Below are 115,343 nucleotides of genomic sequence, written 5' to 3'. Positions count from 1 at the left end.
CGGCGGTTAAGCCGCTCTGCCAGCTACTGTCACCCGGTGGTGGGCAGTATCCCGGCTCACCGGCACTGCTAAACAGGCCATTGTTGGCGTTGCTGACAAAGTTAGCCCAACCGTTTTCTGCAGTGTACTTACGATACACGGCATTCAATGGCAGCGGCTGACGCTGAGGTAACACAATACTGAAGCTGTCACCAGCCGTTGGCAGGCCTAACAGGATAAAGTCAAATACGCCGCCGATATTATCGGCTTGCATATCTGGCTCCAGCCATTGTTGGTCGCCATCCAAGAGCTCAATACCACCGCCATTGCCGATGGCGGCTGTAGCGCCTTTACGCAGACAAATGCCTGGCTCACCTTCAGCCACAAAGGCGTTGATGATAGCCAATTGCTCAGGGATAACGTTGCAATCAAAGCCCGGGTCCAGATAATCCGCAATTCCGTTGCCGTTGGCATCACCCAGCCCTTCAACATTGTCGGGTATAAGGTTGTTATTGCTATCGGCGTCGGTTAATACCGGCAGGGTATCGCTGATTTGCAGATACAGTTCACTGGTATTGCTAAGCGCTGGCGTGGCATTGTCGGTAGCGGTTATCGCCAGGCGATACACACCTGCGCCAAGGCTGGCCGGGTCAAACACAAACTGATTACTGCTGCCTGCCTGATTTACCAGTGCGGCATCGGCTTGCCAAACGGTAGTTACGCTATCGCCCGGATTAGGATCTGCCACCACCGCTGTTACGGTAACAACACCCTGATCTTTGCCAAACAGCAGGCGCTGAACATTTTGCTGGCTAGCGGTTAGGCTTAAAGCGGGAGCTAAGTTTTCATCCACTACGCTTATCACAGTTCTGCTTGTTGCACCACGATTCAGGCTGCTATCTAGTGTAATCACAATCTCTTTACTGCTGACTGTTGTGAGGTCGGCAAACACGTCAAAACTGACTGTCGCCTGTGTTCCTGACACAATTTGTACTTCACCTGCAGTAAGGTTGTGATCGGTTAAGTTAGCGCCTGAGCCACTAATGGTGTATGCGACATTAACCGGATAGCTAGGCGACTTGCCATTTAGCAACACGCTGAACGAGACCCTGCTGTTATTGATAACCACTTGGTTTTTACTTAACGAGACCAGTGGTTTAACTTGTAGCAACTGGGTTGCAGTGCTGCGAACGCCTGCTGCATCGCTTGCTTGCCAATACAACTGGTGTGTACCCGGTGCAAACAATGGTGTGCCGTTTAGCAGTGAGACTGCAATGCGGTTGCCATTGCTATCCACTGCCGTTGCCACACCTAAATCGACTTTAGTGAACAAGCCGGTGGCATTTACGGTTAAGTCAGCAGGTACTGTGATCACCGGTGCTGCCGGGTTACTGCCGTCAATAAGCACGGTTACGTTGGCACTATCGCTTAGTTCGCCGTCGCTGATGCTGTAGCTCAGTGAGACATTACCACTGAAGTTCTCAGGCGCGGTTAACTGCAGTTGACCGTTAAGTATCACTACCTGACCAATGCTGGTTTTAGCAGCCGTGATGCTTAATGTGTCGCTGTTGGCGTCGGTGTCATTGGCCAGTACATCCAGCAGATAGACACCATCGACAGTGAATGTCTGTATCAGGTTATCATCTGTTGCAACAGGGGCTGCATTCACACGGGTGACTTCTATGTTAAATGCATCCAGCGAGGCTGACAGCGAGCCATCAGACACACTGATCACAATACCGCTGGTAGTACCCACATCAGCCGCCACTGGGGTACCGGTTAGGGCGCCGGTAGTGGTATCAAACGCAGCCCAGCTTGGTTTGTTGGTAATACTAAAGGTTAACGTATCATCTTCTGGGTCAGTTGCCGTTGGCATAAAGCTGTAGGCGGTGTCCTGTGCCACGGTGGTTGCCGGCATGCCGCTAATCACTGGTGCGCTGTTGACGCTGGTGACTTCAAGATTAAACGCTGGCAATGCCGCTGATAGCGTGCCATCAGACACACTAATGACAATACCCGTGGTGGTGCCAACATCTGCTGCCACCGGGGTGCCGGTTAAGGCGCCGGTGGTGGTGTTAAAGGCCGCCCAGCTTGGTTTGTTGGTAATACTAAAGGTTAACGTATCATCTTCTGGGTCAGTTGCCGTTGGCATAAAGCTGTAGGCGGTGTCCTGTGCCACGGTGGTTGCCGGCATGCCGCTAATCACTGGTGCGCTGTTGACGCTGGTCACTTCAAGATTAAACGCTGGCAATGCCGCCGATAGCGTACCGTCAGACACACTAATCACAATACCGCTGGTAGTGCCCACATCTGCTGCCACTGGCGTGCCGGTTAAGGCGCCGGTAGTAGTATTAAAGGCCGCCCAGCTGGGTTTGTTGGTGATGCTAAAGGTTAGTGTATCGTCATCAGCATCGGTGGCCGTTGGCACAAAGCTGTAAGCGGTGCCTTTAACCACTGACGTGGCTGGCGTACCGCTAATTACGGGCGCGCTATTGACGCTGGTGACTTCCAGATTAAACGCTGGCAATGCTGCTGATAGCGTACCGTCAGACACACTAATCACAATACCCGTGGTGGTGCCAACATCTGCCGCCACCGGCGTGCCGGTTAAGGCGCCGGTAGTGGTGTCAAAGGCCGCCCAGCTGGGTTTGTTGGTGATGCTAAAGGTTAGTGTATCGTCATCTGCATCGGTGGCCGTTGGCACAAAGCTGTAAGCGGTGTCTTTAACCACTGACGTCGCAGGCGTACCGCTAATTACGGGTGTATCGTTGACGTTAGTCACGGTAAGGTTAAACACCGGCAATGACGCACTAAACTCGCCGTCTGACACACTGATAGCAATCGCGGTAGTGGTGCCAACATCACTGTTAGTGGGGGTACCCGTCATGCTGCCGGTTGCAGAATCAAAGGTTGCCCAACTTGGTTTGTTAACAATGCTAAAGGTTAAGCTGTCATCATCAGGGTCGGATGCCGTTGGCGTAAAGCTATAGACTGCATCCTGTGCCACCGTGGTTGCAGGCGCGCCACTAATTACGGGTGCATCATTAGTATTATCCACGGTAATGCTGAATGCAGGCAACGAGGCCGTTAAATCAGCATCAGACACTGTAATTACAATGTTTGTTGTTATGCCAACATCGGTATTGGTTGGCGTACCGGTTAGTGCGCCACTGGCGGTATCAAAAACAGCCCAGCTGGGCTTGTTAGTGATACTAAACGTTAGATCGTCGCCATCAACATCCTCTGCTGTTGGCATAAAGCTGTAAGCATTGTCTTGTGTTACCCGTGTTGCAGGCGTGCCGTTAATAGTGGGCGCATCATTAACGTTAGTTACTGTCAGGCTAAAGGCGGGCAGGGTTGCGCTTAAGCTGCCATCTGACATCGAAATAATGATACCTGCGCTAGTACCCACATCTGCATTACCCGGTGTGCCGGTTAAGGCGCCGGTTACACTATTAAAGCTGGCCCAGACGGGTTTATTGCTAATGCTAAAAGTTAGCGTGGTGCCGGGATCGGCATCAGTTGCAGTAGGGATAAAGCTGTATGTCGCATCCTGCGCAACTATGGTTGTTGGTGTGCCGCTAATGGTTGGCGCATCATTAACGTTAGTCACTGTCAGGCTAAAGGCTGGCAGAGCCGCGCTTAAGCCGCCATCTGACACCGAAATAACGATACCGGTGCTAGTACCCACATCTGCATTACCCGGTGTGCCGGTTAAGGCGCCGGTGGCACTATTAAAGCTGGCCCAGACGGGTTTATTGCTAATGCTAAAGGTTAGGGTACCGTTATCGACATCACTGGCGGTTGGCGTGAAGCTGTAAAATGCATCTTGTACCACGGTGGTTGCCGGGCTACCGCTAATCGCAGGGCCATCATTAACCGCATTTACCGTGATAGTAGAAGCGATATTGATCATGCCACTGTTAGAGCCACCATTGTTAGAACCACCACTGTCCAGGGCGCGAACTAAGGTTACAATTCTATCTGCTGCACCGGGGTTTTCGCTGGTATTTCTATAGGTAATACTGTTAATTACCGCGGGCATATCTGCCGGATCGATGTCTGCTGCGCCGATATAAATAGTTGCCGTAGTACCAACAAAGCTAACGTCGAAGTTTAATGGTCGGCCCACGTCCAATGGTGTTGCACCTATCGACGCAATATCCTGGCGCACTACCATAGGTAACTCTTCGCCGTAGATATTTAGAATTTCATTTTCACCATCCACCACGTTGGTGATGCTCAGATAAAAGCCTTCGATAGTCTGGCTGAACTCTACCGCGTTACCACTGGCGTTACTGAATATTGCAACCGCAGCACCGTTTTCGGTATAGCTTGGGTTTAACGCGGTAACAGTAAACACCGGTGGGTCATTAATATCGGTAATAGTGAGTATGGCAATTGCATTGGTACTGGCGCCTTCGTCATCGGTAAAGGTAATACTGATGCTGGCATCGCTGCCTGGCTCATCACTGCTGGAGCTAAACGTAAGTTGTTGCAATATTGCATCAACATCGGCACTGGTAGGCGTTTCGCCGTTTGCGTTGGTAAAGCCTAAGCTAAGTTGACCCACAACACTGCTGTTCACACTGGCAATGCTTTGACCGTTTTTCAGCAGGGTGTTACCAGCTAAGCTGATACCATTGTCATCGTTAAAGCCAAAGATATCTGTAGTTATCGCGCCGCCTTGGCGTACCAGAATAAGCTGAGCGCCGCTATAATTTCCGGCGCCGCCGTTAAGTGCGTCTAACTCGGCATCGCTTACCGTGGCATTGCTGTCTATCGGCACGCCAACGTCACCTTCAACATAGTTAAAGCCGCCGTCAACATTACTCAGCACAGGCGTTGCATTGCCTTCAACAGAACCAATATCAACAATACCGCTGATACGCGTGCTGCCATTGGCATCTACGGGTAATGCCTCGGCAGTGTTGGTGTCGTTATCCAAATCGAACGTATCAAGCGGTAGGTTAGCATTGCTGCCAGCTGCCACTAAGGCACTACCGCTTAATGGGCGGTGGGTAAGTACCTTACCTGCGGCGTTAAAGGCCAGGTTGCCCAGCAGCAGGTTGTCAGTACCCTGGTTGTTTAAGCTGTTGGTATCACTGACAATATCAACAAAACTACTAAAGTAGCTGTTAATGGCACTGGTCACCGGCCCACTGGTGTCTGCCAGCGTACCACCGGTTGCTAATGCTGAACCGTTATTGCCCGCCGTCGCGCCGGTGCCGGCCATATTGCCGGCCACCACGGTATTAACAAAATTCACCGTGCTATTGGCCGAGACACCACCGGTGGTGCCTACCGCTGCATTACCCACAATGGTGCTGTTGTAGAAGTTACCTGTTGCATCACTAAGACGCACCGCACCGCCGGCAGAAAACTCGCCATTTGTTCTATTGCCACTTAGTGTGCTGTTTACTGTGTTTATCGTAGCGCCGTTCAGCGCATAAATAGCGCCACCTTGCGCGCTCTCGCCTGAGGTATAGTTACCCGATAAGGTGCTGTTAATCAGGTTTAGCACGGTAGCGTTGTCTGCCAGATAAATAGCGCCACCATGTGAGTCAGTATTGTTTCCGCTTAATCTCGAATTGATAAGCGTCAGGCTTGCGCCCTGCACTGCATAAACTGCCGCGCCAGAAATAGCATTGTTGTAGCTGATTTCGGCGTTCTTTGTAGTTAGGCTGCTACCAGCGTCCATGTAAATTGCACCGCCAGAAGCGGCAGAGCCGCCCGTTAGGGCCATCGACTCAATGGTAATGTCGGTGACATTGGCGTTCATGGTTAGCACGCGGCCATTGTTTCCACCGAAAATAGTCACATCTCTTGTGCCGTTATTATCTGTATCGCCATCCAGCGTCACACCACTCTGCGCCATTACCAGAGGGTTGTTGCCACCTAAGTTAATCGTGCCGCCCTGGTTACCGGCGGTGCTGTTATCAAAATCAAAAGTAATGGTATCGCCACTGCGCGCATAATGCAGCGCTTCACGCAGGCTTAAGCCATCACCGTCGTTTTTGTCAGTATCAAAGTCGGTGTCTATGGTGGCATCCAGACCGGTGTCTGACGGTGATGTTGCCAGTAGGGTGGTAGCCGTAACCGTCAGGGCGATATTATCAGTATCGCTGTTGCTGAACGCATCGGTAGATGTGACAGATATAGTGAAGTCACCGTTGCCATCCGGGGTGTAAACCAGCGTGGCCAGCACATCATTTACGTTTGCTGACAGGCCTTGAATAGACACACTGCCGCTATTATTGCCGGTAATGGTCATGCAGGCTGCAGCAGCTTCGTCGACATAAAAACTGCCGCTACTGACGCTAAGCACGGTAGTTAGATCACTGGTTTCGGTTACGCTGATAAGATTGGCGCCGACAAACGGTAGCGTGTCTACGGTACTAACACTTACCGAGGCCGGCACATTGTTTACCGGTGCTGACAAATCCTTGGTCAGATAATTCAAAACATTCCGGGTGTTACCTGCGGTGTCTGTCAGTGTAAAGCTAAGTGTAATTGAACCGTCAGCCAGACCGGATAGATCTATGCCGGTAAATTGTTGTGCAGCATCAGTAATTGCCAGATTAGACGCTGTTACTGCGGTGCCACCACCACTACTGCTAATGCTATAGCTGGCCGTGGTGCCAGTTTCTGCACCGTTAAGCGTTACACTCAGTGCTGTCTGGTTTTCGGTGGTTACCTGATTTTGGTCAAAAGCGGCATAGTTAATAGCAGGTACTGTGGTGTCAATGGTTATGCTTAGCGCAGCGGATGCCACTGATGTATTGCCAGCAGTATCAGCGGCTAGTGCGATAATGTTGTGGTTGCCTTGAGATAATACGCCACTGGTTAACGACCAGTTACCTGAGCCATCTGCAGTAGTATTGGCCAAGGGGCCATCAACGGAAGAAGCCAGGCTAACAGTGCTATTGGCTTCTGCAACACCAACAAAAGTAGGTGTGGTGTCAAAGGTGATATTGTCGGTGCTGGATGCTCCTGTATCTGAGTCTGTCGTAAGATCGGGTACCGAAGGCACATCAGGCGCTACCGCATCAACCAGCACGGCAGTGGTTGCCCCAACGCTATTTAACGTGAGCGTGGCATCGTTATTTACGGCATCTCGTAAGGTGCCACCATTGGCGGCCAGGGTGCCAATGCTAATACCATCCGTGTCGCTATCGCCAGTTTGCACGGTATAGCGGAACAGTAACGCCGAGGTACCGCTACCACTTATGTAAGTGGCTTGCCGAGTTGTCGCGCCGACGGTAATGGCTAATTGCGGTGTACTTCCGCCGGTATTTACCGTGATGTTTTCACTAAAGTTAATCGTAAAATCAAGGTTTTGCCCACTGACGTAAGTGGCATTGGCCGGTACGGAAACAGAAGCCACAGCAGGTGCTGAGGCATCAACCAACACGGAGGTGGTTACCCCTCCACTATTTAACGTGAGCGTGGCATCGTTATTTACGGCATCTCGCAAGGTGCCGCCATTGGCAGCCAGGGTGCCAATGCTAATACCATCCGTGTCGCTATCGCCAGCTTGCACGGTATAGCGGAACAGTAACGCCGAAGTACCGCTACCACTAATGTAAGTGGCTTGCCGAGTTGTCGCGCCGACGGTAATGGCCAATTGCGGTGTACCTCCGCCAGTGTTTACCGTAATGTTTTCACTAAAGTTAATCGTAAAATCAAGGTTTTGCCCGCTAATGTAAGTCGCATTGGCCGGTACGGAAACAGAAGCCACAGTAGGTGCTGCGGCATCAACCAACACGCCGGTGGTTGCTCCTACGCTATTTAAGGTTAGCGTGGCATCATTATTTACGGCATCTCGTAAGGTGCCGCCATTGGCGCTCAAGGCTCCAATAGCAATACCATCGGAATCAGACTCTCCCGCTTGAACGGTGTAACGGAATAATAAAGCACCGGTTCCCGAACCACTTTGATAGGTTGCTTGACGAGTTGTCGCGCCAACCGTAATGGATAATTGTGGTGTACCGCCTCCGGTATTAACGGTGACGTTTTCATTAAAGTTAATGCTGAAATCCAGGTTTTGTCCTGCGGTATAAGTAGCATTAGACGGAACAGTGACGGACGTAACTGCTGGCGCAGTTGCATCAACAAATACCGAGGTTGTTGCCCCCACACTATTGAGGGTCAGGTTAGCATCATTAGAAGCTGAGTCACGTAAGGTACCGCCATTCGCACTCAAAGTGCCGACAGCAATACCATCGGAATCAGACTCTCCCGCTTGAACGGTGTAACGGAATAATAATGCACTGGTTCCCGAACCACTTTGATAGGTTGCTTGACGAGTTGTCGCGCCAACAGTAATGGATAATTGTGGTGTACCGCCTCCGGTATTGACCGTCACATTGTCATTAAAATTAATCGTGAAATCTAAATTCTGGCCTGAGATATAGGTTGCGTTCGCAGGAACACTAACGCTACTCACAGTTGGTGCAACTCCATCAATAACAATAGCTTTATTGGCGCCCAAGGAGTTGGCTGCCCCGGGGCTTGCCAGTGTCCGGTTGGCATTGTTGGCCGCGGCATCTCTAATCGTGCCGCCGTTAAGTGTTAGGGCTCCCGTGCCGCTGTAATCTAAATCTGCCGTGCTATCGCCGGCTTGTACCGTGTAAGAAAAGGTCAGCGTACTTGAGCCGCTGCCGCTAGCGTAATTAATCGTACGATCTGTTGCGCCGGTTTCCAGTGTAAGTTGCGGCGTGCCAGTTACGATGACTGGCTCGTCAAAGTTTACCTGGATGCTGATTGAGTCACCAACCTTTTAGGTGTCATTGGCAGTGCTGGAATTAACAGAGGTTATGGTGGGAGGGGTGGAATCAGGAGGAGTAGTATTCCCTGTAAAATTATCAATAGCCAACCCAAAAAAATCCGTAGAAGTCAACCTGACTTCATCCACTAGGATGCTGCCAAAGTTTAGCGTTGTAGTACCTGTAGCGAAGTTCTGGGTTGACCCCACAAGCGCTCCATCCAGATAGCCGCCTACAGTGACGTTTTGGTTCCCCCCCGGATTATCGATGTAAATACTGGTAAATACAAAATCGGCCAGATCTGTGCGCCTGATGGTTACGCGCTCAGTTGTACCTGTATTAAAGGTCGAGGACAAAAGAGTCATACCCGCGGTGCCGCCTGCTCCAAATGCATCGAATGCAAGTCCACCACCCGCAGCAGGGCCGTCGCCGTCATTAGTGAACGTGTAAGTGAAAGAGGTACTGCTAAGAGTGCGATTAAGGCTATCAGCGTTTTCACCAGAGTTGGTCATATCATCGACAAAAGCAGCTGCATACAAATTTGGGGTCATGATTGCCATTGCGGCACTCAAAACAATATAGCAAACCAGAGAATTCTTGCTTTTGGCTATCTTAAAAGAGGTAAGCAGAGCACCGAGCTTCCTCAACAAAGTATTTTTCATAGTGGTATATTCCGGTTTTGAGGTGCAACCACGGCGGCTTGCTAATCTGTGTTTTCAGAGTTTATTGCCGGGCTACAACTTAATCGTAGCGGGAGAAATGAATTCTGAAATGCGGGCTGAAGATAACAACCAGTTGCGTTGAGCCGGAGCGCAGCTATCTGGTAATAAACCGGATACACTCGTTCATTGTAAACAACACACTTGTCACTTTTTCAGGCAATTGTCTACTAATTAATCATTAGGTGCAAGTGATAACTTCAGGCAGTGTTCAGCTGCTGTGGTTAAGTGGCAGGAGGCTGCTGCTGTTATTTGTTCATCTCATTATTTGAGTAATATCAGCATTGTACCCGCGACAGTAAGCGCAGCCCCCAGCCAGGCACCCCAAGCCGGGCTGCGCTTATATACCAGCCAGAGTAGCGGCAGTACTAATACCGGGCTAACAGAGGATAACACCGCCACCATACCGGCATCGCCGTGACGCAATGCCTGTAGTATTAATGTCATTCCCAGCACCATTGATAATGCCGCGTTAGTGAGTACCAGTAAAAATACCTGTTTGGTCATCGGTAAATAAGCGCGCGCAACCTGAAAGCCCAACATAAAAATAACCTGATGCAACACAAAGGCGGTTGTCATGCGTACGGCGCTGGCAGAGACGGCGTCGATACTGGTTTCCATCAATGGCTTTAGCATTAAGGTGGCCACGGCCTGGCACAGCGCGGCCAGTAAACCCAGCGCGACTCCGCTTTTTAGCTGGCTTTGGTTGGCCTCCCAGGCGTGCAGTTCGGTTTTACGTTTGCCAAAAAATATCGCTGTCATTACGCCGCTAACCAGCAGGCTGCTGCCGATAAGTGTCCAGCCCCACTGGGTTTCGCCAAGGAAGAAATACGCCAGCACTACAGAAAACAGTGCATGGGTAGCAAACAACACGCCGGCGCGGCGTGGGCCAAGGCGGTTCATTGAGGCAAACAGGGCGGTGTCGCCAATAAAAATACCAATAACCCCTGAAACGATGAGTAAGCTGCTATTGCTTAGCGACAAACTTTGCCAGCCGCCGGTGTAAGCGGCAATGCACCACAGCATAAAACCTGCGCACAGCATGCGCCAACGGGTAAAACAAAACGCCCCTAAATGCGTTGCAGCCTGTGCCGACAATAAGCTGCCAAGCGCCCAGCAGGCCGCGGCAAGTAATGCTAAGTATTCGTAAGACAAAAGGTTAGCCGACATAGAGCAGGTGACGTATTATAAAACTGACATAGTAAAACACCAGCGAATAACCACCTTAAAGGAGCATTGGGTAACTTATGACCGCATCATCACGGCATGCTATGCGCCACAAGCTGGCGATACAGTTAGACCCGGAGCTTAGCCGGCAAGATGGCTTAACGCTACTGAATATGTTTATCGCCCTGGTGATTGTTGTCGGTATTGTGCTGGCGGTTTTACAAACTGAGCCCATGGTGGTTACGGGCAATGAGCACTGGTTTCGTTATTCTGAGCTGATATTTGGCTCTATATTTTTGCTGGAATATTTAGCCCGGGTTTGGACGAGTGTAGAGAATGAAAAGGTAAAAAGCCGCTGGCATTACATTTTTAGTTTTGTGGCCATTGCTGATTTATTGGCGGTAACGGTAGCGTTTTCGGTGTATCTGGGTAACGGCGGGATATTACTGCGGTTGTTATTGCTTATTCGGGTGTTGCGTTTGGCCAGGTTAGGGCGGTTTTCCATGGCGATGGATTGCATTATAGAAGCGGTTCGTAGCCGTGGATATGAGCTACTGGTTAGCGCTATTTTTGCCGCAGCGTTGTTGTTGATGTCGTCAACGCTACTTTATTTGGTGGAAGGCCCGCATCAGCCAGAGGCGTTTGGTTCTATTTTACGCAGTGCCTGGTGGGCGGTTGCCACACTGACAACAGTGGGTTATGGCGATGTTTATCCGGTAACCGCGTTGGGGCGGGTGTTAGCCGGTTTCACCGCAATAACCGGGGTGTGTATTATCGCGATGCCAACCGGGATCCTGGCATCGGCATTTAGTGATGCCATACAGGTGGCGAAAGAGCGTCATCGCAAACTGCCTAAAATTCTGGAACGGGATAAAGACTGAGACTAACCCCCTAACACCACAGCGTATTAACGGGTTTTAGCGCTTTTTGGGGACCCAGGCCCAGGTCATTTTCGCTTGTACTGGTTCAATGTTTGCACTGTCAGTAATTGTTACATTGACAGTCACTTCGCCTTTGTCATCGCTATGCATGGCGGCAATTTGCTGTTCTGTAAGCGTAGCAACGGCGGTTAAGTCTCCGGTAGAGCGTTTAACATAGTCAATTTGCATCTGTTTTAGTAGCGGCAGTTTGCTATCAGGTAAATGAATGCCAACCAAAAAACCGGTAGCAGATTCGGCCAATAAACCTGTGGCGGCGGCATGTACTGAACCAATATGGTTTTGCGCTTTTTTACGGTTTTTAAGTCGTAGGACTGAGCGGGAGCCTTTCAATTCCAGTACTTCAACCCCAGCAGTGCCAGCAAATTTAATCACCCGGCCAAATACCGTGCTTAGCGCAAAGGCCTGTAGCGATTTTGGTAGTTTGTAGCATTTGGTAACGATTCGCTGCAGTTTATTCGGTTTTATCTGGCTCATTGTGGTCTGACCTGTTGTGGCTTTTGCGCACTATGCCAATAGCCAAGGTGAAATGCAAGCCGCTGCTCGTAGTAGTTTGCCGCAACGGTTTGGTGCATCAATCAAAAAGTTCCGGAAGATAAATAACGATCTCCGCGATCGCAAATAATCGCCACTATAACGGCATTGTCATGCTGCTCGGCCAGTTGTATCGCGGCATGCACAGAGCCGCCGGAGCTAACGCCGGCAAAGATGCCTTCTTCACGCGCTAAGCGACGCATTGCTGTTAATGCATCGTCCTGAGTAATATCGATAATCTGATCGACACGGCTTTTATCAAAAAAACCGGGCAGGTAAGCTTCCGGCCAACGCCGAATGCCCGGAATACTGGCGCCTTCAGCCGGTTGTAGGCCAACAATCTGTATTGCTGGGTTTTGCTCTTTTAAATAACGCGACACACCCATAATAGTGCCGGTGGTGCCCATGCTGGATACAAAATGCGTAATCTGCTGCTGGCTTTGCTGCCAAATTTCTGGCCCGGTACTGGCGTAATGTGCTGCCGGGTTGTCCGGGTTATTAAACTGGTCCAGCACAATGCCTTTGCCATCTGCTTGCATTGCCAACGCTAAATCACGGGCGCCTTCCATGCCTTCTGCTTTCGTCACCAGAATAAGTTCAGCACCATAAGCACGCATTGAACTTTTGCGTTCTTCCGTAGCGTTATCCGGCATAATCAGCGTCATACTATAACCTTTAATCGCTGCAGCCATGGCTAAAGCAATACCGGTGTTGCCACTGGTGGCTTCAATAATGCGATCACCGGGTTTTATTGTGCCGCGCGCTTCGGCTTGCACAATCATATTCAACGCTGGACGGTCTTTTACCGAACCAGCCGGGTTGTCACCTTCCAGCTTAAGCAATACCGTGCTGTTGGTATGAGCGGCCATACGTTGTAATTTTACCAGCCGTGTTTGGCCGACAGAGTGTTCTATGCTGTTGAAATGCATTTAAGGTTCCGTTGTCATATGAGTCATGGGCGCTTCAGGCTGACATAAACCAGCTTGTTCAATGCTGAGCGAAGTTGGATATTGACTTACTAACCCATGTTGGCTTAAGAATTTGTTAAATACGGGCAATAAGCTCGCTTGCGGATGGTTTATATTTACCGCCATGTGTAATGTTTTCAGTTCGTATTCGGCACTATTAAACTGCAGTGACTGTGCCATTTCTGCCAGGTCTGGTTCGGTTTGCAGCAAATATTTCATCACATCATAGTCAATGACTGCACCATCGAGTCTTTGGTACCCGACACGGAGTAAATTCTGTTTATCGGTCAAACTGGTTTTAACGGTTAACCTTTGCTGCTTAATCATTTGGTCAATGGTGGTGGTATTAACATAATCTTGTACTACGCCCAGGGTATAGTTTTGTAGATCAGCGCTTGAGCTTATTTGTAGCGGAGCGTTCTTGTGTTCAACCAAGCCTACATGGCTATACCCAATACAACCCGATAAGCGCAAATCGTCATCATGTAGTGGGTATTCTGGGAAGTAAGCTAAATATTTCGGCGTTTTGCCTGTGCTAAGTTTAACCGCGCGTGACCAGGGTAAGTAATCAATTTTAACGACATAGCCTAATTGGCGGAAAATTTCGCTAACCAGTGCCGTGGTCCTGCCACCGTCAGGTAAGTGTTGTCCTGTAAACGGAGGCCACTCCAATGAAGCCAAATAGACCACATTAGTTGTCTCTTCTTTTGGCGTAGGACTTACCGCCAACACTGACTGAAGCGGTATAAACAGGCACGAAATGGCATACACTACCTTCGCAAAATCTAACATTACTGCATCCCAATTTTAGCGTTACTGCGTTGTTTGCAGCCTGGCTAAGTTGTCGCAAATAATTGCTGTGGCAATGCCGACATTCAGAGATTCAGCACCGCCAAAAGCAGGTATGGTAATTCTACGACCAATGAGTGATTCCAGTTCAGCACTGATACCGTTGGCTTCATTACCTAAAACGACATAGCCGCCAGAATGTTGTAAGCGTAGCTGATGTATTGAGTCGCCGCCCAGATAAGCGCCAAAAACAGGTAGAGTAGCCGCCGTTAAAAGCGGTGCCAGCGGTTGGTAGTGTAACGTTACGCGCAAAAATGAGCCTTTGGCAGCAGCGATAACTTTTGGGTTGTAACAATCCGTGGTATCGGGTGAACAAACAATATGTTTGATACCATACCAGTCAGCAACGCGGATAATAGTACCCAGATTACCCGGGTCGTTGATCTGATCCAGTACCAGTACAAAGCCTTGACTATGTGCTACAAAATCGGTTTGTGGCGGCATTTTTACCACCGCCAGTGCTGCGTCGTTACTGGTAAAAGTACCCACTTTTACCAGTTCATCGGCGCTGCATTGTTGTACCAGCGCCGCTGTTTTCAGTTGCAGCGGGTAGCGTTGTAAAAACACTTCAGTGCCAAACACGGCCTCGACCTGCCAGGTAGAGGCCAGTAGTTCTAATACGGCTTTTTCGCCTTCTACAAAAAACAGCTGTTCGGCTTTACGGTATTTTTTTTGCTGTAACGAGCGGATTAACTTGCTCCACTTTTGGCTGATCATTTAGTGAATACCTGCTTACCGTTAACCCAGGTTTGCTCTACCTCTGTCTGCCACAGCTGCTGTGGCGGGATATTATAAATATCGCGGTCTATCAGAATAAAATCGGCCCAGCTGCCCGGTGCCAGCGTGCCCATACTGTTTTCCTGAAAGGCACCGTAAGCGGCATCAACAGTAAAAGAGCGCAGCGCTTCGGTTAAGTTGAGTTTTTGTTCCGGCAGCCAGCCGCCTTCTGGTTGGTTATCCTGGCTTTGCCGGGTAACCGAGGCATGCAGGCCGTGAAACACGTTGGCCAGCTCTACCGGGAAATCCGAGCCGCCAACAATAATGCTGCCCTGGTCGACAAAGCTGCGCCAGGCATAGGCACCACGCAGGCGTGCTACGCCTAAGCGATCGCCGGCCATATTTTTATCTGAAGTGGCATGCACCGCCTGCATGGCGGGTAGTACATGCAGTTTGGCAAAACGCGGAATGTCTTTTGGCGACACAATTTGCGCATGTTCAATACGGTGGCGGCTTGATGCGCGTTTATCTTCCGGCACTAACTGTTCAAAGCGGTCCAGTGCTAAACGGTTGGCTAAATCGCCTATAGCATGCACATTGGTTTGAAAACCGGCGTCGATGGTCAGCTGCATAATTTGCGTCAGTTTATCCGGCTGGGTAACCAACAGGCCTTTTTGTGATGGCTGGTCGCTGTAGGGGTCTATTAAAGCTGCACCGCGGCTGCCCAGCGCGCCGTCACCGTAGATTTTAACCGAACGGATATCGAGAAAATCTGTCGGATCGTCAATAATGCCAGCCTCCAGCCATTGTGGCAGCTGCGGATCGCGCGCCGATAGCATAGGGTAAATACGCAGCGGCAGTTTTTGCTCGGCCGCCAGTTGCTGAAACAGCTTAACGGTGTCGGTGTCTACGCCGGCGTCATGCACGCTGGTAATACCCAACGCCAGCAGGTGCGAAAACGCCACATTCAGTGCTCGGCGTTTCGCGTTTTCATCGGCAGGCGGAATATGTTGCTCTACCAAGGCCATGGCGTTGTCTATTAACACCCCGGTTGGCTTGCCTTTACTGTCGCGTATGATCTCGCCGCCCGGGGGGTCTATACTGTCTTTAGTAATGCCGGCCAGCGCCAGTGCTTTGCTGTTGGCCCAGCCAGCGTGCGCATCTACCCGCTCCAGGTAAACCGGTTTGTCGTTAACGGCTTCATCCAGTAGTGCCGTGGTAGGAAACTGCTTCGTCGGCCACAATACCTGGTTCCAGCCGCGGCCGATAATCCACTGTGCGTCTTTATTTGCTTCAGCAAACTTTGCTACCCGGTTTACCGCATCTTGTTCGCTGTTACTGCCGCGCAGCTCTGCTACGGCTAAATATTGCCCCAATCCCAGCACATGGCCATGGCCATCAATTAAGCCAGGTAGCACGGTTTTACCTTTGCCATCGCGTTGCATTGCTTGAGTATATTGTGCCGCAAGAGCAGCATCACCACGAGCCAAGACTTTGCCCGTGCTGTCGTCAAGCACCAGTACGCTAAAAGGCTGTAATTGTCTGTTGGCATCAAAGCCATAACCGTTAATATTGGATAGCACCACCGGGGCGGCTTGAACACTGGTAATAAATAAAGCAGACATCAGGCTGGCTAAACGAAACATAAGGCATTGTCCTTGTTTGTATTTGTCGCCAACTATAGCAACAAAACCGCACCAGAGGAATCTGGTGCGGTGTGAAGTAAAAGCAAGATGTTACTGTTGCAAGTCGGTCGCGAGCTTAATCCGTTCTGCTGTATCCGGATGAGTGCTTAGATATTTAAGCAGCTGATTTGACGTGCTGGCGTCAGCACTGCTGGCTTCCAGTAATGCTGACATCGCATCGGCAAAAGCTTTCGGTGATTTACCCAGTACCTGCAGTTGTGTTAGGGAAAAATTATCAGCTTCTCGTTCCATATCGCGAGAAAACGCATTTTGTAATAGCGCCGTACCTGAACCTAACAGTAAATCTGCTACGCCGTCCGGGCTACCAAACAAAATGCCAATAACCAATGTCGCACCGAGCGATTGCGCGACCATTCGCACACTGTGCTGGCCTTCAACGTGTCCCATTTCATGCAACAGCACCGCCAAAATAGCATCTGGGTTGTTTTGTAACAGGATAACAAGGTCATCGGTCATCACCACAGTGCCATCTGGCAGAGCAAACGCATTTGCACCAAAGAAGTCTGACTTGTACAAATGCAGCTGGTAGTTTTTATTTGTTAATGGCAGTTTTTGCAGCGCCATTTGCCAGTGGTAATGCACAGTTGCTTGTGCACTGGCGGATAGCTCTGTCGGTTTTAGCGTTGTTTTTTGCAAAGTATAAAAGGTTTGTTTACCCATTTGCTGCTTAACGCTATCAGGAACCAGGGGCACGGCTGCACTGGCCATTATTGGCATTAGGTCGAAAATTATCCACCATAGCAAAAGCGGCGACAGTAACACCGCCGCAACGATAGACAATTTATGGCTTTCTAACCTGGCCGCCCAACCGGAAGATCTGGCTTGAGAGGGCCAGCGAAAATGGGCATCGTCAGGTAAAAAAACGGCACCGTCACGTAAACGAAGTTCAACCGGCAAGCCCGGTATTATGGTACCGTAACGGTAGTCAGCTGCCGCAGACTCAGACAACACATCACCCGATTGCTGACAGCATATCTGCAGTTGTTGCTGGTCGTTAATGACCGCAACAGCAGCATACAAAGTGCTGCTGCCCGCATGTTGATACTGGCCAGTAACGTTAGCCACGGTGTTCATTAGGCTATTGACACATCAACGTCAAACAGGCCGGCAGCTTCTTCGCCAAATGCGCTATTTTCGCTTTGCTGTTCATCAACTAAGGTATCTATCTGAGGATAGATAATCAGTGAAGTTACCGAGGCCAAATAACGTGCTTTACGCACTTTAGCCCACGGATAAGCCAAGCCTAGCGTCAAGACTATTGCAACAAGGTTAGTTAACGTCAGCATCAGGAAAGGTAACACTTCCATCTTAGATTTAAATTTGGCAATGCCAGGCAACTCTGTGCGCTCAAACAGATGATTACGAATCATGCAATGGTAAATAGCCCCGCTTAACGTAAAAGCGAAAAAGTATGCTACAAACACGGCGACGGATGTCATTAACGCCGCAGCTGAAGCATTACCACTGTCGGTTACGGCCATCAAAATTCCGAGTACCACACCGATAATGGCTACAACGGTCATCACGCCAAACACAATAGCAGCAGCGACTAATGCAGCAATATAGTAAGAGCTGGTGTCAGTTGTTACCTGCATTTTCTTGCCACCGAAACTGGTATTGCTACAGATGTAGTGATCGATTTTTTTTAATGCCCATGGCAATGCCAAATATAAAGTGAAAACAGACAATATTGGCAACAGTATGAAATACTTAAAGGCACCCAGGTAATCTCCGTGAAATGCAAAACGCACATTACGGTAACTGGTCATGCGTAAATTAAACTTTAGGCTTTGCACCACCAGCCAGGGCGATACAAACATAAACAGGATTGCCAGTACTACAGCCATGACGGGCGATAGGTAAGAAATGGCAAAGAATAATGCAAAAATAACAATGGCAATAATACGGCCTTTTAAAATTTGCATTGGGGAGGCCAGGTAGCGAAACGGCTGTTTTTCTATTTGCGTATGGCCATAAAAGTACTGCCGGGTACGCACTGTCGCCCAAGCGCTATAAATACCCAATGTCACTATGCTAAGCAGCAAATTAACAATCCAGATGCCAAAGAATTCTCCGCCTTGACCGGAAAATACGACTTTACTGGCACGCTGAGGTTTGTTTTCAGCAGATGCTGCGTCATTGCTAACTGAGTTTTCCATTGTACAACTTCCTTTTTTGTTATTCGTATGTAACGCAAGGGACGCATTATAGCGATAAATTAAGGGTTGTTTGCAATGAATATTTATTGAAAAATTAACGAATGTCCTTCTATATTGAATATTCAAGACATAGCAATGTAAAGTGTTTTTAAAACGTACACCCAATAGAGTCCTGTTTCTTGAAGTGCTACATGCTGTGGTACCTTGATTATGCTAATTTTGTTCATTCAGCGTTTAAGCCGAATTGCCGCCCTGGCATAGTTTGGCAGGATCCAGCAGTGACATCAGTTCTTTGCGGCTGTAGCTCGTATGTTCTAATGCTACATCTAGCACTGGCCGCTGTTGTTGATTAGCTTGTTTGGCAATCTCGGCGGCTTTTGCGTAGCCAATAAGTGGGTTCAGTGCGGTTACTAAAATGGGGTTCAATGCCAGCGGTTTACTGATGTTATCTTCCTGCACGGTAAAATCTTTAATAGCCTGCTCGCTAAGTGCGGTGCAGCCATTTGCCAGTAAACGAATACTATGTAAAAGGTTTTGGGCAATAAGCGGTAGCATGACATTCAATTCAAAGTTGCCAGATTGACCTGCAACAGTAATGCAGCAATCGTTGCCAATAACCTGTGCACAGACCATGGCAACGGCTTCTGGGATCACCGGGTTTACTTTTCCCGGCATAATTGAAGAGCCTGGCTGTAATGCTGGCAGCGAAATTTCACCTAATCCGGCTAAAGGCCCTGAGTTCATCCAGCGCAAGTCGTTACTCATTTTCATTAGGCATACTGCGAGAGTTTTTAATGCGCCTGACACAGATACGGCGGTGTCTTGCGAGCCAATAGCAGCAAAAAAATTAGCGGCTGGGCTAAAAGCTAAGCCGGTGTTGTGGCTTAACTGTTTGCAAAAGGTGGCAGCAAATGCCGGATCGGCATTGATACCGGTACCCACCGCCGTGCCTCCTTGTGCTAGTGCTTGCAGGAACGACAATTGTTGCTTGAGCTGTTGTTCTGCTTGATGCAACTGTGCTTGCCAGCCGCCTAATATTTGGGAAAAGTTTACCGGCATTGCATCCATTAAATGGGTGCGGCCTGTTTTCACCAGATGACCAATTTGCTGCGCTTTCTCAACTAATTGTTGCTGGAGTTGTTGTAGTGAAGGCAGTAATTGTTGCTGCACTGCCAGTGCTGCGCTGATGTGTATCGCGCTGGGAATCGTATCGTTGCTACTTTGCCCCAGATTAACATGATCATTTGGACTAATTTCCTTTCCTAATGCCTTACTGGCCAGTGTGGCGAGCACTTCGTTGACATTCATATTTGTGCTGGTGCCTGAACCGGTTTGAAACACGTCTATTGGGAAGTGCCGTAGGCTGGGTTGCGGTTTGGCAAGCTCACTTAATTGTTGATCTGCCGCCTGACAAATTGCCGTACTAATGTCAGCATCTACTAAGCCCAGCTGCAGATTAGTTTCTGCCGCCGCTTTTTTTATTTGTAACAATGCCTGAATAAAATCGACGGGTAGCGTTTGGCCACTTATGCGAAAATTCTGCACCGCGCGCTGGGTCTGAGCCTGGTAAAGTGCGTCAATTGGCACATTAAGTTTGCCCATACTGTCTTGTTCTGTGCGGGTTTGCATGGTAGTTCCTCTTGTTGGCTGTTACTTATGCTTTAAGTTGTAACGGCTTTAGGCTTCTGCTGCCAGCTTTGATAGACATTTCGTGGAGATAACGTTATAAATAATGACATTAAAACCGACATGCTGATATTTCAACCTGCCAGATGTTGTAAAGGCAGCCTATCTTCTACACCTATTCAACTTTTTATGGATATCAATAACTTAATCTGTAAAATTGGTGTGGCCGTTAGCAATATCAGTCTGGTTAATTAGAAAAAGGAAGCGCGCCAGCTATGACACTCTTGTGGATTTTACTTTTGCCACTGCTGGGAAGCTTGGTTCCCGTGTTTACTGCACGTTGGAATAGGAGCGCCTGCGCACTGGCTTCCGCCATCCCTCCCGCCTTGGCGTTAATGTTGCTGTTGCTGCACGGACAGCAGGTTTTTGCTGGCGAAAGTTTACGTTTCTTTGCTTCCTGGGTTCCGCAACTTGGGCTAGACATCACCATAGTGCTGGACGGTTTGGCATTTTTGTTCAGTTTGTTGATTTTGGGCATTGGCCTGTTAATTATCCTGTATGCACGTTACTACCTGTCTGAGCGTGATTCCATGCCACGGTTTTATGCCTATTTGATGCTGTTTATGACGGCGATGCTGGGCATAGTACTCTCGGGGAATTTGTTGCAACTATGGCTGTTTTGGGAATTAACCAGCATCAGTTCTTTTTTACTTATTAGCTTTTGGTGGCATAAAGCGGAAGCGCGTCGTGGTGCCCGAATGGCACTAACGGTAACAGGGGCCGGCGGTTTGGCACTGTTGGCTGCCTTTTTGCTTATTGGTCAGATAGTAGGTAGTTATGATTTGCAGCAGGTGCTTAATAGTGGCGAGCTGATTAAGCAGCATAGTTTGTACCCGTTACTGCTGGTTTTATTTTTACTGGGCTGTTTTACCAAGTCGGCGCAATTTCCGTTTCATTTTTGGTTACCTAATGCGATGGCAGCTCCTACGCCGGTAAGTGCTTACTTACATTCGGCTACAATGGTTAAAGCCGGTATTTTCTTGCTGGCGCGATTTTACCCGGCATTATCCGGCACGGAACTATGGTTTATTCTGGTGAGTGTTACGGGTTTGGCAACCTTATTAATAGGCGCTTATCTGGCACTATTTAAGCACGATTTGAAAGGCTTGCTGGCGTACTCAACTATTAGTCATCTGGGTCTTATTACGTTGCTATTTGGTATGGGCACTGATTTGGCTGCCGTTGCTGGCTTGTTTCATATTATTAATCACGCCACTTTTAAGGCGTCATTATTTATGGCGGCGGGTATTATTGATCATGAATCCGGTTCGCGAGACATGCGTAAACTAAACGGTTTGTGGCAATTTATGCCCATTACTGCCACGCTGGCCATGGTTGCCGCGGCAGCCATGGCTGGCGTACCGTTGCTAAATGGTTTTTTGTCGAAGGAAATGTTTTTTGCTGAGACGCTACACCAGCATTTGTTGGGTTCATTGTCATGGGTGATCCCAGTATTGGCGACAATTGCGGCCATATTTTCTGTGGCTTATTCAATGCGTTTTATTCACGACGTGTTTTTCAATGGCCAGCCCAAAGGGCTAACTAAGACGCCGCATGAACCGCCGCGCTATATGCGCGTGCCAGTAGAAATACTGGTAGCACTGTGTATTTTGGTGGGCATTTTCCCCGGTTATATTATTGGTGATTTGCTGCATGCTGCGTCACTGGCGGTGTTGCCCGCTAAAGTACCGGAGTATAGCCTGGCTATATGGCATGGCTTTAACCTGCCGTTGTTGATGAGTGTGGCCGCATTACTGGCCGGAACCTTGATTTACGTTAATCGCAAACATTTGTTTGATTTTCAAAATACCTTGCCTGAAGTTGATGCTCTTAACAGCTTTGAGCGTGGCGTAAAACAGTTTGCGGCACGTTGCGACAGGCTTTATCAGTGGTTAGATAATGGTTCGCTTCAGCGCTACATGACATTGGTATTGCTGAGTTTTGTATTGCTGGCCGGTTTGCCGCTTACCCACCTTACAACCTTGTGGGGGGGTAGGGAGGAGTTACCCATTGATGCGGTAAATGCAACCGGGGCAATAATGTTACTTATTGCTGCCTTTGCGACTGTTGTTTGGCATCGTAAGCGGGTTATTGCATTGCTGATGATTTCAGTGGTAGGCCTAATGGTATCAATTGCCTTTACCCGATTCTCCGCTCCAGATTTGGCGCTGACCCAGCTTTCAGTGGAAGTGGTGACGATTATATTACTGATGCTGGCGCTATTTTTCTTACCGCACAAAACACCTAAACAATCTGAATCCTCAAGAGTGGTAAGAGATTTAAGTATAGCCAGTATGGTAGGTGTTGTTGTTGGCAGCTTGAGTTATGCGTTAATGACGCGGCCATTTACTAGCATCTCAGACTTCTTTATTGCTAATGCCAAAACCGGTGGCGGTGGTACAAATGTGGTCAATGTTATTCTGGTTGATTTCCGCGGCTTTGATACTATGGGTGAAATAGCCGTATTAGGTATAGCCTCGTTAGGTATTTTTAAACTTCTAACCCGTATTCCTCTGTTTAAACCTAGCAGTGACGGAGAGGGCAGGCCCTGGGCTGTTGAGAGGCACTCTTTATTACTTTCTACCGTTTCGCAAAGCTTACTCCCCTTGGCTGTAATGGTGTCTATTTATATTTTCTTCCGGGGGCACAACTTGCCCGGTGGCGGTTTTATTGCCGGTTTGGTGACTGCGGTTGCGATTATTTTGCAATACATTGCTCACGGTGTGGATTGGGTTAAAGAGCGAATGAATGTTGAATATCAACGAGTTGTTGCTATTGGTTTGCTGATTGCACTGGCTACCGGTGTCGCAAGCTGGTTGTTTGGCCGACCATTTCTTACATCATGGTTTGATTATTTTTCGATACCTGTGCTGGGTAAAATAGAACTGGCAAGCGCTATAGCATTTGATTTGGGTGTCTATGTCACCGTTGTTGGCTCTACGCTATTAATTTTGGCCAATTTGGGCAAAATGACTACCGCACACCGGCCAGTACATAAGGAAACGATTTAATGGAAACATTGTTTGCCTGCTGTATAGGCTTTCTCACCTTCTGCGGCATTTTTCTGATGCTACGAGGACGAACCTTTCCGGTAATGTTGGGGTTAACCATGCTGTCGTATGCTGTTAACTTGTTTATTTTTGCCTCGGGTCGTTTGACGTTGCGTGGTGCAGTCGTGCTTGGCAGCACAGAACACTACGCAGATCCATTGCCTCAGGCACTTGTGCTAACTGCCATTGTTATTGGTTTTGCCATGACTGCATTTCTGGTGATTCTGGCTATCAGGGCACGGGCAGATCTTGGCAACGATCATGTTGATGGAAAACTGCCTAACATGGGCGCAGCTAAGAGGGAGAGTCGCTGATGTGGCATTTAATTATGTTGCCCGTAGTACTGCCGATGTTAACCGCATTAATCATTATGCTGCCTCCGGTGCATTATTCTCCGTCTCGTCGCAGATGGGTTAGTATGGTATCCAGTGCGTTGCAGCTGGTATTGGCAGTACTGTTACTACTACAGGTGCAGCAAGCGGGCTTTATTCACTACGCTGTGGGCGATTGGCAAGCGCCCTTTGGTATTATTTTAGTGGCTGATAATTTGTCAGTCGTGTTGGTGTGTTTAACCGCCTTCCTGGCTTTTGGTGCGATTTGCTATGGTAGTGCCGGAGAAGATGAGAAGGGCTCCTTTTTCCACCCTTTGTTTCAGTTTCAGGTAATGGGCATAAATGGTGCCTTTCTTACCGGAGACTTATTTAATTTATTCGTGTTTTTTGAGGTGCTGTTGATTGCATCCTATGCCTTGTTAATTCATGCCGGTGGTAAAAATAAAACCAAAGCGGCAGTGCATTATGTGGTGTTAAATCTTACCGGTTCGGCCATCTTTCTCTTTGCGTTGGCAGTGTTGTACGGCACCTTAGGTACATTGAATATTGTTGATATGGCACAGAAAGTGGCCACCTTGCCTGCAGAAGATCAGATGTTGGTTAAATCCGGCGGCTTGATGTTAATGATTGTGTTTGCTTTAAAAGCCGCGGTACTGCCCCTGCAGTTCTGGCTGCCTGCAACCTATTCTGCAGCTTCCGCTCCGGTAGCGGCTTTATTTGCAGTAATGACCAAAATAGGTGTTTATGCGCTGTTGCGTGTATATACCACTATATTTGGAGCGGATGCTGGTGAACTCAGCGGTATGGCCAATGATTGGTTATTACCTGCAGGGTTGGCGACAATTGTGCTAGGCGCGATAGGTGTGATGGCTAGCCACGATTTTCGTAAGTTGGTGGCCAATTTAGTGCTGGTGTCAGTGGGCACCCTGGTAAGTTTGGTGGCACTGCAAACTGAACAGTCAGCTGCTGCCGTATTGTATTACAGTGTGCATTCAACCTTGGTTACCGCTGCGCTATTTTTGATTGCTGATGTTATTGCAAATCAGCGCGGCAAAGCAGCAGACCGGCTGGTATCAGGGCGCCGTGTTACTCAGCCTATTATGTTGGGCATCATGTTTATGCTCGGTGCGATGTCGGTTGCCGGTTTACCGCCACTATCCGGCTTTATTGGTAAGCTCATGTTACTACAATCCGTAACGGATCCGGCGAAGCAGGTTATAGTATGGACTACCATTTTATTGTGTAGCTTATTAGTGATTATTGGCTTGTCTCGTGCCGGTAGTACATTATTTTGGCGGGTTAGCGGCACTGACTCGGGTGGTGATAAAGCCGCACCACTACAAGTATTTGCTATAAGCTGGTTGCTTGTTGCCAGCCCATTGCTTGTTATATTTGCGGGGCCTTTAACGGAGTTGTCGCAGCAAGCGGCAGTGCAGTTGTACGACACCCAGACGGCAATAAACACGATTCTTGGGTCGCAAACTATTGTGGGAGATGGGCTATGAGGTTAACGCCTAAATATCGTTGGTTACCAACACCATTTCGTAGTTTGTTATTGTTTATGGTCTGGTTGCTGCTAAACCAGAGTATTGAAGCCGTACATCTGTTTTTTGGGGTTATCCTGGCATTATTAATTCCGCTATTAACTTTACGTTTTCGCGAACCTCAACCGTTAATAGAGCGGCCATTATTAGCGCTACGCTATATTCTGCTCGTTATTGCCGATATTGTGACGGCCAACATTCAGGTGTCTATGCTTATTTTAGGCCCGAAAAGGCGTTTAAACCCCGCTTTTGTGCGGGTGCCGTTAGATTTACAACATAATTTGCCGATTACTATATTAGCCAGTACCGTATCTATGACACCAGGAACGGTGAGCGCAGAAGTGTACCCAAGTGCTGAGTTATTTGTTGAAGGTGAGCCAATGCCTCAGCGCTACCTGTTAATTCATGTGCTTAATTTAACAGATGAAAATGAGCTGATTGAATCAATTAAGCAGCGGTATGAAATGCCGTTAAAGGAGATTTTTCAATGCTAGATAAGGTGATTATGTTGGTATTCGCCATGATCAGTATCGCGTTACTTCTTAATCTATGGCGTTTATTGCGCGGCCCAAGCTTACCTGACCGTATACTAGCGCTGGATACAATGTATATAAACAGCATTGCCTTGATTATTCTTTATGGCTTATTAATGGGATCGCCGCTGTATTTTGAGGCAGCATTACTTATCGCAATGTTAGGCTTTGTCAGTACCGTAGCGGTGTGCAAGTTTTTGCTACGTGGCGATATTATTGAATAGGAGACACTGATGCAACATTGGATGGAATGGGCGGTGGCGTTCTTCTTACTGCTAGGCGGCTGCTTTGTATTGATTGGCTCTATTGGTTTAACCAGAATGCCAGATTTTTTTATGCGTTTGCACGGCCCTACTAAGGCTACAACGCTGGGAATGGGTGGGATTTTACTCGGTTCTATTTTTTTCTTCAGTTTAACCGGCGAAGTGAGTGTCCATGAGCTGTTAATTACCATATTTCTGCTTATTACCGCACCTATCAGTGCGCATATGCTAATTAAAACGGCGTTACATCATAAGTTAACCGCGATTAGCAAAACCCGGGGTTTAGAGACAATAGAGCCAGCTCAGCGTAAAGCCCACGACAGGAAAATGCCTTAAGGGTATTTACGATTCGTCAAAACCGTTTTTAATGAGATCCACCACCGCGCTGAGTGCTTGCTCGGCGTCCTCACCGTTGGTGCAAACTTGCAATGTTTTGCCTTTGCTACTGGCCAGCATTAATAGTGCTAACACACTGCTGGCGTCTGCGCTTTTTTCTTCTTGTACCAGTTCAATACTGCATGAAAATTTTTGGCACAGTTGTGCTAATTTGGTTGCAGCACGGGCATGCAATCCAAGCTGATTAACTATTGTGACGGTTTCAGTGCATTTCATACAGTATCTGTCTTGTGGTGATGGCGTACGAGTTCACGATGGCGAATTTGAACATCATCACGCGAGCTGCGGTAACTTTCTGCCAAACTTTCAGCCATATATACTGAACGGTGTTGTCCGCCGGTACAACCGATTGCAATAGTAAGGTAACTGCGGTTGTTCCGCTCTAAATGGGGTAACCAGGTACTAATAAAACTATTAATTTGCCATATATATTTTGCTACTACAGGCTCAGATGCCAGATAGTCTTTTACTGGTTGGTCTAGTCCGGTTAATGGTTTTAAATCAGGCTCCCAATGTGGGTTAGGCAGAAAACGCGCGTCAAATACAAAATCTGCATCTTTGGGAATACCATATTTAAAGCCGAAAGATTCAAATAAAATCACTAAGCGGCCAGACTTCTGTCCTAAAATACGCTCACGCAGCTGCTCTGCTAGCTGATGCACGTTCAAATCTGTGGTATCGATATATAAGTCAGCGCGGCTGGATATCGGGTCTAATAATTGCTGTTCTTGTGATATAGCTTCGTCTAACGACATCGCCTGATGCGACAGCGGATGCAAGCGGCGGGTTTCACTAAAGCGCTTTATCAGACTAGCGTGATCGGCATCAAGGTACAGAATGGTTAAGTCCAACTTACGTGGCAGGTAAGACAAAATTTCCGCCAGCTCGTCAGGGTCTTGTGGCAAATTGCGTACATCTATACTCACTGCAACTCGCTCGTACTGCCCCATCACGGTTGTTGCCAACGTAGGTAATAAATTTACCGGAATATTATCAACACAGTAGTAGCCAAGGTCTTCCATTACACGCAGTGCGACTGACTTACCCGAACCGGAACGACCACTGACAACCAAAAGTTTCATTTTTCAGTTTCCAAAGCACTGTATTCCATGAGTAGCTGATATAACTGGCTGTTAGTGTCAGCATGACGAATTTTTTTAGTTAATTCTTTTTGGCTGAGTAACTTGGCTATACCTGCCAGTGTGCTCAAATGCGCCTGACATTGCTCTTCTGGGATCATAATAGCGCAGAATATATCAACCGGTTGATTATCAATAGCATCAAATGGGATGGCTTCTTTACTGACGACAAACACTAATATTGGCTTTGTTACGCATTTTAGTTTGCCATGTGGTATGGCTATACCTCCCCCGATACCGGTTGAACCCAGTTTTTCTCGTGTCATCAGGGCTTCTAGAATACTGTACTCTGACATTTCTGGAAGTTGTTGGTGCGCCAGTTCAGCAATGTATTCAAGAATGCGTTTTTTGCTGTTAAAAAGAACTGCACTTTTAGTGCAGTTCTCGGCAAGCATTGAAGTTAAGTTCATCATCTTCTAATCAGTGTCGGGAAATTTTCTCTTTATGCTTGATAACCTGGCGATCTAGTTTATCTATCAGCTGGTCTATCGCGGCATACATATTTTCATCTTCAGATATTGCGAAGACTTCACCACCGGTTAAATGCAGTTTGGCTTCAGCAATCTGCTTTAATTTTTCCACGTTTAAGATCACATGTACATTGTTTATATGATCAAAGTGTCGTTCTAGTTTGGCAAATTTATTGTCTACGTATTGTTTTAAGGCTGTGGTGATTTCAACATGGCGACCAGTTAGATTGATTTGCATAGACATATTCCTTCTTTTAGGCTTATTTACAGCAAGGTCTTGCGTTGATTTGACGGTGGGATATACAAGGACTCACGATACTTGGCTATGGTACGCCGTGCTACGTTAATACCTTGCTCCAACAGAATCTCGGCCATTTTACTATCACTTAACGGTTTGGCCGGATTCTCTGCCGCCACTAATTTTTTAATAAATGCGCGAATTGCAGTGGAGGAACATTCGCCACCGCTCTCAGTACTAACATGACTGGAAAAGAAGAATTTAAGTTCAAAAATTCCTCTTGGTGTGTGCATATACTTTTGCGTCGTTACTCGAGATATGGTGGATTCGTGCATTCCAACCATCTCTGCAACGTCGTTAAGCACCATCGGTTTCATCGCTTCTTCGCCGTGTTCAAAAAACGCTTGTTGCTGTTGCACGATGCAATTAGCCACTTTTAACAGTGTTTCATTCCGACTTTCCAGACTTTTTAGAAACCACTTCGCTTCTTGCAGATGAGAACGGATAAATTGGGTGTCTGCACTGTTCTTAGCAGTTCGCGACATTGCAGCATATTGCTGATTTATTCGAACTTTGGGCATAGCGTCAGGGTTTAGTTCAACCTGCCAACGCCCTTTTACTTTAATGACACTGACATCAGGAACAACGTATTGTTGTTCTTCACGGATGACGTCAGCGCCAGGTCGTGGGTTCAGGCTATGTATTAGCCGCATCACTTCCTTTAACTCATCTTCTTTGAGTTTAGTCACACGCATGAGAGAACGAAAGTCACGATTGGCTAAAAATTCTGTATGATCCCGAATCATACTCCGTGCTTCCTCCAAAAACGGGGTATCCGGGGCAAATTGACGCAGCTGAACCAGCAAACATTCCTGTACCGAACGAGCGCCTACACCTACAGGGTCAAAAAGTTGAATGCGTTTTATGACGGCTTCAACTTCATCGGCTTCTATATCGTCAAGCCCAAGTGATTCAAGAATGTCGTCACAACTGATGGTTAGCAAGCCATTGTCATCAATAGCTTCAATAATAATTTGTGCGATGGCAAGGTCGGTATCTGAAAATGGTGTTAGTTGCATTTGCCAGCGCAAATAATCTTGCAACGTTTCACTGGTTTCTCCCTGATACACCATATCATCTTCGCCAGAGCCGCTTCCAGCGCTCACTGGAGCTGCACTTACTAAATCGTCCCAGTTATTATCCAGAGGTAAATCCTCCTGGATATTCTGCTCAGTCATGGAATCGCTGCTGTCTGGTTCGTTGGGCTCGTAGCTGTCGTCAGAATGGTTATCGTCACCAGAGCTGTCATTGTCTGCAGTGTTATGTTCTGCGTTGTCTTTGGTGTCTTTGGGGTCGGCAGAAAAGCTATCGTATTCGTCTTCTGCTTCAAGCAATGGATTAGCATCCAGTGCTTCCTGAATTTCTTGTTGCAACTCAATCGTCGACAATTGCAGTAGGCGTATAGCCTGCTGTAATTGTGGCGTCATGGTTAGCTGCTGTCTTAAGCGAAGTTGCAAAGAGGGCTTCATCTACTTCTACCGTTCTCCTGAATGACACGCTGTGAGTTATTTTGGCTAACTATAGCCTGAATTGCTCACCGAGGTATACATCGCGAACCTTTTGATTTGCCAGTACGTCTTGTGGTGGGCCAGCTGCAATGAGCTCACCATGACTAACAATATAGGCAATTTCGCACACATCAAGGGTTTCGCGTACATTATGGTCTGTTATTAATACGCCGATACCCCGTTGGCCAAGGTGCTGGATAATTTTTTTTATATCTAAAACTGAAATAGGGTCAACGCCGGCAAAAGGCTCATCTAACAATATAAATGCTGGATTGGCAGCCAGTGCTCTGGCTATTTCAACACGGCGACGTTCACCACCGGACAAGCTCATGCCCAGGCTGTGCTTAATATGACCGATATGAAACTCTTCTAACAGGTCATCCGCGATTTCTTCACGTTGGGTGCGGCTGAGGTCTTTACGGGTTTGTAAGATCGCAAGTAAATTGTCGTGCACAGTTAGTTTGCGAAAAATCGAACTTTCTTGCGGTAAGTAACCAATACCTTGTCGGGCGCGGGTATGAATCGGGTCGAATGTAATGTCTTTATCATTCAGACTTATACTGCCTTTATCTGAAGGTACCAGGCCGACAATCATGTAAAACGTAGTGGTTTTACCCGCGCCATTGGGCCCCAGTAAACCGACAATTTGCCCCGCGTTAACTTCCAGGCTGACATCTTTAACAACCTGGCGCCCTTTATAGCTTTTCGCCAAATGTGATGCGATTAACTTCATGGATTAGTTTTTTCCTCAGGCGTGAAAATTGTTGTTACACGCTTGGTCTCGTTACTCTCAGCGCTAAGCTGTTGCTTTTCGACGTTATATCTGATGACCGATGCTTTTACCACGCTACCACTTTGCGTTAGTTCTGCATCGCCGGTCAATGTTAGCGTACGACTCGAGGGTTCATAGCGCATTTCCGCCGCTGATGCAGTAACCGGTTTTCCATCGGCAAGAAGCTGTGAATAACGCACCGGGGTGCCAATTGCAACATAAACTTCTTTGCCTTTACCTGCACTGGCATTTATTTCTAGTTGATCAGCTTTCATTTGCATTGATCCCTGAGTGATCAATACGTTGCTACGATAGGTTGCTACGTTTTCTGCAATTGAAACCAGATTATCTGCATCAATTTGGATTTTCTGTGCATAGTCCGGCTCAGCGGCAAACACCGACATGCTGGTAAGAAATAAAACGACAATAAGGTTAGTCTTCATTTTGATATACCGTGTGCTCGTGCTGTAATAATTGAAAAGTTTTTTGGCTTAAATCGGCGTCAATACCGCTACCTTTAATATAAAAGCCTTTCCCTTGAATCAACACGGGTTGATTATTCTTCAATTTGTTATCAGGAAACAACATTTCAAGTCTTTCCGTCTCGATTCGCTCTATCAGTTCGTTAGGCTCCAGGCTATCGATACTCACTTGTTGCTCCAGAATAACCTTGTCTTGTGGAAACCATACTGCATACTGACTGCTGGCTTGCCAGCTAGGTTGGTGTTGGTTGTTATACAGCGTATATACAGGCTTTTCAAACTGAGTAAATCCAAGTAGCTCAAAATGCTCAAGGCGTTCAGCGCTTACGGTGTCAACGAGGTAGCCTTCGACATCAAACAGCCGGCGCGTAATGTTTTGTGCAACGTAATCAGGTAATAGCTCCTGATCGGTTTGCAAAGAGTCTGAATCGTCAGTTGGTTGAAACCACAGGTATGCTGCAGTGCCTGTTAACAGTAGGACGACAAAAATAAGTAGTTTTCTCATGAACTACTACCGTCAAATAAACCAAATTTATTTTGGCTTATCAGTAGCAAATCTGCCAGCTCACGCACGGCACCATGCCCGCCTGCGATACTAGTGACAAAATGGGCATGTTTTATTAAGTAAGGATGGGCATCGTTTACTGCTACTGCTAAACCGCAATGTTGCATAACTGTCCAATCTGCTAAGTCGTCGCCAATATAGGCAATGTGTTCGGGTTTAAGTTGCAGTTGCTGCTGCAATTCAGCAAATGCACCCAACTTGTTCTCCTGTCCCTGATAAATGTAGGGCACGGTTAATGACGTCATACGCTGTTGTACTATAGCTGAATTGCGCCCAGTGATAATGGCAACTTCTATACCCGCTTGGCGTAATGCTTTAATACCAAAGCCATCTCTAGTATGGAAAGCTTTTAATTCTTCGCCGTTATTGCCCAAATAAATACGACCGTCAGAGAACACGCCGTCGACATCACAAATTAACAACCTGATAGCGCTGGCTTTAGCGCATATATCGTCAGATACCGGATGATATAACTCATTAAACAATGACATCTACAGCACCCCTGCTCGTAGTAAATCATGCATGTTCATCGCGCCAATCGGATGGGCTGCGGCATTTACGATTATCATGCCGTTAATTTTCTTTTGCTGCATGATTTGCAAGGCCTCTGCTGCCAGCATTTCTGGCTTTGCAGTTATGCAGTGGCTAGTCATGACTTCGTCAATGGTGTTGCTATGAATATCAAAACGTTTATCAAGAATACGGCGTAAATCGCCGTCAGTGAAAATACCAACTAAGATGCCGTTAGCATTTACAACAGCAGTCATACCTAAACCTTTTTTTGATATTTCCAGTAAGGCATCTTTAATGGTGGCAGCTTGCGGTACAACCGGCACCTGTTCACCAGTGTGCATAATGTCTTCCAAGCGCAGCAAGAGTTTGCGTCCCAGACTGCCTCCGGGATGCGATAAGGCAAAATCATCCGCTGAAAAACCTCTGGCGTCTAGCAGTGCAACGGCTAACGCATCGCCCATTGCCAATGTTGCTGTGGTACTTGCTGTAGGTGCGAGTCCCAGTGGGCAGGCTTCTTGTTCTACTTTTACACACAGGTGAGCATCAGCAAGTTTAGCCAGTGTTGATTTGGCATTGCTTGTCATGGCAATGAGTTTAATGCCTAAACGCTTTATCACCGGGATAATTGTGAGTACTTCTGCCGTTTCACCCGAGTTTGAGATCGCAATAACAACATCGTCGCCAGATAACATGCCAAGATCACCGTGACTGGCTTCACCAGGGTGAACAAAAAACGCGGGCGTACCTGTGGAAGCTAACGTTGCAGCAATTTTGTTACCTATATGCCCGGACTTTCCCATGCCTGTTACTATGGTTTTACCTTTGCTGTCGAAAATTAGCTGGCAAGCTTGATTAAAATCATCATCAAGGTATTGGTGTAGTTGTGCTACAGCTTCAGCTTCAATTTTCAGCACTTCTGCAGCGCGGATACGAAAGTCAATCATCATATTAGAGTCCAGACATTATTAAGCCAAAGCGGTGAAGAGCAGGTATTGATAACCAACAAAGCTACATAACAATAGTGCACCTTCTGTGCGATTAATACGTTGTGTTTTACCCAAGCGAACTGACATTATTAGCATAATGACGGTTGCAGCGATCATTACCAGGCTGTCCCGGCTTGCCGCCATTGGATCCAGTTGATCCGGCCCAATTACTGCGCCAAGCCCTAATACGGCTAAAATATTAAAGATGTTTGAACCAATAATATTACCCAGTGCTAAATCATCTTCACCTTTTAGAATGCCGATAATACTTGCTGCAAGCTCCGGTAAGCTGGTGCCAATAGCAATGATAGTTAAACCGATAATCAGATCGCTCATGCCGGCATAGCGGGCGATGGTTACCGCACCATGGACCAGTAGTTGCGAACTTGCCAATAATAACACCAAGCCAATACCCACCCATAATAGTGCACGGATTAACGATACTGGCTCGGGGATGTCTTCATTAATCTCTGCGATTAAAGGGTCATCTGCGCGGGCGTGTTTCCCCCAATAAACTAACAGACATAAAAAACTAACGAAGGCGCCAAGCAGTAATATGCCTTCAGCTCGGGTTAAGCTGTTATCACTGATAAAGTAACAACCAATTAACGAGCACAGCACCAATAACGGGTACTCTCTTTTAAGGGTCAATGACGATACTGCGATGGGCTTTAGCAGAGCTGCTGCGCCAATAACCAGTAAAATGTTAGTGATGTTTGAGCCAAGGGCATTGCCTACTGATGTATCGAGCCGGCCTTGCCACGCTGCGCTGGCTGACACTAACATTTCTGGTGCAGAGGACCCCATGGCGACGATAGTCAAACCAATAATCATTGGCGATATCCCCGCTGTGCGTGCAACAGAAGATGCACCGAACACAAAACGGTCTGCGCTCCAGATGAGTAAAACCAGTCCAACAAGGACGAAAATAATGGCTAACAGCAAGGGTGACAAAATTTATTCCCTGAAAAAAACAAACAACAGCAATTATTTTCCAGCTTATTGCGGCTAAATGCAAAAAAAGCTGTCGATTTTGTCAAAGGTTTCATTTTTCGCACATATTGTTACGATTTTTTGTAACGACTTTATGGCGTAAGCCGTTTACAATTAGTGCATGTGGGCTGGCGTAACATTGAAAACATACATAGATGTATGTATATTGCGTAGCAGTTTTAAAAAAGCCTTGAGATAGGCAAAGAGAGTTAACTTGTCAGAGATATTAATAGATATACAGCAACTGACATTCAGCCGCGGCGAACGGACTATTTATCGTGATATGAATATGCAGTTTGCCCGCGGTAAAGTAACTGCCATCATGGGCCCCAGTGGCATTGGTAAAACGACGTTATTAAGGCTGATAGGTGGGCAGCTAAAACCAGACAGCGGAAAGATTCTGTTTGATGGCGAAAATATACCGGAGTTAAGCCGTAGTGCGCTCTATCAGGCGCGCAAGCGCATGAGTATGTTGTTTCAAAGCGGGGCACTTTTTACCGAAATGTCTGTGTTCGACAATGTTGCTTTTCCTATACGAGAGCACAGCAGGCTGCCTGAATCACTTATTAGACTAATTGTGTTAATGAAACTTGAAGCCGTAGGTTTGCGCGGTGCACGTGATTTGATGCCCGCAGAATTGTCTGGTGGCATGGCCCGAAGAGCTGCACTGGCCAGAGCGATAGCACTTGACCCTGAGTTAATCATGTATGACGAGCCGTTTGCGGGGCAGGACCCTATTTCTATGGGAGTGATCGTGCGCCTGATTCGCTCGTTAAATAATGCATTAGGCCTGACATCTGTAGTGGTATCACATGATGTAACGGAAGTGATGAGCATTGCTGACTATGTCTACGTAGTTGCTGAGCAAACGGTGATCGGTCACGGTACACCAGAGCAACTGCGGCAAAGCTCGTCGCCGTTAGTGCAACAGTTTTTGCAAGGTGAAGCCGATGGTGCGGTTCCATTTCATTTTAAAGCGGCGCCATACGAGGAAGAGTTGATGGAGTTAGCTAAGTGATTGCAGATAAACTACAACAACTTGGTGCAGCGACGATTGGCAGTATTATCGGTTTTGGTCGTGCAGGCGTGATGCTATTTGGGGCGCTGTTGGGTAAACCTAGTTTTCGTAAGGGTTTTCCTCTATTAATTAAACAACTCTATGTTATTGGGGTGTTGTCGCTACTCATTATACTCGTCTCAGGCTTGTTTATCGGTATGGTATTAGCACTGCAGGGTTATACCGTGTTAGTGAAGTTTGGTGCGGAACAAATGCTTGGCCCTCTGGTGGCACTAAGTTTGTTGCGCGAGCTTGGGCCTGTGGTTGCAGCTTTATTGTTTGCCGGTAGAGCGGGTAGTGCTTTGACGGCGGAAATTGGCCTGATGAAAGCAACAGAGCAGTTATCCAGCATGGAGATGATGGCGGTTGACCCGCTCAGGCGCATAATTGCACCGCGCTTTTGGGCTGGCGTGATCAGTCTACCGTTGTTGGCCATAATTTTTACCGCGGTGGGTATTTTAGGTGGGCATCTTGTGGGTGTTGATTGGCTTGGCGTTGACGGTGGTGGTTATTGGTCTGCAATGCAGGCAAATGTTGATTTATATGAAGATGTTTTGAACGGTATCATTAAAAGCGCCGTATTTGCGCTAATTGTGATCTGGATTGCTTTACACAAAGGTTATGACGCTGTGCCCACTTCTGAAGGGATCAGTGCAGCCACAACGCAAACTGTAGTGACAGCATCACTTGCTGTACTGGGTTTTGACTTTATTTTAACTGCAATAATGTTTGGTGGATAACATGACCACGCGGAAAATCGAAATTTTAGTTGGTGGCTTTATCGTTTTGGCGCTAGGCGCATTCCTCATTTTAGCGCTGAAAGTAGCAAACAGTGGAATGGGGGCGAGTAGTGATACTTATAATCTTCGCGCCAAGTTTGAAAATATTGGTGGCTTGAAAGTGCGTTCTCCAGTAAAAGTTGGCGGCGTGGTTATTGGCCGGGTTGCATCTATTGAACTTGATACCACTTACTATACTCCGGTTGTCACAATTGCCATTAACAGTGATTACAGTAATTTCCCGGAAACGAGTTCACTGGCCATTCTGACGTCAGGCTTGTTGGGGGAACAATATTTGGGTTTACAACCAGGTTTTGTCGATGAGACAGTTGAAATTCTGGGAGACGGTGACTACATCGAAGACACGAAGTCTGCTCTGGTATTAGAAGAGCTGATTGGTCAGTTCTTATTTAATCGCGGGAATTAATCATGAAATTTTATAAGTATTTGTTGGCGACAGTGTTTGCTGCGTTAAGTTATATGCCCCAGGCTGGAGCTGATACACCAACATACAGCGACCCATACAAGATGATGGAGGTGCTGGCAGATAACACCTTTAGCCGCATTGCCAGGCAACAGCAAGATATCGCAGCCGACCCAGAAGTCTTGCGGGTTATCGTTAATGAAGAATTGGTGCCTTACATCGATAGTCGATACGCTGCTTTAAGGGTTATTGGTACTAGCGCCGATTTGAGAAAGACGCCGCGTGAGGACATCCTGGCGTTTGTTGATGCGTTTCAAAATTATATGGTGGCGACCTATGCTGGCGTTTTTACCCAGTACCGCGACCAGAAAGTGATTATTGAGCCTGCGTTAGGTGGCATTGAAGAACAAAAAATCATTGTTGTTAAAACCCGGGTTATTGACCCAGGTAAACCTGATATCAATATTGACTTTAAACTGCGCCGTGCAAAAGACTCTGAAAGTTGGCAGGTATTCGATATGGTTGCTGAAGGAATATCTTTATTAGACAGTAAAAGAGCCGAGCTGGGTAACCTTATTCGCCAGCAAGGACTAAACAGCGTCACGTTGTTATTACAGGAAAAAGCCAAGGCACCCATCACCAAGGCAGAAGCAAAGTGACACTGAAGATTCAACAACAAGGTGATGTTTTGCATTTTACCGGTGTATTAAATCGTGATACGTTAATGCAGTATTCACCCTTTATGTTGTTAAATAACGCGTCAACTGCGGTAACGTTCGACTTTGCTGCGTTGGAAAATATAGACACTGCAGGATTAGCCTGGCTATTACATCAGCTGTCTAAAGCGAAAGAAAAGGGTACATCAATAGTGTTGTCTAATGTGCCGAAGCAGTTGCTATCACTAGCAGATGTTACAGCCGTGCGTCCACTCTTACCTATTAGTGATTAAGGTTTTATATTGGATATCAAGCAAATAGAGCAATTGCTGTCTGAGCAATTGCAACTGACTGAAGTCAGGGTCAGCGCAGAAGGGTCACACTATGCCGTTACGGCAGTGGGCACCTGCTTTGCTGATGTCAGCCGTGTCAAGCAACAACAAATGGTATATGCGCCGCTTATGTCGGCAATTGCAGATGGCTCTATCCACGCCGTCAGCATTAAGACCTTTACGCCTGAACAATGGCGTAGAGAAAAACTCCTCAATCCTCCGATGTAGTAATTTATGCAGCAATTTTTAGTTACAGGTGGTCAGGCGTTACACGGAGATGTCATTATCTCTGGTGCTAAAAACGCTGCTTTACCCATTCTATTTGCCAGTTTGTTATCAGAAAAACCCACCACGATTAGCAACGTGCCTAAGCTTAAAGATATTGAAACAACAGTGAAGCTTCTGCAGTTGTTTGGTGCAAACGTTAACTTTACTGATAACGTAGTTCAGGTAGATGCTGGACCGGTGTCAAATCAGTTTGCGCCCTATGATCTTGTGAAAACAATGCGGGCGTCTATTTTAGCACTTGGGCCGTTATTGAGCCGTTTTGGCCAAGCTGAAGTATCTTTACCCGGTGGTTGTGCCATCGGCGCGCGTCCTGTCAATTTGCACATTGATGGCTTGCGCAAGATGGGAGCCGATATTGTGGTTGAAAATGGCTATATTAAAGCCAAAGCCAGCCGCCTTAAAGGTGCGCACATTATCATGGAGATGGTCAGTGTTACTGGCACTGAAAACCTGATGATGGCAGCCGTGTTAGCTGATGGAGTGACAACCATCGATAATGCTGCGCGCGAGCCGGAAGTGGTCGATTTGGCAATATACCTCAATACCATGGGTGCAAAAATTACTGGTGCAGGAACTGACAGTATTGTTATTGAAGGCGTAACGTCTTTGCATGGCGGTAATCATAAAGTTCTACCCGACAGAATAGAAACCGGTACCTTTTTGGTAGCTGCGGCTGTCAGCGGTGGCGATGTAACATGCCGGAACGCTGATCCAGCTGAACTCGAAGTGGTGCTGGAAAAACTGCGTGAGGCAGGTGTAGATATTACAACAGGTCCTGATTGGATCCGCGCAAATATGACTGGGCGCGTGCTAAAGTCGGTGAAGGTGAAAACGGTCCCGCATCCAGGGTTTCCGACAGATATGCAGGCACAGTTTACCGTGCTAAATGTGGTAGCTGAAGGTGTAGGTATGGTAACGGAAACGATTTTTGAAAATCGTTTTATGCATGTTCCAGAGCTGCAGCGGATGGGCGCGAAAATCAATTTGGAAGGTAATACTGCGGTGTGTCAGAACACTGACAAGCTTATGGCTGCTCAAGTTATGGCAACAGATTTACGCGCTTCAGCAAGTCTTGTGATTGCAGGTCTTGTTGCTGAGGGTACTACGATAGTGGATCGCATATACCATATTGACCGTGGTTATGAGCAAATAGAAGATAAACTAAAGCGTTTAGGCGCTAATATTGAACGAGTAAACGCGGCATAAGCCGCGTTTTTTTATCGCCTTAATTCTCGCGTTATTGCATTCACAGTCAGTTGTTGGCCATTGCGATTTATCGTTAACGCAAGATTGGTATTTGGTGCGGTTTCGGCAATCATGTTTAATGCTTGTGGTACGCTATTGAAGTGTTGACCATCAATTTCTAGCAGAATATCCCCTACTTGTAACCCTGCTTCAGCTGCAGGGCCATGGGTATTAATTCCAGTTATGCTAAGACCATAGAGTTGTTGTCCTGAGGAAATTAATCTATCGCCAGCAGCATTTACTACAGCATCACCAGAAACGCCAAGATGGCTGCGGGTTACCCGGCCATGTTTAATCAGTTTGTTCATCACATTTAGCGCTAACTGGTAAGGAATGGCAAAAAATATACCTTGTATATCCTGATTCTCTAACTGAAACGCTGCTGCGTTAATGCCTACTAATGTACCATTGCTATTGACCAGGGCGCCGCCAGAATTGCCGCGGTTGATGGCGGCATCCATACGCATAAAATCGATATAACCGCGCGAACTTAAACCGGTATTACCGTTTGCACTAATAATACCCTGGGTAATGGTCTGGCCCAGATTCAACGGATTGCCAATAGCAAGTACTACATCACCTACTTGCGACTCTAGTTCGGGTTGCTGCGGTATTACCGGTAAATTCTCTGCCTGCACATACAGTACGGCTAAATCGGTTAATTCATCCTGACCAATTAAGACGGCTTCAAGCGTACGACCATCCTGCAACGCCACTTCTATATAGTCAGCGCCGTTAACGACGTGATAATTTGTAAGAATGTATCCTTGCGCGCTCATAATGACCCCTGAACCCAGCTCTTGCCGCTCAATGGTGCGTGGCCGTAATGAACGCGGATCGACCAAAGTACTACGTGTGTAAACATTTACTACCGCAGGGGCAGCTCGACGTACAGCTTTGGCATAGGTTACAGCGTGCTGTTCTTCTGCAGAATCAGCCCGGCCAAAAAGGAGTGTGGATAGTTGATTCATCGATGGGAAAAAAAGCATCAGAATAAAGGCTAATGCAAGCCCATAGACAATGCTTTTAAGCAGAAAGAACAAGAATTTGGTCACGGGTTATGAGGTTTCAGCAATGTTTAGGTAACGCTAGCATAGCATTAATATCGTTTAAGCAGTAGCCGTTGGCTACTGCTTAAACCTTAGCTATCAGCGAATTAACACATACAAATTAGTGTTGCCTCGTCGGATATTTAAGGCAGCGACTCCGCTGCGATTGTCTAGCATTTTGCGAAGCTTTGCCAAATTGGCTATCCGCTGTCGATTAACGCCTACTATCACATCGTTTGCTTGTAAGCCTATTTGCTCAGCTGCGGTATTGTTAGCAATGCTGTCAATTTTTACTCCGCCGCCTTCTGCGTTAGAAAGCTCTGCACCATCAAGCATAGGATGCATCTGGCTGGCAGCTACCTGACTGGTAGACACTTCCTTAAGTTTAACGGTAATTGTTCGCTCTTTACCTTCGCGCAGAATGCCAAACTTTGCTTCCCGGCCCGCGCCCAGTGTGCCTACTTTGGCACGTAACTCTAAGAAAGAATTGATTTTATTGCCATTCATGCTAATGATGACATCACCGGATTCCAAGCCCCCCTCGGCAGCAGCACTGTCAGGCATGACTTCATTAACAAAAGCACCTCTGCTCACTTTGAGATTCATTGCTTCTGTTAAATCCGACGTAACATCCTGTCCACGAATACCCAAACTACCGCGTCGAATCTCGCCATGCTCAATAATTTGGTCTACCAGGTTTTTCATCATGTTAGCCGGTATCGCAAAACCAATACCAATATTACCGCCGTTAGGCCCCAGAATCGCGGTATTGATACCAATAAGCTCACCTCTTAGGTTGACCAAAGCGCCACCAGAGTTGCCGCTGTTAATGGCTGCATCCGTCTGTATAAAGTCTTCAAAGCCTTCAATACCTAAGCCACCGCGTCCTAGAGCACTAATGATGCCGGATGTTACAGTTTGTTCTAATCCAAACGGGTTGCCAATGGCAACAGCGAAATCGCCTACGCGGGTTTTGTCAGAGTCAGCCAAAGTAATTTGGACTAATTTCTTCGCCTCAATTTGGAGCAATGCGATATCAGTTTCTGGGTCGGCTCCTAGTTTTTTCGCGCTAAATGTTCTGCCATCTTTCAGCCTGACTTCAATTTCATCAGCATCTTGAATTACATGGTTGTTGGTAACGATATAGCCTTTTTCTGCATCAATAATTACGCCTGAGCCAAGCCCCTTAAACGGGCGCTCCTCCTTGTATTCATTTGATCCACGTTGACCAAAGAAATGGCGAAAAGCTTCAGGTAAGCGTTGTCGAACTTCACGATTGCCGGCAACCGATATATGTACAATTGCCGGTGTAGTTTGCTCCAACATGGGAGCTAAAGTAGGTATTTCCTGTTCACCAGAAAAAAATGGGATTTTTGCTTCTGCCGGAGCGGGGTTTGTCAACAACAAACTGGCGGCTACAGCAGCACCAAGCAATGACAATTTTTTATTCATAGCGTCATAGTCTCCTCTTACAAGTTGCGACTAAGAGCGCTGAAAAATAGAAAAAGTTCAGCCAATAATTTTAGATTGTGTAACAAATTATTCTGTGGTTTTCGTATTCTGTTTAACTTTAATTAAGCCACTAGCTTCACCCGAGTAGTCCCGCGGTTGCTGTTCCGCCGCAGAATAGACACGACGTTTTTCATCAATTTGATGTAGAGATTGGCGAATGTGGGCTGCGGTATCGCCAGACAAATAATTGATTTCTTGGTTTACAGAATCTGTTGGCCGTTCAACCAGTTGCATTTTAGAGTCAGCAATATGCCGTGCAATACGTGCATAATTATCCTGCAGCTGTGTCATTAACTGGTTGGTAGTTTCCAAATGTGTAGACACATCTTGCCGATACTGTGCCAACTGGGCCTGACTTTCATCAAGTTCTGTTTGCAACTTATGCTTATCGAATTGCTTTAAGGTGATCAGCCGGGCGATAATGCCCCCAATAACTAAACCTGCTCCAAGCCATGCTGCGGCGTACATATATTCCATAACAACTCCTGCGGGGGGTAATATCTATAGATAGTGTAACCTAACTTCTTATCCAGAGTGGTAAGGCATGTTACTATTATTGCTGATATTAAGGGCTTAACTCTGTCGCTTTCAAGTAAGATACCCATGACGCCACTACAAAAATACCAGCAAGACTTAACGCGGGATGATTTTCAGCATGACGCTGCACAAGAGTTTGCGGTTTTGCAGCTGCAACGCCTGTTTAACGATTATATCAAACAAAAGCCACAGCAACTGTCGTTATGGCAGCGTTTACGCGGCGAAAAGCTCAAGCCTCAGCCATTAATGGGATTGTATTTTTGGGGTGGTGTTGGCCGTGGCAAAACCTATCTGGTAGATACATTTTACGAGTGTCTGCCAGGGGAGCGCAAGTTACGTATTCATTTTCACCGGTTTATGCATCGGGTTCATGAAGAGCTTAAACTACTCAAAGGTGTCAGTTCACCACTGGAAAAAGTGGCTGACATATTTAAACAAGAAACTGACATCCTGTGTTTTGATGAGTTCTTTGTGTCAGATATTACTGATGCCATGATTCTGGGCACCTTGATGCAGGCACTCTTTGCCCGAGGTATGACATTAGTCGCAACGTCGAATATTGAGCCCGATGGTTTATACCGGAATGGTTTGCAGCGAGCGCGCTTTTTGCCTGCCATTGCTGCAATAAAGCAGTATTGTTCAATAGTGAACGTAGATAGTGGTATTGATTACCGATTACGGACACTAGAAAAGGCGGAGATTTATCATTTTCCGCTAGACGAACCAGCAGAAAAAAATTTACTCGAGTATTTTAATGCCTTGTCAGTTGAACCTCGTCAGCAAGATGCCCAAATTGATGTGGTAAATCGTAAGTTGCATGCACGTTTTGAAGCTGACGGTGTTGTATGGTTTGAGTTTACTCAGTTGTGTGAAACAGCCCGTAGTCAATATGATTACATGGAGTTAAGCCGCTGCTACAATACGGTATTGCTATCAGGGGTTAAACTTATGGGACGTCAGAATGACGATGTTGCCCGGCGTTTTATCGCCCTGGTAGATGAATTTTATGAGCGCAATGTTACCTTGATCATCTCAGCCGAAGTTGCCTTAGAGCAGCTTTACTCAGATGGTATTCTGTCATTTGAATTTAAGCGCTGCATTAGTAGACTACAAGAGATGCAATCCCGTGAATACTTGGCTAAGCCGCATATCCCGTAATTTTTTGCAAATTACGTCGAAAATTTACAACAGAATGCTGATTTTTAAAGTTGGTTAATATATAATCCGCGCCCGGCCTACGTTACAGCCTAAATACTGCCGTTAGCCCGGTGGTTTTGTACTCGAAGGGGTACGCTAACGACACATGATGCATCAGCCCTGCACTGTGTCAGGTGTAACTAAGTTATTTTTTTGGATTGAAAGAATGAAAACTTTTACTGCTAAGCCAGAAAGCGTAACACGCGACTGGTTCGTTGTTGATGCGACAGGTAAGACGCTGGGACGTATCTCAACAGAAATTGCTGCCCGTTTACGTGGCAAGCACAAACCAGAGTACACTCCACACGTTGATACCGGTGATTACATCATCGTTATTAATGCTGAAAAAGTGGCTGTAACTGGTAACAAAGCACAGAACAAAATGTATTATTCTCACACTGGCTTCCCTGGCGGCATTAAGGAAATCAGCTTTGAGAAATTGATCGCGAAAAAACCTGAGATGGTTTTGGAACTTGCCATTAAAGGTATGTTACCAAAAGGTCCACTGGGCCGCGCTATGTTCCGTAAGTTGAAAGTTTACGCCGGCGCCGAGCATCAGCATGCTGCTCAGCAACCGCAAGTATTAGATATTTAATCGGAGCATAACATGGCACAGAATCAATATTACGGAACTGGTCGTCGTAAAAGCTCAACGGCCCGCGTTTTCTTAAAAGCAGGTTCAGGTAACATCGTTGTTAATCAGCGCGCGTTAACTGAGTACTTCGGTCGCGAGACTGCCTGTATGATCGTTAAGCAACCATTAGAATTGGTTGATATGGTTGAGAAATTCGACCTGTACATCACTGTTAAAGGTGGTGGTATCAGCGGTCAAGCGGGTGCTATCCGTCACGGTATTACCCGTGCACTGATGGAATTCGATGAGTCATTGCGTCCTGCACTGCGTAAAGCAGGCTTCGTTACTCGTGACGCTCGTCAAGTTGAACGTAAGAAAGTGGGTCTGCGTAAAGCACGTAAACGTCCACAGTACTCAAAACGTTAATCGTTTTATTACAGTACAGAAACCCGACACTCGTTGTCGGGTTTTTTTTTACTTCGACTCTAGCTACTTCATCGAGTCTAGTAGCGGTTGCGTTACGTAATTAAAGTGTATGAGATAACTTAATACCGATTCAGTTTGCCTTAATCCTTGTGTAAAGCAGGGCTTTTCATTATGATCGGCGATATTTTTCGATTTATAATAATTGCTGAAATTCAGCCGCTTAAATTATGTTTAAGCGTTAACGTGGAGATGAGTGGATGAGCAATGCGCCTGTAGATCAAGGTCGCCGCCGCTTCCTTACCATTGCAACCTCAGTCGTAGGGGGCGTGGGTGCTGTCGGAGCTGCTGTGCCTTTTGTCGCGTCCTGGATGCCAAGTGAAAAGGCAAAGCAGGCTGGGGCTTCGGTCAGTGCGGATATCAGTAAGCTTGAACCTGGTCAGTTAATCCGGGTTGAGTGGCGTGGCAAGCCGGTATGGATTGTTAAACGACCACAAGCAATGCTGGATGAACTGGCTACGCATGAAGATAAACTGCGTGACCCGGCGTCTGAAATTGAGCAGCAACCTGCGTATGCCCAGAATCGCCATCGTTCTAAAAAGCCTGAGATTTTTGTTGCTGTGGGTATTTGTACTCACCTTGGCTGTTCTCCAACCTATATCGCGGATGACTTTGCGGCTCAGGTTGAAGGCGTCACGTCGGGTTTCTTCTGCCCATGTCACGGTTCTAAGTTTGATATGGCTGGTCGGGTATTTCAAAGTGTACCTGCGCCGAAAAATTTACAGATCCCGCCGTACATGTTTACCGATGACAATACCATATTGATTGGTGATGATGAGGGGACCGTCTGATGTTTAAAAACCTGATGAGCTGGATTGAATACCGCTTACCCTTCATGGAGAAAATGAATCTCCACGTAATGCAGTATCCTGCACCAAAAAACTTTAACTTCTGGTACTTTTTTGGCTCATTGGCCATGTTAGTACTGGTTAACCAAATCCTAACGGGCATTTGGTTAACGATGAACTATGAGCCTTCAGCCGACGGAGCTTTCGCTTCTGTTGAATATATTATGCGTGACGTGGATTATGGCTGGTTGCTGCGTTATATGCACTCCACTGGCGCTTCAGCGTTCTTCGTTGTTGTTTATCTACACATGCTGCGTGGCATGATGTACGGCTCTTATCAAAAGCCTCGTGAGTTACTCTGGATTTTCGGTATGCTGATTTTCCTGGTGTTAATGGCTGAAGCCTTTATGGGCTACTTGTTACCTTGGGGGCAAATGTCGTTCTGGGGTGCTCAAGTTATTATTTCGATATTTGGTGTTATTCCCGGTATTGGTGATGATTTAACACTCTGGATCCGCGGCGACTATGTTATTTCAGGTGCTACATTAAACCGTTTCTTCGCGCTGCATGTTATCGCATTACCATTAGTGCTTGTCGTGCTGGTTTTCCTACACATTATGGCATTGCACGAAGTCGGCTCAAACAACCCTGATGGTATTGACGTAAAACGTGAAAATGATGGTTCGGTAGAGCAAACTGAAGCAGACAAGAAATTCACCTTCCACCAGTACTTTACTAAAGGTGGCAAGAAAATCATTGTTGATGCTATACCGTTTCACCCTTACTACACAGTGAAAGATTTAGTTGGGGTCGCGGGTTTCTTACTTATCTTTGCCTGGGTTATTTTCTTTTTACCAGAAGGCGGCGGATATTTCCTTGAACCACCTAACTTTGAAGCGGCTAACCCGTTAAAAACACCAGCCCATATTGCACCGGTATGGTACTTCACGCCGTTTTACGCCATTTTGCGTGCCGTTCCGGATCAACTGTTTGGCGCGATATTCATGTTCCTGGCTATTTTAGCCTTAGCGCTATTGCCATGGATTGACCGCGGTTCAGTTCGTTCTGTGCGTTATCGTAGTGCGTTGCATACCGCAAACCTGATTAATTTCTGTGTAAGCTTTGTTGCGCTAGGCGTGTTAGGTGTTCTGCCTGCTACAGGTCTTTATACCTTATTGGCACAAATCTTCTCGTTTACATATTTTGGCTTCTTTATTCTGTTGTGGTTCTACAGCAAGAATGAAAAAACTAAACCATTACCAGTAAGGTTAACCTGATGATGAAGAACTTATTTTCAGTAATTGCATTAGTAGCGTCGTCTTGGGTGATGGCTGCTGGTCCTGCTGTCCATCTGGATAAGGCACCGATTGATCTGAAAGACAAAGCCTCTTTGCAAAATGGTGCGCGTATCTTTCAGAACTACTGTTTGGGTTGTCACCAAATGCAGTATCAACGCTATGTACGTACCTTTAGAGACTTAGATATTCCAGAAGATGTTGGTATGGAAAATCTGATGTTTACAGGGGAAAAGGTGGGTGACCATATTAAAAATAATATGGCGACCAAAGATGCCGAAAAATGGTTTGGTGCTGCGCCACCAGACCTGACTAACGTTGCTCGAGTTCGTGGCCCTGATTGGTTATATACCTATATGCGTAGTTTTTATGCTGATCCGTCACGTCCGTTTGGCGTTAACAATGAAGTATTCCCAATGGTTGGTATGCCGCATGTATTGCAAGAACTTCAAGGTACACCTCGGAAGACTTACGAAACGCGCTTAGTTGATGGCGAGTCTAAACAGGTTTATGTTGGTATTAAAGCCGATGGTACCGGTGAACTTAGTGCAGAAGAATATGATCGTACTGTAGCAGATCTGGTAAACTACCTTGAATATGTTGGCGAGCCTACCAAATTAGAATCCCGTGAGTTGGGTGTGAAAGTTATGGTATTCCTGCTTATTTTCTTTGTACTGGCTTATCTGTTGAAGAAAGAATATTGGAAAGATGTACATTAACTAGTTATTTCAACTAGATATGTTTACAGGGGCCTTAGCGCCCCTTTGCCGTTTATTATTTTACCGGAGGAAGACATGGCGATCACTGCCAATAAACGCCCTGTGATGACACTGTTCTCATCAGCGGATGATATGTTCAGCCATCAGGTACGCATAGTACTGGCTGAAAAAGGCGTAACTGTCGATATTCTTCAGGTCGCACAAGATAATTTGCCGGAGGACCTGTACGAAGTTAACCCGTATGGTAGCCTGCCAACTTTGCTTGATCGTGAACTGGCGTTGTATCAAGCTAATATTATTATGGAATATTTAGACGAACGTTTTCCGCATCCACCGCTGATGCCGGTGTACCCAGTTGCTCGTGGTCAAGCCAGATTAATGATGTATCGCATCGAGAAAGACTGGTATCGTTTGGCTGCATTAGTACTGAACGGTGACGAACAAGCGGCGAGTGCGCGACAAGAACTTAAAGAAGGTTTGTTGTCCATCGCGCCATTGTTTAATGAAGCCCCGTTCTTTATGAGCGAAGAGTTTGGCTTAGTGGATTGTTACATGGCGGCATTATTATGGCGCTTGCCGTTATTAGGTATCGAGTTAATAGGCCCTGGTAGCAAAGAACTTAAGAACTATATGACACGCATTTTCGAACGCGATGCGTTTCAAGCCTCTCTAAGTGATGTAGAACGTGAAATTCGCAGAGGAATGAAGTTGTGATGAAGATGACTGCAAACCGCCCGTATCTGCTTCGGGCGTTTTATGAATGGATTGTTGATAATAGTTGCACCCCTTACCTTGTTGTTGATGCGACTGCTAATGGGGTAAAGGTGCCAACGCAATTTATTCAAAACGGTCAAATTGTACTTAATGTGTTACCTTCCGCGGTTGGAAATTTGCAGTTAGGCAATGATGCTATTACGTTTAATGCACGTTTTGGCGGTCAGCCTTTTGCGTTGTTTATTCCTGTATCTGCTGTGCTGGCGATTTATGCCCGCGAGAATGGCGCAGGCACGGTATTTACGCTGGAAGAGGAAGAGGATGAGGCAGAGTTTTTTAACTCTGAGCTTGCGGAGGATTCAGATTTACCTGAACCACCAAAACCGAAAAAAGCCTCTCACCTTAAAGTCGTTAAGTAAACAAAGTCGTTAATTAATCAATTACCGCCACTGCTATTAATTTTTAGCAGTGGCAACCTGCCAAAATGCCTGAATTAGCGGCTCATGTTGCCGTTTTGCCAGCATGCACACCCCCAAGTCAAATGCTTCAAATCGGTAATCTAATTCAAGCGTACGCACCCGATCCTTTACCGGGCTGTTTATGACCACTGCATCAGCAACCAGCGCAATGCCAGTACCCAGAGCGACCATTGATACCATCGCTTCGTGGCCATCCACTTTTGCCACAACCTGCGGTGAAATGTTCATGTCTTGCAACCAACGATCAAAGCGGCCCCGCGCTGGACCGTGCTCCGGCATGATCATGGGTATTTTATGCCAGGAAATAGGATGTTCTTGTAGTAAGTCATTTACTTTACATGGAATGTTGGGGGCTATCAGCATGACTGGGAGGCTAGCTATACTCCTAAAAGCCAGGTTTGTAGGCAAATGTGCCGGATGAGCAGCCAGCGCAATATCGGCATCACCGAGTCTTACTTTCTCAATTGCAGAAGCTGCGTCACCAGTGGTGAGCTTGATTTCAGCCTTTGGGCACATCAAACGAAACTTATCTAATATAGCTGGTAAATGGCTGTAGCTTGCAGTTACGGTACAGTACAACCTAATTTCGCCAGTTAGCTCCGCACTCGCTAACTGCAAATCAACCTGAAGTTGATGCCACTCATCCAGCCAATGGCGCACAAAACGCTGAAAACGTTGGCCTGCGGCCGTTAATTTAACAGAGCGTTTATCGCGAAAAAACAGTTCAGCACCTAACTCTTGTTCCAACCGTTGAATTACGCGGGTCAGAGTAGGGGCACTGACATACATTTGTTCACTGGTTTTGCTGAAGTTTAAACTACTGGCTAAATGTTGAAAAAGTTGGGCACTACGAATATCCATAGGTTGCCTTTATGGTTTCATATATTGAAATACAGACTTCTAAATATATCACTTCACGCAATTGAAACCAGCAGCTAATATGACGTTATTAAAGCAGACACCGCGTACTGCTTATGCTCACCAAACGGTTTGAGCAACGAAACTAATTTTAGAGATGTAGCATGGCCAATTACTTTAATACATTAAATTTACGTCAGCAGCTGAGTCAGTTAGCTCAGTGCCGTTTTATGGATAAGTCTGAATTCGCCAACGGTTGTGAATTATTAAAAGACTGGAATATTGTTATTGTCGGTTGTGGGGCTCAAGGTTTAAACCAGGGCCTTAACATGCGCGACTCCGGCCTTAATATCAGCTATGCCCTGCGCACTGAAGCCATTGCAGAAAAACGTGCTTCATTTGAAAAGGCTAACAGTAATGGCTTTACCGTTGGCACCTATGAGGCGTTAATTCCGACAGCAGATCTGGTATTAAATCTGACTCCAGATAAACAACACAGCAGTGTTGTAGACGCAGTAATGCCATTAATGAAGCAAGGCGCAACTTTGGCTTATTCTCATGGTTTTAATATTGTTGAGGAAGGTAAGCAAATTCGTCCTGATATTACGGTAGTGATGGTGGCGCCTAAGTGCCCAGGCACGGAGGTTCGCGAAGAATACAAAAGAGGATTTGGGGTACCAACATTAATTGCAGTACACCCGGAAAATGATCCCAAAGGACAAGGCTTAGATATCGCCAAAGCGTATGCAGCGGCAACGGGGGGAGACAGGGCCGGTGTGTTGCAATCATCATTTGTAGCAGAAGTGAAGTCGGACCTGATGGGGGAGCAAACTATCCTATGTGGTATGTTGCAAACTGGCGCTATTTTAGCATTCGATAAAATGGTCGCAGATGGCCTGGAGTCGGGTTATGCCGCCAAGCTAATTCAGTACGGCTGGGAAACCGTTACTGAAGCGCTTAAACATGGCGGTATTACCAATATGATGGATCGTTTAAGTAATCCTGCAAAGATCAAAGCCTTTGAGCTTGCAGAGCAGTTGAAAACGACATTGCGGCCATTATTTGAAAAGCATATGGACGACATTATAAGTGGTGAATTTTCCAGTACCATGATGGCGGACTGGGCTAATGACGACAAAAACCTACTGACATGGCGTGAGCAAACTCGCAGTAGCGGTTTTGAACAGGCTCCGGTATCAGATGAAAAAATTACAGAGCAAGATTATTTTGACCGTGGTTTATTGTTAGTTGCTATGGTGAAGGCGGGTGTCGAGTTGGCATTTGAAACCATGGTTGATGCCGGAATTGTTGCTGAATCGGCCTATTATGAGTCATTACATGAAACGCCACTCATTGCTAATACGATAGCACGCAAACGCTTATATGAAATGAATGTGGTGATTTCAGATACGGCAGAATACGGTTGCTACTTGTTCTCTCATGCAGCAGTACCATTATTAAAAGATTTGGTTAATGGTTTAAGCAGTGAGTGCCTTGGCAAGGGTATCAATGGTAGCAATGGTGTTGATAACCTCAAGCTGATTGCGGTTAACGAAGCTATACGTCAACACCCTGTCGAGACAGTAGGAAAGAAATTACGTGGTTATATGACAGCGATGAAACGTATTGTGGAATCAAATCAGTAACTTGAAAGAATTATGTGGTTAAAGGTAATGTAGAGCGCCAAAAGTGCATATGTTAGCTGACCAATAACGATGTTATACGTGGACCTTGGTTGTTTTGCCCTGCTATGCAGGGCTTTTTTTTCGCGCTAAGCTATGATTTTACAAACTGGAGGCCTAGACGTGAAAACGATTGCATTAGTCGCTCACGATGGTAAAAAGCAAGCTTTGCTAAATTGGGTTGGCCAACACAAAGCGTTCTTTATTAATAAAAATTTAGTTGCCACTGGTACGACAGGCAAAATGGTCGCTGAGGTGCTACAGCAAGAAGTGGTGTGCTTAGCAAGTGGACCGCTAGGAGGCGATCAACAAATTGGCGCTATGATTGCTGAACAAAAAATAGATTGGTTAGTGTTTTTTTGGGATCCATTATCATCACAGCCGCATGACCCGGATGTAAAAGCGCTAATTCGACTTGCTGTGGTATGGAATATACCGGTTGCGTGTAATCAGGCTACGGCGGACTTCATCGTTCATTCCAACTTATACCAGCAAAATTATCAGCGCGAAGTTCCTGATTTTTCTGTTTATCAAAATAGGTTAGAACAAAAATAACCACTTGAAATGGAGATTTTGGGATTGTTGTAAGCGGGAGTAAATTGCTGATTTGTGGAGCAGAAGGTGGGCCGCACACTGCGCGGCCACCTAAGGTCCTGTTTCGTCATCCTGTCGATACTGTCCTTAGCACGTCATCCCTGGCTCCATCCTGGAGTGTTCCAAAAGCGTCCTGCCTGTCCTACTATCCATATGCATTATCATCCGTATAATGCGCTCTCATCCTGAGAGATTCCTAAACCTTCCATGCAAGTTTCAGCGCCTGTGAAGAATCTGAAAAAAGCTTACTCATCCTGAGCGTGTCCAGTTTACATCCTTGTGCTATCCTAGCAAAACGCTGCATCCTGCAGTAACACCCTTAGCATCCTGCTGTGGGGGTCTATCCTTTGACGAGTTAATTATGAACTCTTCGGTGTTAGTGCGGGAGCCATTTTTTTGAATAAGTTCACTGTAATATTATTGTAAAGATGACTATATTCAAAATATAGTTATTAAAATCAGTTAGATACTTATTTTTGGCGTTGCAGAGGTAACGGTAAAATAGCGTTTAAGCGCACTCGAATGTGAGAGATATCTCACAATATCGGCGGCATACTGGATGTCGTTTGTTAAAAAACGAGTAGCCTACAGTTAAAAGGGAATTAATATGGCCAGAGAGCAGCTGGGGATATGTGCAGAAGCAAATTTGCATGCAAGTTATTTGCTGCTAAATGCCCTTGACGGGCAGGAGAAGTTGCTACGTTACAAGCTGCCGCTTATTTCGCAATTGCTCGACCGATTATCCGAACATTTTTCAGAAGCCATGCTAACGGGGATTGTTGCTATAGGCTCTAATTTCTGGAGCTCATTATATCCAAACGCCAGGCCCGCAATGCTAGATGCTTTTCCAGATTTAGCCGTTGATGAATTTAATTTATCACCCGTACCAATAGATTTACTCATCGTTGTACGCGCAGATAGGCTGGACGTCATCACTATAGCTTGTCAGCAAATTTTGCAACTGTTCCAAGGACTAGTTGAAGTACAGGAGCAATTGCAGGGCTTTCGCTACCTTGATGGTCGTAATTTTACAGGCTTCATTGATACGCCTTACAATCCAGCTAACAGAATAAAGCGACAAGTCGCCTTAGTCGATGTGGCACAGCAGCCCATATTTTCGGGTGGGAGTTATGTATATTTTCAACATTTAAGTTTTGATCAGGCAGCTTGGCATCGGTTGAGCCAAGCTGAACAAGAAGAAATTATGGGTTATGACAAAGTGTCAGGTAAAGCTTTAGCTAATATACAGCAGTTGCCTTGTAGTCATCTTGCTACAATACAAAATTTAAACGCTGCAGCGACAGTATTGATACAAAGTATGCCGTTTTATCAGTTGCAGCGCCAAGGTGTCATTCAGCTTAATTTTGCCGCTACTTCAGAAGCATTAAAATTGAGATTGCATCAACGTTTGGGACTGTCTGAAAATGCAAAGGGGCCTGACTTACTTCTGAATTATCACCGTGTTGAATTAAGCGCTGCCTTTTTTGCACCGTCTATCAGCTTTCTTGAGCAATCAGCTAAAGACTAAACACATTGGATGACTAAACTTTTTCAAATAGCTCTGTCACTTTCTTCAGCGTGAAATCAATATTTTTGATGCTGATGGGCGCGATAAAAATGGTATCGTCTCCAGCAATGGTACCAAGCACACCTTCTGCTTTCCCAACAGAGTCGAGTAAGCGAGCAATTAACTGCGCCGCGCCAGGGCTAGTGCGGATAATAATCATCACATCGTTGTGTTCAATATCAAGCACTAATTGACGTAGAGGGCTTTTAGTCGTCGGAATACCAAGTTCCGGTGGCAAGGTATAAACCATTTCTTGTCGAGCATTACGGGTACGAACCGCACCATACTTGCTTAACATGCGAGAGACTTTCGACTGACTAATATTATCAAAGCTCTCATTTTTAAGCGCATCGACTATTTCGCCTTGCGAGCCAAAGTTTTCTGTTTTCAATAGGGCTTTAAACGCTTGGATTAATGCTTCTTGTTTCGCTTGTTTGGTCATGCTACGCCTATACCTGTTTATTTAATGCTTCTATTTTAGCAAAGTTCACTGTTCGCTACACTTTGTGAAGTAAACTACACTAAAATTCGCTAAAATGCTTAGACTTTAGGCTTAACCTATTTGTATTTTCTGCGCGGTTTCAGTATTGTTGGCGCGTTTTTCATTCAACCGTTATCGAAGGAAATAATCATGAAAGTTGCCGTTTTAGGTGCCGCCGGTGGTATTGGTCAGGCATTATCGTTATTGCTGAAATTAGACTTACCTGCGGGCACAGATTTAGCGTTATACGATCTGGCGCCTGTCACGCCGGGTGTTGCGGTTGATTTAAGTCATATCCCTACTGCTGTCAAAGTAACCGGCTATGGTAAAGAAGATTTGCATACTGCGCTGGCAGGGGCTGATGTAGTAATGATCCCAGCTGGTATGCCACGTAAGCCGGGTATGGATCGTTCAGATTTATTTAATATCAATGCTGGCGTTGTAAAAACATTAGCAGAAGCCATAGTACAGCAGTGTCCTAAAGCCTTGGTGGGTATTATTACTAACCCGGTAAATACCACAGTAGCCATTGCGGCCGATGTATTCAAAAAAGCCGGTACTTATGATGCACGCCGTTTATTCGGTGTGACCACGCTTGATGTGATCCGCGCTGAAACTTTTGTTGGTGAATTAAAAGGCAAAAACCCAACAGAAGTTGCAGTACCTGTAATTGGCGGTCACAGTGGTACGACAATCCTACCTTTACTTTCTCAAATCGCTGGCGTTAGCTTTAGTGATGAAGAAGTAGCATCGCTGACTCACCGTATTCAAAATGCAGGAACTGAAGTAGTAGAAGCGAAGGCGGGTGGCGGATCTGCAACCTTATCAATGGGACAGGCAGCTGCACGTTTTTGTATATCGTTAATCCGAGGTTTACAGGGCGAAGCAGTTACTGAATATGCTTATGTAGAAGGTGACGGTGAGCATGCACGTTTCTTTGCTCAACCTATTACTTTGGGCAAAAATGGTGTCGAAGCGTTACTGCCCATTGGTACGTTAAGTGCGTTTGAGCAAAAAGCGATGGCTGATATGCTCGACACTTTAAAAGCCGATATCACGTTAGGTGAAGAGTTTGTAAAGAATAACTAAGTTATGCTTTAAATTAAAAAAGGCGCCTAGGCGCCTTTTTTAATTTTGGTAATATACAACAGAGGTTTTAATGATTGCGCGATACCGCGATGTCAGCAAGTGCGAGGAGCGCTTGCTTATATTGTGACTCGGGCAATTCAGATATCGCATTACGTGCTTTTTCAGCTTCGGCTTCTGCCAGTTTACGCGTGTAGCTAAAGGCGTTAGTTTCATGTAATGCGGCCATAATAGCATCAAGATGCTGCATGCCGTTACCTTCTACTATAGCTTCATTAATAAGGGCTTTTTGCGCTGCCGTGCCATGCTTTAAAGCATGTATCAGCGGCAAGGTAGGTTTGCCTTCTGCTAAATCATCGCCGATATTCTTGCCAAGTTCTGCTGCATCAGCTTGATAATCTAATACGTCATCGATTAACTGAAACGCAGTGCCCAGATGCATACCGTATAATTTCATGCTATTCACGATAGCTTCAGGTTGTTGGGTAATAATAGCGGCAAGTTGGGTGGCGGCTTCAAATAGCTTAGCGGTTTTGCAGTAAATAACCTGCATGTAGCTTTGCTCTGTTGTGTCTGGATCATTGACATTCATCAACTGAAGTACTTCACCTTCGGCAATAACATTGGTGGCATCAGCCAAAATGTGCATGATTTGCATATTGTTTAGCGATACCATCATCTGAAAAGAGCGGCTATATAGAAAGTCACCTACCAATACACTGGCCTGATTACCAAACACGGCATTGGCTGTTTGCTTACCTCGACGTAAGGTAGACTCATCCACTACGTCGTCATGGAGCAGAGTTGAGGTGTGGATAAACTCAATAATAGCGGCAACGCTAATGTGAGCATTGCCTTCATATCCCAGTGCTCTGGCTGCCAGCACCGCCAGGAGTGGCCGCAAGCGTTTGCCTCCACTGTTAACGATATAAATGCCCAACTGATTGATTAGCGCTACGTCAGAGTTCAACTGTGAGAAAATATGTTTATTTACCGCAGCCATATCGGCAGAAGATAGCTGCTGAATTTGTTCGAGCGTCATGAAAAACAACTGCTTAAACCTTAGAATGCCGCTAATTCTACACCATCGGTGAGGCACTCCCAAAGTAAAACCGGATCCTTTTATTGCATCAATGATCTTTTTTATATTTCTACTTGCGGGGGTAGGGGAAATTGCGTACAATTCGCGCCCTGTGAATTGAATTAACACGCCCCTTAAAAAGCGTAGGCGTGCTTTGTACGGAGTTAACTATGTACGCGGTTTTCCAAAGTGGTGGCAAACAGCACCGTGTGACGGAAGGTCAAACTCTACGTCTTGAAAAATTAGACTTAGAAACCGGCGCAACAATCGAATTTACACCATTGATGGTCGCTAATGGCGAAGACATCAGTATTGGTGCACCTTTAGTTGAAGGTGGTAAAGTAGTAGCGGAAGTGGTCAATCATGGCCGTGGCGATAAGCTTAAAATCGTTAAATTCCGTCGTCGTAAGCATTCACGTAAGCAGATGGGCCACCGCCAGTGGTTCACTGAAGTGAAAATTACCAGCATCAGCGCGTAACAGGAGTATCGACACATGGCAAGTAAGAAAGGTGTAGGTAGCACTCGTAACGGTCGCGATTCAGAAGCTAAACGCTTAGGTGTTAAGCGTTTTGGTGGCGAATCAGTTTTAGCTGGTAGCATCATCGTGCGTCAGCGTGGTACTAAGTTCCACGCCGGCACTAACGTTGGTATCGGTAAAGACCATACTTTATTCGCTTTAACTGAAGGTAAAGTGAAATTTGAAGTTAAAGGTGAGTACAACCGTAAGTTTGTAAGCATCGTCAGCGAGTAAGCTGAAAAACTTCGAAGAAACCCCGCCTGGTGCGGGGTTTTTTATTAAATAAGGTGTCGTTGACATGTCAAATCGTGATTTTTCAACACCTTTCAGTAACCTAAGTTATACTTATCGCCAGTTAGCTGTTGGCTGGTTTAAACCGTTTAATCAGGACGCACCCCATGAAGTTTGTAGATGAAGCGATAATTCGAGTTGAAGCCGGCGACGGTGGCAATGGTATTATCAGTTTTTTACGGGAAAAATTTGTATCAAAGGGTGGCCCTAACGGCGGCGATGGTGGTGACGGCGGAGACGTTTATTTAGTTGCTGATGAAAACCTGAATACGCTGGTTGATTATCAATTTGAAAAGTTTCATCGCGCAGAGCCTGGTGAAAAAGGTGGCAGTGTGAATTGCACTGGTAAGCGTGGTCAAGATTTGGAACTCCGGGTGCCGGTTGGTAGCCGGGCTGTTGATGTTGATACGGATGAGGTTATTGGCGATTTAACGCGCCATGGCCAGCGTTTGCGCGTGGCTAAAGGCGGTTGGCATGGTTTAGGTAATGCGCGCTTTGCGAGCAGTACAAACCGTGCGCCTCGCAAGAAAACTAACGGTACACCAGGTGAAATCCGTAACCTACGTTTGGAACTGTTATTACTCGCTGATGTTGGATTATTAGGTTTGCCAAATGCGGGTAAGTCTACTCTTATTCGTGCTGTATCAGCGGCTAAACCTAAAGTGGCTGACTACCCATTTACCACACTAGTACCAAATTTGGGTGTGGTTAGGGTTGAATCACATCGCTCTTTTGTTATCGCGGATATTCCAGGTTTAATTGAAGGTGCAGCAGAAGGCGCGGGGCTTGGTATTCAATTTTTGAAGCATCTTGAACGCTGTCGTTTATTGTTACACGTTGTTGATGTTCTGCCTGCTGATGGTTCAGATCCTGCTGAGAACGCTGTCACGATAGTACAAGAGCTTGCTAAGTACAGTACGAAGCTTGCTGGTAAGCCTCGCTGGTTGGTATTTAACAAACTTGATTTGGTTATGGATGATGAATTGCAAGAAGTTATCGAACAGGTAACGTCTGCATTAGACTGGGATGGTCCGGTCTTTAAAATTGCTGCAGCCAGTCGTACCAATACCGACCGTTTGGCGGCTGACGTTTTAAATTATATTGAATTGTTGCCAGCTGACGAACCTGCGGATAAAGTAACAGATCCGGTTAACTTTAAATGGGATGATAGTCCTAACGATGTTCAGCAAGTAGTAGATGACGAAGACGATGATGACGATGATTTCAATGATGATGATTACGACGTAGAAGTCATTTATCAGCGTTAGGATAACTCTTTATGATTATTTCAATGGTTGCCGCGATGGCTGCTAACAGGGTCATTGGCAAAGATAACCAAATGCCTTGGCATTTGCCGGCAGATCTCAAGCATTTTAAGCAAGTGACAATGGGTAAGCCTGTCGTCATGGGGCGAAAAACCTTTGAATCTATCGGTCGTGTTCTACCAGGCCGTCGTAATATTGTTATCAGCCGGCAGCAACCGGAGCAAAACCAAGGCGCAGAATGGGTGACGAGTCTCGAGCAAGCATTTGTTTTGTTACAGGAGCAGGCTGAAATCATGATTATTGGTGGTGCGCAGATTTACCATCAATGTTTACCACTGGCGAAGCGTCTGTATCTGACTAAAATTGATCTTGAGACAGATGGCGATGCTTATTTTCCAGATTATCAGGCTGACCATGCTGCCTCTTGGCAGGTAACAGCAGAATCTGAGCATAAGGCTGATACAACGAATCCTTATCACTGTCGCTTTATAACGTTACAACGACTAGACTAATTGCGTCATGAGTTTGCACAGGCAGATACATGTTGATAAGATGATTTAAGTCATATTTAGTGAGGAGTAGTAAATGAGATTATTGCCAACTTTGTTTTGCGGTGCTGCAGTTACATTATCACTATTAACAGCCCCGGTTGCGGTAGCCGATGATCAATTAGCTGCTTCTATATGTGATTATGTTGCGGCAGATGATAAAAGTCGTTTACGTAAGGTACTGAGTGACTATCGTCTTCGTTTACGTAATATTTATGACGGTGTTGTATGCGATGGTGAAAGTATGATTCGCTATGCGTTCAAAAAAGAAGCGGTGGATGTAGGTGAATTTATCGTAAAACAGTTGCCAGGCTCATCTATATCAGGTTCTGGCGATATTGACTGGGCTGAGTCTAATGGATTTTCTGCCTCGCCGTTATTGGCGGTATTAAAAAGTCGCGCCGGTGATGGCGATTAATAACTACTAAAAAAAACCGCCATTTGGCGGTTTTTTTATAAACTCATAGCCAGTTACACTTTAAATTGCTCTACTGATACGCGTAGCTCTTCTGCCAAGCGTGCAACTTCATGGCTTGACTCTGATGTTTGCTCTGCGCCTGAGGCTGTTTCTTCAGCAATAGATACAATAGATCCAAGTAATTTACTAATCTCATGTGATACTTGATTTTGCTCTTTTGCAGCGTCAGAAATCTGTTCACTCATATCATGCGCCAAGTGCACAGCATGCGTAATAGAATCCAGTGCTTTTGTTGCAATTTCAGTTTTCTCTACACAGTTTTCAGCTTGCTTTTTACCTTTATTCATCGCTTCTACTGCAGCGTGAGCACCACTTTGCAGCACTTGGATCATGGCTTGTATTTCTTGAGTTGACGCCTGTGTTTTACTGGCGAGCGAGCGAACTTCATCAGCAACTACCGCGAAACCGCGACCTTGTTCCCCGGCTCTGGCGGCTTCAATCGCAGCGTTTAGTGCCAACAAGTTAGTTTGCTCGGCGATACCGCGGATAACGTCAAGTATACTGCCGATAGAGGCACTGTCTTTGTGCAGTTTGTTGATCACCACCGATGCTTGTTCAACTTCATGTGAAAGCTGAAGGATAATATTTTTATTCTCAACCGAAATACCTTTAACACGCTCAGCTTCATTGTCAGCGTTTTTAATTTCAGCTACAGCATCGTTAGCACTTTGCAATACACCTTGCGCTGTGCTACTCATTTCTGTAGTGGCAGTAGCGGCTTGAGTTACTTGAGATTTCTGCTCTCGGATAGCTTGAGTAGTTTGCACTGTAATTGCTGAGGTTTGTTCAGAAGCTGCCGCTAATTGAGTAGAGCGCGAAATGATACCCTGAATTAGCTGTTGTAAGTTCGCAATAACTTTATTGCAGTTACGGGCCAAATCACCAAACTCATCCTGTGCGCTGTCATCAAGTTTCTGTGTCATGTCACCCGATGCAACAACACCAAGTATCTGATTCACTTTCGCCAACGGAATTGAAATGCTGCGCACTGTCACTGTGGCAATAAAAATGGCCAGTAGGATCGATGCTAATACCACAACAAAAATTAAGGTTATTGCATTAGAAACTTGCGACGTTGAATCATTCTGAATAACTTCTGCTGCGTGACTGGCCTGATTTAACAATCCAGCTAAGCTCTTCATCGCACTGGCAGTTTGCTCCTCAGCAGACGCTAGCAAATTGGTTGCATCATCAGTACTTTGTAACCGTTTCTGCTTTAATGCCGGGATACTGTTGTTACCACCTAGCAAACCATTAATCTCAGCTATTTTTTCTTCTAAATCACTTACCAAGTTAACCTGGCCGGAAGTTTCCGTTTGCATAAGGGCAAACTGATCGTTTAAATCTTTCAACCGGAATGCAATTTCATTGCTAATGGTAGTCGCCGTGGAGCGGGACAAGGTTCGATTCAAATCAACGACATTACTTACAAGGGTGTTAATGCCTGTCTCAATACTCGCGGCTGCCTGAAGTGAATCAGGAAAGCGGCGTTTAACATCACGAATGTCGGTAAAATCCAGCACCAGCGATGCCATATCGTCGGCCTGTGTTTCCAACTCTTCCATTTTCTTATCAATGGCGTCGCGCAACCGCAGGTTATTTTCCAGCTGTTCGAACAATTGAGTCGTCACAGGTGTAAAGTTAGCATAGGACTTTTCGACCGAAGCTGCTGCAGATTTTAATGTAGCCTCCTGCTGCACGGCATTCATTAAACGCTCAGATGCTTGCTTATACAACTGTTGTTCATCATTAAAGCGCTGCCTAAAAGCAGCAATCTCAGACAACGATGTTGCATTAAATGCCTGCAAGCTAAGCTTGCTCATCACAACAAACTCGCTTTGCATTGCTGCACTATTTTCGAGTGCTGGTATAGACACCTTATTAACTTCAGCAGTGGAACTACTGATATTGTTCAAGCTGACATAAGCTGTGCCGCCGATAATCAGCAGGAGTAACGCGATGATGCCAAAGCCACCAATGACCCGCAATGCAACGGTTAACTTCATAATAACTCCCATATTGTGGTGTTGAATAATGACCTAGTTCAACTGTCTACACTGAACAAGTTTGGATGATGATGTTAAATATACCGCGTCCGCGCTAAACCTGCCACACTATAACGCTGTTGAGTCTCAATGCAGTATGCAGTAAGTGCATTTCCCCAAATACAGCCAGTATCAAGCGCATGTATATTGATAATAGGACTATACCCGTTTAACGCTGCCCAGTGGCCAAAAAATAGTTCAGCTTGCAGTTTATTGCGCCAAAACTCATACCAAGGTACGAGTTGCTCCTGGTTACGCGGGTGTCCTTTCTCTTTAAGTTCTAAAGAACCGTCTTGGCGACAGAATCGAATACGTGTACAACTGTTAATTGTGAAGCGCCATCGCAGTTGCTCCGTAGTTGCATCGTGAAAATGTTCCGGTTTATTACCATACATATTTTGTAATATTGGCAACGGATCCGTCTTGAGTTGTGTTTGAACTTCCTGTGTCATTGTTATAGCTTGCTGGAGCGACCATGCAGGCGCAAGCCCAGCATGCACCATCATAAAACGTTGGTCTGCGCTGACATGCAATAACGGTTGCTGGCGCAGCCAATTAACGATACTTTCTAGCTCTGGGCTTTCGAATACTGGCTGTAGTAAGTCCTGCTTTTTTATCTCGCTCACGCCATAGTAGCAGGCTAAAAGATGTAAATCGTGGTTACCAAGTACTGTAACAGCTGCTTCCCCCAAGCTTTTAACAAACTGTAAGCATTGCAAAGACTGTGGGCCTCTGGCAACCAGATCTCCACAAAACCATAACTTATCATGCTCAGGTTGGTAATTGACATGGCAAAGCAATCGTTGTAACGCGTCATAACAGCCTTGCAGGTCGCCGATTACATAAGTCGCCATCAGTTGAGAATGTTAGGCATAGACAGTCTAAATAAAGGAATATCCGTTTTAAAACGCTCATGCTGTGAGGTTGCCATTTCATAATGGCCCTGCATTGTGCCAACGGGGGTCTCAAGAACTGCACCGCTGGTGTAGCGGTAGCTGCTACCAGGAGCCAGGTTTGGTTGTTCACCAACAACACCATCGCCTTCAACTTCGGTTTGTTTACCGTTGGCATCAGAAATTAACCAGTAGCGTCGTAACAATTGAACCGACTCTTCACTGAGGTTGCGAATAGTAATGGTATAAGCAAAAACATAGCGATCAGACGATGGGTCAGATTGTGCCGCAATATAGAATGTTTCTACTTCAACCGGGACATTAAAATGTGATGTCATACCTCTGATTCCCGTTGATGGAGCCACTGTGCGATGCGAGTAAAGTCATCAACACTCAGTTGCTCCGGACGTGATCCTGGGTTTAACCCGAGCTCGGACAATTGCTCTGCTGTTGCAAAGTTAATAAAACAATTACGAATAGTTTTTCTGCGCTGGTTAAATGCTTCGAGGCAAACCCGATTTAGTACTTCTGCAGGCACTGGCGCACGCTCTGCTATGGCTTTAGGTAATAGTCTTACAACCGCTGAATCTACTTTTGGTGCGGGCTTAAACGCACCAGGCCCTACCTCCACTACCGGCATAGCGTGGCAAAAATACTGTGTCATTACACTTAGGCGCCCAAAAGCTTTGCTGCCGTGGCTGGCAGTCATACGTTGTACGACTTCTTTTTGCAGCATAAAATGCATGTTTTCTATTAAATCAGCATACTGGAAGAGATGAAATAACAAGGGTGTAGAAATGTTGTAAGGCAAATTACCAAACACTTTAATTTTCTGACCTGCTTGTACCAAACTGGTGAAATCAAATTTCATCGCGTCTGCTTGATGTATTGTCAATTTATCCGCCATTTGAGGATGATGGCGTAGTCGTTCAGCTAAATCACGATCCAGCTCTATAACCGTCAGATGCCCTGCAGCTTCTACAACGGGCTCGGTTAATGCGCCTAACCCCGGGCCTATTTCAACTAATACGTCGTTAGGTTTAGGTGCAATAGCTTTTACAATGCGGCCTATCACGTTTGGGTCATGCAGGAAGTTCTGGCCAAAGCGCTTACGGGCCCGGTGGCCCTGATGTACATTATCAGTCATGTTGAGTCATCGTTTTGGTGGCCAATGCTATGGCCTGGTTTACAGCATGAAATAAACTGCCTGCATCTGCTTTACCTGTGCCAGCAAGATCTAACGCGGTGCCATGGTCTACCGATGTTCTGATCAGCGGTAAACCAAGGCTTATATTGACCGAGCGACCAAAACCCATATGCTTTAATACGGGGAGTCCTTGGTCATGATACATGGCCAATACAGCATCGGCGTCGTCCAGATATTTTGGCTGAAACAAGGTGTCTGCCGGCAAAGGGCCTACTAAATCCATACCCTGTGCTCTCAATGTATCCAGTGTTGGGATAATAATATCCAACTCTTCCCGGCCAAGATGTCCATCTTCACCAGCATGAGGGTTTAAGCCGCAAACATATATTCTGGGTGATGCTATGGCAAATTTTTGTTGTAAGTCAGTATGCAAAATACTAATTACTTTGGTTAGCCGCTCTGTCGTAATCGCTTTAGCGACGTAGGCTAGTGGGATATGGGTTGTCGCTAACGCCACACGCAGGCCCTTTGTCGCCAGCATCATCACCACATAAGGTGTGTTGGACTGCAAAGCAAAAAATTCGGTATGGCCGCTAAATGGAATTCCCGCTTTATTAATAATACCTTTGTGCACAGGCCCCGTAACTATAGCGGCAAACTCACCGTTAATAGACTTTTCACCCGCAAAGCTTAACGTGTCAACGACATACTGACCGTTAGCAGCATTAAGCTCACCTGCTACCACTGGCTCATGCAATACAAAGTCAGCAATCGTCAAGGTTCCTGCCTGTTGCGGTTTAGGGACTGCTGCTGCGTTATATGGCCGTAACTGCAGCGGCAGTTGCAACTGTCGCGCACGCTCAGTAAGTAGTTCGGCATTGGCGCAAACAACAAGCTCTACCGGCCAGTCTTGCTGAGCTAGCTTAATAACCAGATCAGGACCGATACCCGCTGGCTCTCCGGGGGTAACCCCTATACGCAGCGTCATTTAATTCTCCGACATCACTTCGATATGCGCTTCAGAACGTAATTCACGTAAAAAGTTAGTGCTTTCTTCATTGTAGCGGCGGTTAAATATCATGCGGTACACTTGCTCGCGCTTTTTGTCCGCTGTGGCGTCAACGGTACGCTTATCTAAAACTTGTGCAATGTGCCAACCATGTTCAGTGCGAAATGGTTCACTAATCTCGTCAATTGCGAGTCTATTCAACGTATCGCGGAATGCACCAACAAACACCGTGGGTTCACTCCAGCCTAGCTCACCGCCATTCAATTTTGAACCCGGATCTTCAGAATGTTGCTTGGCAAGCTCGGCAAAGTCGGCATCACCAGCACGAATTTTTTTAACGAATTCTGTAAGCATGGTGCGTGCGCGCTCTTCACTGAGAATAATGGAAGGTTTAATGAGAATATGACGAGATTTAACCTCGTTTATAGCTGCTACGTTTTCGCCACGGATATCAAAAATAGTTAAAATATGAAAGCCTGCTCCAGAGCGCAGAGGACCTACAATATCACTTTTCTTGCGACCACGGATAGCTTCAGAAAACAGCGTTGGCATTTCATTAATATTCATCCACCCCAATTCCCCACCTTCCAAGGCGTTAGAGCCTGACGATGACGCAATTGCGATACGCTTGAAGTCACTGCCAGAGCGCAGTAGCTCCATGACTTTGTCGGCACGATCTTTGGCTGAGCTAATGTCCTCAGTGGTTGCCTGCGCCGGAATCGCAATGAGTATATGGCCTAAATTATATTGCTCGCTGGTTGCGCCTTGTTCTTCCATCAGCTTGATCATGCTTTCTACTTCTTGCGGGCTGATATAGATACGACGTTGTACGTTAGCGCGCAGCACTTCTCCGGTTATCATTTCATCTCGCAAACGTTCACGAAAACGCGCATAGTTGCCTTCTTCGGCAGTCACTTTTTGGCGAAAAGCATCAAGTGATAGTTTTTCTTCTTGAGCAATGTTACGAATAGTGTCGTCTAATTGAGCATCGCTAATCTGCATACCCATACGTTGGGCCATTTGCAATTGCAAACTGGTCAAGATTAAACGCTCGGTCGCTTGTGTGCGCAATGCGGCATCGGATGGCAGAGTTTGACCTTGCGCTTCAGCATTGCGTTTAACCCGTTCAACAATCTCGTCAATGTCGCTGGTTAAAACAACACTGTTATCCACTACAGCGGCAACGCTGTCAATTTCACGTTCTATAGCAAGGCTATTGAAACTGGCACAGCACAGCAGTGCTGTGGTGAATAATTGTGATAACTTCATAAATTCCTACATCAATTAGTTAGTAAGTATGGTCGACGGTAACTGAATATTCCGTTTGACAGCATATCTGTAACGCCAAATCCTGCGCTGTCGCCAAAGCCTTTGAGAACAAACTGTATCCCTATGCTGGTATCTAGCTGACTGGCTTGGGTAAAATTGTCAATGGGTAGCTCAAGGTCTGTCAGCACCTGGCGTTTTGCAATCAAGCGTAAAGCCCAACAGCATGACTCATATTGCGCGCCAAAACTAACATCTATCATACGATGATTTGTTAAATCACGATAGTAACTGGCAACCAATTGCCAGTTTTGAGCCACTTGCGTGGTTCCAACCATACCCAACTGTTGGATTTCCAAGCCTGAGACTGCGCGGCTGTATCTATGGTTCAATTGAAATAAACTTTTGTCACTTGCACGGTAATCAAGAGATGCGCTGGTTTTCATCACTTCATCGCTGTCTACGTCATACTGCACTGCAGTGCTAAAATACCACTTATGGAACCAGTGCCAAATTAACTCTGCTGCGAGCATTGATTCGGTTGAACTCAAATCATCGATTTCGTCAGATGCAATGGTAGGTTCTTCAAGAAAAAATATCTGGCCAAGGCTGAAGCGAAATAGTTCATTGTCGACATTGTCATAAAATCGGCTGGTCCAACCTACAGTAAGTTGATTCGCCTCATTGATCCGGTCGATCCCTGAATAACGATTAATGCGAAACAGGCCATAATAGTCATCCTGAAGCCTGGTCGTATCATAAAGCCCTATATCGCTTTGGTCTCGATAAGGTATGTACAAGTATTGAATTTGCGGCTCAAAGGTTTGCAGCGCAGGTTCACCAAACCAGTCGTATTCTCGTTCAAAGTTTAAACGGGAATTTAGCCTGATTTTGGGTACGGTACGACTGACTGACGTTGCGATATCATTGTCAATATTGGCTGCATTTTGCTGATAGTAAGTATAAAGTAAACTCGCTTCTGCGGTAAATTCAACGGCAGGCGTAACAAACGGAAAGGCAATAGACGGCTCTAGGTGCACGCGGTTTGCATAGTTGATATCAGCTTGTTGATTACGAAAATGTGCATATTGCGCTTGCCAGGAAAAATTTACTCCGGGTAATAGCGCCAATGGCTTTGCCGACGACAGCGCTAGTTCAGGTAAGGCGCTATAAGATTTATTATAATTGCCTAAAATCTCAAAGCCTTGCACGCGTAATTGGGAATTTACCTGCTCTCCGTAATAGCTTAACGCTGCTTCGCGCAGTAATTGAGTGTCGCTTTGGTTAGTGTAGTCTGACCCAAGTTCACTAAGGTAAGCATCATCACTAACATCGGTATAATCAACATAGGCACGAAGTTCTGGGGTAAAGTCGCTTAGGTGGCTTAAATGAGCCAAATAACGTGCGCCAAAGTTGTCTGGTTTTTCATTGTCAGAATGCAGGTATTCCAGTTGCGAGTTACCTTGATCCTCTGCTGACAGGTAACGAAATTCTGATTTTAACTGTGCGCCACGTTTACTCATATAGCGTGGTGTGAAGGTCATGTCATAGTTGGGCGCCAAGTTAAAATAATAAGGTAGCTCGACATCTAAACCTAACTTTTGCGAACTTCCTACTTTGGGCAGAAGTACACCGCTGCGCCGCTGTTCGTTTACCGGAAACGTGATGTAAGGCAAATATAATACCGGCACATCTTTAATTTTAAACACGGCGTGGCGTGCTTCACCCCAACCTTCTTCCGCTTCGATATTAATCTCGCTGGCATGCAGCGCCCAGCTACTGTCATTGTTTGGGCAGGTGGTAAATAATGCTTCGCTTAATAAAACTTGTTGTTCGCTAGCCGTTAGCTGTTTGGCAAAGCCGCGCCCGGCCTGTGTTAAAAACTGATAACTGGCATCATCTAACCTGGCGTTGTTTTGTTGCAGGTTTGCACTGAATCGGCTGCTGCTAACTTGTAATGTGCTGTTAAAATAATCTAACCCACCATCGGCATTCATCGTGTTGGTTGTGCTGCTAAAGTTGGCACGAGGCGCAAGTAAAAGCGTATCCCGATAAGTAATTTCAACGTTGCCATTAAATTGCGCGCGTTGATTCTCACTAAGAGAAACCATATCCGAGGTGATACTGACCGTTGTATCGTTGGCATCTAATCTTGCTAATGCCGGCGGCGGTTGCGCAGGGATATAGCATATCGCCGCTGGCACAGTTTCTGCGTGTACCAGTGAGCTGGTAGCAAAAAAACATAATAAAAAACCCACAGCTAACCCATGCTTCATGCAGTTACTCTTGCCTTACTTAATATGTTAAAAACGTAATGATTGCAGCGGACTGGGTATGATAAATCAATTTTAGTATTCCTGCTAATCCGATATAGTGGTAATGGCTTTATTGCATTCTAGTGTTGTCACACGGCCAGACAGCAATTTAATAGGGAAATGGTAACACTGTGTGGGGTAAAATTCTTGGTGCCTTGTTTGGTTTGGCGCTATTAAAGCTGCCTGGTTTGCTACTAGGGGTACTAATAGGCCATTGGTTTGACCGTGCGTTTAAACAGAAATTTGAGCAAAATGGTGGTTTTTATGGATTGTTTAACGACAATGTAGATGAGCAGGGCGTATTTCGCTATACCACTTTTGCCACTATGGGGCACCTGGCTAAAGCGACAGGTGTTGTCACCTCAGCTCATATTCAACAAGCGTCACTATTTATGGCGCAGTTGGGATTAAGCGCTCAACAGCAAAAAGAAGCCCAGGCTGCATTTCGTGATGGTAAAGCTGTAAACTTCCCGTTGCGCCAACAGTTGCAGCAATTTTATCAGCTATACCGTCGGCGAAAGGATGTCTTGCAGTTGTTTTTGGAAATTCAGCTGAGCATTGCTTGCGTGAATGGGAAATCAACATCAGCACAATATAGTTTATTACAACAAGTTGCTGGTTACCTTAATTTTAGTACCCTGCAACTGGATAAAATGTTGCAGGCCTATCAGGCACAAAATCGTTTTTCATCCCGCGCCGACAGCCGACAAGTGCCTCGTGATACACTGGCTGACGCTTATCAATTACTGGGAGTAACCCCAGATATAAACGATGCTTTATTGAAAAAGGCTTATAGAAAGCTCATGTCGCAACATCATCCTGATAAGTTGATGGCACAAGGCGTGCCTGCCGAAATGTTGGATGTTGCTAAGCGCAGAACTCAGGATATTCAGGCGGCATATGAGTTGATAAAGCAGCAGCGCAGTCGACGTTGAGTTATAAACCCACCGAGCTTAGCCAGCCATAGATTTCTTGCAGCACCCATTGCTGCGAAGTGTCGTTATAGCCGGAGCCATTAATCAGGCGCTGCCGGTAAACCGCTTTCATATGCTTGTTTGCCAGTTGACGACGCAAGGGTAGTTGGCTGGTAACCCAACTGTTATCTTGCTCATGGCTGATATCCAACGTAGGCACATGATGTGTTGCCAATGCTTTGGCCATGTCATGGTTGAGTTTTTGGTCTGGTAGAAAGGCTCCTAGCATAATGAAGGCAGCAGGTTCTGTCAGTCGCGCTGTGGCAAAGAGTTGATTAAGTATGGCAGCACTGCTGCCTTGTGCAATAACAATGGTAGCACCGCTGTGTTGTTGTGCTTGCTGTTGTGCAGCACTCATTCGTTCGGCAATGATTTGCTGATAATCTGTTAGCGTGTCTTGCTCTAGTGTCAAAGGTAGCGCTGGAGGCATTAATGCAAGGGTATACCAACCGTAATAAGTCAGTTGTTGGCGCAACATATCTATATGTTTAGGGCTTGCGGCATGCTCGCTGGCATCGGGCAGAAAAATTATCGTGCCTTTGGTGTAGCTTGTCATTCTTTCCCGCTGCAATGATATAAAGATTTGTTGCGATGCAGAAAGTTCCAGAATTTCATCACTAGGTAATTGCCGCAGCAAATCAGCAGTGTAATTTTGCTCTGTAGTTGACGCTGCGTATGCGTTGCCAGTCGTAATGTAGACAAACACTGCAATAACCAAGCTGTAAACAATACTATTGGACATAATTGCTGCCTTAAACCCCGATGTAGTGTTATCGGCCGGCGGGTATTTATCTTTAGTTAGTGTTGGCTGCCATGGTGGTTGCAATAACGTATTTGCTAAAGGTAAACAGAATTTGGGACTTATAGTCGAATTTAATATACCCAGTCTGCTGATCCAGCATGGTGACATTGGCGGCATCTGGCAAAATGAAACAATATTTGGTCGCTTTAAACTCGACCAAGGCCCGCGCCATTTCCTGTAACTGTTCATTCTCAGCCAAGCGGGCAATTTCGCTCTCTGCATTGCACACGTGCGAATTGGCACTTAGCGAAACTAAAGTGGTTTGCTGCGCTGACACAGCAAGACTAGAAAACAACAATGCGCCATAAAGCAGATGATGATATTTAAGCACGATAAACCCCAACCGTTCTAGCGCTAACTGCATTTCCTCAGCTGAATTGCAGAGCAGCCCGACACAACCGATAAACCGCCATCGTCAGACAGCAGCGACTACATATCTACGTTTATGCTAGCACAGCTACTTTACATCTGGTTAGCCAAAATGTTGGCAATTATTAGCAAAAAACAAAAAGCCGCTGATATACAGCGGCTTTTTTACTAAAACGCGTAATTAGCGTAATACGGGTTCTTTAATTTTCGCTGTTACTTTAGCTTCAATGCGCTGGTTAGCTTTATGAGCAGCACGAGTACTACCCTCAACACGAGGACGTGTAACACCGTAACCTACCGCACTGATCCGTGATTCAGCAATGTTGAAGTTTTGCTTCAGCATCTCAGCAACCGCGTTAGCACGACGTTCAGATAAGCGCATGTTGTAAGCGGCATTACCGATATTTGATGCATGACCTTCAATCATTACAGTCGATTCAGGGAAGCGTTGCATAAATGCACCCAAGTTTTCTACATCAGAACGCTGGCTTTCTGTTACAACAGCTGAGTCGAATGGGAAAAGGATTTCGATATCAATATCACCGACAGAAGCCATTTTTTCCTGATAAATAGTACAACCCGTAGCGTCTACTTTGTGGTTGGCTGGCGTGTTTGCACACTTATCCGCGCTATCCATTACGCCGTCTGCATCAGCATCAGTTGGTGCAGCTTTAACTACCGGTGCTACTACTGGCGCAGGCGCAGGCGCAGGCGCAGGTGTAGGCGTTGCGGCAGGTGTACCAAACAGGTATGTCAGGCCTAACTTGAAGCCGGCATCAGCATAAGTTTCATCGATGCCCTGATAACGGTTACCTTCAGCGTACACGGCAAGGTTTTGATTAAAGAAATGCTTGTAACCAATACCAATATTAGCAGCAGTAGTATTTTGCACCGCATCCATACGCATCAAACCGCCCACCAAATAGACTGATGGGTAACGGGTTAAATGAAACATCGCATCAAAACCAATGCGGTTGCCATCAGAGTCTGAGCCGTCTAATTTAGATTGCAAATTCAGTTTGGCAAATTCAGCGCGTAAAGCCCACTGTTCTGTCAGATAATAGCCTACTTCTACGCCATATCCCCAGTCATTATCCATATAGTTCCAAGCAGAAGAAGATGTTTTGTCAACATCTGGCCGGTAGTATTCGGTGAACAATGAGCCGAATACGCGCTCTTTTAATTGAGCGGCGCTAGCAACATCATCGGCTACAACTGCGCCACTAAACAGTGGGAAGGCAGCTGCAACTGCTAAAAACGTTTTATTAAGTTTCATCCATTTCTCCTTAGACTCATACTCGCATTGCAAACACATTATTCAATGTGGCTCCTGCGCTTCATTTTAAATATAGTAGATTCGAGCATGCTAACAACATATTGCACACATGATACACGAATTACATGAACCTTGCGTTAATATGGGTATGATTTATTTGTGATTAAAATGGGCAGGGTGAAACGCAGACGATGAGCTCTGCGGTACTGGGGTGGCGGAATGTGAGTTTTTCGGCATGCAGTTGCAAGCGTTCCGTTGCAAGATACCCCTCTGAATCGGCATAAAATTTATCGCCCAGGATCGCATGCCCTAACCATTGTAAATGCACACGCAATTGATGAGAACGTCCGGTTACTGGTATCAACATTAAACGACTTGAGGTGGTGTTACGATTTAATACGACATAGTGTGTGAGTGATGCTTTGCCGTATTCATAACATACTTTTTGTTTTGGCCGGTTAGGCCAGTCACATATTAACGGCAAATCAATACTTCCGTAATCTGCTGGCACTATCCCTGATACACAGGCGATATAATGTTTTTGCGTTTCACGTTGCTGAAACTGGCGATTTAACTCTCGCTGGCTATCTGCCGTAAGCGCCATCACAACAACACCAGAGGTGGCCATATCCAGTCGGTGTACTATACGAACACCAGGCCAGACCAGACGGGCGCGAAACTCTAAGCTGTCTTTGTGCTCCGGCGCTTTACCCGGAACAGTTAGTAAGCCGCTAGGCTTATTAAACACCACCAAGGCATCATCCTGATACAGGATATCCAGGTAAGGCGACATTGGCGGTGCATAATGCAGCAACATGGTTAGTCGTGGCTCACAACAATAAGGCGAAGGGCGTCAAGTTTCAGTCGAGCCTTAGCAATATAGTGCGTTAGTTGCTGTTGTTGACTCTCTAATACGGTAATTTCATCCTCGCGTACCGACGGATTATATTGGCGCAAGGCGACTAAACGTTGCTGCTGCTCTTGCAGCACCTGCTGCGCCCGCTGATCGGCACTTAACCGTATGGCGTCTACCTGAGCTTCAGCGATACTGGTGGCTTTTGCAATCAGCGGGTGTACCAGAGTCTGCAGAGCTCCCGCCAGCTTGCTAGCCGTTTGTCTACCAATGGGTTTTAATTGTTTATTTAATTGTTCGAAACTAACGTTGCCCGACAAGTTGTTACCATTTTTATCCATTAACAACCGTAATGGTGTTGCAGGTAAGTAGCGGTTAAGTTGTAAAGCCGGCGGTGCACTGGCTTCTACAATGAAATTAAACTCTAACAAATAGCTCCCTACAGGTAAGGCTTTATTGGCCAGGATGGCGACTGAGCTACTGCCATGAGGCTCTGTAGTGAGTATATCTAAGGTGCCGCGTACCATTGGGTGATCCCAGCTTAGCAGCTGCACATCTTCTTCAGCTAGCGCGGTGCTTCGATCGAACGTGACGGTGACGCCATCGTCCCCCAATCCGGGATAGCTGGCGCAGTGCATATGTTCGGAATGGGTTAGTATAATACTGGTATCGCTGCGGTCTTCCTGATTAATACCCAACATATCCCATGCTTTAAACATAAACATTGGCAGCGCGGTATCGTCGTCTTGCGCGGCGAGGCTTTCTGCCAGGGTATGAGCCGCTAAACCGCCGCCGGAGTTGATCTCTAATAACTGATCCCGACCTTGTTCCAACGTCTGTTTTAACGCTAAATTCCATTGTTGCGTTTGGGATATCAGTGCTGTTACTGCAAGGCTATCTACCTTTGGCTCTGCAAGTAATGGTAACAATTGATTGGCAAAATGCTCGTAAGCGCTGCGGCCCGTCTGGCAGGTTTGCTCCAAGGCATTCAGTCCTTGTTGATACCAATCGAGCAGTATTTGTTGGCTATGGTCAGCAAAGAAAGGTAGGTGTAGTTGAATATCCTCGCGTTGACCTATGCGGTCCAACCGGCCGATACGCTGCTCCAATAGATCAGGATTTAGCGGTAAATCAAATAGCACAAGGTGATGCGCAAACTGGAAGTTACGGCCTTCACTACCAATTTCTGAACACAATAATAATTGAGCGCTATATTCTTCTTGTGCAAAATAAGCCGCCGCTTTATCACGTTCCACGATAGTCATACCCTCATGGAATACGGCAGCACGAATACCCTCACGCAATCTAACGGCCTCTTCCAATGCGATAGCGGTTTCGGCGCGGGCACATATTAATAAAAATTTATCGTGTTTGTGTGCTTTTAATAACGCCAGTAATTCGTCCACACGCGGATCAAATTGCCACCACGTACTGCTAGCATCTAATTGTTGCAATACTTGCTCTGGAAATAAGTTGGCTGTTACACGCTCAAGCTCGCTAAGACCCGGGTTAAGGCTAAAATGCACTTTTAAGGCATTTTGATATTGAACAGGTAAAGCAAGCGGTATCATATTCGCACAACGCTGTGGGAAGCCTTTAACGCTGGCGCGACTATTGCGAAACAGAATACGTCCAGTGCCGTGACGATCAAGTAACTGCGAAAGTAATTGCTGGCAGGCTTGAGCATGTTGCTCTGGTTCTGTTTGTGCTTTGGTTACTAACGCCAACAACTGAGAAATATCCGTTTCAGCCAGCACTGAACGAAGCGCCCCGGCTTCTTCTGCAGTGAGGCTACGTTGCTCCAACAGGGGTTTTGCGACCTTAGCAATATGTTGGTAATCTTGCTCTTCTTTCAGGAACACGTCGTAGCTATGAAAACGTGCTGGGTCGAGCAGTTTTAAGCGGGCAAAGTGGCTTTCGTGACCCAGTTGATCCGGTGTCGCGGTTAGTAAAATTAAACCTGCGGTATTCGCTGCTAAAGCGCTCACGCGCTGATACTCTTCGCTTGGTGCCGTTTCGCTCCATTGTAAGTGGTGTGCTTCATCAACAACCAGTAAGTCCCACTGACTTTCAACCGCCATCTGATGCCAGCGAGGCTGGTTTTTCAAAAAGGACAAACTGCATAATATCAGTTGTTCAGTGTCAAAGGGGTTGGGGTTATCCAACAATGATTGTTCACAACGCTCTTGGTCAAATACAGAAAAATGCAAATTAAAGCGTCGCAGCATTTCTACCAGCCACTGATGTTGCAACGAGTCAGGTACAATAATGAGTACCCGACTAGCCAGACCGCTGATCAGTTGCTGGTGAATAATAAAGCCTGCTTCAATGGTTTTACCCAAGCCTACTTCATCTGCCAGCAAAACACGTGGGGCATGCCGTTGCGCCACTTCATTCGCAATGTGTAATTGATGTGGTATTAAACTAACCCGTGGGCCAGAGAGGCCTCGCAGCGGGTTTTGTTGTTGCTGATGCAGGTGCTGCCAAGCTTGATAGCGCAAGGTAAACCAATCAAAGCGGTCAATTTGGCCGGCAAACAGCCTGTCCTGCGGCTGATTGAAGCTGATAAAGTGATCAAGGAAGGTTTCGCGTAGCTCAACATAGCTCTGGTCATCCAACCGGGTACCACAATACACCAGGGTATCGTGCAGCGTTTTAATTGCACTAATTTGCAAGGTAAAACCATCAGCACTGGCAACTTCGTCGCCAATATTAAATTGCACTCGGGTTAATGGTGCTTCTGCCTGAGCGTAAAGGCGCGTTTCGCCACTGGCCGGAAAGAGAAGAGTTAAATGGCGACCTTCCAGCGCAACTATCGTGCCTAAACCTAAATCGGATTCTGTATCGCTAATCCAGCGTTGTCCCAGAGCAAAATTCATTGTGTACCCTATCAGCTAAAACGGGGGCGCTATGGTACTAGGAATCACCGCCGGCTGCATCTCAATTTGCACTTAATCGCAGGCTGGGTTTTGTCATTAAGCTGACATAACTACCAGACACAGTGTGAGTACCTGAAGTTACAGTGAATTTGACAGTCGACTCAGGCAAATTTGGCTTGTTGCACTATGCTTATGTTACGGCACAGGTACAGTGACCTGCGCCGGGCGAAGAGGAGAGCCGTATGGCACGAAGAAAAATTAAAGACAAGAAAATCTACGTTCTCGACACCAATATCCTGCTACACGAACCTTTTGCCTTTCTCAACTTCCAGGAACATGACGTTGTTATCCCAATGACGGTGTTGGAAGAACTTGATCATATAAAAGATCGCAATAAAGATGTCAGCCGTGATGCCCGAGTTGCTATTCGCGCACTAGAGGATGTGTTGAAAGATGCCTCTCCTGAACAAATGCTGCAAGGCGTTGCCATGCCCAGACAAGGTGAACAGAAGCAAGGTGGACATCTGTTTATTGTTAACGACCACCATATTACCGATGAAATTCCTGGCTTACCCGGTGGCGAAAATGACCATCTTATTATTAATACTGCTCTGTATTTGCAGCGTGAAAAAAGCCCAACCAAGGTTATTTTGGTAACAAAGGACATTAATATGCGCCTTAAAGCCAAAGGCGCAGGGTTAAAACTGGTTGAAGATTACCGCACCGATCAGCTCATTGATGACGTACGGTTTTTATACAAAGGGTACTACAAGTTTCCGGGCGACTTTTGGAGCCAGGTGGGTGAATGCCGCAGTGAAAATGAAAACAGAGAAACCTATCATTACGTCAACCGCAGTGTGCTACCCAACGCTTATATTAATGAATACCTGATAGACGAGATTGAAGGGTTTGCTGGCAAAGTCGTCGCCATTTCTGAAAAAGAAATCAAAATCTTAGATTTTGGCTATGAACGTCTTATGCACCGGCATGCCTGGGGTATCCACCCAAAAAACATTTACCAAGCGATGGCCATGCAAGCATTACTCGACCCCAATATGGATTTAGTTGTACTGACCGGCCCTGCCGGTTGTGGCAAAACACTAATAGCGTTAGCGGCCGCGTTAGAATTGGTGATCGAAAAAGGTATGTACGACAAAGTTATTGTCACCCGAAATACACCTGAGATTGCCGAATCAATTGGTTTTTTACCCGGTACTGAAGAAGAGAAAATGGCGCCATGGCTTGCTGCTATTACGGATTCACTCGAAGTACTTCACAAAACGGACGAACATCCGCATGCCAGTGTTAACTACATTATGGAGAAAGCGAATATTCAGTTTAAATCAGTCAACTTTATGCGCGGACGCAGTATTCAAAATGCCATAGTGATATTGGATGAGTGTCAAAACTTAAGTGCAGCGCAACTGAAAACCATTATTACCCGTTGTGGTGAAGGTACTAAGCTTATTTGCTCTGGCAACTTGTCACAAATTGACAGTAATTACCTTACTGCCGTGACGTCGGGTTTAACTTATATTGTCGAGCGTTTTAAAAATTTTGAAGGCAGCACCACTATTAACCTAAACGGAGTGGTTCGCAGCAGGCTGGCTTCTTTTGCTGAAACAAATTTATGACAAAATAGGTTGAATAAATAGCCTTATTGACTAATGATGCGATTCAACTAGGCTATTTCAGTGTGTTTTAGCTTCAATTTTGTTTAGATGTGCAAAGGAGTTGCATGAAAAATCCGGTCTATATTGAATACCGCCGAAGCATGGTTATAGGTATCTTACTACTGTTAGTGTTGTCTGGTTTTGGTGCTGTAGTGCATTATATTCGTAGTATTGATGCGACAGTATTACAAAATAAAGTGCGATTAGCTGCGGTGGGAAATCAACTTGATAGTGAATTTGGCCCGGTACTGGCTTTTATGGAAGCGGTAAGACGCGCTGCATTATTAAAGCTCACTATTCCACCATTGGAAACCGATACCACCTTACCAATACTGCAGCTCAAAGATGGCTTAGCGGATGTCGGCGTTATCATGGACTCTGCCGGTAATACCAATACTGAAATGCTGTTGCTGTTGCGGCTACAGCCTTATTTTGAACTGGCGCAGGAAACACAGCCGCATCTGGTTGGTATGTATTATGTGTCAGAACAGGGGTTTGCATACAACGGTTTGCCGAAGTGGTCAGATTATGTTGCCGACCATTTGCTGCAATGGCGCCGTGATAATATGTCTGAGCCAAACTATGAACGCGGCCAGGTATTTTACCCTGAGTTTTTACCTCAGCAGGTTGCCGTTGTGTTGCCGTTATACGTTGACGACAATAGAGTAGGTCGGTTTATTTTTGCGCTTTCACTTGAATCTCTTCTAGCACCACTGTATCAGCAACACCAAGACGCGGTATTTATGTTACTGGATCAATCGGGTCAGTTGATTAACAGCTCATTACAGCAGCCCATGAAAAGTATTGATGAACATCTGTTACAAATTCAGCGTTTGAGCAGCATGCCTTGGTCAATAGGCCAGTTAGAGCAAAAAACCAATGTATTTACTTCCGGTTTAAAAGAATTGCTGTGGCATTGGTTAAGTTACGCGCTACTGCTTGGGGTGTTTTTGCTGGTGATGCAATATCGTTATCGGCGACGTACATTATCTCCTTCAAGCCGGTTATTTGTGCATATTGAGAGGCTTGCGCAGGGGCGCGCTCAAGGCGTGCGTCGTGTGCCGTATGGCTGGAACGAAGTGTTTGATCGGGTAAGCGATGTTAGAAAGACATCAGAGTAACTGATAGCCGAACTGACCACTTTCGGTATACATTCGATATTGTGTGCTGATTTGTCCGGGTGCCAATGAAGCCGGGCCTGTGGCATCAACCAACAAATAGGGCTTGTTCTCGATGGTGACCGTCATATCTTCTGCCGCAGTGGGTAACTGAATTGCCAGCATTGCATGCTTTGGCAGATATATTATCGCGAGTTTTACATCAGGTAAGAGCATGCGCAATATTGCGGCCAATAAAACGGCTTTGCTATCACAATCACCTCGATTCTCTTGCAATAGCCGCAGGGGAGGGCTGAAACTTGCGCCGGCAGAATTATTACGATCAGTTAAATCCTGATAAGGAATTTGTTGCACCCAATTTGTTAGCATAGCTAACGATTGGCGGGTGGTAATGTTTACGAGTTTCTTATGCCAAGCTGTTGCTACTGGCAGTAAATCAGTCAGGCTATCTTGCATCAGCCGCTGGTGATCCGGAATAATCACCTTTGTGCCCCAAGGCAATGTTAGCTCTGTGTAGTAGTATTGGTGTAAATAATAGGCTCTGCGCTCAACTAACAATTGCGCTAACTCGGTGTCCAGTTTAAGTAATGTACTATTATCGCGGCTTTCTAACTCATAGCGTAATGCGTTTTTACCTGCTAATCGTCGCAAACGAACGCCGGGATATTTAGCGACATGCTCACGTAAGTCCCGCCAAAGATACTGCTGCATCAACGCAGGTTTTAATGCCCGAAATTGACGAAAATGGTTATTCAAGCTGCTGTTGTCGATGCTGAACATAAGTTCTTCAGATCGTTCGCTATCGTCGAAGCGGTAATGGAACTGCAGCTGTTCTGCTTCTGATTGTAAACTCAAACGTAACGGCGCCGCTATACATAGCGGCGCAATCAGTAACAAGCATAGCAACACGGGTCTCATTTTGCTCCGCTAGCCGTTTGGCGTGAACGATTAATCAACACTAAGCATAATGCCAGCAGCACTGATATGCCAGTTGTACCCGCCGAGACTTCTACTGTTGGCGGGGGCAGGTAGCTGTCATGGTTGTAATCCTCCAATGGAATATAGTCCAGGTTTGCGTTATCAAAGCCAGATATCTCAGTCAACAGATAGCCTGTACTGGCATCGAATAAGCGTACCGTAAGTAAATAATCGTCTGGGTTAAATTGATTTTCCAATACGGTATCAATAGCCAGCCAGTCATCTGGGCTATCGCGGTATAGTTCAAATACACTGCTGGTGTAAAACACGCGTTCTCCACCATAAGTGGGTAGCAAGGTAAATTCAGCAAAGACTTGCTGATAGGGCAGCGAGGTATCGGCATCAAATTCAACTTCCAGTCTATGGTAGTAGCCATTGGCATTGATGTCGCCACTGAAAAAGATATCAATACTGTGAAACCAGACATGACTTTGATACGCCTGATTCGCAGCTTCTGTTTGCTTCGCCACAGTACGGCTGATTTTTTTTGCGCTGTTGTGCCGCTCAGTAGTCACGCTGTTGTTCGCGTTTGCGGTTTGAACCATCAGTAACAATGCGAAACTTAATAGTGCCAGGTAGATGTTTTTCATAACAGGATCTCCGTTTGCTTTGTTACTATTACAGACTGGCGCGATGAATTTTAACTGAACTTCAATGTAAAGGATGTGTAAAGCAATGAAACTGGTCCGCACTGTGGTGGCACAGAGCAACATTAATGCAATTGACTTACTCAGCCAGCAATTGCCTGAACTGTCTAAAGGAAGGCTAAAAGACGCCATGGCCAAAGGCGCGGTATTGTTAAGTGGTAAGCCACAAAAGCGCTTACGCCGGGCGCAAACTGCATTAAAAGCGGGGCAGCAGTTGCAACTGCATTACGATGCAGACTTACTACAGCGTAGCTGCGAGCCTGCAATATTGATAAGTGATCAGCAGCAATACAGTGTTTGGTTTAAGCCGGCCGGTATGCTGTCGCAGGGGAATGAATGGGGTGATCATATGTCCCTGTTACGCGCAGTTGAACAGCATTACTCCTCGAAGCGACAGGTATTTTTATTACACCGACTGGATCGAGAGGCCAGTGGACTTGTGATAATCGCGCATACCAAACATACGGCGGCAGCATTTAGTAAACTCATTGCGGCAAGGCAGATCAGTAAAACATACCTGATCAAGGTAAAAGGGCAATTACCGCCCAGCTTATTGCAACAAGGCGAGTTACGTTTTGCGCTGGATGACAAACCCTGCTTAACCCGTTTTTCTCTGCGTCTCGTTGACAGCGAAGCCCAACAGAGTTGGTTAGATGTCGACTTAATTAGTGGGCGTAAACACCAAATCCGGCGTCATTTTGCGCTGGCAGGGCATCCGGTTATGGGTGATCCGCAATATGGAAAAGACAATAAAGACCTCACCGGTCTTGCGCTTCAGGCTGTTAGCTTAGCGTTTGTTTGCCCTAAAACGGGCAAACCCGTGAGCTATGTATTACCGAATGCTTTATGGCTACAAGGAGCAAACAGGCCTTGAGTTAGGGCAGGTCATCTGCAGCAGTAGAATCTAACAGGACGTCGTTGCATGTCAGTTCAATACTGCCAAGCCGAATCGCATTGAGTAAATCTTGTCTTAACATGCTACTGCGCCACTCGCATGCGTCATGCTGAGTGCTGTGTAGCTCCATAATATAATGGAGACTGTTTTTATCGTTTTTATGGTTACATAACGCTGCGCTTAGCCAAAATGCTTCGCGTAGCGACATCAACTCAGCTGTCGACCAGGGTTTGTGTTGCAGCTGCAGTAGCGGCAACTGCAGGCTAATAATGCCCATATTTGTAATGCTTGGTGGCAAAAGCTGGCCAAACTGAGCCAATAATACGGGCAGTAAGCTTTTAACAACCTTGTCAGTTTCAGTTACTGCCAGCCAAAGCACATCATCATAAACGCCACTGGTTAAAATAATGCCAGGCGGTTGTTGCTGTAAAAATTGCCGGACTTTCTGCTGCAGTTGTTGCTCGCCAAAATGAAACTTCATTAGTTGGCTGTTGCGCGGCGTTAGGCACACCAAGCTTATTGCCGCTTTGTTTGCATGTGGCTGTACACGCTGACAAAAACTTTGCCAGTCCGGTTCATAGAGATGTTGTGTCTTTGCAATCTGCAGTGCGCGTCGAGTAAGCCAAAGCGCTAATACAAGTGCGACTAGTAACATTGATATAACCGCGCTGACTAACCAGTACATATTATGCTGCTGTTGACGATTAATCAGGTCTGTCCGATCTCGCTCTGTCTGCAGCTGGCTACTGGATAGGGCTTGCTGCAAGCCTTGGTTAAGCACATCTAACTGCAACTTACTTTTTTCTGCCTGTTGTTCAAAGCGCAAGACATTAGCTTGTTGCATGTTGCTGTATGCGCTTGCCCATTCTCCTTTAGCGGCCAGCAATTTAGCCATGAGATCATGAAACCTGTAGCGTAAGTAGGTTGCTGATTGCTCGATATGCGGCATGGCGTCTGATAGCAGCAAGCTCGCCGGCTCAAGTTGTTGGCGCTTTAACAGCAATTCAGCTAGTGCGATGGCGGTTTCCTGAAAATAGGTTTGTACTTGTTGTTGTCGGAATAATTGCAGTGCATCATTAAAGCGGGTTAAAGCAAGCTCTTCATTCTGTTGTAATACGGCAAGTCGCCCTAAACCCAGAGTAGCTATGCCAACGCGTAATAAATCTTCTTGTTCTCGCGCCAATGACAGCGCTTCGTTAAGGTAGCTTGCTGCTTCGCCTGCGGTTTTGGCGTCTTCCAGGTAGGTTTCGGCAATATAAATTAGGGTATAGGTGTAGCTTGAGGGCCTATTTAACTGTTGATAGCGCGTTTTAGCTTGAAGTAAATGCTCTAATGCCTGAGTGTGGTATTCAATTTTACGATAAGCCATACCCAGGCGCAGGTGAATAGACGCTAGCGCGTCGTTATCTTGTAATTGAGTCGCCAACATTAGCGCCAGGTTAAGATGTTGGTAAGCCTGGCTAAAGGCATTGTTCTGCAACATCAGGCGGCCAAGTGTGATATGGGCCTTTAACTCAGCATCGGGTTGTTGTTGCTTTGTAGCCAGCGCTAAACTTTGCTCGGCATAAGGTATGGCTTTGGGAATATTACCTAGCTGATTATAGGCTTGGGCAAAATTTTGCAACACGTCGCTATAAAGGGCTAAACTTGCTCGATCCTCTGCGTTACGCAGCAGTATTTCAGCACGTTCAAGCTGAGTAATTGCGATAACCGTATCTCGGTACAAAATACCATATACCTGCGCTTTTAATAAAAACGCCTGCGCTTGTAAATAGGGATCATCTGTCTTATTCAATGCTTGTGTTATCGCATCCATCGCAGCGTCTTTATTACGCAGACGAAGTTGCGCTTCACTAATGACCAACCAGTCTTCTGCAGTTAATGTCTCGTTTGCTTGTTGGGCTAATAGCTTATTTATAACCCGTTCTGGATTAACTGAAGCATCACTTAGTCGGTCCTGCAAAGGCTCAGCCGCCGTAGCGGTAGGAAGCAAAATGAACAAAAGCAGGAGCAGCGGTAAGGGCATAGTATTTACTGTGTACTTTTTTCGGCAGTGTAGCCTGAATTTAACCTGTCGGCCATATTTGGTTCTGTGTATTGCCCTCTGTGTACGCCGTAATGTTGTCGGCTAACTGCTGAACCATGCGCAGGCGTGCCTCCGCGCTTGCCCAGGCGACATGTGGCGTAAGCAGTAAGTTAGGCAGATTGGCCTGAATAAGTAGATTGTCAGCTAAAGGCGGCTCTTGCGTCAGCACATCTAATGCCGCTCCGCCTAATGTTCCATGCTGTAGGGCGTCAAGTAATGCCAGTTCATCAATCAGGCCGCCACGTGCGGTATTGATGAGCAAGGCCCCAGGTTTAATGGCGGCAAAGGTTTGTTGGTTGAACAGGCGCTCGGTGAGTGGAGTCAGCGGGCAGTGTAGCGAAATAACATCGGCTTGTGCTAACGCTGCGGCAAACGGCACGCGACCCTCACGGCAATATGGCGCATTTTGTTGCTCTGCAATAATAACCTGCATGCCAAAAGCCAGGGCTAACTTACTACTGGCTTGGCCTAAAGCGCCGTAGCCAATAACAACGAAGGTTTTGCCGGCCAGCTCTGTTATTGGGTAATCCAGTAAACAAAAATGACGGCTTTGGCTCCAATGGCCAACGCGCACAGCCTGATGATATTGCTGCACTTTATTGCTTAGCTGTAACAATAAAGCAAAAACATGTTGCGCTACGGCAGTGTCGGCATAGCCTCGCACATTACAAACGACAACCCCCTGCTGTTGTGCTGCAACAAGGTCAACATTATTCACCCCGGTTGCCGCTACACAGATCAGTTTTAGTTGTGGTAGTTGCAATAGCATGTCGGCTGTAAGCTGTACCTTGTTTACAATGGCGATACTGGCTTGAGCTAAGCGCGGCACCACCTGCTGTTCTGTCGTATGGTCATAACAGGTAAGGGGGATTGCCGTATTAGATAGGGCAGACAAATCAGTGTCGCCCATCGAGGCGGCATCAAGGAAAACCATACTATGCATAACAGCTCCTGCAAATAGAAGAACGCCGCGTTATAACAGCGCTTTGGCGTGTCGTAAACACCGCATCCGGTAATTTGTGCTAAAGTCGCATCGTTTTAGGCTATTTGGTTTTGTACACTTATCGCTTCGGAGTTTTAATTATGTTTCCTGCGCGTTTTCAGCCAATTTTATTCGCATTTATTATGTCTGGTTTTATGGCTTTTTTAATGTCGGGTATTCTTACATTTATTAATTTAGGCTGGTTTACAGAATTTTTTTATGCCTGGTTTCGAGCCTATGCCTACGCGCACGCTTGTGCATTTCCGCTGGTATTTATCTTTGCCCCACTTAGTCGTAAATTGAGTTTCCGTTTAACCGGGCAGTAAGCAAAAACATTTAGCGGTAACTAACATCTTTATACATTGGTGCCAGTAATGCCAACAACTGGTTTTGTGCCGCAATACTGATGTTCTGCCGTTGCATCACACTAATTAAGCCTTCTACCAAAGCGTCATAATCAGCCAATGAGATATTAAAGCCAGTATGGCTTTCTTGCATAGTACCGCCAGTATAAACACAGGGTCCACCGCTTAACTGACACAGTTGCTCTGCTAATAAACGGCGAAATCGCGCAATATCCGTGTCGGCAAAATGATGCACTATGCGTTTATCATGCTCAATTTCGTACAGTAAGCCATCCACAATAGCTTCAATTCCTGCTTCGGCGCCAAGCTGCTGATACAGGCTGGGTGCGCTTTGCTGGCTGCAACCTGAAATTAATAGGACAAAGATAAATATCCACTTCATTACCAGGTTCCCTCCAGCGACATGTAATAACCTTGCTGGCTGTTAAATCCTGCCACTTTACCCAGATCGACATAGCCGGCGGTGAGTGACAGCTGTTTGTTAATAAACCAGGCAATAAAAATATCGCGCCAGTGCTGTTCAGCGGCAAAACCAAGCTTATTCGGCTTTTGTTTAAATTCAGCGCCCAGTGCAACATTGTAATTAAGTAGCACGGCGGCTGAGCCTTCAAACATCAGTTGGTAGTTATTATTGTCAGCACTGCCAAAACCCAGTAAACCGGTTTGGTTGGCTTTAGTGGCACGGAGCGTGGCATTAAGAAGCAGATTGCGGCCTGCTATTTGATCAAAAAATACCTTACTGGCCGCCAAATAAAGGTCTAGCCCGCTGTCACTGCGAGCCCCAACGGCATGGGGTAGGGCAAAGTCGCGGTGAATTTTGTATTGCGCGCCTATGCTAATTTGCGGCAGTGCAGTGTATAGCAGTTCCCCGGCAATATGATATTTAACGCCAAAAATGTCCTGGCGAAGTTCGCCGCCAAGCGTATCAAGTTTAAATGTTTGTCTGGCAACCGACCATTCCCAGTTATTATCGTAGCTTAGGCTGGCGCCATAAGCATTTAACGTAAAATCATCCACGCCAACCTGGCTTGCAAAGACGTTGGTTGCCCATTCTCCGCTACTGGCATAGCCATTTACCACCGCCCAGGGCACTATACCGCCGCCAGCACTGCCTTCAATCGAGGTTGCTCCGCCGGTGGCAATAATTTTGCTCCCTGCGCTACTTGCTGCGCTAAACAACAAGGCGACTAAGGTGCTAAGTAACGTCACTCTCATTTTACGCTCTGTATACTAAGGCTTTCAGCCAATTGCTGCGGTAATTGTTGTAGCCAGGGTTCAAATTGTTCCGGCTTAAGCGGTCGGGCAAAAAAGTACCCCTGAACTTTATCGCAGCCACAGTCTACCAGATACGCCAGTCCAGCCTGATTTTCCAGCCCTTCAGCCGTAACCGTAAGCCCAAGGCTATGCGCCAGCTGCGTGGTTGCACTAACAATTAATGCATCATTGGCATTGTGTTCAATGTCTTTAACGAAGGCGCGGTCAATTTTAACTTCATGCACAGGTAATTGCTTTAAGTAGGCTAACGATGACTGACCCGTGCCAAAGTCATCAATAGACAATGTAATACCGAGTGAACGCAAACGTTGTAATTGCGCTATCACCGAAGCGGTATCTTCCATCACAGCGCTTTCGGTAACCTCAAGCGCTAAAGCAGCTGCCGGTAGTTGGTGTTGCTTTAGCAGTAGAGATATTTGATCAGCCAGTAACGGGTTGAGTAAGTCGGACACCGATAAATTTACTGCTAATTGCAGTGGCATGCTCTCCCGCCACCAGATAGCTGCTTGCGAAATGACCTTTTCCAACATCCAGTTACTAATTAAACCGATATTGCCAGAGTGTTCCGCTAACTTGATAAATTGATCCGGTGGCACAAAGCCAAATTCCGGATGCTGCCAACGAATAAGCGCTTCGGCACTGCGGCATTGTTTTAGCTTAATGTCGACTTTGGGCTGATACACGGCGTAAAATTGGCCGCTTTGCAAGGCGTTGGGCAAGTCGCGTATCAACGTCAGCTCTCGTTGATGGCTTTCATCCTGGCCTTGTTGGTAAAAGGCAACACTGTCCGGAGTGTGGCGGCCATTGTCTAGCGCAATATCAACCCGGCGTAATGCGTCGTTCACGTTAAGTTGGCCGCAACTAAAGTTGTAAATGCCTGCCGTGAGTTTTAAATTAATGGTTGAACGTTGCAGTAAGTAGCCGTTTAGTAAGGGTTGCAGCAGCTCTTGCACCTGCTCAAGCAGCAGATTATCGGTATAAAGTAGTAAAAACTCGTCGCCGCCCAGTCGGGCGAGTAAGGCTGGTGCGGAGCTAAGGTGCTGTAGACGTTGTGCAAGTTGCTGCAATAATTTATCGCCATTACTAAAGCCAAGCACATCGTTAATGTTTTTGAATTGTTGGATATTAAGCTGTACTAAGCAGCCATCTCGCTGCTCTAGCCAGGGTTGCAATAAGCGCTCAACCGCAGCCCGGTTAAAGCAGCCGGTAAGTGTATCGTGCTCGGTATTAAAAATGAGTTGTTGTTCCCGCTGCCGAATATCTTGCTGCATGGTGGTTAGGGTGCGGCTAAGTAAGCCGACTTCATCACTGCCACCTAGTGGTGCTGCAGCATCAAAACCCTGGCCGATGCGCTGGGCAAAATGACTAAGTGCATTTAATGGTCGGGTAATACTTCTGGCAAATAAAATTCCTACTATTAACGATAGCGTTAACGCGGCGCCGAAGATCATTAATAATTGTTGGCGAAATTCCTGATAACTACTAAGCCAACGTTGATTAGGCAAGTGTTGCACTGCCCAAAGTTGTCGCTGCATATCCAGCGGTATTGCCATGGAAATATAGTCTTGCTCCAAGTCGTCCTGCACGGTGCCGGTATGCGCCATTAACGTTGGAAGTAAGTTAGGCAAGCTTTGCTGATGAGCTAAGTCGAGTGTGGACGTAAACAAGGTGTAGTGTTGTTGCTGTGCGCCGACAAAGCTGATATCAAGCCCGGTAACGCCCTGGATTTGCTCTGCCAGCGGCGTGTCCAATGGAAATGCCATGCCAACCCAGGCAATAAGAGCTGGCGCGTTAACCGGCGCTAATACAAGTTGGTAAGGCTGGTCCGCTAAATGAATGATATCGGCTACCGGTACAGTGCTGTTGCCCAGAGTTTGACTAAACAGCGGCGCAATATCGGTTGCAACTATGCCCGCAGCTGAACTGGCGAGTAAACTACCATCGGTATCCAGTAATAGCATGAGTTTGGCGTTAATGCGGCTACCATGGTTAGCAAGAACAGATTCGATAGTTTCTTGCTCAGCAGTAGCAACAGCGCGGCGAAAACCAAAGTCTGCAGCCAATATACGCACACTGCTGCTAAGTTGTTGGGCCCGGTTGTTTAACGCTTCTTTTAACACCTTGCTGGCGACGCTAAGAATTTGCCTGGCCTGGGCTTCGCTGTCACGCTTCATTGTGCTAAGTGTGGCAAGGCCGGTAGCCGTAGCCAGTAAACTCAGTAGAAGCAACATAACGAGGATGAGTTTGGTGCGCAGAGACCGGAATATCATCATAGGTTGCTAACGCCAGGCTTATAACACCCTAGCTGAGCGTTGGAGAATGGCGCCTTACTTAAAAAACGAGGCATAATGCAAAAGACCGCTTCGGCAATTTTCTTAACAATAGCAATAACTCAGAGTTGGCTCAAATGCAAACCGTTATACACCGTACACGATGAGACAAGGCGATTTCCATTAACGTCGCAGATATCAATTCGCTTTATTACTTGCTCTGTATCTAGATCAATTTAACTAGGGTTTTTACATATTTACTAACAAATTGCTGTTAGCCCCAGAGTCTTCGGCAATGATAAGCTTCTAGTCTTTACATAGGGATACTGGTGGCGTTTTCGCTGCCTGACAACAGGACTGACTATGCAACTTATCGTAACCGCCATCAGTAAAGCTTATGCGTCTGTGCAGGCGGTGAAACACGTTAGCTTTCAAATAAACAGTGGTGAAATATTTGCCCTGCTGGGCCCAAATGGAGCAGGTAAAAGTTCCATTATTCGTATGCTGGTGGGCATGACACAGCCGGATAGTGGCAGCATTATGGTGAGCTATCAGCAGCAACACTTCGATCATGTTCCCAGAAGGCTATTAGGGTATTTGCCAGAAGATCGAGGTTTGTATCCGGATAAAAGTATTGAGAAAAACCTGCTGTATCTGGCGCGGTTGCATGGCTTAAGTAAAGCCAGCGCGATGCAAGAGATGGCACATTGGCTGGCGGTTTTTGACTTAACCGAACGGCGGCATGACGAACTCAAACAACTGTCTAAAGGTAATCAGCAAAAGGTACAGCTCATTGCTGCGGTATTGCACCAACCGGCGCTGGTAATTCTTGATGAGCCTTTTTCCGGACTGGACCCCATAAACCAGGAAAAAGTGGTGTTGTTTTTACAACAACTTAAAGCCAAAGGTATGACCGTTATTCTAAGCGCGCATCAGATGGCGATGGTAGAAAAACTGGCAGACCATATGTTGTTAATGGCACAAGGGCAGGTGGTGTTAGCCGGTACCTTGCAACAAATTCAACAACAAAGTCAGCCGTTGCGGCAGATGAAAGTGGGCTTTAACAGCAGTGTTACCGTGTCGCAATTGCAGCAACTTCCAGCCATTAATGGCGTAGAGCCGTTGCAGGCAAACCACTTTATGTTGACGTTAGCTGATGAAGTAGGGGTAGCGGATTGTTTAAAACAATTGATGCCATTAGCCGAGTTAACGCAAGTAGAAATGCAAACCGCTGATTTACATCAATTGTATTTGGCGGCCATGACAAAACAGCAACCGGAGGTAGCGGCATGATTTCTCGTCAAAGTTTAATTGTGGCGCACTGGGAGTTTTTACGCTTTTTTAAGTGGAAGCAGCAGCTGATATCGTATTTGCTGATGATTTGCGTGATGGGCGCCATCGCGTTGTGGAGTTATTTTACTGATGAAAGCCGGCAAACCTACCGTATCGCTGTGCCGGTTGAGCTGACGCTGGCCAACACAGAGCAATTCCAGTTTCAGCGCCCCAGCATTAACGTTGCCGACCAGTTGGCGCAAATGCGTACTGACGATTCCTGGCATGCAGTCGTCACTGAAGATCAGGGCCAATTAATCGTTCATACCCTTACCGGCAAAAAGTGGCTGACACAACTAGAGAGTGTATTGCAGCAACATTACCGACAGCAAACAGCGGCAAAAATGGGACTAAATGCTGAGCAACTAAACCAGCTTGAGCAACCGGTAACCATAAGTACACGCTATCTGGATGAAAGTTATAAAGGTAAAGATACGCCAGAAAAAATGATAGCAATGGGCGCATTGATACTGCTGTTTGTTGGCTTAACGACCGCTTTTGGCCAGGTACTAACGAGCATTACCGGCGAGAAGCAGCAGCGTGTCACCGAGCAGTTAACCGCCATTGTTACCCCGCAGCAGTGGATGGATGGCAAAGTGTTGGGGCACAGTTTTAGTGCGTTAAAAGCTATGCTGACATCGGGTTTGGTTATGTTATTGGTTTATACTGTGGTCAGTGTTTTTGCCAAAAAAGCGGTAGATTTAAGCTGGCTTAATATCAGTGTGGTGCTATGGTTAATTCCTTTTGCTTTGTTAGGCATTGTGCTGTGCGCCAGTTTTATGGGCGCGATAGCCGCCTCTATTGACGACCCAAACAACAGCGGTAAAAGTGCCGTAATGATGATTACCTGGTTACCTATGGTGTTTACGTTTTTAGTGATAGACAGCCCGGCGGGTTGGGGCATGACACTGCTTAGCTTTATTCCACTAACATCGTTCGCCGCTATGCCGGTAAAAATGGCGATGGTTACGGTACCCTGGTGGCAGCCAGTGCTGTCGGTACTGTTATTACTGGCAACCGTATATTGGATGCGCCGGGTGGCTGGCCGGGTGTTTTTGCGTGGCATGCAAATGTATGGCAAAGAGCCATCGTGGGGTGAAATAGTGCGCTGGGCGCTGAGTAATAAAACGGAGTAAAGCGCGGCAACTTAGCTAATGCCAGTCAGTTTAGGTTTAACTTGTCATCGGTTTGTCTACACTAACACGCCGTAAACCCATCCCTGGGGGCTCGTTTCAGCCCATCCAGGGCTTCAGCGGTTAGTTTAAGGCAAACCGGTGCTGTTTGACAGTTTAGCATCACGCCTAATTTACCCGGTAAATATTGAACTTGTTGCCTGTCGCCCATACTAATGCTGTACCGCCCGGCAGTTAGCGTCGGGTTCAGCCTGTACTCAGCGTCATTAGTATATGCTTTGTTATCAGACGTGAGTTTGGGATTGCCGTGCGATAGGCAACGCCCCGACGGTAACCTAACTTGAGGTCGATATGTTTTCATCTTTTAAACAGCAAAGTAGCCAATGGCAGCAACATTTTGCCAGACGTCAAAGCGCTGGCCCGTTGCAGCGGTTGCTGGCGTGGTTAATTTTGGGCTTAATGCTATTAGCTGGCGCAGCAATACTGGTGTTTATGTTGCTGCTTAGTTGGATTTTAATTCCTATTTTACTGTTTCGTCATCGCAGCAAAATTAAAGCCTGGCAGCAACGTCAGCAAGGTGCGCAGGGGCAATACAGCGCGTCATCGTCTGAGCAGCAAACTATTGAAGGTGAAGTGCTACATAAGCGTGAAGATTAACTCCGCAGCGAACCCCTTGTTCGCTGTTGTATAGTTAAGCTTGTGGCTGAGTTATTATCAGCTACCGCAAACCGCCAGTTTGGCTTGAATATAATCACCATGGCGAATAAACAATAAATCGGCAATTTTACGCAGCATGGCTTCTTCGTTCGGGTCCAGTACACCGTCGGCATAAGCCTGTTGCCATAAGCTATCCAGCAATGCCAACCTTGCTTCGTAGCTTAGCTGCTTTAACTGGGCGGTAAACTGGTGCAGCGAAATGGCATCTGATGCCTGCTTATCGGCCAAAGCCACCACCGCTTTGGCGTCAGTGTCTGATAATGAGAATTCTCGTTTTACATACTCTTGCGCTAACGCTTGCTCTTCATCGTCGCTGCTAAAATCGGCATGCGCCACCATCAGCATTAATGATACACAGGCCAGCTCGGGTTCGCTCAGGCCATAGCTTAGTTTACTGGCTGGCGCAGCGGCCAAACCGTCGTTTACTTTATCCAGTAGCGTTTTAAATAATTGAAACATTAAACATCCTTTATTGATTACCCGTGTTAGAGCACGGTAGGGCAGCAAAGTTCTGAGCTGTTCTCTGGTGTTATTCAATCTTGTTTGCGGCTTGCTTGAAAAAACGCCGGGCACACCGCATTGAGTTTGTAGCATATTGTTTGCAGCATACTGTTGTTAAGGCACGAGGTGAAGCTTGGCTATCTTTATTACCCTGTTACTGGGCGCAGCGATCATCGCTTGGGTGTTATCTGCTCCCTATTTACAGCGCTACAACCGAAAAAAGGTCATGGCTAAGCCGTTTCCAGCAGCATGGCGAGATGCGCTAAAACGGCGCCTGCCTTACTTTCGCGTACTACCGGCCGATTTACAGCTGCAACTGAAAAAGCATATTCAAGTGTTTATGGCCGAAAAACAGTTTATTGGCTGCGACGGCTTAACGGTAACCGATGAAATGCGTGTCACCATAGCAGCGCAGGCGTGCTTGCTACTGTTAAACCGGCCTAATTATTATTACCCAAAGTTAAAACAAATTTTGCTGTATCCGTCGGCGTTTGTTGTTAGCGGTCAGCAAGCAGATGCTGCCGGTGTAATGCACGAGCAGCGTAGGGTGTTGTCGGGTGAGTCCTGGGGCTTGGGCAAAGTAATTTTAAGTTGGGCTGATACGCTGGATGGTGCCGCTACCCCGGATGATGGCCGCAATGTGGTGATCCATGAATTTGCTCATCAGCTGGATCAGGAAAAAGGGGTTGCCAATGGCGCACCCTTGCTGGAGCGAAGCAGCGATTATAAGCAATGGTCTGGCGTGATGGCGGAAGAATTTAATCGCTTACAACTGCAGGCACAAGGCCGACAGCACAGTTTGTTTGATCACTATGGTGCGACTAATCCTGCTGAGTTTTTTGCGGTGATCAGTGAGGTATTTTTTGAACAGCCGCAGCAATTATCGAGTTTACACCCAAAGCTGTATCAACAATTAAGCCAGTTCTACCGGCTTAACCCGTTAAGTTGGGCTTAAAATCCGTCAGGAAAAAACACAAACTTTATGACTTGTGCGGCTACCAGGGCAATCATTAGCGGAATAATATAGCGGCTGAGTTTGGCCGTTTTTTCTGTGTCACGGCTGCCATATTTTTCTGCCAGCGTGACTAAAATAAACAACGCAGCAAACAGCAAGGCCAAAATGGTAATTAGGGTGGTCATAAGGTGCTCCGATAGCAATATTGGCGCAGCTTAACGTGTTTTAACTTTAGTTTCAAAAAGCACTTTGCTTAGCTGTGCGCTATTACGGCTGCATGCTATGCTGCTTGCAATTTAATCCCGTTAAGGAACCCCAAAATGTTATTGGCAGTGTTGGCTGTAGTCGCAGGTTTAGCCCTGCTGGTATGGAGTGCAGACAAGTTTGTGGATGGCGCAGCCGCAACAGCCCGGTATGCGGGTATGCCGCCGCTATTAATTGGTATGCTAATTGTCGGTTTTGGTACCTCAGCACCAGAAATGGTGGTGTCAGCCATGGCGTCTGCCGATGGTAACCCGGCGCTGGCACTGGGTAATGCCTACGGTTCAAACATTACCAATATCGCGCTTATTCTGGGGTTAGTGGCTTTAATTAGCCCCATTGCAGTGAACTCACAAGTGTTACGCAAAGAGCTACCTATTTTAATGTTGGTCACTTTATTTGCTGGCTGGCAGTTATTCGACCATCAGCTAAGCCGGCTTGATGCCTGGTGTTTATTTGCAGTTTTTGTGGTGCTGATGAGCTGGTCGGTGTGGCAGGGTATGCGCAACCCGCAAGACGCCATGGCCAGCGGGGTAAACAACGAGCAACCAGACACTAACGCCATGACGTTAAAACAGGCCATTATCTGGTTGTTGGTGGGGTTAGTGTTGTTAATTGTTGCTTCACGCTTTTTGGTTTATGGCGCTGTATTTATTGCTCAAAGCTTAGGGGTTAGCGACTTAGTTATCGGCTTAACAGTAGTGGCTATTGGTACCTCCTTACCCGAGCTGGCCTCGTCGTTAATTGCCATTAAAAAAGGCGAGCACGATATTGCGCTGGGTAATGTTATTGGTTCTAACCTGTTCAATACGCTGGCGGTAGTGGGCATTGCGGCGGCAATAGAACCTATGGCAGTAGATGCAGTGGTATTAACCCGTGACTGGACTCTTATGGCCGTGTTAACCGCAGCGGTATTTGTCATGGGGTATGGCTATAAAAAACAAGGACGCATCAACCGGCTCGAAGGCGCGGCACTGCTGGCGGTGTTTGTGGGCTATACCGGTTATTTGGTCAGTACGGTTATCGCATGATACTGATAGGCGTTGCCTGATGGCGGAATTACGCAAAGAGCTCGACAGCGGTTATTACCTGCAGCACTTTAATGAGTTGCTGCAGTTTGTCGCAGAACATTACCAGCCCGTGTTAAGTGCCAACAGTAGCGCCTTTATCCATGATTTTAATAGCTTAACGGAACCTGCACGGCAATTGCTGGTGCGTATGCTTAACCGCAAAGGCACCGTGTTTAGTGATACTGAGCTTAGCTATGCTGAAATTGGCGCAACAGCGCCGTTATTAGATGAGCTGATTGCCGCTGCTTTTGTTGCGCCGTTAGCGACGGACAACCTGGCCGATTTTTGGCTGCGGCTAACAAAAGACACGCTATGGCAATTACTGCAGCTGGCACAAAGCGAATTGTCTGAGCCCATAGGCTCGAAAAAAAGCCAAACCAAACCACAGTTACTCGGCGCAGCGTTAAAGCTACCGGTTAACTGGTTGCTACTTATCAAGCAATTGCCGCAGCGCTATGTTGCGTTGCAGCGCCAGGATGCATTGAACTACCTATATTTTCTCTATTTTGGCCGTATTGAGGCCAATTTGTCGCTGTTTACCCTGCGTGACTTAGGTATTCGTCAAACCGGCCAGTTTAAACAGCAGTTTAGGCCGCGCTTTACTGACGCTAACCAGGCACAACTGGCGTATCAGCTAGCCAAAGCCAAGCCCGCTATTATTGAGCTTGGTAAGCAGTTAAAAAAACAGCCCGACAAGGCCGAAGCATTGTTAAGCCACTGGCTGGTTGAAGTGACAGCCTGGCCGCTGCCTGACGATAACGCGCTACTATTAAAACGTAGCGAACGCTGTTATCAGCTGGGTAAACTGGCCGAGCAATATAAACTCAACACGCTGGCTATTGCCTTTTACCAGCACAGTAATGGTTTCCCGGCGAGCGAGCGTTTGGTGCGGTTGTACTATTCACAAGCGGCGCAGGTTGATGGCCATCTGGTAGCATGCCAACAGTATTTGCAGCAGCTACTAGACGACCCCAGTTGCGACGAAGAATGGCTGTTTGCTGAAGACTTTTACCGGCGTAAGTTTAGCCAGGATATGACGAATAAGCGCCGCTCGCAGTTAACCCAACTACTGCAAGACGCACCGCTGGTGGGTGTAGACGAGCTGTATTTAGGCAAAGCCGAGCAGGGCTTAATGGCGTATTACCGCGATAAAGGCTACAGCGTATTTCATGGCGAAAATAACCTCTGGCTGGCGCTGTTTGGCCTGTGGTTTTGGCACGAATTATTTGAGCACAGCGACAGCGCACTGCATAACCCGTTTGAACGCCGGCCACGCAATTTAACCGCCGGTGGCTTTTATCAGCAGTTTGAACAGGCGATAGAAAAAAAGCTAAACCAGCTGGCACAGCCAGGCGCAGCCACTACACTGCTTAGCGCTTTAACCGCACACTATGGCAAAGCTAACAGTCTGTTTTACTGGCATAGCGATTTAGCCCAGCAGCTATTGCCACTATTGCAACATGCGCCCAAGGCTGGTGACGAAAGCGCATTAGCGCCAATACTGCGCGCCATGGCACAGGACTTCTTCCGCCACAGCAGTGGTTACCCGGATTTACTGCTAATTAAAGATAATCAGCTTGAGTTTATTGAAGTAAAAGCCCCCGGCGATAAAATACAGCGCCATCAGTTAGCCCGCTTGCTGGCGCTGAAAAACGCCGGTTTTAATGCCCGCATTGAAAAACTGCAGTGGATAGTCGACCCAAACCGTATCTATGTGGTGCTGGACGTAGAAACTACCGGCGGCAAGGCCGGTACAGATAGGGTAACCGAAATTGGCGCGGTAAAAATGCAGGCCGGCGAAGTGCTGGGCACCTTTAACACGCTTATTAACCCCGAGCGGCATATTCCGTCGTTTATCCGCCGTTTAACCGGCATTAGCGACGCCATGGTAGCAGTTGCACCTAAGTTTGCCGATATCGCCAACCAGCTCAATGAGTTTTTACAAGGTGCGGTGTTTGTTGCCCACAACGCCAAGTTCGATTACGGTTTTATCCGCGCCGAACTGGCCCGCTGCGACATTACGCTGGACATGCCGCAGCTATGCACCGTAGTCAATATGCGCCGCTACTATCCGGGGCTGCAATCATACAGCCTGGGCAAACTGTGTGCAGAGTTCGATATTAAACTCACCAACCACCACCGCGCGTTAGCCGACGCCACCGCTACCGCAGAATTGTTAAAGCTGATTAATGCCAGGCGCACCGCCACAGAATAAGGCTGGTAGCTGACGTGTTTCCGCGACAAAAAGCACTGTATAACCATGCAGTTTTCTCGTCTGAGTTTTTTATCTGCAACTTGCGGGTTTAAAACCCGTATTCTGCTGCAACATAAATTGCTACAAGATAAAAATGCTTGATTTACATTTGGCTAGCAGAATAGACTGGATTCAATTTTGGAACTTGCGGGATCAGAAACATGCAACTCGCGGGTTTTGGTCCTTTGAATAAGCTGTTATACATTTTTGGAGTTCATTTGAGCAGGATAGCTATATTCACATTATGTTTAGCCCTATCTGGCTGTAGTTCATACAAAGCCATTAATGGTTACCCTGAAAATGGAGCCAGTGGATATTCCGAACAATCTTTAGATGATGGCTCATTTTTGCTGCGTGTGGATGGTCGTGACAATGAGTCTTACGCGGAGTTACGGCTTAAATTATTAAGAAGAGCCGCTGAAATCTGTCCAGGCTCATTAGAACTTTCAAATTACACGATGAAACAAGGATTTGTGATTCATGCAAAAAGAGTTTACTGGCCATACGTCACTGCAATATTAAATTGCACGGAGTTACCAATTGATAAGTCTGTTATGTTTGAGAGCGATGTATAACAAGGCCATTAAAACGCGGACACAAAACAGCTGGCTTGTGCTCCTTCGTCGCCAATTATAGCCAGCTATTTTGTGCCGTTTATGGCGGCGTTATAAGGCCAAGATGAAAGCTGCGTTATTTTCGACATTATTTGTTCTTTTTTCATTAGGCACGCACGCTACAACTTTAGGTAGTGCAGTATCAAAGGACTACTTTGAAAATGAATGTATTGCTGAGGCCGAAGCTAGAAAACAACAGAGTTTAAGTAATAATTTTTGCAGTGCATATATCACTGGCTTTTTGGATGGAGCTAATAATCCAAAGGGCTGTGAAATAAAAGACTTAACGTACTTTATCGAGCGTTTTGTTTCGTTTAGCCGAAATCAAAAAAGTGAATATTTTGGCATTGTAGTTAAGTCTTTTGTGGCCAACGGCTGTAAAGCCTTATAACAAGCGCCATCAAAAACGCGCCCTTTGGGCGCTCGACTCGCAACAAGTTGCTCGCGTTTGTGGCGGGCGTTATGGTTTTCCCAGTGGGAGGTATCAGTGCAAGACAATGAGATCGTGATCGGCATTGCCTGGTTTCAACCTGAAAGCTGGGAGCGGTTAAAGAAAATCGCTGATGATCGTGCTGAATTAGACGATAGTTACGACGAATGGAAGAAGAATGCAAACTCGGCATTAAGTGATATTCGCGCAACGGGCAAGATAGTTAAAAGGGTAAATGTTGATCTTGACGAACTACTTAGCTGGTGTAAGGCACAAAATAAGCCGGTCAATTCAGCTTCGCGGGCACAGTTTGTATCGGGGAAGTTACGTGTTAAACCCAATAAACCATAACAAGGCCAGTCAGCAACGGCCACTGCGTGGCCTGGACCTCAAATCGATACTTCCCCCAATCAATCAATAGGGTCAGTGGCATTGATTTAGTGACAGCAATATCAACTGTACTGACCCCTGCTATCCGCACGCCGTTAGTTCACCGGCGTTTCTCTCACCGGCACCCGGACATTACAGACTTCAATAAACCCGGCGGGGTGTTGATACCAGTCACCACCGCGGTTGCGCTGTGCTTCTACTACGCCTTTAAAGGTTGCCGTGTCGGTGCGCAGCACTTGCAGTGCTGCGCGCTGTGCGGGTGGTAAGTCTGCGGCCAGGCTAATGTCTTTGATAACAGTGTACTGGTTGGCTGACGTATAGAAACCCATATCGCCCTGTCCTCTTGGCAGGGTTGATAATAATGACATGCCCTGGCGCACTGTGCCAACCAGGGTAATATTGCGATCCAGATGCCGTGGCGCATGGCCTGTTACCACATACATAGACGCGCCTGAACCACTATCAGCGTCGTTGTCGCGGCCGATACCGACGGCGCCGTAGCAATGGGTTAACCAGCCACTGTTGCTACCGGGGTCCATTGCCATGGCAAAGCCGTTAACATGGCCGGTTTGTGGCGCGTAGCCGTCACGGTCGGCTAAGGGTGTAATAGCGAAATTTGCCGGTAGCTTAACGCTAAACTCTGCGGCTATGCTGCGCCTGGCTTGCTTTAGCGCTTTGGGCGTTGCATCGTCGGGTTCATTCCATTGCACGACGTAGTTATCTTGCACCCGTACTATAGGTATGTTTTGGTAAAAGCCTTCGCGCACCAGGGCTTTAATATTGCTGATATGCTTAGGCGCAAACTCGCTGGCTAATTCGATAACGACCCGGCCGGTGGGCAGTTCCATATATAAAGTGTTGTCGGAATCAAGCTCGCGCCAATCGCTGGCGCTACTTTGCGCCAGCCAGTCAGATACTGTTACTTTTTGGGCCACAGTATCGCTGGCTATTGCACTGCTACCGGCAGTGGCCAGCATAGCGCTGGCCATTAATGAAAAGAGCTGCTGTTTTGTTAGCATCGACTTGTTCCGGTTATTGTTTTTTTAAATAAGCTAACAGACAACTGCACCGGCCGCTACTAAGCGTTACCTTGCGCAGAGTAAATGAATCAAAAGGGTCAGTGTCATTGATTTGCAGCAGGGAAGTGTTTTTAGCTGGAATATCAACGCCCCTGACCCGATTAATCTAACCATATCGAACAATTAATGCGTTAGCCTAATGGCTTTTTTTTGCGCAAGGGAATGGTTATCTTCGATACACTGTTTTTCTAAAATGGTCTGCGCAATGCTCAGTGGTTGCGACGTGGGCAGGTTTAAGTTTATCTGACCCATAATATTATTAGGCAATAAAAATAGGGAGCACACTATGCGCCTGATTAGTGCAATCTTGGTTATGATGTTATTTGCTGCTTGTCAGCATCCTCAAAGCCCACAAGATCCAGCCAGAGAAAATGCAAACGAAGTTAGTGGTGCAAACGAGACCATAAACCCGATTGCGAAAAAGGCCTTAATCTGGCAAAAAGCTACGGTTGTTTTTATTCCTCATTCAGGTGGCTTTTATGGGCTGGTCACAGAGAAAGGGGAAAAGTTGCTGCCATTGAATCTGCCCGATAATTTCAGAATAGACGGAATTGTCATCAATGTCTTCGGCCACAAGGCTCCCAATGTCATTACGTCCGTCAATTGGGGCTCGCCATTTGATGTTAAGCAAGTTAATTTACTAATAAATAAAAATTAGCGATACAGTCTAAAAAAGAAGCAAAACGACAACGCATTTTGCTTCTCTACTTTTATGATTACTTACTTATACTTTGTTCCCTTCGCCATAGAACTAGCGCAGATATCAATAGTAATAGGAATCCACTGGTGCCGCCGCCTGAGCTACCAGAAGAATCACCATTGGATCCGCCATTGTCAGTGCTTGTGTTTCGGACGGTAATTGAGACACTATCGACTGCTTCTTCCTCACCATCTGAAACGTTGACCTGGAAAGTTAGAGTCATATCTGATGAGACCTGAGGAGCAACAAATGAGGCAGTCAGAGAATCACCGCCAGATAAAGAAACTGTTGTACCTGCCGTTTGTGTCCAGGTGATTGTTAAAGTATCTCCATCTGCATCATCTGCGGTTGCACTGATAGTGACGGAAGTGCCTTCGTTAATTGTTTGAGCCGTGCCTGCAGATACTGTCGGTATTCTGTTTACGTGCTTCACCGTGACCCGAACCGTATCTGTGACTGTTGCCTCACCATCAGAAACGGTTAGCTGAAACGCCAACACTTGGTCTTCAGTGACTTCAGGTGCAGTAAATGACGGGGTTAATGTCGTGTTATTGTTTAATGATACGACAGCGCCACTTAATTGTGCCCAATTGACCGATAAACTATCACCGTCGGCATCATTTGCAACACCCGACAAATTCACAACACTACGTTCGTCTGCTGCAATATCGTTACCGCCATTAATTTGAGGAACTGTATTACCGGATAGTTTCTGCTCAACGCCAAAATGTGCCAAATAGGTATTGTATACTGCAGCTTTATCTTTGTTTGCCAGATAACGTGTTAAACAACTGGCTATAACGACCTTAGCATTTGCAGCACCAACTGTTTTGCTTTGTGCGCACGAGCCAGAAACGTCTAACCATTGAGCTGCGTCACTGTCGTAATAACTGCCCGTGCCAGTCAGTAAATCTGTGGTTTCTTGCTCACTCCCAGACTCAAACAAGTCAGCGGAAATCAGTCGGGGATTAGAACTTAAATCTGTATCAACCGTTTTATTATCAAACAAGCTGTCACCGCTAACTCTGTTTAAATTAATTCCTGATTGCGCAATGCCAATATCAAAGAGGCTCTGCAAGGCAGAGGTTAAGCCAAAAACACCTTCTCCTTCTAAAATCAAATTACCGCCTTGCGTCAGGTAATTTTCAATAATTGCAATTTCATCGGTTGATGCTGCTCTGCCGATGAATGTTGATGAAGACACACCGCCACCAACATCTGTCCATGGGCTGTTAACTGCACCAAAATTTAAGTGAACAACAGGAAAATCCTGCACGGAAAGTGGCAGAAAATACTCAGAGTGAACAACACTCATTCCAGCTTTAGCCATCATATCGTTAAGTGGTTCATCTAACTCTGCGTCAAGATTAATGAGCAAATTACTTGGCTGGCCATCTAGATAAACAATGTCTCTAAATTCAGTGCTTTTGTAGCCCTGTTGATTAGTTGCTACTATTTTGAGCTCTTGTGAACCTTTATTGAGCAGGTCATTAGTTAAATCTAATTCAAAAGGAGAGGTGGCGGCAAAGCTGTAAACAAGTTGGTCATTGGAATATAGTTCCAGTTTGTCCAACTCAGTTGGTGTATCAACATTAATGCTTATGCTTTGCCCTACTCGTATTACTGATTTATCGCTGATATTTTCAATAGTAAACCGGGGAACCGAAGGATATACCTCGGCATTCAGAGCAATATTTGCCTCAGAATGATTTATATTTGTTAGCGCTACACCACTGTGCTCACCATTATTTAAATGGCTTTGAGGCCGGCTATTTGGCGAAAACTCATCACCTGTGGTAAAAAAATCTTCTGCGTCAGCTCCATGGCCATATAACTCAATTTCATTGAGTCCATCTGCTTGCACTAATCGAATTAACTTATCATCACTAAAGCTGTTATTATTTTCAAACCAGCCCCATTCATTAATTGTTGCATCTACATGCCATACAACCATGCCGTCATTAGGTAGATTTTGATCATTCGCATTTCTGTTTCGATATTCAACAATATAAAACTCTTCCCATTTACTATCTGCCGTAGCGTCTTTGTTTAGCAGTAAAGCGCTTGGCTTTTCGCTAAATGGTAATAAAGATACATTCTGAGCGCCGCTGCCAATTACTGTTGGTGTTAACCATCCCAACACATATTTGCTGAAGCTGTTGTGATCATGATTGCCCGCCATCTGGTCCATACCACCTAAACCACCTTTGGGGCCGATATCATCGTTGTAGTCGTAATAATCTGGCAGACCTAAAGCATGTCCGGTTTCATGGATTAGCGTTGATGGTGAAAATGGCCCTTCGTCTTCCTGATATGAAATTTGTTGCCAAGATATGTTACTTAAAGTTTTGCCGTCTACAGTAAAGGAATCGTCACCAAACCCAGAGAAAGTTCCCCACCACAAACTTGCCCACTCTCCGGTTGGGCCTGTCCAAATTACTGCCGCGTAGTCTATGTCACCATCATTGTCATTGTCATACTGACTAAAGTCGTGGCCCTGAGCTTCATGGTAATTTATTGCATCTTTGATAATGCGTTGCCACACTTGCCACCAGGAATTGTTACTATCCTCCAAAGGTCTATTGTAGTCAGTTTTATACCAGTCTAAAACGTTACCCTGAATATCAAGTTTGTTGTAAGAAGATCGCAAATAGAAGTTGCGTTGACTGTCATAAGGAAACTCTTCTGGATTGCCAGCGCCAAAAATTCGCTCGTGAACTGACTCGCGGGTGTTAGTGCCATTTTTCGGATAATCTGGAAACTCAACCAGCAATACCAGCATTTTTGGTGAGCCAATACTGGGGAAAGCGCCATCAATGGGCGTTGGTCCTTGATCTAAGGTGTTTAGGGCTTTCTCTTTTCCGGTAAAGTGATTCTTAGCAAAAGTTCTGACTAAAGCAGGGTTGAAATGGTGATTATTAAGCGACTTAACCGCCTCAACTCTTTGCTCATAGGTTCCGTCTTGTTTGTACTTGCTAATTTGCTCTTTGGTTGGAGGTTGTGTTGCGTATAGTGCTGGTGCCAACATAGCAAGAATCAACGGCAAAAAAGTTTTATTAAACATTATTCATCCTCAAAATATAACATCACTTTAAATCCCTGCATTTTTCAAGCTAGTTTTCACTATTTAAGCCGGTTCTGCTTAAGGAACAACGCTATCATTTAGAAGGTATCCCAATCTAACGAATCTAACAATACTTAAGTATTCCTTTAAAGCTGTATCTGAAGAACAATTGCCAAAATGAATTGAATAATTATGTAGAAAATTTTCACATAAAATGTCGATGTTCAATGCTAACTACTTATTGTATTAGGAAATTTTTTATTTTAGTTGGAGAAAGAAACCTTTTCCAATTATTAATTCAAGTTCAATTGGGCCCACATTGGTTGTGCAACGATAGTGATGCCTTCTGCGGCGTAACCGTGCAGATCTTTTGCCCGGGGCAGTTCTGCCGATTTTAATTCTGGCGTGCATGCCCCGGCTGCATAAATCGTTAAATGATGCATAAAGTTCGCCTTAATGGTTTAAAGTTGAAAACAAAGGGCGCACAGTGTGTGCTACAGGCTGACTCAATACAGAGGCCACACTAGCTATATGGTGTGAATTTAAGTGGGTTTTTAAGTGAATTAATTGTGATAGCGCGACATTGGCTACTATACGGAGGAATTTTTCACTATGGTTTTCCGGTTTTACAACAAACTCCCTGCTGTGGTGCGGCACTGGCTGGGTATTTTTGGCGCTGCGCTGCGGCACTGGCTGGCTAGCCAGGCTTTTATTTACGCCGCCGCTTTGGCGTTTTTCACTGTTTTTTCTATTGCGCCTATTTTGGTCGTGGTGGTGGCTCTGGTTGGGCTTATTATCGGTGAGAGCGCTGTTCAGGGGCAACTCTTCGCGCAGCTCGAAGCAACACTGGGTACGGAAGCCGCCGGGGTGGTGCAGACGGCGGTGAGCAATTCGCAGATTGACCAAAGTGGCGTCTGGCCGGCGTTAATCGGCATCGTGGCCACCATAGTGGGTGCCACCACGGTTTTCGCACAGATGCAGCAGTCGCTGAATCAGATTTGGGATGTTGCGCCTCGTCCAGCCAGAAGCAACCTGTGGATCTTTATCAAGAGCCGTTTGCTGTCGCTGACCATCATTCTGGCCATCGGCTTTATTATGTTGGTTTCGCTGTTATTGTCTGTGGCCTTGCGCAGCATAATGGCGTTCGCTGAGGAATGGCTGCCGGTTCCGGGTTGGACAATGGTAGGCATGGAATTATTGCTGTCGCTGCTGGTGATCACGTTGTTGTTCGCGGCTATGTTTAAAATCCTGCCCGATGTTCGGCTGTCCTGGCGCGACGTGCTGCCAGGTGCCTTTATCACCGCAGTGTTGTTTACGGCGGGTCGTTCTTTGATCGCCACTTATCTGGCTTACACTGCGACAGCATCGGCCTATGGCGCTGCTGGTTCTCTGGCACTGTTGCTGCTGTGGGTAAACTATTCCTCCATGATCCTGCTGTTCGGGGCGGCCTTTACGCGGGCCCACCTTGAGGGCAGAGGCGAAACTATCCGTCCGAAGAGTACCGCGGTGTGCGTGCATCGGCAATTGATCGAAGACGTGCCGCAAAGCTGAGGCGGTGCGAAGCAGATCCAATTGTTATTGCCGCGCAATTTCCTATACTGTTGCCTGTTGCAGGCGACTACGCCTTAAAGGCTGGCCTGACCTGACAAGAGAGGATAAATGACACAAGGTGAGCGCGGTTTTTTCGGTTGGGCCTGGTTTGTTGCCTGGCGTTTATTGCTGGCGTTGGTGCTGTTGTTACTGATATCTCTACTGGTGCTTCGCTTTGTACCGCCACCAACATCTGCTTTTATGCTGCAAAGTCCTTATCCTGTTAGTCAGCATTGGATAAGCATTGATAAGCTGCCTGCGCATGTGCCGCTGGCCATGGTTGCCTCTGAAGACCAAGGTTTTCCGCAGCACTTTGGTGTTGATTTCAGCGCCATTAGTAAGGCGCTTGATCAGTACGACGATGGCAATGGCCTGCGTGGTGCCAGTACCATTAGCCAGCAAACGGCGAAAAACTTGTTGCTATGGCCCGGGCGAAGCATTGCTCGCAAGGGTTTGGAAGCGATGTTTGCCGTAAGTCTGGAAGTGATTTGGGGTAAAAAACGTATATTAGAGGTGTATTTAAATATCGCCGAATTTGGCAAAGGCATTTATGGCGTGGAAGCGGCCAGCCTGCATTATTATGGTAAGTCGGCCAGCAAGCTAACCATTAACGAGGCCGCGCGGCTTGCCGTGGTATTGCCCAGCCCGCGTAAGCGTGATCCGCGCCAGTTAACGCCTTATTTGCTGCAGCGCGTGAACTGGGTTGAACGGCAAATGCGGCAACTTGATAATGATTACCTAAAACCAATTATTAATTAACGCAGTCAGCTTCAACTTGCTGAAACAGCGTGTGTCACTATACTTATGCCTTTAAATTAAAAGATGCTAAATGGTGACTAATAAGTTAATTATTGTTTTGTTACTCTGCTGCTTTCAGCTGGCAGCTGCAACGAAACCGGACCTATTGCTCGCTGAAGTCTATAGTGACAACATCGATGTTCAGCAATATTGGGTGAGTGAAAAGCTTGATGGTGTGCGCGCATTTTGGAATGGTGCACAGCTTATCTCCCGTGGCGGCAATGTGATTGCTGCACCTGGCTGGTTTGTAGCTGATTTTCCTGGTCATGAATTAGATGGTGAACTGTGGCTGGGGCGCAATCAATTTGCACAGACACTCAGTATTGTCAGTAAACATCAGGCTGTTGATAATGAATGGCAGCAAATTCGCTATTACATCTTCGAATTGCCCAATGCCGAGGGGACATTTAGCCAGCGTATTGATGCAATGCACAATATTGCTCGGCAACATAACACTCCTTTCTTAACCGTAGTGCCACAGTTTCGGCTGGCTGATAACGCGCAGCTTATGGCCAAACTAAATGAGTTGGAAGCCAGCGGTGCCGAGGGTTTAATGTTACATCATCAGGATGCCTTATATAAAACTGGCAGAAGCAGCGATTTACTAAAGCTGAAAACCTATCAAGACACTGAAGCGCAGGTAATTGGTTACCGGCCGGGCAAGGGAAAATATCAAGGCATGGTGGGGGCTTTGGTGGTTAAAACTGCTGATGGTAAAGAGTTTGCTATTGGCAGTGGTTTAACCGATGCACTACGCCAGACACCACCGCCAATTGGCAGCGTAATTACCTACCGCTATAACGGCCTGACCAAACATGGCTTGCCGCGCTTTGCGCGATTTGTGCGGCTGCGACAAGCGCTATAATGAGTAGTACGTTTAAGCACTGATGTCACCAATAAAAAAGGATAGGTACCCAATGTACGTCATACAAACTACCACCATTGCTACCTTAGCCATATTGCTCAACCTAAGCGGCCTTGCTAACGCCGCAGAAAAAACGCGCTCAGCAGATGCGGTGGCGCCGTTAGCCTATCGCCATATGCATGAGCCTATCGGCACTGTGCGGCAGATTTACGACGGCAAGCTGTATCCGGATATTCAGGTTAATACTTTTCGCAATATCGACCGGCTGTTCCCAACCCGCACCGTAGCGCGTGGCGGGGCAGTAAGCACTTTGCCGTTGAGTGAGCAGCCGCTGCAGGATTTTTCTTATCGGGTAGATGGCAAAACGTATGATCTTTATGATGTGTTGTCGATGAACCGTGTCAGCGGCCTGCTGATTATCCACAACGGTGAAATTTTATTTGAAAAGTACCTGCTGGGCAATAACCCGGATACGCGCTGGATGTCGATGTCGGTGGTTAAGTCGGTTACTGCAACCTTAATTGGCGCTGCAATACACGACGGCCATATCAATAGTATTAATGACCCTATCGTTAACTATTTGCCACGTTTTAAGGGTACCGCCTACGATGGCGTAACGGTGAAACACCTGCTACAAATGAGTTCCGGCGTGGCGTGGAACGAAACCTACACCGATCCTGCATCCGACAGACGGCGTATGCTGGAGGCGCAACTAAACCAGCAACCCGGCGCTATTTTAGATTTAATGGCGGCGCTACCACGTGCAGCCAAACCCGGTACAGTATGGAACTACAGTACCGGCGAAACCCAGCTTGCCGGTGCTTTGGTGCAAGCGGCTACCGGCAAGCCGGTGGCGCAGTATTTGTCAGAGAAAATCTGGTCGAAGCTGGGTATGCAGGCCGACGCTAACTGGTGGCTGCAATCTCCCGATGGGCTGGAAATAGGTGGTAGCGGTTTGTCGGCTACGTTGCGTGACTATGCACGTTTGGGCTTATTTTGGCTTAATGACGGTGTTATCGAATTAGATGGTAACACACAGCGGGTGCTGCCAGAGGGGTGGATGAAAGCGGCCAGCAGCAGGCAGAACATTGGCGGCAAAACAGTTGATTATGGCTATATGCTCTGGCCGATGCACGGCAAAAGCTATGCCGCCGAGGGCATTTTTGGTCAGTATGTGTTTGTTGACCCCGATAAACAGCTGGTGGTAGCGATGTGGAGTGCGCAGGCTAAACCTCTTAACCGCGCCGGGTTGGATGAATATGCTTTTTTTAAAGCATTGTCTGAGTTTTTGCCTAAGATATGATTTTCTCAAAGCGTTTAAGTTGGTTAGGGCTGCTGCCAGTAGAGTGAGCCAGGAAACGAGTGATGTACTATTACTTTGTTTTGATCTAGCCAATGTTGTAACTGCGCAGCGCTAATATTGGCAGAGGTTAGCTGTGTTTTGCAGTCTTCTATACCCACCCAGCCGTTTCGGCCAGAGTATTTAGCGGCGTACAGGCTTAAATCTGCCAGCCTTAGCAGGGTGGGCCAGTGACTGTTTTGTTGGTTCATATCCAACGGATAACAGGCATAACCCAGAGAACAGCTAACCTGCAACGGTGCTAGCCCTTCAATGATAAAAGGGCTTTGCTGTATCGTCTCGATAAAACGCTGGGCAAGGGTTTTTGCATCTTCTCGGTGTATAAAGCGGGCCACGGCAACAAATTCTTCACCGCCCCAGCGCACCAGATAATCGGTTTGACGAAACACCTGTTGCATTCTGTGTTTTAGTCTTTTAAGGACTTCGTCACCGATATTATGACCGTAGGTGTCATTCAGCGCTTTGAAATTATCCAGATCGATAAGAAACACGACGAGATCTGCGTTTTCGGGTTTGGCAGTTTTACCGGCCCGCCAGTCTTGATATAAACGTTGGCAATGGTCTAAATCATTTTCTATATGGCTCTCAAGGAAATGACGGTTGTGCAAACCGGTAAGCTTGTCTGTCAGGCTAATGGTCTCTAGCTTTTGATAGGCGAGCTGCAGCTCCTGATTTTTTTGGTTAAGCTCCAACGTTCTGGCATCTACTTGTTGAACTAAAAGCCTATTTAGCCTTTTTTGAATGTGCCGGCGGTACAGCATCAACAATATTACGAAGCCTGCTATCAGGCTAAGGATCCATAAATTGCGGGCTGACTTTTGCTGTTCCGTTTTCACTTGTTGTAAAGCTTGTTCCTTTTTTAGCAGCTCAATTTGATTTTGCTGGCGGGTAAAGTCTACCTGAGCCTGAATACTGGCTATGGCTGTCACCCGTTTGGTATTGAAAATGTCATCGTCCAGTTGCTTTTGTCGCTGCAAAGCCGCGAGCGCCTCCCTAACAGCATCCTGTTTAATTAAAACCTCGACTCGAAATTTTTCCAGTTGGGCTTCATCGGCGCGTTCATTGTTCAGGCGAGCTTGCGTTACGCCGGCATCTATATAGGCCAGCGCTGCATTATTGTCACCTTTGTTAATGGCTAACTCGGCACCAAGCTTATATGCATCTACTAATAAACTTTTATAGTGTTGCTCAATAGCACGGCCGATCACGCCGTCTAGCAGCTGTTGAGCTTTGGCATAATCGGCTTGCTCCATGGCGAGCTTCGCCAAATTTGTTCGCGCCCAGTCAGCGTCCCGGGGGGCATGAATTTGCTTAAAGAGTGCCAGAGCTTGGTTTAGATGCTGTTCAGCTTGGGCAAAATTACCTGACTCACTATACAAATAGCCCAGTTTGTTATGGCTATAAGCGATGTCCCGTGGATCACCGCTGGCCATATCAAGTTCGAGTGACTGCAAAAAATAACTCAGGGCTTTGTCGTTGTCGCCCATCACTCTGAATAAATCGCCGACGTTGTAAATAGCGCTGGCAATACCACTTTGATTGCCCAGCTCATTATGCAACTTTAGTGCGTTTTGGTGAGCCTGTAATGCCTCTTCATATTGGCCCATATTCTCAAGAATAGTACCAATAGTGTTATAGGCCGATGCTATGGCGCTGGTATCTTGCTCTGTTTGATAAATGTGCATCGCCTGATAAGTATAATTTAGCGCTGTACTGTAGTCACTTTGGTAGCGAAAAGTCAGGCCTAGTTGGCGTAAGGCGTTGGCCAAAAGTATTGACTGCTCGCTTTGCTGAAACAAACTAACAGCTTGTTGCAGCTGCTTTTTTGCTTCAGGGTAGTTATTGCGCTCCATGGCATTTCTGCCCAGGGCGTAATAGGCTTTGCCCTGTTCAACAAGATCTTTTTGCTGGTTCGCTAACTCACTATAACTCAGGGCTAGTTGGTCAGCCTTATCCATATCACCTTGCTGGCGGGCAGTGTCTATTTGTTTATACAAATGAGAAAAATCGACCTGTTCGGCTAAAGTGGGTATACCGAGGCAGCACAGTAAGAATAATAATTGGAGGCGCAGAACACGCAACACAGTGGGGCTTTCCTGTTTGATTTTTAAACAGATATCGAATCTAGCATAAAAGAGAGTCGAGCACCATTCACCGCAAAAGGTGGGTACAAAATATGATTAACGGCAAAGTTTCAGTTTGTGCTTCGAGATATTGTTTACCTGTATATTGGGTTGCAGTTGGCTGTTACGACGCTTAACGTAATATCAGTTTTTTCTCCATTGAATATCATTACGCGGTGCATTTCCTGATCTAAATTTTATCCACCTGCAACGCAAGTGTTACAAGTGCGGCCAGGCCTTAAAGCGTGTTTACAGCAACTGTACCGCTTGTTACCTCAGGATATTGTAAATGGAGCCTTAATATGAAGCTGATAACTTTTACTGCTACGTGTCTGTTATGTTCTTTACCTGTGCTGGCAGATGATGCTAAACCCAGCGCTGTAGATTATGCGATGTATTTTCAATCAGCTATTAAAGATAGTGAATACTGCTCAATGAAACTGGTGTCTGGCCAGTTGCAGGCAGTGAACAAAATTAGCGGCAAATTAATCAGTAACCCGGCGATGACGTGCCCGGATATGTTTTCCTGGAAACTGTTTGCCGAGGTTATTACCGATAAGTTTTGGTCAAACTGGGCTGACGAGCGACAGAACTGGCCGGCAGAACCCTACCCGCTTTGCCAGGCGGGGCAGAAACCGGGTGCCAGCGAGAATTGTTGCCTGCCTGGCGACAAAAATAACAGCAAAGAACATTGCCCGGTGTTCCCGGGGGAGCAGTTTACATCGCAGTTAACTGCATTGGCTAAAGCCAAGCCGGATAAAGCCGTTGAACATGCTAAAAGCAGTGAGCTAAAGCGCCACACTCGCTTACCCTTTCATAGCCAGCTTAACCCGTTAACTAAAGTTAATACGGCTGCCATGCTTAAGGCGCAGTCTGCCAGTACAGAACCGGCAAACTGTGAAGCCGTGACGGTGAATGGCCAGACAAAAAATATGGTTCCGGCTATCTCTAAAGCGTTTAAACCGGCAGATCCGCAAAGTATTGGCAGGGTTATTCGACAAACCAATGCTGAGCTGACAGTGCGTAATCAGGTTTTTCATAACTACCTGTTTAACAATAACTTGTACAATGCTAACGGCGCACTTGATGTGTTTTTTGCCAATCAGGCAAATATGCAGCAAGACGCGCCCTATCGTAAAAATAACCAGTCGGCGCATGACGGCCAACCGGCGTCCTTGGTGAGAATTGACTTACCCTCCGATGCGGTAATGATAAAAAGTAACTGGCTGCATAAGGATCTGGCGGCACAGCTTGGCATGGATACCGACGCTAATGCTTACGCCAGTAAATACCTGGCGACGCAAATAAACCTAAACGCACTGGGGTTGTCGGAAGACCCTACAGCAAGCTGTAATCTTGAGGGCGTGCATTATTTAGTCGCGTTTCATATTTCCTCCAAAGACATCCCAAATTGGGTTTGGACAACGTTTGAGCACATTGCGCTGCCCGGTCGTTGCGACGTAACGGGGTGTAACGACGCCTATGGCTACAGTAGTGCAGACGCAAGACCGGCCAATACGGCAGACAATTATGTTGTGCCTAACCAGCAATCAGACAACCTGAATCAAAGTAGCATAGTGCTGCACCATGACGCTGGATATCCAATTGAAACAATTCGGCCAGAATGGCAAAAGTTGCTTAGTGCAATGAATATTGGCACTAAAACCAGTACCAATGCGTTTGAACCGGCCGCGGCAAATAAGGCCTGGTTGAATTATCGCCTTAAAGGCTCACAGGTTGAATATGTCAACGCCATAGGCCAACCCACATTTTTGGGTAATTCAGTCACCGAGGCAGGCTTTATGGATGGCTCTAGCTGCATAGGTTGTCACTCCAGAGCCGGCGTTGCAGCGTTAGGGACTAAACCGGGTGATAAGCTAGATCCGGCCAGCAGCTTTAAACATTTTTTAGCGCTTTCGGTGTTTGAAACCAGTTTGTCTGACTTTGGCTATTTCCGTAGTCATAACGGTATTCCTAATCCGGACTGGTACTACCGCGACAACAATTCTTCACCAGAAATGGAAGTAATGCAGGCTGACTTTATCTGGGGCTTTTTAAATGCTCAACCCGTGGTTACTGAGAAAAAGTAGCTTAAGCCATGTAACGGCGGCATTTAAAGCTAATTGATTTGCTTTAAATGCCGTATTAAAGATGTATGCTGTTTAGGGGGCTAGTTGCGGTTGGCGTGTTAGCAATAACGCTTTAATTTTGGCAAACGGCGTTAGTACCAGCGCATTACCCAGCAGCACCAAAGCAAAGCCGGCAAAGGTGTAGCCACTCCAGGCAAAGTCTTCAAACAGGGTGCTTAGCACTACGGCGACCAGCGGAAACAGCACTATGGTGTAGCTGGCTTTTTCCGGCCCCATACCTTTTAACAGCGCAAAGTAAGTAGCAAAGGCGATTACCGAGCCAAATACCGCCAGGTACAGCAACGAAATAATAAAGGCCGGCGAGGTACTGAAAGTAAACGGTGTGCCGCTGAACAGCACCAGTGCCGTCAGGCCGATGGCGCCATAGAGCATGCCCCAGGCGTTAACCTGAGTAATAGGCAAACCGGCGCGCGAGTTACGTACACTGGCCATGTTGCCAAGCGATGCGCTAAGTGCGCTGCCCAGTACCAGCACTAAGCCAATTAAGCTGGCGTTGGTAAAATCCAACCCGTCTAAATCCGGGTAAAACAGTACTATTATGCCGGCGATGCCCATTAAGGCACCGAAATAAATGCGTTTGGCTACCGGCTTGCCGAAAAACAGCCGGGTATTAACAATGTTCATTAGCAACATGGTGGTAAAGGCAATGGCGGTCATGGCCGAGGTTAAATACTGCTGCGCCTGGTAAATAAGAATGTAATTCAGCGCAAAGTTAAACAGCGCCAACAACGCAATAAAGCCATGATCTTTGGCGCTAAAGCGCATTGGCAGCCGGCGCCATACACAAAACAGCCACATCAAAATGGCTGATAAAATAAAACGATACGCCAGTGATACCTCTATCGCCACTTCACCGAGCTGAAACTCAATGGCAAACCAGGTAGAGCCCCAGATTAATACAGTAACCAGGTACAGCAGCATGTTTTTCATAGTGGATGACATAGTGGGCGCAGTTGGCAGCAACAGAGGCGGTGATCATAAAGCCTTGCGTGCAGTTTAAACAGTAGCCACAGCAGAAAATTTACAGCGTTTGGCGAAAACGCGCGACATCGGCTTTCGGTGGCGCACCAAATAAGCGGCTGTATTCGCGACTAAACTGTGACGGGCTTTCATAACCTACCTTGTAGCTTGCTGTCGCGGCCTCTAAGCCTTCATACAGCATAATGCGCCGCGCTTCGTTTAAACGCAGCTGTTTTTGAAACTGCAGCGGCGACATTGAGGTCACGGCTTTAAAGCTTTGAAACAATGCTGATTCGCTTAAATGCGCAGCATCAGCCAGCTCTTTAATACGCAGCGGCTGGTTGTAGCGCTGATTCAGCATTTCTATGACTTTGCTGATGCGGTGTGCCTGACTGTCTATTTGCGTGAATTCGCGCAGTTGACTGCCAACCGGCCCAAGCAATAAGCGGTACAGCATTTCACGCTTCAGCAACGGCAACAGTATTGGAATATCTTGCGGTGATTGCAGCAACTGTGTCAGACGCTGAAATACTGACAAAAGACACAGGTCCGCATCGCCAACAGCAATACCGCGGGCAGGCATAGCCGATGGTGTTACCTTGTGAGCTATATCAATTATCAGATCTGTCAGTTCACGCAAATCCAGGTTTATCAGCAGAGCAATGTAGGGCCTGTCGGTGCTGGCGGTAATAATTTTACCGCTTACCGGCAAGGTTACCGGCGCAATAAGATATTGCAGTTCGTGGTACTGCAGTTGTTCATCACCCAACCATACCCGCTTTGAACCTTGCACCAGCAAACACAACGCAGGTTGGTAAATAGTTGGCGTTGCAGAGGTAGGGCCGTCACTATGGTATAGCTTTACGCCCGGGATGTTGGTTTCACTCAGGCCGTTGGACTGTATTGTTTGCAACAGCGGCTGAAGCATTTGCTGGCGCAAGCGTTCACGTTCGTCAGTCATAGCGGCTTCTCCACGGTATTGATAAACGCAGTATAAGCAGCCGCCGGGGCTTTGCCTATTGCCGCAGTGCCGGTTTGCAGGAATAGGCAATAACAGTGGAGTTTAAGGCAGGCGAATTAGCGCGGAAATGCCATTAGTGTTAGTTTTGCAACTTCGCGCAATTGCTCGGCGCTGGCGCCGTTGTTAGCCTGCACAGCCATACCTTGTAATACGGTACCCAGGTAACGGGCTAAGGTTTCAGCATCGGCATTGGCGGGTAAATCGCCTTCTTGCTTCGCGCGCTCAAAGCGTTCGCGCATTTTTTGCTCGCCCTCTACACGGCGGTTCATCAGTGCTTCTTTTACTGTAGCTGCCGCTTCGCTGCACGACAGTGCACCTTGTACCACCACACAGCCCTGCGGTTTGCCAGTATCAGCCATATTCATCGCAGCACCAAACAGCATATGTTCTGCAACTTCATAGGCAGTGGTTTTTTCCAGCGCTGGCAGAAAGAAAGAACAAGGGCGGCTTTCGTATAGCTCAATAGCTTTTAAAAACAGCTGTTCTTTGTTGCCAAAAGCAGCATATAAGCTGGGTTTATTTATGCCCATAGCGTCAGTCAGATCGGTTAATGATGTGCCGTCATAGCCTTTACGCCAGAATACTTCTAACGCTTTTTCCAGCGCAGTGTTGGTATCGAAGGCGCGTGGCCGGCCGACATGCGGCGTGCAATTTACTTCTGGCATGGCTCTGCTCCTACATTAAAACATGCTGATATAGTAAACAGCAAAAGACCCCATGTCCAGCAAGGGTTACTTACCGTTGAGTACAGATATCTTGCCACTGACATCAGCTATGCCTCCCAGGCGCTTACGATCGTTCAGTAAAGCTGTGGTCAGGCCGCAGCGCAGGAGTTTCAGGCAATAATGCGCCGGTATCCGGCATTAAACCCGGTATGGTGGCGCCTTACAATACTGACATAGCCTGACAGTAGCCTCCGTTGGCTTAGTGAAATCGTCGGCACTGCAATAGTGCTGTTTCAGCCTTAGAACCAATTTTTTTACCGTAGAATTAAATTAATTTACCGATTGGTACAAAATTATATTGACAGTTTTTATGTGTTCTATATATTTACCGACCAGTACAGAATTAACAAGTTTTATTTTATGCAATTTTTTGCAACCGTTAACAAGAGTGTGGAGAACAGCGTCATGAGCAGGAAAAACACTATTAGAACTTTTATGTTAGCAAGCGTTGCTGCCCTGGTGTTGGCTGCTTGTGGTAATCCGGAGGCGGCGAACCAGCCTCAAGCACCGGCTGCACCGCAGGTAAGCGTGGCGCAAGTGGTGTATGAGCGTATCACCGAATGGGATGAATTTACTGGCCGCTTGCAGGCACCGCAAACGGTAAACCTGATGCCGCGCGTGTCAGGATATATTGAACAAGTCCATTTTAATGAAGGCGCCTTGGTTAAGAAAGGCGACTTACTGGTACAAATTGACCCGCGCCCGTTTGCTGCAGAGGTTGCGCGCTTAAAAGCCGAATGGCAAAGCGCACAAAGTGCGGCCGTATTAGCGCAGAACGATTACGCAAGGGCAGAAAAACTTAGCAGCCAGCGCGCAATATCGGCCGAAGTGTTGGACAGCCGCCAGGCGCGCAAGCAGCAAACTGCGGCCAGTGTTGCCTCAGTAAAGGCGGCGCTTGATAGGGCCGAGCTCGACTTAAGCTACACCAGCGTGCGCGCGCCAATTAGTGGGCGGGTATCGTACGCTCAAGTTACGGCCGGTAACTATGTTAATGCAGGACAAAGCCAGCTTACCAGCCTGGTATCGGTAGATAAAATGTATGCCTACTTTGACGTGGATGAACAAACCTATTTGAAATACGCCTGGTTGTCGGCTGACGGTAAGCGCGCTGACACCCGCGACGAAACGGCGAATCCGGTAACCATGGCATTGGCATCTGATAACGGTTACGGCCATATTGGCAACATCGACTTTGTCGATAACCGCATTGACCCGCAAACCGGCACTATTCGTATTCGCGCCAGTTTCAACAATAGCGAAAACGATTTGTTACCCGGACTATTTGCCCGCATAAAACTGGTCGGCAGTAATTCATATGATGGCGTGCTAATTGACGAAAAAGCTATAGGCACCGACTTAAACAACAAGTTTGTCCTGCTTGTTAATGCCAGTAATCAGTTGGAATACCGCGCTGTTACCTTGGGTGAAAAAGTTAATGGCCTGCGTATTGTCAGCAGCGGGCTAAACGCAGGTGATCGCATAGTGGTTAATGGCCTGCAGCGCGTTCGCCCCAGTATGCAAGTAGCGCCTAAATTGGTTGAAATGGCCAGCAACGAGCAATTAGCCGCCCTTCGTAATACACAAAAACTGCTGGACCAAACCAGCAGCGCACTAACCGCTGAAGTAAACAGTGTCCAGAAAGTAAACACTGACACTGCAGCAAATCGCGGCTAAGGAGCCAAAAATGTTATCGCAATTTTTTATCCGCCGGCCGATATTCGCCGCTGTTATCTCGCTGCTGTTTTTTATTACCGGTGCGATAGCAGTATGGCAGTTGCCGATTACTGAATATCCTGAAGTGGTGCCACCCACAGTGGTGGTTACCGCAAACTATCCGGGCGCTAACCCAAAGGTGATTGCCGAAACGGTGGCCTCGCCGTTGGAGCAGGAAATTAACGGCGTGGAAGACATGCTGTATATGTCATCCCAGGCCACCTCGGATGGCCGCATGACATTAACCGTTACTTTTGCTATCGGTACCAACGTTGATTTAGCGCAAACCCAGGTACAAAGCCGGGTAGAGCGCGCCAAGCCGCGTTTGCCGCAGGAAGTACAACGTTTAGGCGTGGTTACTGAAAAATCATCACCTGATTTAACCATGGTGGTGCATTTAACCTCACCGGATAACCGCTATGACATGCTGTATCTGTCTAACTATGCGGCGCTGAATGTTAAAGATGAGCTGGCGCGGATAGAAGGCGTGGGTGCAGTGCGGTTATTCGGCGCCGGCGATTACAGCATGCGCATTTGGTTAGACCCTGAGGGATCCCCACGAATTTAGCCCCCGCATTCAATGTTGTAACTCGTTGTATCTAGCAAGTGTTTGCAGTGGCGCAAGGTACTGCGCCACTGTGTTGTTGTAAACATTACCTGCTTTGCCACCGCTCTTAACCCCAAGGTATGAAACGATAAGACACGTTTATCCCGATAGCTGTTTGCCTGGAACCGGCGTTGCTGATTGGCTACGGTCAGCCCAACACCCAGTAATATCAGCACTAATGAAGCTAAATTGCTCAGCAGCAG

At 46.6% G+C, this 115,343-nt stretch carries 108 protein-coding genes and 2 pseudogenes (1 of these 110 running past the window's edge); 53 read left to right on the top strand and 57 right to left on the bottom strand.

The features are described 5' to 3' along the window. The 3 genes from H595_RS23395 to H595_RS0103645 form a co-directional block, all read right to left on the bottom strand. Window positions 1-8,428: the 5' portion of a tandem-95 repeat protein gene (locus tag H595_RS23395; RefSeq protein WP_156885913.1), read on the bottom strand. It extends 1,358 nt beyond the left edge of the window; only the first 8,428 of its 9,786 coding nucleotides appear in the window; the start codon lies at window positions 8,426-8,428; its stop codon lies off the left edge, out of view. A gap of 333 nt (window positions 8,429-8,761) precedes the next feature. Further along, entirely contained in the window at window positions 8,762-9,409 is a 648-nt protein-coding gene (locus tag H595_RS0103655) for a hypothetical protein (protein ID WP_027669975.1), read from the bottom strand. A 321-nt stretch (window positions 9,410-9,730) separates the two neighbouring features. Beyond that, on the bottom strand, window positions 9,731-10,636 hold the full coding sequence (locus H595_RS0103645) for a DMT family transporter (protein WP_037053573.1): 906 nt from the start codon (window positions 10,634-10,636) through the stop codon (window positions 9,731-9,733). Window positions 10,637-10,713: 77 nt separating this feature from the next. Between H595_RS0103645 and H595_RS0103640 the strand changes: the two genes are divergently transcribed. After that, window positions 10,714-11,514, top strand: coding sequence for a potassium channel family protein (locus H595_RS0103640; protein ID WP_027669973.1), 801 nt, complete (start codon window positions 10,714-10,716; stop codon window positions 11,512-11,514). A gap of 36 nt (window positions 11,515-11,550) precedes the next feature. Here H595_RS0103640 and H595_RS0103635 read toward each other — a convergent pair whose 3' ends face one another. From H595_RS0103635 to H595_RS0103595, 8 genes are all read right to left on the bottom strand, one after another. Beyond that, window positions 11,551-12,048 (bottom strand): DUF4442 domain-containing protein, encoded by a 498-nt coding sequence (locus tag H595_RS0103635; protein ID WP_027669972.1) that lies wholly within the window; start codon window positions 12,046-12,048, stop codon window positions 11,551-11,553. Between the two features lie 101 nt (window positions 12,049-12,149). Further along, window positions 12,150-13,034 carry a cysteine synthase CysM gene (cysM, locus tag H595_RS0103625; RefSeq protein WP_027669971.1) on the bottom strand — a complete coding sequence of 295 codons (885 nt, stop codon included), beginning with the start codon at window positions 13,032-13,034 and terminating at the stop codon, window positions 12,150-12,152. After that, window positions 13,035-13,865, bottom strand: coding sequence for a substrate-binding periplasmic protein (locus H595_RS0103620; protein WP_027669970.1), 831 nt, complete (start codon window positions 13,863-13,865; stop codon window positions 13,035-13,037). A gap of 21 nt (window positions 13,866-13,886) precedes the next feature. After that, window positions 13,887-14,639, bottom strand: coding sequence for a TrmH family RNA methyltransferase (locus tag H595_RS0103615; RefSeq protein ID WP_027669969.1), 753 nt, complete (start codon window positions 14,637-14,639; stop codon window positions 13,887-13,889). Beyond that, the gene (locus H595_RS0103610; protein WP_027669968.1) at window positions 14,636-16,285 is read right to left on the bottom strand and encodes an amidohydrolase; all 1,650 of its coding nucleotides are present in this window, start codon (window positions 16,283-16,285) and stop codon (window positions 14,636-14,638) included. Before H595_RS0103610 ends, H595_RS0103615 begins: the two co-directional genes overlap by 4 nt. 90 nt (window positions 16,286-16,375) lie before the next feature. Continuing rightward, window positions 16,376-17,410, bottom strand: coding sequence for a M48 family metallopeptidase (locus H595_RS0103605; RefSeq protein ID WP_037053608.1), 1,035 nt, complete (start codon window positions 17,408-17,410; stop codon window positions 16,376-16,378). An 8-nt stretch (window positions 17,411-17,418) separates the two neighbouring features. Further along, complete coding sequence (locus H595_RS0103600; protein ID WP_027669966.1) at window positions 17,419-18,504, bottom strand: YjgN family protein; 1,086 nt, start codon at window positions 18,502-18,504, stop codon at window positions 17,419-17,421. Between the two features lie 234 nt (window positions 18,505-18,738). Further along, window positions 18,739-20,133, bottom strand: coding sequence for a class II fumarate hydratase (locus tag H595_RS0103595; protein WP_027669965.1), 1,395 nt, complete (start codon window positions 20,131-20,133; stop codon window positions 18,739-18,741). Between the two features lie 272 nt (window positions 20,134-20,405). Here H595_RS0103595 and H595_RS0103590 point away from each other — a divergent pair, with 272 nt between their 5' ends. The 6 genes from H595_RS0103590 to H595_RS0103565 are packed head-to-tail and all read left to right on the top strand — an operon-like array spanning window position 20,406 to window position 26,248. Beyond that, on the top strand, window positions 20,406-23,201 hold the full coding sequence (locus H595_RS0103590; protein WP_027669964.1) for a monovalent cation/H+ antiporter subunit A: 2,796 nt from the start codon (window positions 20,406-20,408) through the stop codon (window positions 23,199-23,201). Further along, a complete protein-coding gene (locus H595_RS0103585) occupies window positions 23,201-23,554 on the top strand; it encodes a Na+/H+ antiporter subunit C (RefSeq protein WP_027669963.1) in 354 nt (117 codons plus the stop codon). Before H595_RS0103590 ends, H595_RS0103585 begins: the two co-directional genes overlap by 1 nt. After that, on the top strand, window positions 23,554-25,077 hold the full coding sequence (locus tag H595_RS0103580) for a monovalent cation/H+ antiporter subunit D (RefSeq protein WP_037053568.1): 1,524 nt from the start codon (window positions 23,554-23,556) through the stop codon (window positions 25,075-25,077). Before H595_RS0103585 ends, H595_RS0103580 begins: the two co-directional genes overlap by 1 nt. After that, window positions 25,074-25,610 (top strand): Na+/H+ antiporter subunit E, encoded by a 537-nt coding sequence (locus H595_RS0103575; RefSeq protein ID WP_027669961.1) that lies wholly within the window; start codon window positions 25,074-25,076, stop codon window positions 25,608-25,610. Before H595_RS0103580 ends, H595_RS0103575 begins: the two co-directional genes overlap by 4 nt. Further along, a complete protein-coding gene (locus H595_RS0103570) occupies window positions 25,604-25,873 on the top strand; it encodes a K+/H+ antiporter subunit F (RefSeq protein ID WP_027669960.1) in 270 nt (89 codons plus the stop codon). The genes H595_RS0103575 and H595_RS0103570 overlap by 7 nt, the downstream gene beginning before the upstream one ends. 9 nt (window positions 25,874-25,882) lie before the next feature. Further along, window positions 25,883-26,248 (top strand): Na+/H+ antiporter subunit G, encoded by a 366-nt coding sequence (locus H595_RS0103565; RefSeq protein ID WP_027669959.1) that lies wholly within the window; start codon window positions 25,883-25,885, stop codon window positions 26,246-26,248. A 6-nt stretch (window positions 26,249-26,254) separates the two neighbouring features. Here the strand turns inward: H595_RS0103565 and H595_RS0103560 are convergent, their stop codons facing one another. The 11 genes from H595_RS0103560 to H595_RS0103510 are packed head-to-tail and all read right to left on the bottom strand — an operon-like array spanning window position 26,255 to window position 33,995. Further along, on the bottom strand, window positions 26,255-26,524 hold the full coding sequence (locus tag H595_RS0103560) for an HPr family phosphocarrier protein (protein ID WP_027669958.1): 270 nt from the start codon (window positions 26,522-26,524) through the stop codon (window positions 26,255-26,257). Beyond that, complete coding sequence (gene rapZ / locus H595_RS0103555; RefSeq protein ID WP_027669957.1) at window positions 26,521-27,390, bottom strand: RNase adapter RapZ; 870 nt, start codon at window positions 27,388-27,390, stop codon at window positions 26,521-26,523. Before rapZ ends, H595_RS0103560 begins: the two co-directional genes overlap by 4 nt. Then, window positions 27,387-27,860 (bottom strand): PTS IIA-like nitrogen regulatory protein PtsN, encoded by a 474-nt coding sequence (gene ptsN / locus H595_RS0103550; protein ID WP_027669956.1) that lies wholly within the window; start codon window positions 27,858-27,860, stop codon window positions 27,387-27,389. The genes rapZ and ptsN overlap by 4 nt, the downstream gene beginning before the upstream one ends. 7 nt (window positions 27,861-27,867) lie before the next feature. Continuing rightward, on the bottom strand, window positions 27,868-28,155 hold the full coding sequence (hpf, locus tag H595_RS0103545; RefSeq protein ID WP_027669955.1) for a ribosome hibernation promoting factor: 288 nt from the start codon (window positions 28,153-28,155) through the stop codon (window positions 27,868-27,870). A gap of 26 nt (window positions 28,156-28,181) precedes the next feature. Continuing rightward, a complete protein-coding gene (locus H595_RS0103540) occupies window positions 28,182-29,684 on the bottom strand; it encodes an RNA polymerase factor sigma-54 (RefSeq protein WP_027669954.1) in 1,503 nt (500 codons plus the stop codon). 49 nt (window positions 29,685-29,733) lie between these two features. Continuing rightward, window positions 29,734-30,456: an LPS export ABC transporter ATP-binding protein gene (gene lptB, locus H595_RS0103535; RefSeq protein WP_027669953.1), complete on the bottom strand. Its 723-nt coding sequence runs from the start codon at window positions 30,454-30,456 to the stop codon at window positions 29,734-29,736. Next, window positions 30,453-30,938 carry a lipopolysaccharide transport periplasmic protein LptA gene (lptA, locus tag H595_RS0103530; RefSeq protein WP_027669952.1) on the bottom strand — a complete coding sequence of 162 codons (486 nt, stop codon included), beginning with the start codon at window positions 30,936-30,938 and terminating at the stop codon, window positions 30,453-30,455. The genes lptB and lptA overlap by 4 nt, the downstream gene beginning before the upstream one ends. Beyond that, entirely contained in the window at window positions 30,928-31,482 is a 555-nt protein-coding gene (gene lptC / locus H595_RS0103525; RefSeq protein ID WP_027669951.1) for an LPS export ABC transporter periplasmic protein LptC, read from the bottom strand. The genes lptA and lptC overlap by 11 nt, the downstream gene beginning before the upstream one ends. Continuing rightward, window positions 31,479-32,033, bottom strand: coding sequence for a 3-deoxy-manno-octulosonate-8-phosphatase KdsC (kdsC, locus tag H595_RS0103520; protein WP_027669950.1), 555 nt, complete (start codon window positions 32,031-32,033; stop codon window positions 31,479-31,481). The genes lptC and kdsC overlap by 4 nt, the downstream gene beginning before the upstream one ends. Next, a complete protein-coding gene (locus H595_RS0103515) occupies window positions 32,034-33,002 on the bottom strand; it encodes a KpsF/GutQ family sugar-phosphate isomerase (RefSeq protein ID WP_027669949.1) in 969 nt (322 codons plus the stop codon). A gap of 18 nt (window positions 33,003-33,020) precedes the next feature. After that, complete coding sequence (locus H595_RS0103510; RefSeq protein ID WP_205623165.1) at window positions 33,021-33,995, bottom strand: calcium/sodium antiporter; 975 nt, start codon at window positions 33,993-33,995, stop codon at window positions 33,021-33,023. A 253-nt stretch (window positions 33,996-34,248) separates the two neighbouring features. Here H595_RS0103510 and mlaF point away from each other — a divergent pair, with 253 nt between their 5' ends. Genes mlaF through murA form a run of 7 tightly spaced genes read left to right on the top strand, consistent with a single transcriptional unit; the run spans window position 34,249 to window position 38,776 of the window. Further along, the gene (gene mlaF, locus H595_RS0103505; protein ID WP_027669947.1) at window positions 34,249-35,052 is read left to right on the top strand and encodes a phospholipid ABC transporter ATP-binding protein MlaF; all 804 of its coding nucleotides are present in this window, start codon (window positions 34,249-34,251) and stop codon (window positions 35,050-35,052) included. After that, window positions 35,049-35,831 (top strand): lipid asymmetry maintenance ABC transporter permease subunit MlaE, encoded by a 783-nt coding sequence (mlaE, locus tag H595_RS0103500; protein WP_027669946.1) that lies wholly within the window; start codon window positions 35,049-35,051, stop codon window positions 35,829-35,831. Before mlaF ends, mlaE begins: the two co-directional genes overlap by 4 nt. 1 nt (window position 35,832) lies before the next feature. After that, the gene (gene mlaD / locus H595_RS0103495; protein WP_027669945.1) at window positions 35,833-36,297 is read left to right on the top strand and encodes an outer membrane lipid asymmetry maintenance protein MlaD; all 465 of its coding nucleotides are present in this window, start codon (window positions 35,833-35,835) and stop codon (window positions 36,295-36,297) included. Window positions 36,298-36,299: 2 nt separating this feature from the next. Further along, window positions 36,300-36,953 carry an MlaC/ttg2D family ABC transporter substrate-binding protein gene (locus H595_RS0103490; RefSeq protein ID WP_051219719.1) on the top strand — a complete coding sequence of 218 codons (654 nt, stop codon included), beginning with the start codon at window positions 36,300-36,302 and terminating at the stop codon, window positions 36,951-36,953. Next, a complete protein-coding gene (locus H595_RS0103485) occupies window positions 36,950-37,243 on the top strand; it encodes an STAS domain-containing protein (RefSeq protein ID WP_027669943.1) in 294 nt (97 codons plus the stop codon). The genes H595_RS0103490 and H595_RS0103485 overlap by 4 nt, the downstream gene beginning before the upstream one ends. Before the next feature lie 9 nt (window positions 37,244-37,252). Then, window positions 37,253-37,510, top strand: coding sequence for a BolA family protein (locus tag H595_RS0103480; protein WP_027669942.1), 258 nt, complete (start codon window positions 37,253-37,255; stop codon window positions 37,508-37,510). 6 nt (window positions 37,511-37,516) lie between these two features. Next, window positions 37,517-38,776 (top strand): UDP-N-acetylglucosamine 1-carboxyvinyltransferase, encoded by a 1,260-nt coding sequence (gene murA, locus H595_RS0103475; protein ID WP_027669941.1) that lies wholly within the window; start codon window positions 37,517-37,519, stop codon window positions 38,774-38,776. 11 nt (window positions 38,777-38,787) lie between these two features. On the opposite strand, the gene H595_RS0103470 is transcribed toward murA, so the two are convergent. The 3 genes from H595_RS0103470 to H595_RS0103460 form a co-directional block, all read right to left on the bottom strand. Next, window positions 38,788-39,870: a trypsin-like peptidase domain-containing protein gene (locus tag H595_RS0103470; protein ID WP_037053558.1), complete on the bottom strand. Its 1,083-nt coding sequence runs from the start codon at window positions 39,868-39,870 to the stop codon at window positions 38,788-38,790. 93 nt (window positions 39,871-39,963) lie between these two features. After that, window positions 39,964-41,316 (bottom strand): Do family serine endopeptidase, encoded by a 1,353-nt coding sequence (locus H595_RS0103465; RefSeq protein WP_027669939.1) that lies wholly within the window; start codon window positions 41,314-41,316, stop codon window positions 39,964-39,966. Between the two features lie 87 nt (window positions 41,317-41,403). Then, a complete protein-coding gene (locus H595_RS0103460; RefSeq protein ID WP_027669938.1) occupies window positions 41,404-41,853 on the bottom strand; it encodes a Z-ring associated ZapG family protein in 450 nt (149 codons plus the stop codon). Window positions 41,854-41,979: 126 nt separating this feature from the next. Between H595_RS0103460 and zapE the strand changes: the two genes are divergently transcribed. The 8 genes from zapE to H595_RS0103420 all read left to right on the top strand — a co-directional run bounded on the left by zapE (window position 41,980) and on the right by H595_RS0103420 (window position 48,102). Continuing rightward, a complete protein-coding gene (gene zapE / locus H595_RS0103455) occupies window positions 41,980-43,071 on the top strand; it encodes a cell division protein ZapE (RefSeq protein WP_027669937.1) in 1,092 nt (363 codons plus the stop codon). Window positions 43,072-43,276: 205 nt separating this feature from the next. Further along, complete coding sequence (gene rplM, locus H595_RS0103450; protein WP_027669936.1) at window positions 43,277-43,705, top strand: 50S ribosomal protein L13; 429 nt, start codon at window positions 43,277-43,279, stop codon at window positions 43,703-43,705. Between the two features lie 12 nt (window positions 43,706-43,717). Then, window positions 43,718-44,110: a 30S ribosomal protein S9 gene (gene rpsI / locus H595_RS0103445; RefSeq protein WP_027669935.1), complete on the top strand. Its 393-nt coding sequence runs from the start codon at window positions 43,718-43,720 to the stop codon at window positions 44,108-44,110. A gap of 257 nt (window positions 44,111-44,367) precedes the next feature. Continuing rightward, window positions 44,368-44,958, top strand: a complete 591-nt coding sequence (petA, locus tag H595_RS0103440; protein WP_027669934.1) for a ubiquinol-cytochrome c reductase iron-sulfur subunit — start codon at window positions 44,368-44,370, stop codon at window positions 44,956-44,958. Continuing rightward, window positions 44,958-46,232, top strand: a complete 1,275-nt coding sequence (locus H595_RS0103435) for a cytochrome b (RefSeq protein WP_027669933.1) — start codon at window positions 44,958-44,960, stop codon at window positions 46,230-46,232. The genes petA and H595_RS0103435 overlap by 1 nt, the downstream gene beginning before the upstream one ends. After that, window positions 46,232-46,969: a cytochrome c1 gene (locus H595_RS0103430; RefSeq protein WP_037053553.1), complete on the top strand. Its 738-nt coding sequence runs from the start codon at window positions 46,232-46,234 to the stop codon at window positions 46,967-46,969. The genes H595_RS0103435 and H595_RS0103430 overlap by 1 nt, the downstream gene beginning before the upstream one ends. 75 nt (window positions 46,970-47,044) lie before the next feature. Beyond that, the gene (gene sspA, locus H595_RS0103425; RefSeq protein WP_027669931.1) at window positions 47,045-47,683 is read left to right on the top strand and encodes a stringent starvation protein SspA; all 639 of its coding nucleotides are present in this window, start codon (window positions 47,045-47,047) and stop codon (window positions 47,681-47,683) included. A gap of 5 nt (window positions 47,684-47,688) precedes the next feature. Beyond that, entirely contained in the window at window positions 47,689-48,102 is a 414-nt protein-coding gene (locus tag H595_RS0103420; protein WP_027669930.1) for a ClpXP protease specificity-enhancing factor, read from the top strand. Between the two features lie 36 nt (window positions 48,103-48,138). Here H595_RS0103420 and ilvY read toward each other — a convergent pair whose 3' ends face one another. Beyond that, the gene (gene ilvY, locus H595_RS0103415) at window positions 48,139-49,023 is read right to left on the bottom strand and encodes an HTH-type transcriptional activator IlvY (protein WP_027669929.1); all 885 of its coding nucleotides are present in this window, start codon (window positions 49,021-49,023) and stop codon (window positions 48,139-48,141) included. 161 nt (window positions 49,024-49,184) lie between these two features. On the opposite strand from ilvY, the gene ilvC reads away from it, so the two are divergent. The 3 genes from ilvC to H595_RS0103400 all read left to right on the top strand — a co-directional run bounded on the left by ilvC (window position 49,185) and on the right by H595_RS0103400 (window position 52,824). Beyond that, complete coding sequence (gene ilvC, locus H595_RS0103410; RefSeq protein ID WP_027669928.1) at window positions 49,185-50,666, top strand: ketol-acid reductoisomerase; 1,482 nt, start codon at window positions 49,185-49,187, stop codon at window positions 50,664-50,666. A gap of 159 nt (window positions 50,667-50,825) precedes the next feature. Beyond that, entirely contained in the window at window positions 50,826-51,257 is a 432-nt protein-coding gene (locus tag H595_RS0103405) for a methylglyoxal synthase (RefSeq protein WP_027669927.1), read from the top strand. 646 nt (window positions 51,258-51,903) lie between these two features. Further along, on the top strand, window positions 51,904-52,824 hold the full coding sequence (locus tag H595_RS0103400; RefSeq protein ID WP_027669926.1) for a Dyp-type peroxidase: 921 nt from the start codon (window positions 51,904-51,906) through the stop codon (window positions 52,822-52,824). 13 nt (window positions 52,825-52,837) lie between these two features. On the opposite strand, the gene argR is transcribed toward H595_RS0103400, so the two are convergent. Beyond that, window positions 52,838-53,305: a transcriptional regulator ArgR gene (gene argR, locus H595_RS0103395; RefSeq protein WP_027669925.1), complete on the bottom strand. Its 468-nt coding sequence runs from the start codon at window positions 53,303-53,305 to the stop codon at window positions 52,838-52,840. A gap of 189 nt (window positions 53,306-53,494) precedes the next feature. On the opposite strand from argR, the gene mdh reads away from it, so the two are divergent. Then, window positions 53,495-54,433 carry a malate dehydrogenase gene (mdh, locus tag H595_RS0103390; RefSeq protein ID WP_027669924.1) on the top strand — a complete coding sequence of 313 codons (939 nt, stop codon included), beginning with the start codon at window positions 53,495-53,497 and terminating at the stop codon, window positions 54,431-54,433. A 67-nt stretch (window positions 54,434-54,500) separates the two neighbouring features. Here mdh and ispB read toward each other — a convergent pair whose 3' ends face one another. Beyond that, on the bottom strand, window positions 54,501-55,472 hold the full coding sequence (gene ispB, locus H595_RS0103385) for an octaprenyl diphosphate synthase (protein ID WP_027669923.1): 972 nt from the start codon (window positions 55,470-55,472) through the stop codon (window positions 54,501-54,503). Window positions 55,473-55,681: 209 nt separating this feature from the next. Between ispB and rplU the strand changes: the two genes are divergently transcribed. The 5 genes from rplU (at window position 55,682) to H595_RS0103360 (ending at window position 58,551) form a co-directional block, all read left to right on the top strand. Next, window positions 55,682-55,990 carry a 50S ribosomal protein L21 gene (rplU, locus tag H595_RS0103380; RefSeq protein WP_027669922.1) on the top strand — a complete coding sequence of 103 codons (309 nt, stop codon included), beginning with the start codon at window positions 55,682-55,684 and terminating at the stop codon, window positions 55,988-55,990. Window positions 55,991-56,005: 15 nt separating this feature from the next. Further along, entirely contained in the window at window positions 56,006-56,263 is a 258-nt protein-coding gene (rpmA, locus tag H595_RS0103375; RefSeq protein WP_027669921.1) for a 50S ribosomal protein L27, read from the top strand. A gap of 164 nt (window positions 56,264-56,427) precedes the next feature. Continuing rightward, window positions 56,428-57,588 (top strand): Obg family GTPase CgtA, encoded by a 1,161-nt coding sequence (gene cgtA, locus H595_RS0103370; protein ID WP_027669920.1) that lies wholly within the window; start codon window positions 56,428-56,430, stop codon window positions 57,586-57,588. Between the two features lie 11 nt (window positions 57,589-57,599). Continuing rightward, the gene (folA, locus tag H595_RS0103365; RefSeq protein WP_027669919.1) at window positions 57,600-58,097 is read left to right on the top strand and encodes a type 3 dihydrofolate reductase; all 498 of its coding nucleotides are present in this window, start codon (window positions 57,600-57,602) and stop codon (window positions 58,095-58,097) included. 73 nt (window positions 58,098-58,170) lie between these two features. Continuing rightward, entirely contained in the window at window positions 58,171-58,551 is a 381-nt protein-coding gene (locus tag H595_RS0103360; RefSeq protein WP_027669918.1) for a DUF3718 domain-containing protein, read from the top strand. A gap of 53 nt (window positions 58,552-58,604) precedes the next feature. Here H595_RS0103360 and H595_RS0103355 read toward each other — a convergent pair whose 3' ends face one another. From H595_RS0103355 to lptD, 7 genes are all read right to left on the bottom strand, one after another. After that, window positions 58,605-60,617 carry a methyl-accepting chemotaxis protein gene (locus H595_RS0103355; protein WP_027669917.1) on the bottom strand — a complete coding sequence of 671 codons (2,013 nt, stop codon included), beginning with the start codon at window positions 60,615-60,617 and terminating at the stop codon, window positions 58,605-58,607. Between the two features lie 74 nt (window positions 60,618-60,691). Next, window positions 60,692-61,510, bottom strand: coding sequence for a symmetrical bis(5'-nucleosyl)-tetraphosphatase (locus tag H595_RS0103350; RefSeq protein ID WP_027669916.1), 819 nt, complete (start codon window positions 61,508-61,510; stop codon window positions 60,692-60,694). After that, complete coding sequence (gene apaG, locus H595_RS0103345) at window positions 61,510-61,887, bottom strand: Co2+/Mg2+ efflux protein ApaG (RefSeq protein ID WP_027669915.1); 378 nt, start codon at window positions 61,885-61,887, stop codon at window positions 61,510-61,512. The genes H595_RS0103350 and apaG overlap by 1 nt, the downstream gene beginning before the upstream one ends. After that, the gene (gene rsmA, locus H595_RS0103340; protein WP_027669914.1) at window positions 61,884-62,696 is read right to left on the bottom strand and encodes a 16S rRNA (adenine(1518)-N(6)/adenine(1519)-N(6))-dimethyltransferase RsmA; all 813 of its coding nucleotides are present in this window, start codon (window positions 62,694-62,696) and stop codon (window positions 61,884-61,886) included. Before rsmA ends, apaG begins: the two co-directional genes overlap by 4 nt. Then, the gene (gene pdxA / locus H595_RS0103335; protein ID WP_027669913.1) at window positions 62,689-63,684 is read right to left on the bottom strand and encodes a 4-hydroxythreonine-4-phosphate dehydrogenase PdxA; all 996 of its coding nucleotides are present in this window, start codon (window positions 63,682-63,684) and stop codon (window positions 62,689-62,691) included. Before pdxA ends, rsmA begins: the two co-directional genes overlap by 8 nt. Next, the gene (surA, locus tag H595_RS0103330; protein WP_027669912.1) at window positions 63,685-64,974 is read right to left on the bottom strand and encodes a peptidylprolyl isomerase SurA; all 1,290 of its coding nucleotides are present in this window, start codon (window positions 64,972-64,974) and stop codon (window positions 63,685-63,687) included. An 11-nt stretch (window positions 64,975-64,985) separates the two neighbouring features. Beyond that, window positions 64,986-67,247, bottom strand: coding sequence for an LPS assembly protein LptD (lptD, locus tag H595_RS0103325; protein WP_027669911.1), 2,262 nt, complete (start codon window positions 67,245-67,247; stop codon window positions 64,986-64,988). A 170-nt stretch (window positions 67,248-67,417) separates the two neighbouring features. On the opposite strand from lptD, the gene djlA reads away from it, so the two are divergent. Further along, the gene (gene djlA, locus H595_RS0103320; protein ID WP_027669910.1) at window positions 67,418-68,221 is read left to right on the top strand and encodes a co-chaperone DjlA; all 804 of its coding nucleotides are present in this window, start codon (window positions 67,418-67,420) and stop codon (window positions 68,219-68,221) included. 1 nt (window position 68,222) lies between these two features. Here the strand turns inward: djlA and H595_RS0103315 are convergent, their stop codons facing one another. From H595_RS0103315 to rapA, 5 genes are all read right to left on the bottom strand, one after another. Continuing rightward, a complete protein-coding gene (locus H595_RS0103315) occupies window positions 68,223-69,002 on the bottom strand; it encodes a DUF3530 family protein (protein WP_037053544.1) in 780 nt (259 codons plus the stop codon). 52 nt (window positions 69,003-69,054) lie between these two features. Further along, window positions 69,055-69,426 (bottom strand): hypothetical protein, encoded by a 372-nt coding sequence (locus H595_RS0103310; RefSeq protein WP_240474819.1) that lies wholly within the window; start codon window positions 69,424-69,426, stop codon window positions 69,055-69,057. A gap of 186 nt (window positions 69,427-69,612) precedes the next feature. Beyond that, entirely contained in the window at window positions 69,613-70,707 is a 1,095-nt protein-coding gene (locus H595_RS0103300; RefSeq protein WP_027669907.1) for an OmpA family protein, read from the bottom strand. Between the two features lie 163 nt (window positions 70,708-70,870). Continuing rightward, on the bottom strand, window positions 70,871-71,524 hold the full coding sequence (locus H595_RS0103295; protein WP_027669906.1) for a pseudouridine synthase: 654 nt from the start codon (window positions 71,522-71,524) through the stop codon (window positions 70,871-70,873). Between the two features lie 2 nt (window positions 71,525-71,526). Continuing rightward, window positions 71,527-74,439, bottom strand: coding sequence for an RNA polymerase-associated protein RapA (rapA, locus tag H595_RS0103290; RefSeq protein ID WP_027669905.1), 2,913 nt, complete (start codon window positions 74,437-74,439; stop codon window positions 71,527-71,529). A gap of 242 nt (window positions 74,440-74,681) precedes the next feature. Between rapA and H595_RS0103285 the strand changes: the two genes are divergently transcribed. Both H595_RS0103285 and H595_RS23390 read left to right on the top strand, forming a co-directional pair. Continuing rightward, on the top strand, window positions 74,682-76,073 hold the full coding sequence (locus H595_RS0103285) for a PhoH family protein (RefSeq protein ID WP_027669904.1): 1,392 nt from the start codon (window positions 74,682-74,684) through the stop codon (window positions 76,071-76,073). A 104-nt stretch (window positions 76,074-76,177) separates the two neighbouring features. Continuing rightward, window positions 76,178-77,233 carry a cache domain-containing protein gene (locus tag H595_RS23390; RefSeq protein WP_027669903.1) on the top strand — a complete coding sequence of 352 codons (1,056 nt, stop codon included), beginning with the start codon at window positions 76,178-76,180 and terminating at the stop codon, window positions 77,231-77,233. Here the strand turns inward: H595_RS23390 and H595_RS0103275 are convergent. Together H595_RS0103275 and H595_RS0103270 are read right to left on the bottom strand one after the other, a co-directional pair. After that, on the bottom strand, window positions 77,225-78,148 hold the full coding sequence (locus H595_RS0103275; RefSeq protein WP_027669902.1) for a hypothetical protein: 924 nt from the start codon (window positions 78,146-78,148) through the stop codon (window positions 77,225-77,227). The two genes, H595_RS23390 and H595_RS0103275, sit on opposite strands and share 9 nt — an antisense overlap. Next, window positions 78,145-78,798 carry a choice-of-anchor H family protein gene (locus H595_RS0103270; RefSeq protein ID WP_027669901.1) on the bottom strand — a complete coding sequence of 218 codons (654 nt, stop codon included), beginning with the start codon at window positions 78,796-78,798 and terminating at the stop codon, window positions 78,145-78,147. Before H595_RS0103270 ends, H595_RS0103275 begins: the two co-directional genes overlap by 4 nt. An 85-nt stretch (window positions 78,799-78,883) precedes the next feature. On the opposite strand from H595_RS0103270, the gene H595_RS0103265 reads away from it, so the two are divergent. After that, window positions 78,884-79,729, top strand: a complete 846-nt coding sequence (locus H595_RS0103265; RefSeq protein ID WP_027669900.1) for an RluA family pseudouridine synthase — start codon at window positions 78,884-78,886, stop codon at window positions 79,727-79,729. A gap of 1 nt (window position 79,730) precedes the next feature. Here the strand turns inward: H595_RS0103265 and H595_RS0103260 are convergent, their stop codons facing one another. Both H595_RS0103260 and H595_RS21555 read right to left on the bottom strand, forming a co-directional pair. Then, window positions 79,731-81,713, bottom strand: coding sequence for a tetratricopeptide repeat protein (locus H595_RS0103260; protein ID WP_169338533.1), 1,983 nt, complete (start codon window positions 81,711-81,713; stop codon window positions 79,731-79,733). 103 nt (window positions 81,714-81,816) lie between these two features. Further along, a complete protein-coding gene (locus H595_RS21555) occupies window positions 81,817-82,779 on the bottom strand; it encodes a D-2-hydroxyacid dehydrogenase (protein WP_037053539.1) in 963 nt (320 codons plus the stop codon). A 140-nt stretch (window positions 82,780-82,919) separates the two neighbouring features. Here H595_RS21555 and H595_RS0103250 point away from each other — a divergent pair, with 140 nt between their 5' ends. Beyond that, a complete protein-coding gene (locus H595_RS0103250; RefSeq protein WP_027669898.1) occupies window positions 82,920-83,144 on the top strand; it encodes a DUF2798 domain-containing protein in 225 nt (74 codons plus the stop codon). 10 nt (window positions 83,145-83,154) lie between these two features. Here H595_RS0103250 and H595_RS0103245 read toward each other — a convergent pair whose 3' ends face one another. From H595_RS0103245 to H595_RS21550, 3 genes are read right to left on the bottom strand one after another with little or no spacing between them, the layout of a single operon-like run. Beyond that, window positions 83,155-83,565, bottom strand: a complete 411-nt coding sequence (locus H595_RS0103245; RefSeq protein WP_037053535.1) for a group I truncated hemoglobin — start codon at window positions 83,563-83,565, stop codon at window positions 83,155-83,157. Continuing rightward, entirely contained in the window at window positions 83,565-84,398 is an 834-nt protein-coding gene (locus H595_RS0103240) for a DUF3034 family protein (RefSeq protein WP_027669896.1), read from the bottom strand. Before H595_RS0103240 ends, H595_RS0103245 begins: the two co-directional genes overlap by 1 nt. Then, window positions 84,395-86,731: a putative bifunctional diguanylate cyclase/phosphodiesterase gene (locus tag H595_RS21550; RefSeq protein ID WP_240474818.1), complete on the bottom strand. Its 2,337-nt coding sequence runs from the start codon at window positions 86,729-86,731 to the stop codon at window positions 84,395-84,397. The genes H595_RS0103240 and H595_RS21550 overlap by 4 nt, the downstream gene beginning before the upstream one ends. Before the next feature lie 360 nt (window positions 86,732-87,091). On the opposite strand from H595_RS21550, the gene H595_RS0103230 reads away from it, so the two are divergent. The 3 genes from H595_RS0103230 (at window position 87,092) to H595_RS0103215 (ending at window position 89,850) form a co-directional block, all read left to right on the top strand. Continuing rightward, window positions 87,092-88,021, top strand: a complete 930-nt coding sequence (locus H595_RS0103230; RefSeq protein ID WP_027669895.1) for an ABC transporter ATP-binding protein — start codon at window positions 87,092-87,094, stop codon at window positions 88,019-88,021. Further along, window positions 88,018-89,196, top strand: a complete 1,179-nt coding sequence (locus H595_RS0103225) for an ABC transporter permease (RefSeq protein ID WP_027669894.1) — start codon at window positions 88,018-88,020, stop codon at window positions 89,194-89,196. Before H595_RS0103230 ends, H595_RS0103225 begins: the two co-directional genes overlap by 4 nt. 348 nt (window positions 89,197-89,544) lie before the next feature. Continuing rightward, a complete protein-coding gene (locus H595_RS0103215) occupies window positions 89,545-89,850 on the top strand; it encodes a hypothetical protein (RefSeq protein WP_027669893.1) in 306 nt (101 codons plus the stop codon). A 57-nt stretch (window positions 89,851-89,907) separates the two neighbouring features. Here H595_RS0103215 and H595_RS0103210 read toward each other — a convergent pair whose 3' ends face one another. Beyond that, a complete protein-coding gene (locus H595_RS0103210) occupies window positions 89,908-90,369 on the bottom strand; it encodes a tellurite resistance TerB family protein (RefSeq protein ID WP_027669892.1) in 462 nt (153 codons plus the stop codon). Window positions 90,370-90,544: 175 nt separating this feature from the next. Between H595_RS0103210 and H595_RS0103205 the strand changes: the two genes are divergently transcribed. Then, window positions 90,545-91,366, top strand: a complete 822-nt coding sequence (locus H595_RS0103205; protein WP_027669891.1) for a M90 family metallopeptidase — start codon at window positions 90,545-90,547, stop codon at window positions 91,364-91,366. Here H595_RS0103205 and H595_RS0103200 read toward each other — a convergent pair. Then, window positions 91,363-91,551 (bottom strand): hypothetical protein, encoded by a 189-nt coding sequence (locus H595_RS0103200; RefSeq protein WP_027669890.1) that lies wholly within the window; start codon window positions 91,549-91,551, stop codon window positions 91,363-91,365. The two genes, H595_RS0103205 and H595_RS0103200, sit on opposite strands and share 4 nt — an antisense overlap. Before the next feature lie 135 nt (window positions 91,552-91,686). On the opposite strand from H595_RS0103200, the gene H595_RS0103195 reads away from it, so the two are divergent. From H595_RS0103195 to H595_RS0103170, 5 genes are all read left to right on the top strand, one after another. Further along, window positions 91,687-92,658 carry a calcium/sodium antiporter gene (locus tag H595_RS0103195; RefSeq protein ID WP_027669889.1) on the top strand — a complete coding sequence of 324 codons (972 nt, stop codon included), beginning with the start codon at window positions 91,687-91,689 and terminating at the stop codon, window positions 92,656-92,658. 19 nt (window positions 92,659-92,677) lie between these two features. Beyond that, window positions 92,678-94,912: an exonuclease domain-containing protein gene (locus H595_RS0103190; RefSeq protein WP_027669888.1), complete on the top strand. Its 2,235-nt coding sequence runs from the start codon at window positions 92,678-92,680 to the stop codon at window positions 94,910-94,912. A 200-nt stretch (window positions 94,913-95,112) separates the two neighbouring features. Continuing rightward, the gene (locus H595_RS0103180; protein ID WP_027669887.1) at window positions 95,113-95,526 is read left to right on the top strand and encodes a hypothetical protein; all 414 of its coding nucleotides are present in this window, start codon (window positions 95,113-95,115) and stop codon (window positions 95,524-95,526) included. A gap of 103 nt (window positions 95,527-95,629) precedes the next feature. Then, entirely contained in the window at window positions 95,630-95,956 is a 327-nt protein-coding gene (locus H595_RS0103175) for a hypothetical protein (protein ID WP_027669886.1), read from the top strand. 96 nt (window positions 95,957-96,052) lie between these two features. Then, window positions 96,053-96,346, top strand: coding sequence for a hypothetical protein (locus H595_RS0103170; protein ID WP_027669885.1), 294 nt, complete (start codon window positions 96,053-96,055; stop codon window positions 96,344-96,346). A gap of 134 nt (window positions 96,347-96,480) precedes the next feature. On the opposite strand, the gene H595_RS0103165 is transcribed toward H595_RS0103170, so the two are convergent. Further along, complete coding sequence (locus H595_RS0103165; protein WP_027669884.1) at window positions 96,481-97,404, bottom strand: peptidylprolyl isomerase; 924 nt, start codon at window positions 97,402-97,404, stop codon at window positions 96,481-96,483. Between the two features lie 346 nt (window positions 97,405-97,750). On the opposite strand from H595_RS0103165, the gene H595_RS23385 reads away from it, so the two are divergent. Next, window positions 97,751-98,122: a hypothetical protein gene (locus tag H595_RS23385; RefSeq protein ID WP_051219718.1), complete on the top strand. Its 372-nt coding sequence runs from the start codon at window positions 97,751-97,753 to the stop codon at window positions 98,120-98,122. 58 nt (window positions 98,123-98,180) lie between these two features. Here H595_RS23385 and H595_RS0103150 read toward each other — a convergent pair whose 3' ends face one another. Together H595_RS0103150 and H595_RS24085 are read right to left on the bottom strand one after the other, a co-directional pair. Next, complete coding sequence (locus H595_RS0103150; protein ID WP_027669883.1) at window positions 98,181-101,228, bottom strand: M6 family metalloprotease domain-containing protein; 3,048 nt, start codon at window positions 101,226-101,228, stop codon at window positions 98,181-98,183. Window positions 101,229-101,521: 293 nt separating this feature from the next. After that, window positions 101,522-101,671 carry a hypothetical protein gene (locus H595_RS24085; protein ID WP_156885911.1) on the bottom strand — a complete coding sequence of 50 codons (150 nt, stop codon included), beginning with the start codon at window positions 101,669-101,671 and terminating at the stop codon, window positions 101,522-101,524. 169 nt (window positions 101,672-101,840) lie between these two features. On the opposite strand from H595_RS24085, the gene H595_RS0103140 reads away from it, so the two are divergent. The 4 genes from H595_RS0103140 (at window position 101,841) to H595_RS21540 (ending at window position 105,784) form a co-directional block, all read left to right on the top strand. After that, complete coding sequence (locus H595_RS0103140; RefSeq protein ID WP_027669882.1) at window positions 101,841-102,779, top strand: YihY/virulence factor BrkB family protein; 939 nt, start codon at window positions 101,841-101,843, stop codon at window positions 102,777-102,779. Window positions 102,780-102,887: 108 nt separating this feature from the next. Next, window positions 102,888-103,577 carry a monofunctional biosynthetic peptidoglycan transglycosylase gene (gene mtgA, locus H595_RS0103135; RefSeq protein WP_027669881.1) on the top strand — a complete coding sequence of 230 codons (690 nt, stop codon included), beginning with the start codon at window positions 102,888-102,890 and terminating at the stop codon, window positions 103,575-103,577. A gap of 70 nt (window positions 103,578-103,647) precedes the next feature. After that, window positions 103,648-104,481 carry a DNA ligase gene (locus tag H595_RS0103130; RefSeq protein WP_027669880.1) on the top strand — a complete coding sequence of 278 codons (834 nt, stop codon included), beginning with the start codon at window positions 103,648-103,650 and terminating at the stop codon, window positions 104,479-104,481. Window positions 104,482-104,533: 52 nt separating this feature from the next. Next, window positions 104,534-105,784: a serine hydrolase domain-containing protein gene (locus H595_RS21540; protein ID WP_205623163.1), complete on the top strand. Its 1,251-nt coding sequence runs from the start codon at window positions 104,534-104,536 to the stop codon at window positions 105,782-105,784. A 23-nt stretch (window positions 105,785-105,807) separates the two neighbouring features. Here the strand turns inward: H595_RS21540 and H595_RS21535 are convergent, their stop codons facing one another. Then, the gene (locus tag H595_RS21535) at window positions 105,808-107,799 is read right to left on the bottom strand and encodes a tetratricopeptide repeat-containing diguanylate cyclase (RefSeq protein WP_156885910.1); all 1,992 of its coding nucleotides are present in this window, start codon (window positions 107,797-107,799) and stop codon (window positions 105,808-105,810) included. 467 nt (window positions 107,800-108,266) lie between these two features. On the opposite strand from H595_RS21535, the gene H595_RS21530 reads away from it, so the two are divergent. Next, complete coding sequence (locus tag H595_RS21530) at window positions 108,267-110,054, top strand: hypothetical protein (protein ID WP_051219716.1); 1,788 nt, start codon at window positions 108,267-108,269, stop codon at window positions 110,052-110,054. A 72-nt stretch (window positions 110,055-110,126) separates the two neighbouring features. Here H595_RS21530 and H595_RS0103105 read toward each other — a convergent pair whose 3' ends face one another. The 3 genes from H595_RS0103105 to H595_RS0103095 all read right to left on the bottom strand — a co-directional run bounded on the left by H595_RS0103105 (window position 110,127) and on the right by H595_RS0103095 (window position 112,760). Then, on the bottom strand, window positions 110,127-111,044 hold the full coding sequence (locus H595_RS0103105) for a DMT family transporter (RefSeq protein WP_027669879.1): 918 nt from the start codon (window positions 111,042-111,044) through the stop codon (window positions 110,127-110,129). Window positions 111,045-111,135: 91 nt separating this feature from the next. Then, window positions 111,136-112,035: an AraC family transcriptional regulator gene (locus H595_RS0103100; protein ID WP_027669878.1), complete on the bottom strand. Its 900-nt coding sequence runs from the start codon at window positions 112,033-112,035 to the stop codon at window positions 111,136-111,138. 116 nt (window positions 112,036-112,151) lie between these two features. After that, a complete protein-coding gene (locus H595_RS0103095) occupies window positions 112,152-112,760 on the bottom strand; it encodes a TetR/AcrR family transcriptional regulator (RefSeq protein WP_027669877.1) in 609 nt (202 codons plus the stop codon). Between the two features lie 465 nt (window positions 112,761-113,225). On the opposite strand from H595_RS0103095, the gene H595_RS0103090 reads away from it, so the two are divergent. Beyond that, the gene (locus H595_RS0103090; RefSeq protein ID WP_027669876.1) at window positions 113,226-114,494 is read left to right on the top strand and encodes an efflux RND transporter periplasmic adaptor subunit; all 1,269 of its coding nucleotides are present in this window, start codon (window positions 113,226-113,228) and stop codon (window positions 114,492-114,494) included. A 10-nt stretch (window positions 114,495-114,504) separates the two neighbouring features. After that, window positions 114,505-115,080 (top strand): annotated as a pseudogene (locus H595_RS0103085) (efflux RND transporter permease subunit); the annotation flags it as partial. Window positions 115,081-115,097: 17 nt separating this feature from the next. On the opposite strand, the pseudogene H595_RS24250 reads toward H595_RS0103085, so the two are convergent. Beyond that, window positions 115,098-115,343: pseudogene (locus tag H595_RS24250) on the bottom strand (hypothetical protein); the annotation flags it as partial.

The organism is Rheinheimera baltica DSM 14885 (genome assembly GCF_000425345.1).
Taxonomy (GTDB): domain Bacteria; phylum Pseudomonadota; class Gammaproteobacteria; order Enterobacterales; family Alteromonadaceae; genus Alishewanella; species Alishewanella baltica.
Note: the sequence above shows the minus strand (reverse complement) of the source record. Positions and strands in the feature narration are given on the sequence as shown.

Coding starts and splice junctions, on each gene's coding strand:
- H595_RS0103655 (WP_027669975.1), bottom strand. CDS start 9,409: ATGAAAAATACTTTGTTGAGGAAGCTCGGTGCTCTGCTTACCTCTTTT.
- H595_RS0103645 (WP_037053573.1), bottom strand. CDS start 10,636: ATGTCGGCTAACCTTTTGTCTTACGAATACTTAGCATTACTTGCCGCG.
- H595_RS0103640 (WP_027669973.1), top strand. CDS start 10,714: ATGACCGCATCATCACGGCATGCTATGCGCCACAAGCTGGCGATACAG.
- H595_RS0103635 (WP_027669972.1), bottom strand. CDS start 12,048: ATGAGCCAGATAAAACCGAATAAACTGCAGCGAATCGTTACCAAATGC.
- cysM (WP_027669971.1), bottom strand. CDS start 13,034: ATGCATTTCAACAGCATAGAACACTCTGTCGGCCAAACACGGCTGGTA.
- H595_RS0103620 (WP_027669970.1), bottom strand. CDS start 13,865: ATGTTAGATTTTGCGAAGGTAGTGTATGCCATTTCGTGCCTGTTTATA.
- H595_RS0103615 (WP_027669969.1), bottom strand. CDS start 14,639: ATGATCAGCCAAAAGTGGAGCAAGTTAATCCGCTCGTTACAGCAAAAA.
- H595_RS0103610 (WP_027669968.1), bottom strand. CDS start 16,285: ATGTTTCGTTTAGCCAGCCTGATGTCTGCTTTATTTATTACCAGTGTT.
- H595_RS0103600 (WP_027669966.1), bottom strand. CDS start 18,504: ATGGAAAACTCAGTTAGCAATGACGCAGCATCTGCTGAAAACAAACCT.
- H595_RS0103595 (WP_027669965.1), bottom strand. CDS start 20,133: ATGCAAACCCGCACAGAACAAGACAGTATGGGCAAACTTAATGTGCCA.
- H595_RS0103590 (WP_027669964.1), top strand. CDS start 20,406: ATGACACTCTTGTGGATTTTACTTTTGCCACTGCTGGGAAGCTTGGTT.
- H595_RS0103585 (WP_027669963.1), top strand. CDS start 23,201: ATGGAAACATTGTTTGCCTGCTGTATAGGCTTTCTCACCTTCTGCGGC.
- H595_RS0103580 (WP_037053568.1), top strand. CDS start 23,554: ATGTGGCATTTAATTATGTTGCCCGTAGTACTGCCGATGTTAACCGCA.
- H595_RS0103575 (WP_027669961.1), top strand. CDS start 25,074: ATGAGGTTAACGCCTAAATATCGTTGGTTACCAACACCATTTCGTAGT.
- H595_RS0103570 (WP_027669960.1), top strand. CDS start 25,604: ATGCTAGATAAGGTGATTATGTTGGTATTCGCCATGATCAGTATCGCG.
- H595_RS0103565 (WP_027669959.1), top strand. CDS start 25,883: ATGCAACATTGGATGGAATGGGCGGTGGCGTTCTTCTTACTGCTAGGC.
- H595_RS0103560 (WP_027669958.1), bottom strand. CDS start 26,524: ATGAAATGCACTGAAACCGTCACAATAGTTAATCAGCTTGGATTGCAT.
- rapZ (WP_027669957.1), bottom strand. CDS start 27,390: ATGAAACTTTTGGTTGTCAGTGGTCGTTCCGGTTCGGGTAAGTCAGTC.
- ptsN (WP_027669956.1), bottom strand. CDS start 27,860: ATGATGAACTTAACTTCAATGCTTGCCGAGAACTGCACTAAAAGTGCA.
- hpf (WP_027669955.1), bottom strand. CDS start 28,155: ATGCAAATCAATCTAACTGGTCGCCATGTTGAAATCACCACAGCCTTA.
- H595_RS0103540 (WP_027669954.1), bottom strand. CDS start 29,684: ATGAAGCCCTCTTTGCAACTTCGCTTAAGACAGCAGCTAACCATGACG.
- lptB (WP_027669953.1), bottom strand. CDS start 30,456: ATGAAGTTAATCGCATCACATTTGGCGAAAAGCTATAAAGGGCGCCAG.
- lptA (WP_027669952.1), bottom strand. CDS start 30,938: ATGAAGACTAACCTTATTGTCGTTTTATTTCTTACCAGCATGTCGGTG.
- lptC (WP_027669951.1), bottom strand. CDS start 31,482: ATGAGAAAACTACTTATTTTTGTCGTCCTACTGTTAACAGGCACTGCA.
- kdsC (WP_027669950.1), bottom strand. CDS start 32,033: ATGTCATTGTTTAATGAGTTATATCATCCGGTATCTGACGATATATGC.
- H595_RS0103515 (WP_027669949.1), bottom strand. CDS start 33,002: ATGATGATTGACTTTCGTATCCGCGCTGCAGAAGTGCTGAAAATTGAA.
- mlaD (WP_027669945.1), top strand. CDS start 35,833: ATGACCACGCGGAAAATCGAAATTTTAGTTGGTGGCTTTATCGTTTTG.
- H595_RS0103490 (WP_051219719.1), top strand. CDS start 36,300: ATGAAATTTTATAAGTATTTGTTGGCGACAGTGTTTGCTGCGTTAAGT.
- murA (WP_027669941.1), top strand. CDS start 37,517: ATGCAGCAATTTTTAGTTACAGGTGGTCAGGCGTTACACGGAGATGTC.
- H595_RS0103465 (WP_027669939.1), bottom strand. CDS start 41,316: ATGAATAAAAAATTGTCATTGCTTGGTGCTGCTGTAGCCGCCAGTTTG.
- H595_RS0103460 (WP_027669938.1), bottom strand. CDS start 41,853: ATGGAATATATGTACGCCGCAGCATGGCTTGGAGCAGGTTTAGTTATT.
- zapE (WP_027669937.1), top strand. CDS start 41,980: ATGACGCCACTACAAAAATACCAGCAAGACTTAACGCGGGATGATTTT.
- rplM (WP_027669936.1), top strand. CDS start 43,277: ATGAAAACTTTTACTGCTAAGCCAGAAAGCGTAACACGCGACTGGTTC.
- rpsI (WP_027669935.1), top strand. CDS start 43,718: ATGGCACAGAATCAATATTACGGAACTGGTCGTCGTAAAAGCTCAACG.
- petA (WP_027669934.1), top strand. CDS start 44,368: ATGAGCAATGCGCCTGTAGATCAAGGTCGCCGCCGCTTCCTTACCATT.
- H595_RS0103435 (WP_027669933.1), top strand. CDS start 44,958: ATGTTTAAAAACCTGATGAGCTGGATTGAATACCGCTTACCCTTCATG.
- H595_RS0103430 (WP_037053553.1), top strand. CDS start 46,232: ATGATGAAGAACTTATTTTCAGTAATTGCATTAGTAGCGTCGTCTTGG.
- sspA (WP_027669931.1), top strand. CDS start 47,045: ATGGCGATCACTGCCAATAAACGCCCTGTGATGACACTGTTCTCATCA.
- H595_RS0103420 (WP_027669930.1), top strand. CDS start 47,689: ATGACTGCAAACCGCCCGTATCTGCTTCGGGCGTTTTATGAATGGATT.
- ilvY (WP_027669929.1), bottom strand. CDS start 49,023: ATGGATATTCGTAGTGCCCAACTTTTTCAACATTTAGCCAGTAGTTTA.
- ilvC (WP_027669928.1), top strand. CDS start 49,185: ATGGCCAATTACTTTAATACATTAAATTTACGTCAGCAGCTGAGTCAG.
- H595_RS0103400 (WP_027669926.1), top strand. CDS start 51,904: ATGGCCAGAGAGCAGCTGGGGATATGTGCAGAAGCAAATTTGCATGCA.
- argR (WP_027669925.1), bottom strand. CDS start 53,305: ATGACCAAACAAGCGAAACAAGAAGCATTAATCCAAGCGTTTAAAGCC.
- mdh (WP_027669924.1), top strand. CDS start 53,495: ATGAAAGTTGCCGTTTTAGGTGCCGCCGGTGGTATTGGTCAGGCATTA.
- ispB (WP_027669923.1), bottom strand. CDS start 55,472: ATGACGCTCGAACAAATTCAGCAGCTATCTTCTGCCGATATGGCTGCG.
- rplU (WP_027669922.1), top strand. CDS start 55,682: ATGTACGCGGTTTTCCAAAGTGGTGGCAAACAGCACCGTGTGACGGAA.
- rpmA (WP_027669921.1), top strand. CDS start 56,006: ATGGCAAGTAAGAAAGGTGTAGGTAGCACTCGTAACGGTCGCGATTCA.
- cgtA (WP_027669920.1), top strand. CDS start 56,428: ATGAAGTTTGTAGATGAAGCGATAATTCGAGTTGAAGCCGGCGACGGT.
- folA (WP_027669919.1), top strand. CDS start 57,600: ATGATTATTTCAATGGTTGCCGCGATGGCTGCTAACAGGGTCATTGGC.
- H595_RS0103360 (WP_027669918.1), top strand. CDS start 58,171: ATGAGATTATTGCCAACTTTGTTTTGCGGTGCTGCAGTTACATTATCA.
- H595_RS0103355 (WP_027669917.1), bottom strand. CDS start 60,617: ATGAAGTTAACCGTTGCATTGCGGGTCATTGGTGGCTTTGGCATCATC.
- H595_RS0103350 (WP_027669916.1), bottom strand. CDS start 61,510: ATGGCGACTTATGTAATCGGCGACCTGCAAGGCTGTTATGACGCGTTA.
- apaG (WP_027669915.1), bottom strand. CDS start 61,887: ATGACATCACATTTTAATGTCCCGGTTGAAGTAGAAACATTCTATATT.
- rsmA (WP_027669914.1), bottom strand. CDS start 62,696: ATGACTGATAATGTACATCAGGGCCACCGGGCCCGTAAGCGCTTTGGC.
- pdxA (WP_027669913.1), bottom strand. CDS start 63,684: ATGACGCTGCGTATAGGGGTTACCCCCGGAGAGCCAGCGGGTATCGGT.
- surA (WP_027669912.1), bottom strand. CDS start 64,974: ATGAAGTTATCACAATTATTCACCACAGCACTGCTGTGCTGTGCCAGT.
- lptD (WP_027669911.1), bottom strand. CDS start 67,247: ATGAAGCATGGGTTAGCTGTGGGTTTTTTATTATGTTTTTTTGCTACC.
- H595_RS0103315 (WP_037053544.1), bottom strand. CDS start 69,002: ATGTCCAATAGTATTGTTTACAGCTTGGTTATTGCAGTGTTTGTCTAC.
- H595_RS0103310 (WP_240474819.1), bottom strand. CDS start 69,426: ATGCAGTTAGCGCTAGAACGGTTGGGGTTTATCGTGCTTAAATATCAT.
- H595_RS0103300 (WP_027669907.1), bottom strand. CDS start 70,707: ATGAAACTTAATAAAACGTTTTTAGCAGTTGCAGCTGCCTTCCCACTG.
- H595_RS0103295 (WP_027669906.1), bottom strand. CDS start 71,524: ATGTTGCTGCATTATGCACCGCCAATGTCGCCTTACCTGGATATCCTG.
- rapA (WP_027669905.1), bottom strand. CDS start 74,439: ATGAATTTTGCTCTGGGACAACGCTGGATTAGCGATACAGAATCCGAT.
- H595_RS0103285 (WP_027669904.1), top strand. CDS start 74,682: ATGGCACGAAGAAAAATTAAAGACAAGAAAATCTACGTTCTCGACACC.
- H595_RS23390 (WP_027669903.1), top strand. CDS start 76,178: ATGAAAAATCCGGTCTATATTGAATACCGCCGAAGCATGGTTATAGGT.
- H595_RS0103275 (WP_027669902.1), bottom strand. CDS start 78,148: ATGAGACCCGTGTTGCTATGCTTGTTACTGATTGCGCCGCTATGTATA.
- H595_RS0103270 (WP_027669901.1), bottom strand. CDS start 78,798: ATGAAAAACATCTACCTGGCACTATTAAGTTTCGCATTGTTACTGATG.
- H595_RS0103265 (WP_027669900.1), top strand. CDS start 78,884: ATGAAACTGGTCCGCACTGTGGTGGCACAGAGCAACATTAATGCAATT.
- H595_RS21555 (WP_037053539.1), bottom strand. CDS start 82,779: ATGCATAGTATGGTTTTCCTTGATGCCGCCTCGATGGGCGACACTGAT.
- H595_RS0103250 (WP_027669898.1), top strand. CDS start 82,920: ATGTTTCCTGCGCGTTTTCAGCCAATTTTATTCGCATTTATTATGTCT.
- H595_RS0103245 (WP_037053535.1), bottom strand. CDS start 83,565: ATGAAGTGGATATTTATCTTTGTCCTATTAATTTCAGGTTGCAGCCAG.
- H595_RS0103240 (WP_027669896.1), bottom strand. CDS start 84,398: ATGAGAGTGACGTTACTTAGCACCTTAGTCGCCTTGTTGTTTAGCGCA.
- H595_RS21550 (WP_240474818.1), bottom strand. CDS start 86,731: ATGATGATATTCCGGTCTCTGCGCACCAAACTCATCCTCGTTATGTTG.
- H595_RS0103230 (WP_027669895.1), top strand. CDS start 87,092: ATGCAACTTATCGTAACCGCCATCAGTAAAGCTTATGCGTCTGTGCAG.
- H595_RS0103225 (WP_027669894.1), top strand. CDS start 88,018: ATGATTTCTCGTCAAAGTTTAATTGTGGCGCACTGGGAGTTTTTACGC.
- H595_RS0103215 (WP_027669893.1), top strand. CDS start 89,545: ATGTTTTCATCTTTTAAACAGCAAAGTAGCCAATGGCAGCAACATTTT.
- H595_RS0103210 (WP_027669892.1), bottom strand. CDS start 90,369: ATGTTTCAATTATTTAAAACGCTACTGGATAAAGTAAACGACGGTTTG.
- H595_RS0103200 (WP_027669890.1), bottom strand. CDS start 91,551: ATGACCACCCTAATTACCATTTTGGCCTTGCTGTTTGCTGCGTTGTTT.
- H595_RS0103195 (WP_027669889.1), top strand. CDS start 91,687: ATGTTATTGGCAGTGTTGGCTGTAGTCGCAGGTTTAGCCCTGCTGGTA.
- H595_RS0103190 (WP_027669888.1), top strand. CDS start 92,678: ATGGCGGAATTACGCAAAGAGCTCGACAGCGGTTATTACCTGCAGCAC.
- H595_RS0103180 (WP_027669887.1), top strand. CDS start 95,113: ATGCAACTCGCGGGTTTTGGTCCTTTGAATAAGCTGTTATACATTTTT.
- H595_RS0103175 (WP_027669886.1), top strand. CDS start 95,630: ATGAAAGCTGCGTTATTTTCGACATTATTTGTTCTTTTTTCATTAGGC.
- H595_RS0103165 (WP_027669884.1), bottom strand. CDS start 97,404: ATGCTAACAAAACAGCAGCTCTTTTCATTAATGGCCAGCGCTATGCTG.
- H595_RS23385 (WP_051219718.1), top strand. CDS start 97,751: ATGCGCCTGATTAGTGCAATCTTGGTTATGATGTTATTTGCTGCTTGT.
- H595_RS0103150 (WP_027669883.1), bottom strand. CDS start 101,228: ATGTTTAATAAAACTTTTTTGCCGTTGATTCTTGCTATGTTGGCACCA.
- H595_RS24085 (WP_156885911.1), bottom strand. CDS start 101,671: ATGCATCATTTAACGATTTATGCAGCCGGGGCATGCACGCCAGAATTA.
- H595_RS0103140 (WP_027669882.1), top strand. CDS start 101,841: ATGGTTTTCCGGTTTTACAACAAACTCCCTGCTGTGGTGCGGCACTGG.
- mtgA (WP_027669881.1), top strand. CDS start 102,888: ATGACACAAGGTGAGCGCGGTTTTTTCGGTTGGGCCTGGTTTGTTGCC.
- H595_RS0103130 (WP_027669880.1), top strand. CDS start 103,648: ATGGTGACTAATAAGTTAATTATTGTTTTGTTACTCTGCTGCTTTCAG.
- H595_RS21540 (WP_205623163.1), top strand. CDS start 104,534: ATGTACGTCATACAAACTACCACCATTGCTACCTTAGCCATATTGCTC.
- H595_RS21535 (WP_156885910.1), bottom strand. CDS start 107,799: ATGGATAAGGCTGACCAACTAGCCCTGAGTTATAGTGAGTTAGCGAAC.
- H595_RS21530 (WP_051219716.1), top strand. CDS start 108,267: ATGAAGCTGATAACTTTTACTGCTACGTGTCTGTTATGTTCTTTACCT.
- H595_RS0103105 (WP_027669879.1), bottom strand. CDS start 111,044: ATGAAAAACATGCTGCTGTACCTGGTTACTGTATTAATCTGGGGCTCT.
- H595_RS0103100 (WP_027669878.1), bottom strand. CDS start 112,035: ATGACTGACGAACGTGAACGCTTGCGCCAGCAAATGCTTCAGCCGCTG.
- H595_RS0103095 (WP_027669877.1), bottom strand. CDS start 112,760: ATGCCAGAAGTAAATTGCACGCCGCATGTCGGCCGGCCACGCGCCTTC.
- H595_RS0103090 (WP_027669876.1), top strand. CDS start 113,226: ATGAGCAGGAAAAACACTATTAGAACTTTTATGTTAGCAAGCGTTGCT.